Here is an 80880-nt window from a genome sequence, read left to right on the forward strand (position 1 = left end):
CACAGTCATCTTGTTATGGTTTCAGCATGATTAGCTTACAAGATATTTGTTAGCGCTATACCAATGCCAAAGCGTTTTTGGTTAACGTTGTAATCAATCAAACTCTCACCATAACCACTGCTAAATTGGGCGTAACCTTTTAATTTCCCCCATAATGGAAAGGTAGCGCCGACTTCAACAAAACCATTATGCGTAGCAAAATTCTCACGTCCTTTGAAAGAGAATTCAAAATCTTTACTGTGTTTGTACACCATACCTAATTCAAAGTGACCCATGTAATCTAAGATATCGGGATTGTCATCACCTTGACCATCTGTTGGCGAAGATTTTTCATTTTCAGGAACGCGATACCATGGACGAAAGGATAGGGCGAAGTTACGTTTTTCATAAAGGTAATTAATATAAAGGCGATTCCAGCCTCTAGAGAGTAACTGAGAACGGCCATTAGATTGATGCTCGAAACCGATAATTAAGGCTGAGTTTCCTCCCCACGGGTGGTAATTCAGCGGCGTTACATAGAAGAATTCAGGTTGATAATTTGTTTCTCTAAATGGTTTAGAAATTTCATCTGCGTAGATTTGCCACCAAGACTCTAGCGTAAAACCAAAAAATAATTGATCGCCTTCATTCAACCAATAGCCAGTCAGTAAAGGGATTTTTAGGCTTATTTGAAATTTTGCTTCAGCATTTTTTAAATCATCAGCCCAGGTAGAAACAGCTTGATAGGCTTCCCGGTTAATTTCATCTACATAAGAAAAAGGTAAGATGTAATTCATTTTATGTGGCGTAAGCACATAAGGATCGGCTGCTGTTCTCTTTTCTTTGATTATTCTATGGGAAAGTGCCCCCAATTCAATATCTTGTTCTTCGCTATCTTTGAGAATGTTGCGTGCTATCTGTTGTTCGCATTGTGTTTCTATTAGCGCGAGCGTGGCATTTTTATCGGCACTCTTGATCGCATTAAATAGACATTTGTCAAAAGCTTTTTGGTGAGGAGCTTTTTCGACACTATTGTTATCTGCCTCTGCTGAAAATGCTTGCGCAGTTAAGAAAAGGGACAGAATTAATGGGTATAGTCCTATAGAAAGTGTTGGTCTCATGATGGCAGATAATTCGAGCAGATATTTGGATGGATTATAACTTATTGTGTTATTAATCAACAGTATTTCAAGCACGTAAGTATTGAGAATATGATTCTTAGTAAGTAAAGGTTCTCAAGGTCTGCTGTCATTTATAAAACTCATCTTCCTAAATATGTCTAATTATGTCAGCTAATTTCAAAGCATTTCTCTTTGGTTATTGGTCGTATTTTTATCTCGATTAACCGCAAGTTACCTTTCTTTATTAATGAGGACTTGTATCTTGATTGTTAAATAATGTAACCCAACGTTGGTATCGCAATGAAACTCACCAAGAGCGCCTTAACTAGCCCAGCAGCCGTCGCTGTAGTTGTTGCCCTAACTTTACTGGTCGGTATGCTCAGTTTATTTAAACTACCTGTTCAGCTTTTTCCTGATATTGAAAGTCCACAAATTGCTGTGCAAACCTTTTGGCGCTCAGCATCACCTAAAGAAATAGAATCTGAAATCATTGAACCCCAAGAACAAGTATTACGTGGTATTCCTGGTCTAGAGTCAATGAACGCTTTTGCCAATAGAGGAAGTGCTTATATCAATTTGTCGTTTGGCGTCGGCACTAATATGGAACAGACTCTAATTGAAGTGATTAGTCGAATGACACGTGTGGCCAATTTACCACGTGATGCAAGACCTCCTCGTATTATGCTAGGTGGCTTTGGCGGGAATACTCCCGCGCTCACCTTTTTCTTTTTACAAGCTTTACCAGGCAATGCGCAAGATATAAACCAATATATTGATTTTACCAATGATGTGATTAGACCGCGCCTTGAAGCGGTTGAAGGCGTTGCTGGTGTACAAACCTTTATGGAACAAAACAGAGAAGAGCTGCAAATCCGATACGATCCGATAAAAGCAGCGGAATATGGTATTGAAATTCCGGAATTGATCGCATTAGTTTCTGCAAGTGATGACATCTCAGGGGGATTTGTAGATGTTGGTAGACGGCAATATACCTTGCGATATAGCGGAAAATACAATGTTGATGAGTTATCTCAATTAATGCTTGAATCTCGTGGTGGTCGTAATATTCGTTTAAGTGATATTGCAACTGTTAAGGTGCGCCGTAATGATAGACAAGGGCTAGCGGTACAAAATGGTAATCCAGCCTTTTCAATGCGCATCGACAGAGCCAATGGCGCTAATGTCTTAGAAACTTTAAACCGTGTGAAATCAGAGGTAGCTTTACTTAATAATGAGTTACTTGCGGATAAAAAGTTAGTTATGGTGCAGTCTTTTGATGCCTCTGTTTTTATTTATCGCGCCATAAATTTGGTGACCAGTAATCTATTTGTCGGGATTGTATTATCGTTATCGGTTTTATGGTTCTTTATTCGCAGAGCTCGGGCTACGTTAATTATTGCTACTGCGATTCCGGTAAGTTTATTGAGTACTTTTATCGTCTTGGAAATAACAGGTCGCTCGCTTAATGTTATCTCACTGGCGGGTTTAGCTTTTGCCGTGGGCATGGTGCTTGATGCTGCCATTGTGGTATTAGAAAATATCTTACGAATGCGTGATAAGGGATTAGATGAACACGACAGCGCTGAGCAAGGTGCAGGGCAGGTATGGGGGGCTTTACTGGCATCTACTGCAACAACTGTCGCAATTTTCCTACCGGTGTTTTTCTTAAAAGATATTGAAGGGCAACTTTTTGGTGATTTAGCGTTGACCATTGCTATTGCAGTGTCGGTTTCACTTATTGTTGCAGTAGTGCTTTTACCTGTTTTAGCAAAATACTTTCTCAAACAGCAAGAAGTAAACGATCCAAATAAAAAACTGTGGCAGAGAATTACCCGTTTTGTCATGAATAGCACCAGTAGTCGCGCTAAGCGCTTATCACTTGCTTTAAGCCTATTAATATTGCCGATTGTTATCTCTATCATTGCCCTACCTAAACTTGATTATTTACCGCCGGTTAAGCGCGATGCTATTGATGCCAACTTACAGTTTCCACCAGGAGCAAATGTCAAAACCATCGAAAAGGAAATTATTCAACCTATGGTGGAACGGTTAAAACCTTATATGGATGGCACTAAAGAGCCTGCTTTGAAGAACTATTATATCTTTGGTGGCTCATTTGGCGGCAGTTTAGGCGTGAGGGTAAAAGACCAAGACCGCGTTGATGAGCTACTTGATATTGTTCGAAATGAAATACTCATCGACCTACCTGATACGCGAGTATTCGCACGGCAAGGTAACTTATTTGGTGGTTTTGGTGGTGGCAGACAAGTACAGGTACATTTGCAATCAAAAGATACCAAGGCATTGCAAGAAGTAGCTCGTCAAGGTATCGATTGGATTAAAGAAGCGATTGAAGGGGCAAATGTTAATGCTAATCCTGGTCTGGCAATGTCAGAGCCAGAGATTAATTTAAGCCCGAACGATCGTAATATTTTAGAGCAAGGTTGGAACCGACGAGATGTAGGTCGCGTGGTGAGAACCATGGGGGATGGTCTATATGTTGGTGAGTATTTTAATGGCAGCAAACGTTTGAACATGATTTTACGTGCTGATGGTTGGGATGATCCTGATAACTTAGGCGATGTTCCAGTTGTTACGGGAAATGGCAGTGTTACGCCGCTATCTAATTTAGTCGATATTCAACGAACCGTGGGACCAAGCCGATTAACGCGTATTGATGGACAACGCACCATTAGCTTGAATGTTAACCCGCCAAAAGGTTGGTCACTAGAAGAAACGATATCGGCATTAAAGTCTCAAATAGAGCCAAAATTACGTAATGTCATGCCAGAGGACGGCAATATTCAATATGGTGGTAGTGCCGATCAGTTAGATAAAGCGATTAGTGTGATGGCGGACAACTTCGCTTTTGCTTTAGTAATTCTATTTCTATTAATGGCGGCTTTATTCAAGTCAGTCAAGGATAGCTTATTGGTCGTTATTACCATTCCTTTAGCCACGGTTGGCGGTATTTTAGCATTGCAACTACTTAACCTAACTGTCTTTCAACCACTTGATTTACTCACCATGATTGGTTTTATTATCCTGTTGGGATTAGTCGTTAACAACGCTATTTTATTAGTACATCAAACGCGTTTAGGACAACAAGTTGGCCTTGAGCGAACAGAAGCTATTGAACAAGCGTTAACTTTAAGGTTAAGACCAATTTTTATGAGCACAGCTACGAGTTTTTTTGGCATGTTACCGCTGTTACTTATGCCTGGTGCTGGCAGTGTTATATATCGTGGTTTAGCCGCCGTGATTGTCGGCGGGTTAGCCTTTAGTACTCTATTTACAATAGTACTACTGCCATGCTTGTTAAGACTATCTAAGCACGACTTTTTCTTAGGTCAGAATCTAGATCATAGTAAACAAAATACAGTACAACAATTACCAAGCGATCGCGTGAAAGCGTAATAGCAACTCAAGAGATTAAGGAACAAATCATGAATAATTTAATGCTAACAAATGTTGTACCATCGAACTTAACACCAGCGAGAAACAAATCGAGTAAAGTCAATTTGTATAGTTCTGCGCTAATAACTTTTACCTTTATCTCTGCTATTGCTTTGCTGAATATTTGCCAAAAAGCCAATGCAGCAGAAACGACAGAAAAACCAGCACACTTAGTCAGTGTTGAATCAGTTAAAAAAGAGCAGGTAAAACCAAGCATTTGGCTACCTGCTAATGTCATTAGCCGTAAAAATTCGCCAATATCTGCAGAGCAAACAGGTCAGTTGCTGTGGATCGAAGATGTTGGCAGTCAAGTTAAAAAAGGCCAACTATTAGCACAAATTGACGATCGTCATTTGAAATTACAATTGGCCAGACAACGTGCACAGGTGAAACAACATCAAGCTGATGTCGATTATCTTACGGGCCAGAAAGCACGATTTTTAAAGTTACGTGAAAAAAACAATTCAGCATTAAGTGAATATGAACGGGTTAATAAGGACTTAACTATTGCGATTAATGAAGTTGCTGCGCTGAATATATCAGTTGAGCAAACCTTACTTTCTTTAGAGAAAACGGTCATTAGAGCACCGTTTTCAGGCAATATTAGCCAGCGGTTTGCCCATATTGGAGAGTTGATTTCAATTGGTCGACCGTTAGTGCAACTGATTGATACTAAGAACCTTGATATTAAAATTGCTGCGCCAATTTCAATTGCTCCCTTTTTGCAACGAGGCAGTAAAGTGATGGTCAAGTGGAATCAAAACTTGCTTGAGTTACCTGTACGTACTTGGAGTCAAGCGGGCGATCAAGCTTCACGTACCTTTGATGTGAGACTTGCGGCTGATGGTGTAGCGATGTTAGCAGGAACTGCGGTGACGGTTTCTTTGCCAAAACAATCCCCTAAAGAAGCTATTTTAGTGCCACGTGATGCCTTAATGTTGAGAGAAAATGAAACGTACGTATTAACCATAGATAACGACCAACAAGCTCAAAAAGTTTCCGTGCTGGTTGGTCAAGGTGTGAACCGTTGGGTTTCAGTAACGGGGGCTTTATCGGTCAATGATAGTGTGGTTGTTCGCGGCGGAGAGCGTTTACAAAGTGGCGAGAAAGTGAGATTTATTGAAGATAAAAAAGAGGGACTCGTGGCAAATGTAAATTAAGTGGTTTACTCATAGCTCAGCACTTATTCAGTTTTGCTTACAAGGTTAGATAGAACCTGGTTAAGTAAGCTCAGCCGACTCGTGTGGCCACGTGTCGGCTTTTTTATTGCTATTTTTTGTTTAGCTTTTACCGAGTAAAGTAAATATTTTTTTGGCAATATCGGTATTATCTATTTGTCCCTTAAATAGCTCACTACCCTTACCAAAGGCATATACAGGAACATCTACTGCGGTATGTGTACCTGAGTGACTAATTGAACCCCAGCCAGTATTTGTTTTGATATCTATCATTTTTTTAAGGGTTATCAAAATAGGACCCTCAACTCTAGGTGCCCACTTACCTTGTTTTTGAGCTTCTGATAACTGTTGGTATGCATCGACAATCTTAATACCTGCTTGTTTTGCCGATAATAACAAATTCATTTCTTCAGAAGATATTTCAAAATTTAATGTTGCATTGACCTGTTGCAAAGATAGGTTATTGTTGGCAAAGGTTTTGGCAAATGCTTGAGGAGAAAGTGGCAGTGTTCTTAGTATCTCGGGTTGCCATAGGTATTTACTGTGTATGTCTTTATCAGATTTAGCTGTTTTTCTTCCAATACTAAGCCCACCAGTGCTGTGGTCTGCTGTAAGTACAACTAAGGTATCTGGGTTGTTAGCGACATACTCTTCTAGATAAGCGATTGTATGTGCTAGATCATCCATTTCTGCCATAGCAGCACCAATGTCTCTTCCATGGCCTGCCCAATCAATTTGACTAGCTTCAATCAACATGAAATAGCCATTGGAATTATTTAGTTGTTTTGTGGCCGCTTTTGTCATCAACGATAAACGATGGTGCTCTTTATCATCTAGCGCCCAAGGTAAGCCACTATCACCAAAAAGACCGAGTACAGGTTTATCTAATGTGAGTGTTGATAATTGTTTATAATCATCGATGTATTGAAAGCCGGCTGCTTTAAATTCGTTGACTAAATTTCGATCTTCTCGGATAAAGTATTTCCAGCCGCCACCAAAATAAACATCGGCTTTTATGCCATTATCGATATAACTATCAGCAATGGCATTGTAGTTATTTCTGTTTTCGTTATGAGAAAGGTAAGAAGCCGGTGTTGCATGATTTATTTGAGAAGTCACAACGACCCCTGTTCTTTTTCCTTGCTGCTTAGCCCATTCTAAAACAGTCAACAGTGGTTTTTTTGTAACATCAACAGAGATTGCATCATTATAAGTTTTCACCCCTGTCGCGAGTGCGGTAGCAGCGGCAGCTGAATCTGTGATGTATCCTGATACTTTAGCTGGGTAGGTACTACTTGAGCCGACATAATGTTTATCAAATACACTCTGTTCTATTGCAAGGGTCGTTGGATCATCATTAAAATAACGATAAGCTGTGGTATAAGCGGGCCCCATACCATCGCCAACTATCATGATGATGTTTTTAGGGGTGCTAGGAGAAGAAACAGATTTATCAGCTGAGACATCACTAGAATATTCAGCTGAAGTACAAGCACCCAATGCTAGGGTGATACAAACGGTAGAAAGTAGTCTTTTCATTTTGTTAATTCTTCGTCGTTAATAGTGATAAATATTACAATTAGTTCTTTGTGGTTAACTCTACCCATACAAGTCGGTGATCTGATGAAGCACGGCGATCCTTGATCAAACGGTAGCTTTCTTCGCTTTTTAAAGGCCAAAAGATACCTGAGTCTTTTAGCGTCAGGCCTAAAACAGAGGCTAATACATAATCTACTCTCATACCCCAATTTGAAGTATGGTATTTAGCATTTTGATTATCAGGTTTATGTAATTGTCCCGCTTGACTATAAGGCATGGCGTCTTGAATTTTAGCATGGTTTAATAATGAGGAAATTCCGGCTTTGATCGCATTACCTTCAACAGTCGTTGCATTAAAGTCACCCAAGATAACAAAAGTTTGATCAGTTTTAAGGCCACCTTTTTCTCCATTATCATCATAGATATAGTCAGCTAGTCCAGGAGAAATATAATCATGCCAAAATCTTATTTCATCATGATTTCGCTTGCCATTTCTATCCTCCGGCCCGTCAAACACTGGTGGAGTAGGATGGCTTGCAAGAACATGTATAGCTTTACCATTGACTAAAACGGGTACATCCCAATGAGACTTTGATGATAACCTTAATGCTTGCCACGTTGATTGGCTGTACCAAGGTGTGTTTGTTTCTGCATCGATTGGCATAAGTGCATTTGGCATATCATGCCATTTGAAATGTTGAAAACTTCTAATATTATCAAGGTCTATTGGATATTTTGATAACAGTGCCATACCAAAGTGGCCTGGAAAGTGACCATAACCGTATCCATCACCAGGCAATTTGCCTTTTTTACCGTCACCATCAATATCTAAACCTGAATTTACACCAGTATTCACTGGACCTTGATAAAAGTATGGGAAGTCAATGGCCTTCTGGCCGTGTTGGCTTTTATTTAGGTAGTTATTAATAAAACTTTTTAAGGCTTGATTGTTATCGTTGAGGTAATCAAATTCATTGAGCAAAATAATATCAGGGTTAACTCTTTGTATTATTTCGGCAATATTCTTTATTTGCTGATGATCACTGGCTAACGCGTCAGCAAGTGTTTTGTTTGAAACATGAGCTGGCTCGCCACGTTTATGTTCACTATAATTTAATGCTTCCATACTGACATTGAAGGTGGCTATTTTTAATGTCGTTGCATGTACATATGTCATAGGGGAAAGTCCGCAGAATAGTAAGGCAAATATCAGAAGCTTTTTCATTATAATCTCTTGAATTAATTAAGTTAAGCCGCAACCACGGAGAATGATGTCACACAGAAAAGCGATAACCTGCTCAACATCTTCTTCTTCGAAATCTGCTCGGTTCATTATGGTCAAAATTTGTGTTTCAAAATCAGCGTAGTGCTGAGTTGCCGACCAAATAAGAAAAATGAGATGGACAGGGTCAACATTGGCCATTTCACCATTATCTATCCACTGTTGAAATAATTTAGCTTTTTCTCTAACCCATTGGCGTTGGTAGGTACGAGCGTAATCCTTTAAATGCTGAGCACCTTGGATGATCTCCATGGCATAGATTTTTGAAGATTCAGGGTGATTAAATGACATCCTTACTTTCGCTTCAATAAACTTTTCTATGGCGACTTTTGGACCTTGATCGGCTTCGATATCACCAATACCTTCATCCCACATCTCCAGAGTATGCTCTAGAACTGCATGATAGATGTTTTCTTTGTTTTTAAAATAATAGAGAATATTGGCTTTAGGTAGTTCGGCGCGATCAGCGATAGATTGCACTGTTGCTCCTCTGTATCCCTGTAAAACAAATTCGGTTCTGGCAGCAGTTAGGATTTTTACTTGGCTTTTTGCCCTTATATTACCTGTCTTCTTTTCTAAAATTTCGCTGGTCATGTTTTTGCTCAGTGTTCGTTGTTGTATACATGATTGTTTTCATGAGTATTTTTATGGGACTTTTTACCAGTCACACCGTCATAAGTCACACACTTTTTGAAATTATTATTAACCATTTAGTCAGTTAATCGAAGATTGTGCATTACGTATCTATTATTTATCTACGCTGTAAATGTAATTTATTAAAAAGGAAAAGTACATCATATCGTCGCTTAATTCTATTTCTATTATGAATAAGCCAAAAGCCCTGCTTTTAATAATATTTTCTCTTATGTAATGATAAGGGAATATTAAAACCACCTATTAAGTTAGGATTCTACTAGCCGTTAGTACCATTATAATCAGGCTTTACAGTGATTCTATAGTGCTTAGTTGACCACTTGGTATGTTTCTTATATTAAAATGTAATTAAAATCATGCTTATTGATAACAATATTTTATATGCGAGTGATTTTTGACATTAGCATTATAGATATATTTAGAAATATCTATTAAGGTGTTGATTTTTATGCTTATTAAATATTTATTTTAAAAAGCATTAAACTGGTCAGATGTTTTTGTTTTCAATGATTTAACATAGATGTAAAAAGATGTAATGAAAATGCAACAAAAGTCTGCTTTAATTTCATTCGAAATGAAAAACAGAGCAATTGGTTAACTTTTATATTGCTTACATATAATAATAAAAAATACCATTTTAATAACCAAACAAAGGAATAACAGATGAAAACTCATCGTCTATCATATATAAGTAGTGCGTTAGTTCTTGCTCTTGGGCTATCAACTTCAGCACTTGCAAATACCACAACATCCGCCATTAAAGGTAATATTAGTGGCCCTAATGGTCAGGCTGCAGCGGGAACACAAATTACCATTGTTCACGTGCCATCAGGAACGACTAAAACGGCTACAGTAAATGATTCCGGTCTATTCACCGCAAAAGGTTTGAGAGTTGGCGGACCCTACCGAATTATTGTTGACTCAAATGAATTTGAAGATACAACAGTTAAAGATATTTTTTTAACATTGGGTGAAACGTACCCGCTAAATGTAGCATTAAATCCAGAAAGCTCATTGGAGACCATTGTTGTTACGGGTCGCTCAATAAGCATGCAGTCAGGTGGTACAGGACCAGCCGCTCACTTTAACTCTGATGACTTAAAATATGCCCCGTCTATAAATCGTGATATTAAAGATATTGTTCGCATCGACCCACGTATTTACATTGATGAAAGTCGTAGCGATGCTATTCAGTGTGGTGGTGGTAACCCAAGGTTTAACAGTTTAACTGTTGATGGCGTTCGTATGAATGATAGCTTTGGTTTAAATGATAATGGTTATCCAACGACACGTATTCCTTTTTCTTATGACTCCATTGATCAAGTATCGGTTGAACTTGCGCCATTTGATGTAAAATATGGCGGTTTTACTTCTTGTAACATCAATGCGGTAACAAAATCAGGCACAAATGAAGTGCATGGTAGTTTCTTCTACGATTACAGCAATGATTCAATGAAAGGTGACAGCATTGAAGGTGAAGACCAAGATAATGGTGATTACGATGATAAGCGCTATGGTTTCAATGTAGGTTTACCGTTAATTGAAGATACATTATTTTTATACACTTCTTATGAAAAACTAGATGGTGTGCAATTATTCGAGTATTCACCAATGAGTGGCAGTGATCCTCAAGTTACCCAAGCTGATATTGACCGTGTAAACCAAATATCGATAGATAAATATGGTTATAACGCGGGTGGTACGCCAGCAAGTAAAGCGGTTGATGATGAAAAGATTCTTGTTAAATTAGATTGGAATATCAACGAAGATCATCGTGCTAGTTTTGTTTATAACTATAATGATGGTTTTAAATTAGACCAATCTGATGAATGGGGCATGACTTTAGATAATCATTTTTATGAGTCTGGCGCTGAATTAAACTCGTTTGTCGGCTCACTAAACTCAGATTGGACAGACAATTTCTCTACCGAAGTCAGAGTAGGTCACACCGAACTCGAGAATAGGCAAACATCTTTAGATGCGGCTAGCGGTTTTGGTGAAGTGCAAATTCGTCACAATGGTACAACTATCTTTTTAGGACCAGATGATTCTCGTCAATCAAATGAAATGAACTGGGAAACTACTACCTTTAAACTCGCCGGTAGTTACTATTTAGATGAGCATACTATTACTGCTGGTTATGAGTATGAAAGTTTAACGGCATTTAACTTATTTATGCAACATACCATAGGTGAGTATCGCTTTGGCTCTATCGATGAATATGAAGCGGGTTTAGCTGATCGTGTTTATTATAATAACTCGGCCGGCACCAATGTACCAAGTGATGCGAGCCAAGAATTTACTTATGGTTTACATACCTTCTATGTTCAAGATGAATACACCTTAACTGATATTGATATGACGTTAACCGTAGGTTTGCGATATGACCGTTATACTAGTAGCGATAACCCGCGCTATAACGCTCAATTTGAAGAACGTTACGGTATTAGAAATGACAAAAATATGGACGGTATTGATTTAATCCAACCACGTGTCGGCTTTAACTGGGCAGTTCAAGATAATTTAGAAGTTAGAGGTGGTTTTGGTCTGTATTCAGGCGGTAATCCTAATGTTTGGTTGTCAAACTCCTATTCAAATGATGGTTTAGTAAATATCAGCGAACGTGCTAAGTACCATAAAGATACCATTGCTATGGATGATGGCAGATTTGACTTATTCAATACGCCTTCTTCAGACCCTCGTGGCCCAGGTTATGGTGTACCGCAAGTAATGGTAGATTCGATTCAAGATCTCGATGAACTTAGTGGTAATGGCTCTGTTAATGCAACCGACCCAAATTTTGAAATTCCATCAGAATGGAAATATGCCTTAGGTGCTACTTATACTACCGATAATGATTATGTCATTTCTGCAGATATTTTGCATAACCGTAAGCAAGATTCTGCGACAATTCGTGACTACAATTTAGAATATGACGGTACCACATTCGATGGACGTCCGACCTATAAAGAAGTTACTCATGCTGATGGCATTGATAATGTCTCTAACGAATATGTGTTAACAAATACTAATCGTGATGGAAAATCTACGATAATTTCATTAGCGTTAAGTAAAAGTTTTGATTTTGGTTTAGATGCTTCATTTGGTTACTCATATACTAGCTCTGAAGATGCTAATCCAATGACGAGTGCAGTTGCCGGCTCTAACTACGGCAACCTAGCAACAACTGATGCACTTAACCCGCCAATTACCACATCAAACTATGAGATTCCGCATCGCTTTACCATGAACCTAAGTTATGGTGTTGAACTTATTGGCGGCCTTGAAACACGCTTTAGCTTATTTGGTCAAGCAAGTGAAGGACAAGCTTATTCATTTACGTATGACAATTCAGACCGTGCATTTGGTGATGATAACTGGCAAGGCGATCGTCAGTTAGTTTATATACCGACAGCTGATGATATTAAAGTTGGTAATGTTGTTTATGACCCAGGCTTTGATGTAGCTGCATTTGATGCCTTCATTGAGTCAGAAGGGTTAGCTCGTGGTCAAACAACAGGTCGTAATGCACAAAATGCCGATTGGTATGTAAGTTTTGATATTAAAATTAACCAAGAGATTCCTGGTTTAATTGAAGGTCATCGCGGCAACGCATTCTTTATCATTAAAAATGTAGGTAATATGATCAATGATGATTGGGGCGTGATGAAACAAGGTGAATTCGTTGGTAATCGTATGGTTGAGATGTCAGTTAAAGATGGTAAATACCATTATGAAAACTTTAACAGTGGTAACGAAGATCAAAACTTCTACAAGGAATCTTCCGTGTGGGAAATGCGTGTAGGGGTAAGTTACGACTTTTAATGACCCAATTATTAAGTGTGTTAGTTGAAAATAATTAATGCTTACTAGTCAATAAAATATAAAGCCATACTGAAAAGTATGGCTTTTTTTTTTGGCTAATGGAATAACGGGCGTTTTAGTCTATTTACAACTTGACCATATGGTCAACAATGCTATATTACTATAATAAATACAGCAAATTATCTAAAGGCATGTATAGATGGACAAAAATAAAATAGCGCGTTTTGATGAGATATTATCAGCGGCAAAAGAGGCTTACCAACGTGCCTATGCGCCTTATAGCAATTTTCATGTTGGTGCTGCAGCGTTAACTGCTGATGGCAATATCGTTAACGGTTGTAATGTTGAAAATGCTTCATACGGCTTAACAATATGCGCAGAACGTAACTGTATTAATCATGCGGTTGTGAATGGCGAACAGCAATTTCAAGTGATTATAATTTACACCGAGCAAGACAAGTTAACGCCGCCTTGTGGTGCATGTAGACAGGTTATTGCTGAGTTTTTTGAACAATCAGCGCCGGTATTTGCCGTTAATCATAAAAATGAGCATAAGCAATGGACTGTACAGCAGTTATTACCTGATGCGTTCACACCAAAAGATTTACTCGACTTATAAGGAATCAGTCAATGTCAGTAACCCAAAAAATTATCCCACAAGAAATTATTCGACTTAAACGTGATGGTCAACTATTAGATGGGCAAGCGATCAATGGTTTTGTCTCAGGTCTTGTTGATGGCAATTTTTCAGATAGTCAAGTTGGCGCTATGGCGATGGCAATTTTTCAGCAGGGAATGTCGTTAGATGAAAGAGTCAATTTTACCAAAGCAATGATGCATTCAGGTGATGTATTAAGTTGGCAAGATTTTGATGGCCCAATTGTCGATAAACATTCTACCGGCGGTGTTGGTGACAAAGTCAGTTTTATGTTGGCTGCAATTGTTGCTGCTTGCGGTGGTTATGTGCCTATGATTTCTGGCCGAGGCTTAGGTCATACCGGAGGTACTTCAGATAAACTTGAGAGTATTGCAGGTTTTAATGTGCAGCCAAGTATCGGTGAATTTAAGCGCATTGTAAAAGAGGTTGGTGTTGCTATTATTTCGCAAACCGATAATTTAGCACCGGCAGATAAGCGCTTGTATTCTATTCGAGATGTTACGGCAACGGTTGAATCTATTCCGTTGATTACAGCATCTATTTTATCGAAAAAACTGGCCGCTGGTTTAGATAGCTTAGTGATGGATGTTAAGGTTGGCAACGGCGCTATGATGAATAACTTAGCTGATGCTAAAGCACTTGCCGACAGTATTGTCAGTGTTGCCAATGGAGCAGGGGTTAAAACACAAGCGATTATTACTGATATGAACCAAGTGTTAGGCACCAGTGCTGGTAATGCTTTAGAAATGTATGAAACGGCTAAATACTTAACAGGTAAGCAGCGTGAGCCACGTTTGCATAAGATTGTTCAGTCACTGGCGACTGCTATGTTGATCAATACCAACTTAGCCAGTACAGAAAAAGATGCCCATGACAAAATTGAACAAGTTTTAAGATCTGGTTTAGCTGCTGAGGTCTTTGATCGCATGGTAGCTGCATTAGGAGGTCCGACAAACTTCATTGAGAAACCTTGGGATTCAATGACAAAAGCGAATGTTATTGTTGACGTTAAAGCTGCACAGCATGGTTATATTGCAACAATGGACACCCGCGCTGTAGGTATGTCTGTGGTCGGTTTAGGAGGTGGTAGAACCGCACCGGCAGAAAAAGTAGATCATACGGTTGGTTTTGACCGTATACTGCCATTAGGTGTACAAGTTAATCGTGGTGAAGTGATTGCGCGTGTTCATGCTCAAGATGAAGACTCAGCCCATGCTGCCATTGCACAATTTACTCAGGCGCTTAGTTACAGTGAAGAAAGCCCTGAGTTAGCACCAGTAATTTATTAAGTAAATCGACTGTTATACCATTGCACATTAAGAAGTGACCACTTTTTTCTATGCAATGGTATTACTCTGTTAACGAACACCATTAGGACAAAGGTGCGCTGACTTAACTATTGTGGAAACGAACTGTTGTTGAGTACGCTTTATATGTCAATAGAGTACAGGAAATTATTGCCAAACCAGCTGCTTAAAATGTGCTCGACATAGCGGCTCATAGCGCTCATTACCACCTACTTCTACTTGCTCCCCCCCTTGCACGGGTTTTCCGTTTGCATCTTGTCTAATGACAAAATTAGCCTTTCGACCACAATGACAAATTGTTTTTAATTCAACCAATTTATCTGCCCAAGCGAGCAGGGCAGCACTACCTGAAAATGTTTGTCCTAAAAAGTCTGTGCGTATACCATACGCCAATACCGGGATATGAAGCAAATCAACGATGTCAGTCAGTTGCTTTACTTGCTCCGTTGTTAGGAATTGCGCTTCATCAACTAAAACACAATCCAGCTTTTCAGTCTGAGTTTTCTGTTCAATGTCTTTAAATAAGTTTGTTTTGTCGTCGAATAAAAATGCATCGGCATCTATACCTAAGCGAGAAGCGACCTTACCTTTGGCAAATCTATCGTCTATTTGTGCTGTATAAATAGCCGTCGCTAAACCACGTTCTTGGTAATTGTAAGAAGACTGTAATAGGTGAGTTGATTTACCTGCATTCATTGAGGAGTAGTAAAAATAAAGTTGTGCCATTAGTTCCTTTCTTCTAAATCAAACCTACAGAGAAATGTAATAGCTAATAGCTGAGCAGTATTAGCTATGTTCGGGTTTCACCAGTACACCAGTTATAGTGTTTATAAACTAGTAGCTACTTGATGGTGTTTTGCTGCTTTGATGGCCCAGTGTCTCTAATAAACTGGTGAGTAAGCTACTAGCGCCAAATCTAAAGTGATTCGAATCAGTCCACTCGTTGCCTAATATGTTATCAGCTAGATCAAGGTATATGGCAGCATCTTCAGCTGTTCTGACCCCGCCAGCCGGTTTAAATCCAACAGCGGTATTTTTCTGTTTTATCACTTCCAACATAATTTGTGCTGAGGTTGGTGTGGCGTTTACGTCAACTTTACCTGTTGATGTCTTAATAAAATCAGCACCGGCATTAATAGCAATTTCACTGGCTTTTCGTATCAAGACTTCTGATTTTAGCTCACCTGTTTCGATTATAACTTTTAGTTTTGCTGACCCGTCACAGGCTTGTTTACAAACTTTAACCATATCAAAGCCTATGTTTTCGTTGCCTTGCATTAACGCACGATAAGGGAAAACTAAATCCACTTCATCTGCGCCATAGGCTACAGCAGCTCTAGTTTCGGCAAGTGCTATATCAATATCATCATTGCCGTGGGGAAAATTGGTAACCGTAGCTATTTTTACCTGTGGTGTTTGTTGTGCTTTTAGTGCCTTTTTAGCCAGCGGAATAAAGCGAGGGAAAATACAAATAGCTGCAGTTGTGCCTGCAGGTGAATTTGCTTGTTTACAAAGAGCAATAATCTCTTGGTCAGTCTCTGTGTTTGTAAGGCTAGTTAAATCCATCAATGACAATGCGCGCTTAGCGACAGTTTTCAAGTCAGACATAATGTTATATTCCTATCTAATGTTTACTTATAAAGAAATGAAGATGCCGGCTATTGCCGCACTCATCAAATTTGCTAACGTTGCTGCAATCATAGCCCGCATGCCTAATCTGGCAATATCATGACGTCTACTTGGTGCCATTGAACCAATGCCACCAAGTAAAATAGCGATAGATGATAGATTAGCAAACCCACATAAAGCAAAAGTGACAATGGCTTGAGTTGCAGGGCTTAGCGTATCTTTAATCTCAACAAAATTAACATAAGCAAAGAACTCATTAACGACAATCTTTTGGCCAATAAAGCTACCTGCTTGCAACATTTCACTGACTGGAACGCCGATAATATAAGCAAAAGGGGCAAAGAGGTAGCCCAAGAAATATTCGATGGTAATATCTTGATAACCTAGCAGGCCAGATATGCCACCAACAATGGTATTTAATAAAGCAATGAGTGCAATAAAGGCGAGCAACATAGCCCCTACGTTTACCGCAAGTTTTAAACCTGATGCGGCACCGGAGGCGGCAGCATCAATAACATTTGTCGGTTTGTCGTTTTCATCACCATAGTCGACTGATTCATTGACTATTTTGTCGTGCTCAGTTTCAGGGCAAATTATTTTTGCCATTAACAGGCCACCAGGCGCTGCCATAAATGAAGCGGCAATAAGGTATTTCAACTCGATACCCAGACCTGCATAACCGGCAAGAATAGAACCCGCAACTGAAGCTAAACCGCCAACCATGATGGCAAACAACTCTGATTGCGTCATTTTTGCGATATAGGGGCGAACGATAAGGGGGGCTTCGGTTTGACCGACAAAGATATTTGCTGTTGCAGAGAGTGACTCAGGTTTACTGGTTTTTAATAACTTTTGCAAAGCACCACCAATAATCTTGATAACCCACTGCATGATACCTAAATAGTAAAGCACGGCAATTAACGATGAAAAGAAAATAATATTGGGTAAAACTCTAACAGCAAAAACAAAGCCGACACCATTTTCAAACATGGCATCTGTACCTAAGCCGCCAAATAGAAAACTAATACCAACTTTAGCGCTATCTATCACGCTTTGTACGCCGTTTGTCATTGAAAGTAAGACATCTTTGCCAAAGGGGACATATAACACAAATGCACCAAGCATCACCTGCAAGGCAAAAGCTAAACCGACAGTGCGAAAGTTAATCGATTTTTTTCCACTCGATAAGACGTAAGCTATTGCGAGTAGTACGACAATGCCAAATACGCCTCTTAGTGCACTTAATTCCATGAATACCTCTTTTAATTATTATTGTTGTGGGGGCAGTTGTGAAAGTTGTCGAATTTTTGCCTTAAGGACCTCTATTGCCATTCTATTTTTACCACCCCGAGTAATAACAATATCAGCCCAAGCTTTTGAAGGCTCAATAAATTGATGATACATAGGTCGGACTGTTGCTAAGTATTGTTTGGTGACAGACTCAATACTACGACTACGTTCCACTAAATCACGTTGGATCCTTCTAATCAGACATATATCTAATGGCGTATCCATATAGACTTTAATATCAAAGCATTCTCTGAGTGTTTTGTTTGATAGCAGCAATATCCCTTCCACCAGGATTATTTTGGTCGGTAAAAATGTTTTGGTTTCGCTAAGGCGAGTATGTGTTTTGTAACAATAAACAGGACTTTCAATTTCCTTATTTTCTGTGAGTTTGGTTAAATGTTCTGATAGCAATTCATGTTCAAAAGCATCTGGGTGATCATAGTTAGTTTGTTCACGTTCAGGCATTGATAAGTGTGACTGATCACGATAATAAGCATCTTCATAAATAATGGAAATGCCATTATCTCCAAGTTCGCCAACTAGCTCGTCATGAATAGTTTGGGCAAAAAGTGTTTTCCCTGATGCTGAAGGGCCAGCGATAGCAATAATGGTTGGTTTAATCGGTTTCAATGTTTAGCCTGTTGTCAAAGATCAAATAATAATTTAGCAAGTGCCATATTCGCAGCCTGTAGACACTTATTATATTCTACTTTTAATATTGTAAGGTTAATAAACTATACTGAAGGTAAATATTTCGCTAATCAAGAATGCTTTATTTACCCTTATTTAGAAAGATGTTAAATTAACACAACTTGACCACTTGGTCATATTTTTTAACAAATAAATTTAATATTTGTTAAAATTTGTCAATTAAGCAGTAAAAAGGAAACATTATGGCACGTGCAATAATTATGGTTATTGATAGCTTTGGTATCGGTTATTCTCCGGATGCCGAGGACTTTGGCGATGTCGGTGCAAATACGCTCGCCAACCTAGCGCGTGCATATTATGAAGAGTCGGGTAAAGAAATTGCTTTACCTAATTTATCTTCAATGGGACTTATAAAAGCTTGCGAACAAGCGTCTAAGCAAACATTTCCTTATCAGGGGAAAGCACCAAGTAAGGGAGCTTATGGTTTTGCACAAGAAATCAGTACAGGTAAAGATACCCCTAGTGGTCATTGGGAAATGGCAGGTGTGCCAGTACTTTTTGATTGGGGTTACTTCCTTGATAAAACAAATAGCTTTCCAGCGACATTAATTGACAATATAAATCGTGAAACCGGTTTTGAAGGCATGTTGGGTAATTGCCATGCGTCGGGTACTGAAATTTTAACTCGTTTAGGAGAAGAGCATATTAGAACGGGTTTGCCTATTTGTTACACCTCAGCCGATAGCGTGTTTCAAATTGCGGCACATGAAGAACATTTTGGTTTAGAAAACCTCTACAAATATTGTGAAACCGTGCGAGAGTTACTAGGTGATTTAAATATAGGGCGGGTAATTGCTAGGCCGTTTGTCGGTGACAATGTTACTAACTTTGCAAGAACGGGTAATCGTAGAGATTATTCAGTACTGCCGCCAGCACCAACTGTACTTGAAAAAGTTTCACAGGCAGGCACTCATGTAATTAGTGTGGGGAAAATTGCTGATATTTTTGCACATCAAGGTATTGATGAAAAAACTAAGGCAACTGGACTTAACGCACTTTTTGATGCCACTTTACAACATATAGAGACAGCAAAAGATAATTCACTCATTTTCACTAACTTGGTAAATTTTGATCAGGATTTTGGACATCGCCGTGATGCTGTTGGGTATGCAAAGGAACTTGAAGCCCTAGATGTGAGAATACCTGAACTCTTACAAGCCTTGTCTGAAGATGACTTACTAATCCTAACAGCAGATCATGGCTGTGATCCAACTTGGCCTGGTACCGAGCATACCAGAGAATATGTACCTATTATCGCTTATCACCCTCAGGTAGTTTCTGTTAATCTAGGTAATCGCAAAACCTTTGCTGATATAGGGCAAAGCATTGCAGAGCTATTTAAAGTCGAATCCATGGCTTATGGCACAAGTTTTTTGTCAGAGCTTTACCGAAAATAATGAATAAGGAAATAACTTTAAAGTCAAAAGTACAATAATCAATATAACTTCAACTACACTATAAAACATAATAAAAACAGAAAGCTAATAAACTATTAAAACATAAGAATAAACAGTCCGGGGAGTAAACAAATGAAAACTTTTAAAAAAAGCGCATTATCATTGTGTGTGCAAGCGTCAATCATTGCCAGTGTTGCAGGTATTTCTAGCAGTGCAATGGCAGCTGAAGAAGCCACTAAAGCAAAAATTGTTGGTGTTGAGGTTATCGAGGTAACGGCTCGTAAACGTGTGGAAAATGCACAAGAAGTACCCATTGCTGTTACGGCATTACAAGGCGACAACCTAGATGCTTATAGCTCTGCTGCGATGGATGTGCGTTTTTTAAATGCAAAAATACCAAGCTTATCAGTGGAATCGTCATTTGGTCGAACCTTTCCTCGATTTTATATGCGTGGTCTGGGTAATTCTGATTTTGATTTAAATGCTTCTCAACCTGTGTCTTTAGTTGTTGATGATGTTGTACAAGAAAACCCAATTTTAAAAGGCTTTCCAGCCTTTGATTTAGAACGAATTGAAGTACTTGCTGGGCCACAAGGTACTTTGTTTGGCAGAAATACCCCTGCTGGTTTAGTGAAATTTGATTCAGTAAAACCTTCTCAAGACTTCGACGGTTTTGCATCACTATCTTATGGTAGCAAAAACACATCAGATCTTAGAGCTGCTGTTGGTGGTGGATTAACAGATGAACTTTCTGCGCGTATTTCTGTTTTACGTCAAGACCGTGATAACTATATTGATAATAAGGCACCTGGTTTTGAGCAAGATGATGTGTTAGGTGGTTACACTGATCAAGCAATGCGACTGCAATTTTTGTATGAAGGTAATGATTTTAGTGCGCTATTTAATTATCACATGCGTGATCTTGATGGCAAACCCGTAGCATTTTATGGCAATGGCATTAAAGCAGGTAGCAACAAGTTAGATGATAACTTTAGTCGCGATACGGTTTATCATGACTCAGCTTCACGTGCTACTCAACAAGTGGAAGCAGAAGGCGCTAGTTTAAAACTAGAATTTGAATTAGACAAGTATACCATCACGTCAATCACCGGCTATGAAAGTGCAGAGTTATTCTCTCGTGCTGATGTTGATGGTGGTTATGGCTGTAATGGGCTAAATTGTCCCCCTGATTTTGAACCAAGTGGACCAGGTGTTATCAATACTAGTTCTGAAACCGCAGATGCGATCCCTGATCATGCACAAATTACCCAAGAGTTAAGACTAACCAGTAATTTTGACGGTAATGTAAATTATCAAGTAGGGTTGTTCTACTTTAATGAAGATTTAACTATTGAAAGTTTTGCTTATGATCCGTTGTTTGGTGGCGGTAGCCAAAATGGCTATGTAATTCAAGAACAAGATACCACAGCATGGGCAGTATTTGGCTCAGTTGATTATGATTTAACAGAGAAAACCTCAGTGACTGTAGGTCTACGTTATTCTGATGATGACAAAGAATACAGTAATGAAAGAACTCAGTCTCCTTTATCTTTCTTCGGTGTACCAGACTTTGCTGCAGGAGCTGTAAATACGAGTGATGACCATGTGAGTTGGGATGTTAGTATTTCACATAAATACTCTGATGATATTAACTTATATGCGCGTGTAGCTGATACCTTTAGAGCGCCAAGTATTCAGGGCCGTTCATTATTTGCTCCAGGGAATGGTATCTCTGTTGCAGAGTCGGAAACTATCACCTCTTATGAAGCGGGTATCAAAGCCGATATTTTAGATAACATGGGCCGTATAAATGCCTCGGTTTTCTATTATACTATGAATGATCAGCAACTTACTTCTGTTGGTGGTGACGGTAGTAATACCGCACAATTACTGAATGCTGATGAGACAGTAGGTTACGGTTTTGAAATTGACTCACAGTTTGTTGTTACCGATAACTTATTAGTTACTGCTAATGCGAGTTATAACAATACAGAATTGAAAGATAATAATAAAACGGTACCTGTTTGTGCTTCATGTATTGTGACTGATGGCTTAAATGCAGATGGGCAAGCAATCATTGATGGTAATAGTTTACCTCATGCACCAGAGTGGATTTTCAACTTTACTGCACGATACTCACAAGAAGTTGGAGATGGTGAATTTTATGCTTACACCGATTGGTCTTATCGTGATGAGATCAGCTTCTTCTTATATAATTCAGTCGAATTTACGGGCGAAGCATTGGTAGAAGGTGGCGTTCGAACTGGTTACACTTGGGATGGTGACGATAGAGACTATGAAGTTGCTTTATTTGTCAGAAATCTGACTGATGAACAACAAGCGATTGGTGCGGTTGATTTTACTAACAATACCGCTATTGTTAATGAAGAGCGTTTTTACGGCGTTGAATTTAAAGTTAATTTCTTTTAGCGTTAAACCTCCTTCATTTGAGAAATAAAAAAAGGGTTAGCATTTTGCTAACCCTTTTTTATATAAAGAAACTTGTCTTTGGCAGCCTATAGAACACTTTCTAGTGTCAGTTCCATCATATCTTTAAACGTTGTTTCTCGCTCAGCTGCAGTGGTTTGTTCACCCGTTTTAATATGATCACTAACGGTTAATACGGTCAGTGCTTTTTTACCGTATTCAGCAGCAACACCATAAAGGCCAGCTGCTTCCATTTCTACCGCTAAAATTCCATATTTTTCCATGGTAGCAAACATTTCTGGTTGCGGAGTATAAAATAAATCCGCTGTAAAAATATTCCCGACGTGTACAGGTTTCCCAAGCTTTTCAGCGGTATCCACCACACTTTTTAATAAAGAAAAATCAGCGCAAGCGGCAAAATCTACATTATGGAAACGTTGTCTGTTTACATTGGAGTCGGTACTTGCAGCCATACCAATGATGATGTCACGGATCTTAATATCATCACGAACAGCGCCACAAGAGCCAATACGAATGATTTTTTCAACACCGTAGTCTTTATAAAGCTCTGTCGCATAAATAGAAATACTTGGTACGCCCATACCAGATCCCATGACAGAAACACGTTTACCTTTATAGGTACCTGTGTAGCCAAACATATTGCGTACTTGGGTGATGCATTTGGCATTTTCTAAAAAGTTATCAGCAATAAATTTTGCTCTAAGTGGATCGCCAGGCATTAAGACGGTTTCTGCAAATTCACCGGGTTGTGCGGCAATATGTGGGGTTGGCATAAGAGTTATCCTTTTAATGTTAAGTGTAACTCAGTAAGTTTCTAGCCAGGACTATAAGTCATGCTGCTATCAAGGGTGTTTTACTGATTGTTTGTGTATATCTTCGCTTCATTTAAGCGGCGTTAATCATAATGCTAACTACAGCACCATTCAAGTGGTCAACATGACTTTTAATTTTGCTTTAAAGTCATCAGCGCTTTTTTCTCTGTTTCCGATAAAAAGCTCATTTGTATCGCATTGCGTTGAAGTTGAGTTATTTGTGCGTCAGTCAACTTGAGAACTTCACTGGCCAGTTGGTATTCACCGGCGAGTTCGATATTTTCGACGGCTGGATCATCGGTATTTAAACAAACTAAAAGGTCGTTGGTTAAAAAGGTTTTCACAGGGTGATCCGCAAGATTTTGTATTGTTCCTGTTTGATAGTTTGACGTTAGGCATGATTCAATACTAATTTGATGATCGCGCATATAATCCATCAATTGTTGATCATTAGCGCAAGCGACACCATGCCCGATACGCGTAGCGCCTAATGTTTTAATGGCATGCCAAACACTTTCAGGGCCTGCTGCTTCACCAGCATGTACACTAACATTGAGTCCAGCATCGTTAACCTGTTTAAAGTGATTTTCAAAAAGGCTGCCAGGAAAGTTATATTCATCACCGGCAAGATCGACTGCAACTAAACTATCCTTATAAGCAAGCAAGGCATTGAGCTCACTTTGACAGTGTTCTACACCAAAAGTACGACTTAAGATACCTATTAAGTTTGTTTTCGTACTAAATTTGTCCTCGCCTTGGCTTACTCCTTCAGTGATAGCTTCAACCACACCTTCTATAGGTAAGTTGTGAGTCATGGCTATGTAATATGGCGAGAACCTTAGTTCTGCATAATCTATATTGGCGTTGTAAGCATCTTCAACATTCTCAAAGCCAATACGTACCACATCATCAAGTGACTTTAGTACACCAACGCCCCAATCCAATTTTTTCAAAAAGGCAATTAGATCTGCTTCACTGTCGGTAATTTGCACATGAGGTAGAAATGATTCGAAATTGTCAGCTGGGAGTTTTATATTATTTTTCTGTGCAAGTTGCCAAATAGTTTTTGGTCGAATATTGCCATCTAAATGTCGATGTAAATCAACTAGCGGTAATTGCGGGTTGTGCATGATAAAAAGTCCTAGTAGTAAAGGTATGGCTGGTAAATAACTATATTTAACTCATTATGTTTGTTTTAAGCTCGATAATGTAGCCCTAAGTTAACCAATAAATTAATATCATTGGTATCACTTAGTATAGCCGTCATTAAACAATGGAGAAAATTAGAGTGTAAGTTTGACCGAGATCGGGCAGTGATCACTTAAGTTTTGTGATAATTTTTTTGTGTACTTTGGTGTAAATACAAGTTGCTTAAACGAGGTGTCAACATAGAGTTTCTTGGCCTGAGGACTAAAAAGAATATGGTCTATATAGTCTTTATAGTAGCCGCCCCAACAGTTAGAGTTTATTGTCGTTGTTGGTGTCCAAAGCTTGGCTTGGCCTCCATCATTTATCGCTTGCCATAAGCCTTTGTCATCTGAGTATTTTAACGCAATATCTTGGGAGAAACGACGGTTAAAATCACCTAGAACTATGTATGCCGCATTGTTTGCGGCGTGTGAGTCCATCCATTGTTCTAACGGTTTAATTTGTCTAGAGAGTTTATCACACGCCTCTTTATGTTTTTCTTCCTTAACGGAAGTATTTGGCATGGTATTGATACTATCGCTATCAAGTGGGTCAACAAAACAGCCTGATTTTAAGTGTACCGCCAGTATATGTATGGTCTGATTGTGCCTTGTTAAAGTCACATCCATGCCATGGCGCACTTTACCAATATCTAATGCTTTATATTCCTTGGCTGAAATATTAAATCCTTGTGATTTTTTTACGGCGACACCAACACGCTGTACCCAGTCTTTCGTTGAAAAGTAATAATCATAATCATCACCAAAAACTTTACGGGCCCAATACTCACTCTCAACTTCTTGTAGTGCGATTACATCAGCATCCAATTGTTTGGCATACATTGCTAATTGTTGGTAATCAGCCTGATTACGTTGATTATATTCATGGGATCCTAACCAAGCTATGTTCCATGAGGCGAGTGTTAACTCATTAGCCTGAGTAGTAAAACTGCTACATAGCGTTAGTAATAATGCTGTTATTGCTAACATAGAATGTTTCATACAAGGTCTCTTTTAATTCAATGGCTAGGTTATAATCATTTAGCGATTAAGCAATTATATTATAAAGGTCGTAGCTTTTACTTAACCATACGGTCAAGAATTATTTTGGCTAGCAAGATTACACTAGTTTCATGTTAAAGAACAACTCGTTTAAGTAAACAAGTTTGATCAGCATTAATGTAAAAACTAGACATACTACTCTCTTGTAGTTGTGGTAATTCTTATCTTAGTTATTGCAACCCATCATAGGTAAACTAGTGTTTATCAAGCCACTCACAGAAAATGGTGTGTCAGATAACTCTTTATTAAAGCTTACTTTTGTAGCATCAATATAGCGGAAGTCACCAGCTGCATTTAAATGCCATAAATTATCATCTAAGCGCTCAAAGCAAAAATCACCGGTGTCACCATGGCTAATTAATACGGGTTTATTGAGACGTTTTGCTAATGCTTTAAAAGCTTGTCGATAAATGGCAAAGGCGTCACACGCATTTAAAGAGGAGTTATTACATGCCTCACTCTGCAAAACTGACTGTTGATATATATCTGCTTGAAAACCAATAATTAGCGCATCAAAATCAGTTGCATGACTTTCTATTTTGTTGAGCCAATCTAGATTAGCTTTATCTCGGTCATTTACTTTGCTCAGAGCCTTTTTCTTATTTGACTTGTTGATATGAACTCGACCATTGCTCGTACCAACTATGTGCAAGGTACTGATGGCTAGTCGATCATTAATCCATAATTTGTTTTCTATTTGGCCAAGTTGCGATGAAACTTCAGCCAGGCTCTTCGTTAACAGCGGCGCTGTCTGGTACATCAGTTCAATAAGGAAGTCGAGTCTTTCTAATTCATCAAAACTGTGTAGTAATGTGCTTCGATCACAATCAGTCCAATCATTGTCGCCAGGCGTATAAATGACTTTACCAGGGTAAGTTTGCGCTATGAGCGCTTTATGCTCTATTAGTAACTCGTTGGTACATGACTTCGCGCCACTTTTAAAGTCACCAAGGTGTAAAACTGCGCTGGGATGTTCCTTATTAAGCAATTGATATAAAGTGCCATTGGGCCCTTGCAACATTTTTTTCTCTTCATCGCTATAGGGCGTATCTGCTAATATAATCACTGTTTGCGCGCAAATTACAAAACTTTGTACTGTCAGTAATAAAAAGACACAGTGTAGTGAGCGCTTCTTCCATGAATAAGTCTTATTAGTCATCATGAACCGTTTAAAATATAAAAAAGAGGAAGTTAACGTAGCGAAAGATGTAGCGTTATGCAAGTGACTATTTATCACAATTGAACCATTTGGTCAGGTTTTTTGCTTCGGACTGTTGAACATAACGAATAAAAGAGTAAAATCTTATCACTATGATTAATTATTGGTTTAAAGAGAAGATAAATTATGCAAGTACAAGTAGTCGATTACACAGAAGCTGGCGCAGCACAAAAGTTTGTAAAAAGTTTACGTGAAACGGGTTTTGGCGTGCTGATTAATCACCCAATAAAAAAAAGTTTAGTCGAATCTATATATAAAAACTGGCAAGCATTTTTTTTAAGCGAAGAAAAACACTCTTTTGCATTTGATCCTGAAAAGCAAGATGGCTACTTTTCTCCTGAGATTTCTGAAACAGCAAAAGGACATAGTAAAAAAGACATCAAAGAGTATTTTCATGTTTACCCTTGGGGGCGTATTCCTGCTCAGCTAGAAGCTGAAATACTTGAATATTATCGATTAACATCAGAGCTTGCTGCTGAATTACTTGATTGGGTTGAAGCTTATAGTCCTAAGGATGTTGCAGAAAATTATTCAGAAGCACTTTCTGATATGATTAAAGACACGCCAAATACTTTGTTACGAATATTGCACTATCCTCCGTTAAAGGGTGATGAAGAGGTCGGAGCTGTAAGAGCTGCAGCTCATGAAGATATCAATTTACTGACTATTTTACCAGCAGCTAATGAACCTGGTCTGCAAGTGCAACGTCAAAATGGAGAATGGATGGATGTTCCTTCTGATTTTGGTAATTTAATTATAAATATTGGTGATATGTTGCAAGAAGCATCCAATGGTTATTTTCCTTCAACCAGTCATCGAGTTATTAACCCAACAGGTAAGGGAAGCGACAAGTCGCGAATCTCGTTACCTTTATTTTTACATCCTCGCAGTGAAGTGGTGTTATCTGAAAAACATACTCAAGCTAGTTATTTACTAGAGCGGTTGCGTGAATTAGGCGTTAAAGTATAGCTTAGGTCCTTAACTTATTGTGGTAAGTCTAAGAACCGGCAAGGGTAAATTTGCCGGTTTTTTTATACCAAGATTAATCGGTATAAGTCCCTATTTTAACGACCAGTTTTGGGTATATAATCTCTTCTAATGAAATCTATGGTAGATTCACTAACAGCTGTGTAAACGTTTTATAGGCAAGGATAATGATGAAATTAAACTGCGATTTAGGTGAGAGTTTTGGCGCTTGGACTATGGGACTCGATAATGAAGTCATGCCTCAAATTGACCAAGCTAATATTGCCTGTGGTTTTCACGCAGGTGATCCTATTGAAATGCAAAAAACATTGGCCTTGGCCAAAGCATTTAAAGTTAGTGTCGGTGCGCACCCAAGTTACCCTGATTTGGTTGGTTTTGGTCGCCGCTCATTAGCCTGCTCGTCAAAAGAAATAATCGCATTAATTCATTATCAAGTAGCCGCATTAGATGGCATGGCTAGTGTTCAAGGGTTATCAATTGACTATGTTAAACCCCATGGTGCGCTGTATAACGACATGATGAGAGATCATGAGGTGTTCAAAGCTATATTAGCTGCACTTGCACAATACCCCAAAAAACTCGCGTTGATGCTGCAGGCAACAGCAGATATTGATGATTATATAAGTCAGGCAAATAAATTAGGAATCGATATTTATAGCGAAGCTTTTGCGGATCGCCGTTATGACGATGAAGGTCGTTTATTAGCACGCAGCCAACTGGGCGCAGTGTTAAATAAAGAAGATATGCTTAAGCAAGTTAAGCAATTATCAGAACAAGGCACTGTCACCACAGTCTCAGGTAAAGTGCTAAAGCTTAGTGTCGATAGTTTATGTGTTCACGGTGATAACATTGCTGGGGTACAGTCTATTTGCGATATTAGAGAGCTGCTAAATTAATGACAACGCAGATAAACGACTGTATTCGTCTTGAAATTGCCGGCGAGAGTTCCTTGATGCTTTACTTTTCAGATTATGAACGAGCATCGTCAGTAATTACGCCGAGCATCAGCAGTTTGGTACAACAAGCTGAACAGCTTATCCGTCTGCACTTCTCAGCTGAAATTATTGATTTGATTTCTTCTTATGCCTCCATATTAGTGGTCTTTGATTTATCTGTAATAGATCACCACCAATTGCGTAATCAACTACGAAGTGTTCTTAAGCAATGTGGTAGTGTCGGTATGAAGCAAGGTCGATTAGTAGAATTACCCGCATATTATTCGCTCGAATCAGGCATGGATTTAACCCGTATTGCCCACCATGCAAACTTAACGGTTGAGCAAGTTATCACTTTGCATCAAGCCCAAGAATATAGGGTGTATGCTATAGGTTTTGCACCAGGTTTTGCTTACTTAGGAGAAGTTGATGAACGCATAGCTATGGCAAGATTAACGACACCTCGACTCAAAGTACCTAAAGGTGCTATTGCGATTGCAGATAGACAAACTGCTGTATATCCCGCTCAATCTCCGGGTGGTTGGAATATCATCGGTTTATGTCCTATCGATATGTTTAATCCCCAAGCCGAGCCAACTATGCCTGTTGAAGTGGGAGACCGGGTGAAATTTGTTGCTATTGATAAAACTCAGTTTTTTGAGTTAGGTGGGGTATTACCCTGTGTTGAGTCATAAAATTCTAAAGTACATGGTTAGCGTTGTAGCTATTAATGTAAAGGTAATGACAGCATGAGTAAAATTATTAGCTGTGAGCAGGCCCAAAAAAAATCATTGCAGCAGCGAGGTTTTGTGGTTAGCGATCCAGGTATTTTGAGCCTTATTCAAGATGCTGGCCGTTTTGGTGCATTCAATTTAGGATTAACTAATGGTGGACCGGCAGATTCATTAGCATTTTATTGGGCTAATAGACTGTGCGGAAATGCAATAAATACAACAGCGATAGAAATTAATTTAGGTGGTTTGCAGCTCAAGGCTCAAACTGATTGTATTGTTGCAGTAACAGGTGCTCCTATGCCTTTGACTGTTAATGGACAAGCAAAGGCTTGTTGGCAAAGTCTTCTGATCAAAGCGGGGGATACTATCCATTTAGGCTTTACTGACGTTGGTGTTCGTAGTTATTTAGCTGTAGCAGGGGGCTTTGAGGTAAAACCCAGTTTTGGTAGTACAGCTACTGTTTGCAGAGAATCAGTCGGTGGTCTTAATGGCGGAAAACTCCTTAAGCACGATGTATTACCTTGCCAAGTGCTATCCAAAGCAGATAATAGCCAAAAACAATGGATGTTAGCCGAAAATGATCAACCACGGTATGTTAATGAAGTCATTTTACATACGGTCATCGGCTACCAACAAGCTCATTTTCCAGATATTGAAAAAAGATCATTTTTCTCAAGTGAATATCATATTAGCCAACATTGGGATCGTATGGGATACCGCTTACAAGGTCGCGCGATAAAGTCTGATGTTAATGGTATATTATCAGAAGGGATTTGTTATGGTGCGGTGCAGATACCAGCAGATGGCCAACCAATAGTATTACTGAATGATAGGCAAACTATTGGCGGCTATCCTAAAATTGGTGCGGTTATTTCACAAGATTGCGCGAAACTCTCACAATTACGTCAAGGTGATAAGGTGCATTTTGAGCCAATTTCAATGTCAGCAGCAGATAATATGTTTCATCTTAATTTAAGAAAACTGAAACAAACACAACTTATCAGCTATACCTAATTTCAGCTTTTTAGAGACAAAGATAAGTATAGTATTCTTAATCAAGCTAAATGCTATTCCACATCAAGTGGCGATATATATCCGTCAGGTTTTAACGCTAAGACATCACAATCTAATTGGTCAATAACATGTTCAGCCGTATTGCCAATCAGTGCTGCTGAAATTCCCGTACGCCCAATAGTACCTAAAATAACTAATTCAGCATCAATTTTTAAGGCGGCCTGTTCAATAACAGCTTCAGGTAAACCTTCTTCAACATAGGTATTGTTTAATGGGATATCAAAGCTATTGGCATGCTTATTCATTGCTTCCTTATGATGTGCTTGCATCGCGCTATTATACTCGCTAGCGTCAAATTCAGGGATTTCTATGGCGATATTGACTGGTGTTCCAGGGAAAGAATTTACTAAATGCACATTAGCGGTAATTAATTGCGCGATGTTTTTTGCTTGCTTGGTGATAGCTCCATTTAAAGAGATATGTTCAGCTTCATCACTTCCAACATTGACTGCAGCTAATATGTTGCCTTGTTGTGGCCATTCATGCTCTTTAACAAGCAATACTGGACAAGGACACTTTCTTAAAATGTGCCAATCAGTTGGCGTAAAGACGACTGACTTGAATTTGTCATGTTGGTGAGTGCCTTTGACTACTAGATCATAGTCGTGTTCTATGACTTGTTCAATAATGGCTTCGAAAGGACGATTATGCCAAACAACTTTGCTGGTAATCTTTATTGGACTATCCGTATCGGCAAGGATGTCATCTAGCCACTGCTGTTTCTCAGAAATCACCATTTGACGCATGGTATCGCGCTCACCACTAGACAAAATAGTGGTCATCTCATAAGAAAAATCAAAAATACTAAAAAAGGCCGTTATGTTTATTTGCTGATCTGGGTTCGCTGTACTAATTCTCGATGCGAGATCAATCGCTCTTTTAAGCGCTTTTTGTTCGTCTGTTGTTGGATCTATCACAACAAGGATATTTTGATACATGTCCATGGCAACCTCTAGCAAATATAAATAATAGCGTTAGCTTATTTATAGCAAAGTTGACAAATTAATGCTTGTTTTAAATCAAGTTTATTTTGCTAGAGGTCTATTATCTTTTACCGATAATAAACCTATAGCCGTTCCACTTGCAGATGCTCGTTTGAGTAATTCTGAGCGTTTCATACTCAAGGAGAAATTTTTTGTTCAGGGTATTCAGGAGAATAGGCGCCTGCATTCTCTAGTAAGCTACATCCTTGTAGCGTCCTTAAAAAGAAAGGTAACGCAAAGTATGATTTTCTCAGCCTTCGCCAAGGGCTGGTTTAGAAACGCTTTATGCGGCGTTATTGATTTCGACAATAGAATAACTATTCTTTTCAATCAATGTCTTGCCTAAAGGCGTTTCTAATTCCAACTGAATCCTGCATCTTCAAGTGATACGGGAGAAGGGAATGAACTAAAGGGCTGCTGTATCGCAAAGGCTATCGATATCAATTATCGAAATTAACTTGCCATCTACTTTGATCAAACCACTTTTATGGAAGCGATTTAATAAACGACTAATGGTTTCAACCGTTAAACCGATATAATTACCTATATCACTTCGAGTCATGGTTAAACGAAACTCTGTCGATGATAAACCTCGCGCATGATAACGTTCACTTAAGCTCACTAAGAAAGTGGCAACACGTTGCTCTGCATTTTTTCTATTAAGCAGTGTCAACATTTCCTGATCCGTTTTGATCTCATGACTCATTAAACGTAATACCTGCTTCTTTAGCTTAGGCATAGTATTAGATAATTCATCTAAATTTGAATAAGGAATTTCACATACCATTGAGGTTTCGAGAGCTTGGGCAAAACTAGGATGTTGACTTTCAGCTATAGCATCAAAGCCAAGTAAATCGCCGGCTAAATGAAATCCAGTGATTTGCTCTTCGCCTTGCTCATTTACGGTAAAGGTTTTAAATGTACCTGAACGAATAGCAAACAATGCTTGCATTTCTTGACCGTCATGAAAGATTTTATCGCCTTTATGGATAGGGCGCTTTCGGTCAATAATATCGTCAAGAGAATCAAGTTCTTTATCATTTAAAGAGAAAGGTAAACATAGCTCACTAATGCTACAGTTTTGACACTTTATATGCTGTATCGTAGGACAACTTTTATTTTGCATGATATTACTCTGTGACGTAGCGAATTAGGCTAACTTAAAGACAAGTATATGTTATTAGAACATTACTTGATATGCAACAATAAAACTGTAGATACCGTAGGTAATCAGAGAAATAGCCATAGTTTTCCGGAAAATCGTATTGACTAGTAGGTTTTTTATGCTACCAATTCCAAGGGACAAGGCTATTAAGGCAGGTAAAGTGCCTAAGCCGAAGCAAAACATAATTGCTGCCCCTGTTAAGCTACTCCCACTGGCTAGCGCCCAAGTTAACGTTGAATAAACTAACCCACACGGTAGCCATCCCCATAATGCACCTAAACCTAAGGCTTTTTTAGCCGTATCAACGGGAATAACATGTTTAGCCAAAGGAGATAAATAACGCCACAAACCTTTACCCAAAGACTCAATTTTAGTTAACCATAACAGCCACTGACCAATATATAAGCCTAATAGAATTACAAAAACGGCCGCAATTAGACGTAAACCAGCAATAGGTAATCCAATATTCTTCGCTGCGATAGAGCCGGTGAAACCGACAATAGCGCCAATAAAGCAATAACTAGCAATCCGTCCAAAATGATATAAAAAAATGAGGTTCAAACGAGAGGCTTGCGGAGAACAACTTGATTGTGCAGAGAGCACGTTAACAGAAATATCAGCTTGCTGGCTAGCAGCAACGGCCGGCTGAGTCGCTGGTTTATTAATGGCAGAAGTGAGTATGGTGGTGATGCCGCCACACATAGCTAAGCAATGTCCAGAGCCAAGTAAGCCGATAATAAACGCAGAAAATACATCTAGGCTCATTGGTTATCAGGGCTTTGATCTGAATTTTTTAGGACTTCCTTTTGATTATCTTTTAGGGTTTTATCCTGTGGTTTATCATCAAAAAGAATACTCATGCCTTGTTTTTCTAAGTCATCAAACTGTTCAGTCTTAACTGCCCAGAAAAAAAGATAAATGCCCAAAATAGTAAGTAATATTGCTATAGGGATTAAGATATAAATAATACTCATATTGTTCTCATGGCTATGTTTACTCGAGTGCTAAGGCTGCCTTTTGAGAAGGACCTCATTATCTAACTAATAATCTAGCTTACTGTTCATGCTACTTTTTAAGTAAGCGTAATGAATTGGTAATGACCAAAATAGAGCTGGCCGACATACCAATAACAGCCATATAGGGTGTTATATACCCAGCAACTGCTAGCGGCAATACAATAGCATTATAACCAAAAGCCCATAAATAATTTTGTAAAATTATTCTGCGAGTTTTGTGAGCTATCTTTATCAATGTTTCGATGCTACTCATTTTGTTATTTAACAAAATAACATCTGCGCCACTTTTAGTGATATCTGCGCCGCAACCCATGGCAATTGAAACATGAGCCGCGCCAAAGACAGGTGAATCGTTTACACCATCACCCGTCATTGCCACCTTATAGCCTTGCTTTTGCGCTTGTTTAATTTGCTCCATTTTATCTTGAGCGGTAAGTCCGCCAAGAACCGTGTTAATGGGTAATGCTTGAGAAATAATGTCACACGCAGTTTGACTATCACCGGATAACAATAACGTTTTATTACTCTTATTTAGCTGTGATAATGTATTGTGAGCATCATCTCTAATATTATCAATAAGGTAAAATGCGGCAATAACTTGTTTGTTGGCTACTAAAATACAACTCGCATCACTAAATGATTGTGCTTGGCTTTGATCAAAAGAGGTAGTCTTTGCTAACCAACTGTATTTACCAATGGCGTAATCGATATTATGCAAAGTACCTGTGACACCTTGGCCAGAGTGCACTTTAACATTTTCAGCAGTTAAGTTGTAATCTCGATATTCAGCAAATGGCTTAGCAATGGGATGCTCTGAATAAGTTTCTAATGCTGCAGCGATAGCAAGTATTTGTTCTTGGGTGTAATTTGATTCGCTGTAAACTAAATCAACCTTGTTAATGGTAAATTCACCTGTAGTTAAGGTGCCTGTTTTGTCAAAAGCAAAGCAGTTGATTTTTGGCATGGTCTCCATAACATGACCACTTTTGATCATTATACCCGCTCTGTTTAAGTGGGTCGTTGCACAGGTCAACGCAGTTGGTGTCGCTAATGAAAGAGCACAAGGGCAAGTCGCTACAAGCACGGAAAGGGTGATCCAAAATGCTTCTTCTGGTAGATGTTGTTGCCAATATATAGCGGTAGCTATTGAAGTTAATAGTATTAGAGCGACAAAATACTGGGCAATTTTATCAGATAATTTGGCTATTTTAGGTTTGTGCGCTTGGGCTTGTTCACTTAACCGAATGAGTTGGCTGAGAAATGATTGGTTTGTTGCTTGTTTAACTTGCACGGTGATATTACCGTCACCATTAATGGTACCAGCAAAGACATTATCATTGATTGTTTTACTAATGGGTAATTGCTCGCCAGACAGCATGGCTTCATTGAGCTGGCTTTGTCCTGAAATAATAATACCGTCAGCAGGGACAACTTCTCCAGGTTTGACTATAACGTGGTCACCTTGAATGAGTTGTTTAGCAGCAACCAATATCTCTTTCGACTGTGATAATTTGTTTATGCCACCGCCTGAAAGAATAACTTTAGTCGCCGTCATAGGCATTAATTTTAATAGGTTCGCAGAGACTTGTGAGGCATGTGAGCGAGCTCGAAATTCTAGGAACTTACCAATAAGCAATAAAAAGGTAAACATGGAAACTGATTCAAAGTATACCTCGCCTTGCTGAGTGATTGTTGCCCACGCACTGGCACTAAAGGCCAAAATAATAGCGATAGAGACGGGGACATCCATGGATAATCGTCTTGCTTTGATTGCTTTTAAAGCACCAGTATAAAAGGGAAAAGCACCATAGAAAATAATCGGAATTGCTAATACAAAACTAACCCAACGTAGATAAACTTTATTGTGCTCAGCCATTTCAGAAAAGGCGCCAAAATAGAGGCCAAACGCTATCATCATTATTTGCATCATTAAAATGCCACTGATACCCAGGCGTTTAATAAATGCTTTACTTTGTTTTTTATTTCTTAGTTCGGCTTCGTTGGCTTTAAAAGGTAGAGCTTGATAACCAATATGTTCAATAGCGTGTAAGATCTCGCTTAATTTTAGTGCACTATCTCGCCATTTTACTGTGGCTCTTTGGCTTGTCGCATTAACGTTTATCTTAACTAAACCCTCTAATTTATCTAGTTGCATTTCGATTAGCCAAGCACACGCCGCACAACTGATACCGTCAATGGTGAGTATGGCTTCTTTACAATCATTTTCTTGATAAATGAACTCAGATTGTAAGACAGCCTCATCAAGTAATTTATTTTTTTGTAATTGCTCAGGTACGAGAGATTGCCCCTTTTGAGCTGGCTCTGTTCTTACGTCATAATATTGAGTTAAGCCATTATCAACGATAGTTTGAGCTACTGCCTGACAACCAATACAACACATAGGCTGCTGAATCTGGCTGATTTCAACCGAGAGGTTAATGCCACGAGGAACGACTTCATTACAGTGAAAACATTTGCTAGTCATGGTTACTTTCTTAGGACTTGGAGTCACTATGGTGAACGGTTAACTCACCATAGTCATGAGGACGGTTTTAAGTTATTGAGCTTTTATTGGGTTTGGTACTAAATCAATAAAATCACTTTGTGGTAAACTAATGGTATCTTGTATCTTCCAGTGACCTTCAAAAGGGGACAAGGTTAGTTTCCATTTGCCACTTATTTCATGGTCAAATTGATGCCTGAAGTAGCCATTGCCATCTGGGGTTAGCGCTAGATAAAAATCTCTTTCTTCAAGGGTTGGGTGAATAAAATTGATATTGAGTAAAGGAAATATTTTTTCTATTCCCGTTGGTTTGATTATTAACTCATTGCCTTTTAATTGAAGAGCAAAGCGCATACCAAGCTTCTGCGCTGTTTTGACTTTACCTACTTCTAAGTTAATCGATTTTCCTTTTTTATAATAATCTCCAACGACTAATGTATCAGGGTTCGTGTTAGCAATTATATAAGTTGCAATACCAGCTACAACAGCAGTAAAAGGAAGAATAAAAACTAACCAAGCCCAAGGCTCACGGTACCAAGAAGATTTCATAAAAGTAGTTACATTAACAAGTGAATATGGAGCCAGATTATACCCTTATTATTAACTTGCAGCTAGTTTTGTACCGTTTAAAAGGCATAAAAAAACCCTTGATTACAAACTGTAACAAGGGTTTTTATCTTCAGGATGAACGGTAGCTCACGGTGCGATAGATAGCAAGGAGTGAGCAAGTACATTCAACACATATTGCAGTAGTGTTTTTGTTTATTAATCTTGAGAAAGACTATAAACGTAAGCACTGATCAAGTGAACTTTTTCTTCACCTAGAATATCTTTCCAAGGCGGCATAACACCAGCACGACCATTTCGGATAGACTCTTCAATTGCACGTTGTGAACCGCCATATAACCAAACATTATCTGTTAAGTTTGGCGCGCCCATAGGCATACCTAACGCTAAGCTACCTTGACCATCTGGACCATGACAACCCGCACAAAGTGCAAATTTAGCTTTACCCGCTTTCGCTAATTCAGGGTCAACAGAACGACCACTTAAACTAATAACATAAGCAGCAACTTCTTTAACACCTTGGTCGCCGCCTAATGCGCCTTCCCAAGCCATCATGCCAGAAGCAATACGACCATTCATAATCGATTCTTTGATTACTTCAGGTGTACCACCATATAACCAATCTTTATCAGTTAGGTTAGGGAAGCCGGTAGTACCATGTGCATCAGAACCATGACATTGTGCACAGTTTTGAATGAACAAACGTTGACCTACTTTTAATGCTTCGCCGTCAGTGGCTAAATCTTCAATGCTACGCGCTGCGTAAGCTTCAAAGATTGGACCAAATTTAGCATCAGCGGCAGCAACTTCACGGTCATATTGTACTAATACACCAGAGTCTTTCTGTAAACTCTCTAATGTTTTAGCTTTTGATTCCGCAAGGTTTAAAATACCTTGGTTTGAGCTTTTCCAGCCTAAAAAGCCAGTCCAGTTGCCTAAACCATAAAGTGCAATATAACCAAATGCCCAAATGATAGTTAGTAAGAAAAACGTGCTCCACCATTTAGGTAAAGGGTTGTTCAACTCTTCAATGCCGTCAAATGTATGACCCATTGATTCGCCTTCTTTAACGCCTGCAAAGTTCTTTAAGCACATACGTAGTAGTAAAAAACACCCTACTAACGAGCCAAGGGTAAGAACCCAAACCCATATATTCCAGAAGCTAGACATTATTATTCGTCTCCTGTTTGCTTTCTTTATCGTGATGGCGTTTATTATCTGTTGAGTCTACTTTGTCTTCTTCAAAAATAGAGTTTGCGACATCATCGAATGAGTCTTTACGCTTTTTTGAATAAGACCATACAACGATGATAATAAACAATGCCAATATAAGGAGGGCAAAAAACCCTCTGAGTGTTCCGTAATCCATGATGCTTAGCTTACTTCAATGCATGGCCAAGTGATTGCAAATAGGCAACCAAGGCACTCATTTCGGTTTTACCTTTTACAGCATCTTTAGCACCGTCAATTTCTGCTTGTGTATAAAGCGGAATTGCGTTGCCATTTTCATCTTTATGACTACGGTTACGGGTTAGGAAGTTAAATGTTTCTAGCTTCTTACCGATTAACTCACCATCAAGCGTATTGGTGTTTAACCAATTATACGCAGGCATATTTGACTCAGGAACCACTGAACGAGGGTCGGTTAAATGGGCAATATGCCAATCATCACTATAACGACCGCCAACACGTGCTAGATCTGGACCAGTACGTTTAGAACCCCATAAAAATGGATGTTCCCACACACTTTCACCAGCAACACTGTAATGACCGTAACGCTCTGTTTCTGCACGGAAAGGACGAATCATCTGACTATGACAGTTGCTACAACCTTCACGGATATAAATATCACGACCTTCCATTTGTAGAGCAGTGTAAGGTTTCAAGTTATCAACTGGTGTCGTTGTTTCTTTTTGGAAGAACAATGGCGTAATTTCTACCAAACCACCGATGCTGATTGCAAAGACAGTAAATAGGAAGAACAAGCCAACGTTCTTTTCAACTTTTTCATGTGAATTTTTCATATGGCTCTCCTTAAGCTACTTCAAGAGGCTTAAGACTTCCGTCTTTAGCACCAATTGTTTTAAACATGTTGTAAGCCATTAATAAGAAACCAGTTACCACTAATACACCACCTAAGAAACGGATGAAGTAGAATGGATAAGAAGCGGTTAAACTCTCAACAAAGCTATATGTTAATGTACCGTCACTATTAACCGCACGCCACATTAACCCTTGCATTACACCTGAAATCCACATGGCTACGATATAAAGTACGATACCGGCTGTGTGTACCCAGAAGTGAATGTTAATTAGCTTGATGCTGTACATACGACCTTGGTTAAATAAGATTGGAATTAAGTGGTACATTGCACCAATTGAAACCATAGCTACCCAGCCTAGCGCACCAGAATGTACGTGACCAACAGTCCAGTCAGTATAATGAGATAGGGCATTAACTGATTTTATTGCCATCATAGGACCTTCAAAGGTAGACATACCGTAGAAAGATAATGAAACAATTAAGAAACGTAAAATAGGGTCACTGCGAAGTTTATGCCAAGCACCAGAAAGCGTCATGATACCGTTGATCATACCACCCCATGAAGGAAGGAATAATACGATAGACATTACCATACCAACTGACTGAGCCCAATCAGGAAGAGCAGTATAATGTAAGTGATGAGGACCAGCCCAAATGTATAAAGAAACTAATGCCCAAAAATGCACAATAGATAAACGGTAAGAATAAACAGGCCGTTCTGCTTGTTTTGGTACGAAATAATACATCATACCTAGGAAACCTGCAGTTAATAAGAAACCAACGGCATTATGACCATACCACCACTGCATCATGGCATCAATGGCGCCTGAATAGAGTGAATATGATTTCATTGCTGAAACAGGTATAACCATTGAGTTACCGATATGTAACACAGCAACAGTCACGATAAAACCACCAAAGAACCAGTTAGCTACGTAAATGTGCGAAGTTTTACGTTTAACTAGGGTACCAAAGAAGACGATGGCATACGAAACCCAAACAACAGCAATAAGAATGTCAATTGGCCATTCTAGTTCTGCGTATTCTTTGGTAGAGGTATAACCTAAAGGTAAAGAGATTGCCGCTGCTACGATAACAGCTTGCCAGCCCCAAAAAGTGAAAGATGCTAACTTACCGCCAAATAGTCGCGTTTGACAGGTACGTTGCACAACGTAATAAGACGTGGCAAATAAAGCACTTGTACCAAAGGCAAAAATTACAGCATTAGTATGAAGTGGACGAAGACGGGAGTAGGTTAACCAAGGTGTATCAAAGTTTAACGCAGGCCAAATTAATTGTGCCGCGATAAGTACACCTACTAGTGTACCCACGATTCCCCAGATTACAGTCATTACAGTAAACTGACGTACAACATCGAAGTTGTAGTCTACTGCTGACGTATTACTTGTGGTCATGTTAAGGATTCCGCAGTGTTATTATTAATCAGAAAGTATTTCTTGCTGTAATACCTAAACATGAAAAGCCTTAGATATAGGACACAATTCATACTAACTCTGTGTGTTTGCTCTATGAGCTGTGAGATATGTCACATCCGTGTAAGCAAATGTGTCTAAATCGCAGCAATTTTACCCCTTGGCAAGGATATAAATCAACAACTATGCGCGTTTAAATTTGATGTAGATCAATAAAAGAGAATTGCCCTTAAATTGCTTGTGGATATTAATTGAACAATAAAAAGATAAAAGCAACTCAATGAGTTAGCAAAGATTTATCAAATTTTAATTTTTGCCTGAGGATAAATATTAGCAGACCTAGGAGGCATCTCGCTTAGCGGCTTTTTGAGGCAATTATTTCGTTGTGCTTTTAAACCCTTTACAAGCAATTTATCATTGGTTTGCAAGCTGTTTTAACTGATTTACTGATAATAAGGTTATTTGCTTTCCATCAAAGCTAATTAACTGTTCATGTTGGAATTTTGATAAAAGTCGGCTTAAAGTTTCACGACGCATACCCAAAAAACAGGCAATATCCTGACGACTAATTGTCAACTCAAATGCTAATTCATTACCTGAATGTTTAGCATTGCGCTGGCAAATATTTAGTAAAAAAGCTGCCAGTAAACAATCAGCAGAATTCTTACCGGTAATTGCTTGCACATTGCGTTGTTGCTCATAGCTTTGTTTAGTTAGCAACTGAATTAAATTTTGTTGCAATTCGGGTGCTAATTGCGAGCAAGCGGAAAGGGGGTCTACAACAACCTCGCAAACTGAGTTCTCACCTAAGGCAATTGCGCTGTAGTTATAAGTTTCTAAAAATAATGCGTCTTCACCCATTAATTCACCAGGAAACCTAAAGCCAACAATTTTTTCATTACCTGACTCATTAGTTTGACATAATTTGAAGGTTCCTGAACATACTGCAAATATTGCGGTTAGCGGACTGGCTTGTGCAAATAATGTCGTATCGGTTGACGGGGTCAATGACTGGGATGAACTTTGCTCATTCGTCACTTCGACGCGCCTAGTTAGGTAGTTAGTCGTTAAATCAATAGCCTGATTATTTGAGCCAATTGGTTGGCAAATGGCTTGCATTGAACAATTGTCACAATCAACATAGCGTGGAGGCTTTTGTTGAGTAGGATTTTTTTTGGTCGATTTATTTGATGAGGTCATTTATTTTCAACGAGTATTACATGCCAATTAAACTTAAATAAGGACTTTTTTAAGGGGTATAAACTTTCAATAACAAGACGGTTGATTGGTAGCAATTAACCAATACTTAAGGTAGCTAGTTTACTGGCGTTAGCGGATAATAACAACTTTATAGCAAGTTGCTTAAGTTATTTCCAACTCAGCGAGAAATAATAGCCTTAAAGGTATGACATTGATTGAAGAGAATGGTTATTCAGGAGAATATGCTCCGGCATTCTCTAATAAGCTGCATCTATACAGTGTCCTTTTCAAAATCAATAACGTAACATATAAGCCTTTATTTTTATTAGGTACTCGCCCTTTGGGAGTTCATTAGCAAACAGATAACAGCGTAAAATTAGTTGAATATAGATTAACTAAGTTTAACAAATTTTTCTTGTTCTAAGCTCACTAATGTAGCTCTGAGTTGGGAATAAAATAGGTATTACAACAAAAGGTAGATTTTTCAGTGTGTCAAAATCTTTTTCAAATTATGTTAAAAAAGCTCAGCGTCATCGGGTTCTTATTTCTTATTAGCGCCTGTAAACCGGTAAGTGAGCAAGCATCTTCCCAGAGTGCCACTGCCTTAGTTGCCCAGTGTATTACCAGTCAGAGCCAATGTGAAATAAACACGGAGCTTGGTGATTTTAGTGTGAAATTTTCTCAACATCAATTAACAGATAAAGTTAAAACTGAGTTACCCTTCTTTATAGAGTTAACACAAACCGCTCAGCAAAATACGACGCAAAGTATTACAAACGCTACTGCTTACCTTGAAGGTAGGGATATGTTTATGGGTAAAGTACCAGTCTTTTTTGAACAAATGGGTGAGGGAAAAGCTTATTTAGCCCAAAGCTTATTGGCTAACTGTAGTGAAGAGCAAATGGTATGGCGCTTGTGGATAACAGTGGAGTTGAAAGAGAAAACGAAAACATTTTTTGTCGATTTTACTAGTCAGCGTTTATAACCTTTATTTTATTTGCCAGATAAGAGGACAATAAAAAAGCGAGCTTTAAAACTCGCTTTTTTAAATGATTAAATTTTCCTTATCAAGTTAGATAAAGGTTATGTGTAAATCTAAATATTATTAGTGACATCAACAGATAGTTTTAATCGTTGTCCCGGCTGCAAGTATTTATTTCTATCAAGATTATTCCAGCGTTCTATATCACTAATGCTAACATTAAACTTATCGGCGATACGGGCAAATGAATCGCCGCGGCGAACTTTATAGGTAATATTTCGCATTATTGCATTTTCGACATTATTACCTGTTTTACTGTTCGCATAATTCGACTTATTTGTTTTCGAGCTACCTTTTTGCCAAATCACCAACTTTTGACCGAGCTTTAAAGTATCTCTTGGAGCAAAACCGTTCCAGTTAGCAATACTCTTGCTATTCACGCCATATTTACGACCAATGTCCCATAAATTATCACCTGACTTTACGGTATGAACGAGTTTTAGACCTTTTTGAGGGCGGTTTTGTTTTTTAGCAATACGCTGTTCTTGTGAAAAAACATAGCTATCTAATGATTTAGCAGCAACAGGAATAAGTAAGTGCTTTCCTGCTCGAATTTGATTACCTTTAATATTATTTACTTGCTGTATTAAATCGATGCGAGTATTAAATTTCTTGGCAATAACCCCTAAGTTATCACCGTTTTTAATTTTATAGCGTTGCCAAGCCAGTCGATCTTTTTTACTGAGCTTATTCAGACCCAGTTCAAATTTTTCTACAGTGTGAGAAGGTAACAATAAACGATGCGGACCATCAGGATCCGTAGCCCATCGATTAAAACCTGGATTTAATCCTTGCAACTCAGCTAATGACAAACCTGCTAATGTCGCTGCTTTCGCTAAATCGAGCTGTGATTTAATGTTTACTTGGCTCAAAACACTTTTATTGTCGATCGAATAAAGTGATAGCTTAAAGTCTGTAGGTCGCTTTACAATATCAGCCAATGCTAATAGTTTGGGCACATAAGCGCGTGTTTCTTTAGGTAAATCAAGCGACCAAAAATCGGTCGATTTGCCTAAGCGTTTATTCTTTCTTACTGCATTTCTCACACGACCTTCGCCTGAATTATATGCCGCGAGGGCGAGCATCCAATCACCATCGAAAAATTTATGCAGGTATTTTAAATATTTGATGGCACCTTCGGTTGAAGCAACGACATCACGTCTGCCGTCGTACCACCAGTTTTGTTTCATACCAAAGCGCTCACCTGTACCAGGCACAAATTGCCACATGCCTGAAGCACGACCATGTGAATAAGCGAAGGGATCAAAAGCACTTTCTACAATTGGTAAGAAGGCGAGTTCGATGGGCATGTCATTCTTTTCTAACTCTTCAACAATATAATAAAGAAAGGGCTCAGCTCGTTTGGCGACACGGTTAAGATAACTTGGATGTTTTACATACCAATTTCTCTGAGCAATAAGACGTTTTTGATTCGGAATGTCGAAAGTTAATTGGCTACGAATACGCGGCCAAATATTATTTTCATTAATGGCTTTCTGATCTTTTAAGGTATTATTTAAAGAAAAATCAACATCAGCAACAGGATGAATAACATCGATGCTTTCATCAGCTAACAGTGCTTGATTAATTTCAACGGGATGAGCAGTATCTACTTGCGACTCTGCATTGTTGGTAACAGTATTACCATCACTTTGGGATAGGCTTTGACAGCCAGCTAAAAGAACTACAACGGGTAATAATAAATACTTCATGAATAACCAGTTAACATCAGCGGGAATTAAAATAATAGGCAAGATTAGCATGTTTAACGCCAATCAGACTAATTAATTGGCAACTTAGCTCTAATTCCTGACTTTTATAGCAGCTACTCTCAAAAGAGAGTTATGGCTCAAGTAAAGTAACCAAAGTAAATTTCACTGGTTTTATAATAAGGTAAGGCCATTTACTGCCACTATGCTAAGTCAAGAATCGTCATTTATGCCCATACAATGGGGATTTAAAAATTATCTTTCCAAGTTCTAATTGCGGCAAAAACATCACTATCATTACGTTGGTTTTGATTACTGTAGGCTTGTGCCGCAAGTTTAATCGAATGTTTATGGCAACGAAGGAAAGGGTTTATTTGTAGCTCAAGTGCGATATTGCTTGGAATAGTTGCATGACTATGTTGACGCTTTACCTTAACTTGTTCTGCATAATTATGCAGGTCAATATTATTTGGCTCTACTGCTAAAGCAAAAGCCAAATTTGCTTGGGTATACTCATGAGCACAATAAATAAGCGTATCAGTTGCTAAATTCGCGAGCTTAGTTAGTGAGTGATGCATTTGCTGAGCAGTTCCTTCGAACAAGCGGCCACAGCCACCTGAAAATAAGGTATCGCCACAAAAAACTTTATTGTCGTCATAATAGGCAATATGACCCTTAGTGTGACCAGGTAAGTCGAGTACATCAAATTGGCAATTAAGTTCAGGTATACTCACCTTATCATTTTCTTGTAGGGTAATATCGAGTTGAGCGATATTTTCAGTAGCAGGGCCATACACTGTGACAGACCAAGCTTTCTCTTTGGCATATTCAAGTAGCTTTGCAATACCGCCAACATGATCGCTGTGGTGGTGAGTGATCAAAATAGCAGATAAAATTAAGTTATTAGTTTGCATGTAGTCTATGCACACAAAGGCGTCACCCGGATCTACAAGTGCAATGTTAGTATTGTTTTCGCTAGATATTGCCCAAATATAATTATCATTAAACGCTTTAATTGCAGTAACAGTTTGCTGTGAGTTAGTCATTTGAGATTTTACCTGTAGTTCGTTATATACTTGAATAAGAATATACTTAACACCATTATACGCTTAAAAGAAGACTCTATGAAACCTGCGTTAGCTTTTCGACAACCTCATTACCCTAGCTCGTGGCAAGCACTACCTAACGGGGAGGTAATTAAAAAAGCAATAGAGCAAGAGCTCGCGCCTTGGTGGCAAAAATTCTTTGGTTATCATTTGATTAAGCTTGGTGCATTAAGTAGTGAAATAGAAATACCTGACTGCACTATTAATCATCAAGTAAGTATCAGTCACAAAAACAGTGTTTCAAACGTAGTTGGAGATATTGATGATCTACCTTTGCAAGAGCATAGTGTTGATGTTTGTTTATTAAGCCATGCGTTAGAATTCTCTCTTGACCCCCATCACGTAGTCCGTGAAGCTAATAGAGTCTTGATTCCCAATGGTTACTTAGTCTTGACAGGCTTTAATCCGCTCAGCTTTGCGGGGCTAAATCGACTATTGCCCTATAGACGGAGTAAAACACCTTGGAATGAACATTTTTTCTCGCCGATGCGAATAAAAGATTGGCTACATTTAATGGGATTTGAAATTTTAGCCGACCAGCGATGTTTACATAGTAGTTTAGCAGGAAAGGTTAGCACTAACAGTTTAGAACAAAGTTGGCACAAGTTAGCGAAAAACTACTTACCTGCCTTAGGATCTGTTTATGTCATCGTTGCAAAAAAGAGAGTTTTACCTTTAACACCAATAAAACCCAAATGGCAGATCCGCTCAGGATTTAGACCAGTAAAAGTACCCAGCTTAAGTACTCCGAGAGAGTTAGCTGATAATAAAAAAACAATCAGAAGAAATAATACCCCTCAAAGGCGATAGCTTCTGTAATCTTAATTTTTCCTTTATAAAAAGTAACCTAACTATGCAAAGTAATGAACTAGAGTGTTATTTAACTGACTTGTTAAAACCGCAGCAAATTAAAGACTTCACTCCTAATGGTCTGCAAATTCAAGGCAATAACAATATTAATAAAGTGATCACTGGTGTTACTGCTTCTAAAGCGCTCATTAATAGAGCTATTGCTGAGCAAGCAGACGCTATACTCGTACATCATGGTTACTTTTGGAAAAATGAGTCCTATATCATTCGAGGTATGAAACATGATCGGATCAAGGCACTCTTACTCAATGACATTAATTTATTTGCCTATCATTTACCCTTAGATATTCATCCAACGCTGGGGAATAATGTTCAATTCGCGAAGTTATTTAATATTCAAAATGTTGAGCCACTAGAAGTTGGTAATGCATTAAGTGTCGCCCTGCAAGGACGTTTTGAAAAACCATGTAGCCCTGAAGAATTTACCCAATTAATTAATGCTACACTTGAGCGAGAATGTTTACATATCCCAGCACCGAGCAATAAGCCAATAACAACTATTGCCTGGTGCTCTGGCGGTGGGCAAGGTTATATAGAGCTTGCAGCAGAGCAGGGCATCGATGCCTTTTTAACGGGAGAAGTCTCAGAGCAAACAACCCATATAGCGCATGAAATGGATATACATTTTTTTGCCGCTGGCCATCATGCGACTGAGCGTTATGGGGTAAAAGCCTTAGGGGAACATTTAGCTGAAAAATATGGATTAGAAGTCATTTTTGTTGATATTGACAATCCAGTGTAAAGTTAAAAATTATGGCAGAGCTAGGTTCTGCCCTTAATCGTGTTAATTGTCCTAAAGCGCCCAAGGGATAAATCAGCTAAATAGCGATTTAAACCACTGAACAACAAGTCCTAGACTTTCATACCAGGCAATCGTGCTTTGCTCTAACTTCTTGCTATTTGGCATGTAATGAGCCCAGTTTTTGTGACTGTCTGGATTCTTTACCCAATAGCCGGTTGGAGCGGCAATGGGAAATATTCCTTCTGCTTGAAAGTAGTTGATTGAGCGCGGCATATGGTCAGCATTTGTCACAAGAATCACTTGAGTTCCTTGTACTCTTGGCGCAATGAGTTGCGCTTCTTCTTCAGTATCCTTTGGAAAATTCTCTGTGATTATTTTTTGCGCTGGAATACCTAAAAGCACTAATGATTGTTTGACCGTTTCCGCATTTGTTATTGGGTTACTTCCGCCATAACCTGAGGTGATTATTCTGGCCTCAGGATGAAGTTGATAAATACGCACTGCTTCAACCATGCGCTGTAAAGAACATGTCTTTAATTGACTTGTTACTGGCAACTCAGGATTGCTATTATGGCCACATCCTAATACCACAATGTAATCGATAGAGAGGTTTTTTTTAACATACGGCGGGAAATCATTTTCAAGGGCAGTCATAACCGTATCAGAAAAAGGGGCAAAGGAGCTAACAAGCAAAATGATGAGTGCTGCAGATAAACTCTTAATGCTATTTTTGGGTTTTTTACGATGAACAACAAGGGCAAATATAAGTAATATCAACACAATATTGATGGGCATGATCAGTACTGTAATGATCTTTTTAAGAAGAAATAAATCCATATGATTCAGCTAAGTCACCTAGGGCATTGATATTTATTTACTATATCAAGTATTACCCTAAGCTGCTTAGCTATATTAAATTTTATTAGTAGAAAACTGGGTTTTGTTATCTGAGTTTACTATATTCTCTTTTTAATCCTAGGAACAAACCAAAACACATTATAATTAACAGTATGGTAAAAGGTAGACCTACCGTAATCGCTGCTGCCTGTAAGGCTCCTAGCGCATCTTTGCCTCCACCAAATAACAAAGCAGCGGCAATAACTCCTTCCATTGAAGCCCAGAAAACTCTTTGCGGCATTGGTACATCTAATTTTCCACCAGCAGTAATACTGTCTATAACTAAAGAGCCAGAGTCTGATGAAGTAATAAAAAACACCAAGACTAATACAACAGCCAAGAAAGAAGTAACATTGCTTAAAGGTAGGTTTTCTAACATTTGAAACAGTGCTAAAGAGCTATCACCTATGCCATTAGCTAGTTGGCCTATGCCATTTTGTACTTGGTCAAGTCCCATGCCACCGAAAGTTGCCATCCATATTGATGTCAGTAAAGTAGGAACAAATAAGACAGCTAAGATAAACTCACGGACAGTCCTACCACGCGAAATTCTCGCGATGAACATGCCAACAAAAGGTGACCAAGAAACCCACCAAGCCCAATAAAAAACAGTCCAGCCATGGTAAAATGTTTCGTCATCACGACCAATCCAGTTGCTTAACGGTATGATGTTTTCGACATAAGAAAGCAGGGTAATGCCAACACCATTAATTATCACCAACGTTGAGCCAGTAATGATCACAAATAGCATTAACACTAAGGCAAGTGACATATTAATATTACTTAATAGCTTAACTCCGCCATCTAAACCTCGGGTAACTGAAAATATAGCGACAACCGTAACACCAAAAATAATAGCGATTTGAGTGTTTATGGTATTAGGTACGTCAAATAAAAAGTTTAAACCGCCAGCAGCTTGCTGTGCGCCAAAGCCTAAAGAGGTTGCTAAACCAAATATGGTCGCTAATACTGCAGTAATATCAATAATATTACCTGGCCAGCCCCAAACACGCTCCCCTAATAAAGGATAAAAAGAAGAACGAATCGTCAGTGGCATGTTGCAGTTAAAAGTGAAAAAAGCTAAAGATAAACCGACTACTGCATAAATAGCCCACGGGTGTAAACCCCAATGAAACATAGTTGCGGCCATCGCCATTTTTGCTGCCTCTGGAGTCCCTTCAAGGGTATTTAGCGGGGTACCATACCAATTAGTGAAATAACCTACAGGCTCGGCGACACTCCAAAACATTAGGCCTATGCCCATGCCGGCAGAAAACAGCATAGAAAACCAAGATAACTTACTAAACTCTGTTTGTGCTTGGGTACCACCCAGTCGAATTTTTCCCAGCGGTGAAACAACTAAAGCTAAACAAAAAAGTACAAAAAGATTACCACTGACAATAAATAACCAGTCAAAGTTATTGATTGACCAGCTTTTTGTCGCATCGAAAGATTGCTTAGCTAATTCAGGAAATATTAAGGTTAATAGAACGAAGATTACAATTAGTGTGGATGAAAAAAAGAACACAGGATTATGTAAATCCATGCCCATTATTTCTACGTTATTTTCACCAACTATGTGATCAGAACGATAAACGGAATTTTCAACAATAAGCTCCTCATCTGTATTTTCTTTATCTTCTTTACTATTGCTCATCGTTGCTTCCTGTATCTAATTTTGAATAAAACGGATTTGTATACACATTATCATTGTATAGTGTTTACTGAAAAAGTTCCCCTTTTGCAGAATTTAATTAGTAAATAAACCAATAACCTAAGCGAGTGAAATATAGTCAGAGCAATTATTTATATCTTTAATAAGTATACATATAGCACACCTTTTAGCATTTCGCCGTTAACAAAGCCGTAATAGACTATCTAAAAATATTCACAATAAATGAATAATAATCACTAAAACTTATAAAAACTGACTAATAGCCTGTTGCATTATTAGCTTAAATCGGGTCTAATGATTTCGCATTGTGGTTTAGGGTGAATACTCTAAAAAATAATGTACCAGAAGAGGTGCGAAACTTAGGTAGAAAACGAGAGGAACCACATTCCAAATACCGTTTTTGAGGGAAGTTATCGCCGAGAGTATTTAAAGGTGGATTTAAATACTCGGTCACTGAGGTTGAATCCTTATGGCTGTCACCTGACGTATTTGTTAACAATTATCTAATTCTATTAGGTATCAAACAAAAGGTGGAGAGCTTCTGGCTGAAAAAGTTTCGTTTTTTTTGCTGTTTAATTATACAACCCGTTAAACGTGCAAAATACATCACTCGCTACCTACTCAGTCATGCTCTTCCAATAGTTAATTTACTCAGCAAAGAGCTCAGTAAGTAACTAGTATTTTTATGGGAGAAATTTGTGAATTCAGTTCAATCTACATCATCGTTAACTGTAGCCAAGTTCGGCGGTACTAGTGTTGCCGACTACCAAGCTATGCTTCGCTGCGCCAATATTATTAAAAATGATCACAGCAATCGTTTAGTGGTTGTATCAGCCAGCTCAGGTGTGACAAACCTACTTGTACGTTTAAGCCAGAAAAATGTTTCTGTCATTGAACAAAAAGATATTATTGAAAATATACGTGCCATTCAAGTCAATATTACTCAGCATTTATCAAGTGATGTGGAAACACAGCTTAATGATGAAATAGATAGTTTACTTGAAGAGCTCACGCAGCATGCTTTAACGCAATTATTACAATACTCGACAAGAACGGGTGATGCTATTCTTGCTTTTGGAGAGCAATTTAGCTCACGGATTTTTGCTCAAGTATTGCGATCAGTTGATATTCCAGGTGAGTATTTCAATGTGCAACAAGTGATGAAAACGAACAGTTTATATGGCAAGGCCGTAGTAGACCTTAATCAATTGAGTGAGCAAAGCGCACAACTTCTCTCGCCAAAACTTAAGAATAAAGTCATTGTTACTCAGGGGTTTATTGGTCAAGATAGCCAGGGTCATACGACTACCCTGGGGCGAGGTGGCTCTGATTATTCTGCCGCATTACTCGCTGAAGCATTAAATGGTAATAATTTATCTATTTGGACCGATGTTGTTGGTATATTTACCACTGACCCGCGTATAACGGATCAAGCGAGAGCGATTAAAGAAATCAGCTTTGGTGAAGCGGCTGAAATGGCTACTTTCGGTGCTAAGATATTGCATCCCGCAACACTTATTCCAGCAATGCGTCAGAATATTCCTGTTTTTGTTGGCTCAAGTAAAGAGCCAGAAAAGGGCGGCACACAAATCAAGCAAAAGGTTGACTCAAACCCTACTTATCGCTCAATTGCATTAAGACGTGAGCAAACATTAGTGACGGTCAAAAGCCCAGCTATGTTACATGCAAGCGGTTTCTTAGCAAAGGTATTTGGTGTGTTAGCAAAACACGAGTTAAGCATTGATTTGATCACGACCAGTGAAATTAGTGTAGCGTTAACTTTTGATAACCCAAGTGGCTCAACGCAATCATTAATCACTAATACGGTTGTCGCAGAATTAGAGCAATTATGTGAAGTTAGTGTGGAGCATGGTTTATCGCTAGTTGCTGTTATAGGAAATGGCTTAACGTGCGCTAAGGGCATTGGTCAAAGTATTTTTGAAACGATTAATGACGTAAACATCCGATTAATTTGTCATGGAGCTAGTGCTAATAATCTATGCTTTTTAGTGAATGAAGGCGACGCCAACTTTGTGGTTGAAAAATTACATAATACGTTGTTTTCTTAACAAGTGTTTAGCGGGGCGATAATGTCCCGTTAATGTTTTCGTTATCTAAATAAAAAAGTAAGTATGATAAAACTTTATTCTTACTTTTCTTTCATTGGTTAGTAATGACTTTAACCGTTGATATTTGCCATAAGCTGATCAAGATCTTGATTTAAGCTGAACAACTTCTCTGGTGTTAAGCCCGTTACAGCAAACATTTCTCCTGGAATATGCTCAGCACTTTGTTTCAGTGCTTTCCCTTCTTTAGTTAATTTGATGATAACCACACGTTCATCTGACGATTGTCGAACACGGATCAGTAATCCCCGTGCCTCCATTCTTTTCAATAAAGGGGACAGTGTGCCAGAATCTAAATCAAGTTGGTTACCCAAGTCCTTAACCGAAATACCTTTCATGTTTTGCCATAAAACTAGCATGGCTAGATATTGAGGATAAGTTAAGTCTAGATCCTTTAAAATGGGGGCATACAGTCGGCACATTAATTTATTCAAGCTATAAAGACGAAAACATAATTGTTTTTCGAGCAGTAAATTAGTACTCATGTTATTTCAATAACTTTTCAATATCAGCGGTAATGGCTTCAGGTTTTGTAGTTGGCGCATATCGTTTTATTACTTCGCCGCGGCGGTTAATCAAAAATTTTGTGAAATTCCACTTAATTGACTTAGAGCCAAGAATGCCCGGAGCTTCTTGTTTCAAAAAATCAAACAGAGGGTGAGCATCACTGCCATTGACGTCAATTTTATCAAATAAAGGAAATTTTATATTAAAGTGTAAGTCGCAAAATTGCTGAATTTCTTCGTTATTACCACTTTCTTGTTGTTTGAATTGATTACAAGGAAAGGCCAATACTTCAAACCCTTTTGCATGAAATGAATCATGTAGTGTTTGTAACCCTTGATATTGAGGAGTGAAGCCACAGTGACTTGCTGTATTTACAATCAGCAATACTTTATCGGTAAACTGATTTAATTCAATAGTTTCTTCTTTATTGTTTAGAACGGTGAACTGATAAATATTACTCATTTAAATATTCCTCTAAAGTGTATGTAAAGCGATTAGCTGGTTTATGAACCTAATATGTAAATTGTATGAAATTTAATTGCGCACAACTCATTTTTTTATTTTAGTGCAAAATTGAAAGGTTGAAAAGATGCTAGAGCAAATAAATAAACTGAAGTAGACTGATCCCATTAAAAGTAACGACTTAAAAGGTTGGAGTATGAAAGTAGCATTTATAGGTCTTGGCGTAATGGGTTACCCAATGGCAGGGCATTTAACAAAAGCCGGTCATCAAGTTTGTGTTTATAACCGTAACAGCGACAAAGCCTTAGCCTGGCAAAAAGAATATGGTGGTGATGTCGCAATAACCCCTGCGTTAGCGGCAAAAGGTTGTGACATTGTCTTTGCCTGTGTTGGCAATGATGATGATGTCAGGCAAGTATCATTAGGTGGTGATGGAATTTTTGCAGGGCTGCCTAAAGGAAGCATTTTTGTCGACCATACCACGGCATCAGCAGAGCTTGCGGTTGAACTCTCTGCTATTGCTGATAAAAATGGCCAACATTTTTTTGATGCGCCAGTATCGGGCGGTCAAGCAGGCGCCGAAAATGGCGTATTAACGGTCATGGTAGGTGGCGATGAAGATGTTTTTACTAAAATAGAGCCTGTTATGGCTGCATTTGCCCGTTTTAGTCAAATCATGGGGCCTGTTGGCTCAGGGCAATTAGCTAAAATGGTTAATCAAATTTGTTTTGTCAATACAGTGCAAGGTTTAGCTGAAGGGTTGAACTTCGCCCAAAAAGCAGGATTAGATACTGACAAATTACTTGATACTATTGGCAAAGGAGCAGCTGGATCTTGGCAGATGGATAATCGTGGTAAAACCATGTGTAAGCGAGAGTTTGACTTTGGTTTTGCTGTTGATTGGGTAAGGAAAGATTTAGCTATTGCTTTTGAGGAAGCTGAAAAGTTAGGCGCTGATTTAACGATTACTAAGCAACTTGATGGTTATTATCAAGAAATACAAGAGAATGGCGGCAACCGTTGGGATACATCAAGTCTTATTTCTCGTTTTAAGAAATAGTAGTCATTTCACTATTAAACTGAATACCTAAATTAGCTGAAATATGTATGTTAACAGACTCAGGTATGAATTTTTGAATTTTAATCGAGGGAAAGATGAAATCAAGTATATTTATTTTACCATTAATATTGTTACTTTCAGCTTGTGGTAGCGGTTCTGAAGGGGCAGCCAAAACCCAGGTGATCCCCGAAGTGAAAAAGCCAGAGCCTGTCGGGGAGGCTGAAAACTTGGCAATTCCTGACAATAGAGCACTCGATGCCTATCAAGTGCTTGTTATTGGAAATAGCCATGTTCAGTCAATACAAAAATTACTGACCATAATCTTTCAGCATGGCTTTGAAGAAAAAGAAATCAATATTGATACCCGTGTTGGTGCCTTTTTAGATGTAATTGTTGATAAAGAAAGTTTGATAGAATTAATAGAAACGAGGCCGTGGACCCATATTATCTTGCAAGGTCAGAAGTACTCTCAGAGTCAATCAGTGCTTTATTCAACAGAAGCTGCAAAAACTTGGATTCAACGTACGAAGAAAAAAGGCGCTACGCCAATATTGTTTCCTGAACATCCCCAAAAGGGAAGTGTTACAGAAGCGGGTTATGTGCATAGTATCCATGTTGATATTGCCGATGAAGAGTCTAGCTGCATTGCCCCAGTAGGGCTAAGTTGGAATAAAGTGTTAGCTATAGAGCCTGAGTTAAATCTTTATCAAGCGGATGGAAATCATGCAACCGAGTTAGGTGCTTTACTCAGCGCTTTGGTATTGTATCAAGTAGTTAGTGGTCAAATAGCAGATACATTACCTTATGTTGCAGACTTACCAGGAACTGCTACTGAACAAGCCTTACTTGGCCAAATTGCCTCTCAGACAGTTGCAGAACAGGTTCCTTGTGCTTTTTAAAGCGTTGAGTTACGGCCATTGGGTCGTGATTGATTATTCATGGATCACTGAACGTTATATTATTTAGTCGGTATTTTATGTAGGTGCCTAAATAGCTTGTGTAGAGGAGATGTTTCAGGTTTTTACCTGAGTTTAGGCTAGGTAGTAGCTAGTCTCGTTTAGCTGATTTGTTCGATTGAGCTTTGGTGATGAAACTGAACACAGGTAACCTGTGAAGTAAACACCAGATGAAGTACCCGGTGTTTACATCGATTTAAACAAACGTTAGTTACACATTAAATACCATAGGTACGGTAGTTAACATCATTATGACTATCATAAATATAGCCGCAATATTCAGCCAAAAACCTGCTCTGGCCATGTCAGCGATACGTAACTCTCCAGAACTAAATACGATAGCGTTTGGCGGAGTTGCTACTGGCATCATAAAGGCACAACTCGCAGCTAATGCGGCAGGAATGACTAGCATTAAAGGTCCATCAGTCAATGTTACTGCTATAGGTCCTAGTAAGGGTAAAAAACTTGCGGCAGTGGCGGTATTACTTGTTACTTCAGTTAAGAATAAAATGGTAATGGTAACGACTAAAACAGCAGCAATAACAGGAATGCTCGAGGTTGCTTCAAGCTGAGTTGCTATATAACCCGCTAATCCTGATTTTTTTATTAAACTGGCTAGGGCTAAACCACCACCAAAAAGTAATAAGACACCCCAAGGTAATTTTTTTGTGTCTTCCCAGGCTAAAATACGGATGTCTTTTTTACTATCAACAGGGACGACAAACAATAATAAAGCAACAAACATAGCGATGCCGGTGTCTGATATAGCTAAGCCAGTCATTTTGGCTATTAATGGTCTAAAAATCCAACCGATAGCGGCAAAAGCAAAGAAAAACAAAACCAGTTTCTCACCTTTATTCATTTGGCCCAATTCCTGAAGTTTTTCTTTGAACATGCTGTTGGTATCAACACGATCTCCTTCATTAACTTGATAGCAAACCTTGGTCAAAATGAACCAGCACAGAACCAACAATACTGTACTTAACGGTACACCAATAATCATCCATTGGGCAAAACCAATTTCAATATTGTAACTATCGGCTAAATAAGCCGCCATCAGAGCATTAGGAGGTGTACCAATTAAAGTCGCTAAACCACCGATGCTTGCGGAAAAGGCAATAGCTAATAACATTGGTTTTGAAAAGTTTTCAGGGGTACTACCATTTTGCTTCTGTTTAACCATCTCGATGATAGATAACGCGATCGGTAACATCATTACTGCGGTCGCGGTATTAGACATCCACATCGATAAGAAAGCGGTAACAAGCATCAAGCCACCAATTTGATGGCTTGGTTTAGTACTACATAACGACATGGCTTTTAAGGCAATGCGTTTATGCAAATTCCATCTTTCCATCGCAATGGAGATAAAAAAGCCACCAAGGAAAAGGAATATTAAAGGATGCGCATAAGACGATGTTGTAACCTTGATAGGTGCTATACCAACAATTGGCGCAACTATTAAGGGGAGGAAGGCGGTGACTGAAACAGGAGTTGCTTCAGATATCCACCAGGTGGCCATCCACAGTGCTAAGCCGAGGGTGTGCCATGCATCTGCAGACATACCTTCAAAGGGCGAAGGCACTAATAAGGTAAACAGCATCAGTGCTGGCCCTAATATGAGCATACGCAATGGCGTTGTTTTGTCTTGTATATCTGTCATAAATTTCCTCACAGTGTTTTATTTTATAATAGTTCTAATTTATGTTTAGCAAAGACACTGCCATGTTTTCATCTTATTGTTAATAAAAGTAAATATATTTTTTACTCGTTATTTTAGCTTATGTTACGTATTGATATCCACCCATAAAAAAACACCTATGTGTGGAAAGCCGCCAATGTATATCCTCTCAATAATTTTGTGGGCTTGATGCTTACGACACTAATTAACCGTGGGGGATAGTCGCGTTGTTTAGCAATATATTTTGATCTGAATTTCCGTTTTTCTCTCTTTGGGGGGATTTCTATATATATCCATATGCATTAAGGGTGGGATTCCCCCCAAGATGATGGCTAACAATTTTATATTATTACTGTAAGTGATTGTTATTTTTTGTTTATTTTTATCAGTTGCTCTAGCAATAAACTGGCGTGAACATTGCGGTTACATACTGTCGACTTAACGTAGTCAGTGTTGGCGATTCATAACGATAATAACTTCTTAAAATAAAGGGGAAATACATGAAACGTATTCAAGTGAATAAACCAAGTAAACTATTTTTGGTAAACGTACTGCTATTAAGCAGTGCGAGTGCTAGCGCCAGTGATGTCGATAGCTCATTCTATGGATCGCTCCGTTTAGGTGCTGACTATGTTGATAGTGGTACTGCTGATGATGCAGTAAATGGTAGAGATTTTTTGAGTCGGATAGGTGTTAACGCCGAAGTCCAGTTGTCAGATGGCTTAACAGGTGTCGGCAAAGTTGAGTATGGTTTACGCGGCGATGATGGGGTGAATTTTAATCAAAATCAAAAACCGGGTTTGCGTCAAATATATGTTGGCCTAAAAGGAAACTTCGGAACCGTTACTTATGGTTCTCAAACTATTATATGGCATCAGTATGTACGTAGTGCGTATTTTTCTGATGGATTAGACTCTTTGCGTCAAGGTGCTATTCGTGATGATGATATGCTGCAATGGCAAAAATCTTACAATAATTGGAAGTTAGCTGCTGCCATTCAAACAGAAAAACAAGATGGCGACTCTATTGATCAATACCAAGTAGCAACGCAATATAAAAATAACAGCTTGAAACTTCAAGCTGCATTGGCAGCAGATCAACAAGGTAAAAATACCGGTAATTTATACGGCTTTCGTGCTTGGTATGATATTTCAAAATCGCTTACGGTATCAGCTTTTTATCATTTGGCTGAAGAAGACTTTGATCTGTACAAAGGTAACTCGTCAGGTAATGTTAGATTAGTCTCAGCAGAAGAATCAGGTAAAGTAGGCGGCGTAACCAGTTGTGTTGATGAAGAGCGTTCAACCGTAGGTTTGTATGGGAAGTGGCGTCAAGGGAACAATCAAATACATGCTAGATATGCGGTAAACTCTTGTAAAATAAAAGGCGATGTTAACTCTATTAAAGTTGAATATATCCGTTATTTCTCTAAGAAATTTCGCATGTGGGCATCAATTGAGCAGTTAGATAATGATGCAGCTCGCTTACCTTCAACAGGTGAAGATATGTCGGCTGTGCAATTAGGTGTTAGATTCGATTTTTAACTAAGATTAAGTTGGTTACTTTGAACTGAGCAAATACAATAGTTACTATGGAAGTAGTTGTTTGTTGGGTATCAAATAGTTAAAGCATAACAGTAAACAACGAGTTTACTGTTAAAAGCTGGTAAAATGAAAAATGATTTTCATAGCTACCTCACTGACTCGGCGACCATTTCTATCGCTTATATAGTAGATAGCTCTAATGGTGAAATAGCATTAGTTTATTCTTAAGGTAAAATTTTGGTCTATCAAGGAAAATCAGAACGTATAAATTATATTGTTGCCATTATCGCGGTGATTGGCCTTATATTAACTATTGAACTGACCCAGGTGATAGGTATGAACAACGCCTATCACCAAATGCATCAACAATCGAATCAGCAGCTATCTAACTTAGTAGGCTATATAGATAATATTCTTGGTCGCTTTGATAGAATTCCCAAAGTTCTCTCGCAACATCCTGTACTGTCACAAGCGCTAATCTCACCTAACGAACAATCAAAAATAACCAAGCTTAATCAGTTATTAGCCGACATCAGAACAATGACTCAGGCGTCTGATATCTACCTTATTGATAAAAAGGGTATTACAATAGGAGCAAGCAATTGGCAATTTCCCAATTCATTTGTCGGTATGAACTTCACCTTTAGACCCTATTTTCAAGATGCTTTAAAGGGGAAACTTTCTCATTATTATGCTGTGGGATTAAGTAGCGGGAAACGGGGCTTTTATTATGCTTTCCCAGTGATTATCGATGATGTGGTTGCCGGGGTTATTGCGTTAAAAATAAGTATTGCTGATATTGAAGAGCAGTATAAAAAAACGGTATTAAATAATAGCTTTAATTTTTTAATTGTTGCACCCGATGATGTGGTTTTTATTTCAGACAGACCAGAATGGCGACTAAAAACGATTGGTAATTTATCTAAAGCTAAACAGCTTAATTTAATTGCAGAAAAACGTTATACCGATAAAGAAATATCTTCACTTAACGTGGTTGATATTTCCAATCACTATTTTCCAAAAGATCTTGATAGTGAATTATTGAAAGTGACTTCAAACAAAGGTTCTAAAGAGATTTTTGCGCTCAATAAACTGATGCAAAAAGCTAATTGGCAAGTTCATTTATGGAGCTCTTTAGCGCCAATGAAAAACCAACAAAATTTATTAGTCATCCTCAGCGCTAGTGGGTATTTGTTAATGGTGTTTTTATTGTTATTTGCTAACGAGCGACTTAAAAATGCGCGAAGAATCAAACAATCTCAGCAATTATTAGAAAAGAAAGTTAAAGAGCGAACAGCTGACTTAAGTGCGAGTAATGTCAAATTGCATGAAGAAATGGCGCAACGCCAACAAGCACAAACTCAAATGAATAAAATGCGTGATGAATTGATCCAATCAGAAAAACTTGCGCTCATCGGTAGCATGTCAGCAAGTATTAATCATGAAATCAATCAACCATTAACTGCCTTAAGAAGCTACTCAGAAAATGCGCTAGCTTATCAAGAGCGAAGCATGGCGGACAAAGTAAAGAACAACTTATCACTCATTATAGGCTTAGTGGATCGGTTAAGTGACATTGTTAGTCAATTTAACAGTTTCTCTAAAAAAAGTACGGGTGTAGCAACGGATGTTGATGTTCAGATGAGTCTGATGGCGGCGATGAGCATTGTAAAACATCAAGCTAAAGCTGCGAGAGTAGAATTTATCAGTAAACCTTGCTCAGAGCCTTTACATGTTTATGGTGATGCTATTCGCTTTGAACAAGTGCTGGTTAATTTATTAAGTAATGCAATACAGGCGCTAAGTGAACAAGAAGATAAGCAAATAACGATTTCTGTCTCTAACATTAAAGAGCAGGTTATTATTAAAATAAGAGATAATGGGCCAGGTATTTTAGTCGATAATATCGACAGAGTGTTTGAGGCTTTCTTTACCACGAAAGAAAACTTTGGCTTAGGTTTAGGTTTATCTATTTCGCACCGAATTATCGAGTCGATGCAAGGTCAACTTAACGTAAATAATCACCCTGATGGTGGCGCTATTTTTACCATTAGCTTGCCTGTAAACAGGTAATACCAAGTCCATTAAGTTATTTCCCACTCAGCGAGAATTAAAAGGCTTAAAGGCAAGGCATTGATTGAAGAGAATGGTTATTCCCTTGTCAAAATCAATAACACAGCATGTAAGCCTTTTAAACTCGCCCTTGGGAGCTTGTCAGAAAAGCAATAACTGCACAAATTTGTGAGATATAGAATAACTATACCAGCAAAAATTTTGTTTATTATATCTCTTCTGACATAGCTCTGAGGTGGGAATAAATTTAATGAAATTGGTATAATACCATTTCGCTTAATTAAATGATTAAAAATTGTGTAGGGAAAATTGGTAAGAACAAGGCGCTTGATTGAGCAACAGCTGGCTATTGGGATTGAAAACAACGCAGTTATCGTCAGTTTTAACCAGCAAGATTGATCAGGTAGTTATGCGGATTGGTATAACGTAAGGAAATAATATGGAAACGGAAAAATTGGGTGTTGTCTTTGTTATTGATGATGAAGAACATATACGAACTGCTATTGAGCAAACATTCGAATTAAGAAATTTTGAAGTACAAAGCTTTTCACATGCACATCAATTACTTAATCAGCTAAGTGATACTTGGCCTGGTGTTGTTATTAGTGATATTAATATGCCTAAAATGGATGGTCATCAGTTGATGGCTGAGGTTAAAAATATTGACCCAGACATACCCACCATTTTACTCACCGGTTTTGGTGATATTTCAATGGCGGTAAATGCCATGCGTAATGGTGCCTATGACTTTATTGAAAAGCCATTTAATAATGATGACTTAGTTGACACGGTTAAAAGAGCACTAGATAAACGCGCATTAGTGCTTGAAAATAGGCAACTCAAACAAGAAATAGAAACACATTGTTTACCCGGTCCTAGAATCCTAGGCAATTCGCCTAATATTGTGCAAATGCGAAATATACTAAATCAAGTGATGGATGCACCGGCAGATATCATGATAGATGGTGAGACAGGCACAGGAAAAGAGCTGGTTGCACGTTATTTACACGACCATAGTATTCGAAGAGATAGTAATTTTGTTGCTCTTAACTGTGGTGCTATCCCAGAAAATATAATTGAAAGCGAGCTTTTTGGAGCGGAGAAGGGCGCATACACAGGGGCTGATAAAAAACGCATTGGTAAGTTTGAATACGCTAACGGCGGTACCCTATTTCTTGATGAAATAGAAAGTACACCCATGTCCCTACAAGTTAAGCTGCTCAGAGTCTTAGAAGAAAGAAAAGTAGTTCGTTTAGGTGCGAACGAAGGAATTGATCTTGATGTCAGAGTTATTGCTGCGACCAAAGTAGATTTATTAGAACTATGTGAACAAGGTTTATTTCGTGAAGATCTCTATTATCGTTTGAATTTAGTAAAAGTAGATATTCCCCCGTTGAGAGAGCGAATTGAAGATGTGCCCTTGCTCTTTTTACACTTTGCTAGAGTAGCTTCAGCGCGTTACAAAAAAGAATTAATTCCGTTATCGCAAGAACATAAAACTCAACTGTTAAGTTATAGCTGGCCTGGCAATGTAAGAGAATTACGAAACTTGGCGGAGCGTTATATTTTATTAGGTGAAGCTGCAGCGTTCAATTTTAACAAGAGCACCAGTAGCAACTCGATGCTGAGTAGTATGGGGCTAACTCAGCGGGTCGAGTTTTTTGAAAAATTCCTTATCGAAGAAGCGTTGGCAAGTAATGAGGGCTGCATTAAAGACACGATGGAAGAACTCAATTTAGCCAGAAAAACACTCTACGATAAAATGAAGAAATACGAGTTAGAGCGAACAACTTACCAATAAATTGGCTATAAAATTTGACTTAACGTTTTAGTTGATAACTTTGTTTAATCAATGACTCTATGACTAAGATTAGCCTTTGATTATTCTGCTCAAGCAGTAGCAGAATAATCAATAGTAATAGTTACTTTGGGAAAGTGACTTAACCTTGCAAGAATTCATACAAGGCTTTTAATATCGACATCTTGGCTTTATCGGTTTCATGCTCATGCGCTAGATTTTCAATCTTCATCATAAACTCATCAAGTGATAAAATGCCTTTCCCGCCATAGTGCAGTTTGTTCTGGCAATACTGTTGCCATTTTAGTTGTTCATCTGCCGACAAGGTATATGGGTAGTTTCTTGCTCGATAGCGAAACAGTAATACGCTTAAACGCTCATCTTGAAATTGAAATGGATGATTAGCGAGTTGCTCTGGTGATAGACCGCGTAAAATATCCATTTGTGCTTTATCACTATGGCTAAAGAAACTACCGCCATATAAGGCTTGCTCGGCATCAACGTCATCATTATCAAAGTCTGATGTGGCAAAAACATCACTTAACTTATCTCTCAGCTCGGCATGCTTTTTCAATAAGGCTAAGTTCTCTAAGCAAGTATCACGTGGTATTGCTAAGCGCTCGGCATTTTCAGGCAGTAATGTTTTAGCAGGCGCTATAACAGGACATTTATTAACATGAATTAACTTCACCGGTATTGGCAATTCATCAGGCGCTAAGTCGTCATAACGTGTATATAAACGCGTTTTAATCTCTTCACTGCTAAGGGTTAGTAAAGGTGAGATATCACGCGCTAAATCGACACAGATCACCGCATTTTTGTTGACGGGGTGATAACTTACTGGTGCAAACCAACTGGTACAGCCGTGTACTGATGATACCTTACTCGAGGTATGTACAATAGGGGTCATATCAGCGGTATTGATCAAATCCTTAACTTGATTTTTACTCTTTAAATTAAAGATAAATTCATAAAGTTTTGGTTGTTTTTCTTTGATCAACTTAGCCATAGCAATAGTGGCATAAACATCACTCATTGCATCATGGGCTGCTTCATGACTAATACCATTTGCTGAAGTTAATAGCTCTAAACGAAAACTGACAACCTCTTCACCATCACGCTCAACGGTTGGCCAATTGATTCCTTCTGGGCGAAGTGCGTAACAGGCACGCACCATATCTATAATATCCCAGCGACTATTACCATTTTGCCATTCACGGGCATACGGGTCGTAAAAGTTACGATAAAGCAGATAGCGAGTCACTTCATCATCAAAGCGGATATTGTTATAACCAGCAACACAGGTGTTGGGCTGAGTAAATAAAGTATGAATACGCGCAGCAAACTCTGCCTCAGACAAACCCTCTCGTTGTGCCTTTTGTGGCGTTATACCTGTTACTAAGCAGGCTTCAGGGTGTGGCAAGTAATCCACGGGCGGCGTACAATAAAACATTTCTGGCTCACCGATGATATTTAAATCGAGATCGGTACGAATGCCAGCAAACTGAGAAGGTTTATCTACTTTCGGGGATATGCCCCAAGTCTCATAATCGTGCCACAAAATACTTGGCTGATTCATAGTGTCACTTTGTGTATCGTTTTGTTCTTTGTTGTTCATATAAATCAACCGTTTAACTCTGTTTTATGTGTTGTTGTGTAACATTGGATATCATCGTGTTTTCTACCGTTATAAATAAAATTGTACCCATTTGTGTACCCACGGGAAATTTCTTGTGTGTACCCATGATAAAAATTTATAAGGCAGTAAAAATGGCACTAAGTGACTCAAAATTAAAATCTTTATTAAATAAAAAGCAATCCAAACGTTTCGATTTAGCTGACCGTGACAGCTTAAGTGTACGTGTTTCGGAGTTCGGAACCATTACTTTTCAATATCGTTACCGTTACCATGATAAAGCAACTCGCATCGCATTAGGAAGATATCCTGATATTTCTTTGAAACAAGCGCGTGAGAAGATACCAGAATTACGGCAAATGTTAAATGATGGAATCAATCCTGCTGTTCAAGCTAAACGGTCAAAAAGTACTGAAAATGCTACTTTAGATGAATGTATAGACTTGTTCATGGAAAAGCATGTAACAACTCTTAGAAAGGTATCACAAGGGAACTACCAGTCGACACTGGTTCTTCATGGTAAAAATGCTTTTAAATTTCCAGTTGAAGAAGTAACCATTCAAGAATGGTTTGAGTTGTTTGATAGGATTACTGAAAACCACTCAGCTATAACTGCTAGGGCGTTACTAGTTAAAATTAAAACCTGTTTGAGGTTTTGTGTAACACGAGGGACTATTGAAAACTCTTGTATTTTCAATATCGCTCCTAAATCAGTGGGTCGAAAAAGTGCCCCTAAAGACCGTGTTCCAGACTTGGATGAAATTAAAGAAATATGGGGTGGAATCAATAAGTCAAAATGCAACCCGACTACGGGAAATGCACTTAAGTTGGTTATATTAACGGGGGCAAGAATTAGTGAAGTCCGCTTAATGGAAGAGCGTGATTTAGATTTGAAAAAAGGAGTATGGGTTGTTCCTAAAGAAAAAAGTAAAACTAACTGTAAAATTATACGGCCTTTAGCACCAGAGGCTTTGAAAATTATTAAATGGCAAATTGATAATTTTGGTGATGTTGCTGACTATATTTTCCCTAGTGGTTCATATAAGCAAGAGATTTCAACACAGACTATGAATAAATTATGTCGTCTTGTAAGAACTCGTCTAAAAATGCAATCTTGGACTGCGCATGACTTTAGAAGGTCATTATCAACCTTGCTATCTAGGAAAAACATAAAACTTGAAGTCACTGAAACAATGCTAGGGCATTCACTGGGCGGTATTATTCGTAACTATAATTACCATGACTGGGTTCCTGAGCAACGAGAAGCATATAAGCTTTGGGAAAGTCTTATCCTAGGTGATTAAACAAACATTAAAAAGCCGCTAATAGCATTAGTAGCGGCTTTTCATTTAAGCTGAAGTGTTTGATGTTTCCCATAATTCTATGTCTTCTAACCGCCAAAATGGGCGTGCTAATGGTGGGCTTACAGGCACAGGGAAGTTATCTTTTTTCCTCCAGCGCCAAAGTGTTTGTCTGCCAACTCCATATCGGTTAAGTATGTCGTTTGTTGCTAGTATTGATTTCATTAATTTGCACCATTTGATTATTAGATGACAGTATTTATTAGTGATATTTTGGTTGTACAAAATTAGGGGGCTTCATGATATGTATCAATAAGAACTTACTTTGTTGTTTACTAAGTATGAGTTTGTAGATACACTTGGAATATCAAGGAATTAGATAAAGGTCCCGGTTTGATAGACCCCAGAAACAGCCCCAAAGATTGGGAGAACTACTTCAAGGATATTGTAAGACTACATTATCTACCTGCAAATTATAGGGACGTTCCAGATAAGCATGTTGGAGACTTTGGTATTGAATGCTTTAGTCTGTCGGGGCATGTATTTCAATGTTACCTTCCAGAACAAGTTGCTGATATAAAGAAACTTGTAGCCTCTCAACGTAAGAAAGTTAACGACGATATTAAAAAGTTCACTGAAACGAACGTTGATGAACTCAACAAACTGTTTGGTGAAACAGTTATTTCTCGATGGATACTTGCTACTCCCGTTAATGATTCTGCCGTAATGGCTCAATTTTGTGCTCAAAAATCAATTGAAGTTAGAAACTTGGGTATTTCTTATATAAGTGACGATTTTGAAATACTAGTTCATACAGAAAGTGAATACCCAAAAGAAGTAGGTTTTTTGAGAAAAGAAACTTATCAAATGACTTTCGATTTTAACAGTACAACAGTAGATGGTGCTGCTTGCTGGATAGATGAAAATTTGGAGTTTCTATCCAAGCTTGATATGAAACTTCCTAAAATAGAGAAAGATCAAGATAGACTTTTGAATATTAAAACTTTTATCATTCAGAAGTACTTGGACTATCAGAATTTAATGGACGTCCTAAGGTTAGAATGGGGCGATATTTATGAATCAGTTTTCAATTGCATACAACACAGAGAAAATAGCTTAATAGAGCGTTTCATTTTAGATGTTGGTGATACTTTGCCCGGGCAAGTGATTAAAGATGAAATGTCGAAGCTTCACGAAAATATTGTTGATGAAGTAAAATCCTTTAAAGGAACTGATTTAGAAAAAATAAAATGGGGCGTGATAGCCGACTGGCTTATTAGATGCCCTTTGGATTTTTAGATGGATATTAATCAAATTCTCAACCAGCCATTCACCTTTAAACGTCGCAGTCAATTAATACCTAGTGATTTACGGCCTATTTGGAAAGCAACTTTAGTTCTTATAATATTTGGAATCCTTGGTAAGAACAGTAAGTGTAGTTTGAAAAAATTACACATAGCTAACTGGATAAGCAAGAGTGGTGACCATATGGAAGATTACCTCTATTGGGCTAAGGATACTAATGCTGTAAGACCTGATATAAGAATGGAACCTGCCCTCGATAGGGTATTAGAAATGATGGTAGGCGATAAATTACTTGTTAAATCCAAAGGGAAGCTTGAAATAACAGACCGTGGACTCGAAAATTTTGAAAAACTAAATGAGTTAACGATATTTGAAGTTGAAAAAAGTTATCTGTTGGCAGTTAAAAAGTATATGACGGAAGCCAATGTTGAACGTGTATTTAAGGTGGCATAATAATGACGTTAGCTATATCAAGGTTGAGAATAATAGCAAAAACCATTGATGGAGATTATGGTGTTGATATTCCTTTTGAAAAGGGGTTGTTTATCTTGAGGCTGGATAATTCTCATGGGAAATCTACGTGTATCAATGCTATTGCTTACGCCTTAGGTATGGAAAAATCTCTTGGATTAGGAGGAGCAAAACTGCCTTTTCCTCCATCCTTAACTAAAGCACTTGAAGGTGACGATGGGGCTGAACATTTAATTATTAAGTCCTCTGTAATGCTAGAAATTGAAAATAAAAGTGGTGACGTAACTACACTGTACCGTCAGATTGTAGGTTCTGATGAGGAAAATATTATCTATCAATATGATTCAGATATAGACAGTATAAATCCTCAACACCACAGGAAATTGTTTTTACATAGGGAAGGGGATACAACTAGGCCATTAGGTTTTTTTAAATGGTTGGATTCATTTGTCGGATGGAATTTACCATTAGTCCCAAACTTTGATGGCAAAGAAGTTCCATTGTATCCATCTACATTTTTCCCTACTTGGTTTGTTGAACAGAAAAAGGGGTGGTCATCAATACAGTCAACCACACCAACTTTTCTAAGAATAAAAGAAGCTAAAAAAAGAGCGTTGGAATTTATTTTAGATTTGGATGTTAATGAAAATGTAAAAAAACGAGCCAAGTTAAAAGTTGATATAGATTTGACATTACAAGCTTGGAAGATGGCGCATAAGAAGTCTGAATTATTAGCTGCAAGGGTTTTTGGTCAAATTAGAGGGGTAATTGATGTCCCTGAAGCAAAATTTGATCAGTATAAAGTTGATGTGGCAGTTAAAAAAGATGAACGTTGGTTATCAATTCAGGATGTTGCAGAAACAGTTGAAAAACAGCTATCTGAGTTTATAAGTAAGAGCAATAATGAAGAAGTAGACTCTAAATTAGACAGCGAGCTTCAAAGTCGAATTGAAGAAAAAGAAACTGAGATTAGAGGATTAGATAATAAGTATGTTGAATTGGATACAGAAATTTCATTTTTAAATCAACAAATCTACTCTACAGAGACAAGGGTTAGTAACCTATTAAATGATAAAAGAAAATATGAAGACCTTAAGAAAGTTGGTGAGTCAAATATATTTGCTAATACCAAGTTAAATGAAGGGAATTGTCCAACATGTGGACAGGATTATACTGATAATCTTATTGATATGGATACAGAATCTTCTGTAATGAGTGTCGATGAAAGCCTTGAGTTTATCAAGCAACAAATAAAAGCATTTACAAATGTCGTTGAAAGTTATCAATTTCAGAAGAAAAAGAAAGTTGTTGAACTAGGTACTATTAAGTCGACTCTGAGTGAAACTAGGAAATCTTTACGTAAAATTAGAGAATCACAGGTTCAACCAAACTTGGCATTACGGGAAGAAGAACTTCGTAAAAAGATAAAGATAGAAAATGAAGTGGAATTATACAAAAGCACCATTAAAACACTGGTCGACATTAGATTAGAATTAGATGCAATCTATAGGAAGCACTCTAGTTTATGTAAACAGCGTCGTAACTTACCTGACAGTATTTTATCACCACTTGATACTAAAAAAATTAAAAAGCTGGAAAGCTATTTACAAGGTTTATTGGTCGACTATGACTTTACTAGTTTTAATCCAGAGAAGCTTGAGATCTCTAAAGAAACATACCTCCCTACGAGAGAAGGATTTGATATTGGTTTTGATACACCTGCAAGTGACGGTATTAGGATTATTTGGAGTTACTTATTAAGTTTATTCAAATTAGCAAATGATGTTGGCACTAATCACCCCCGGTTGGTTGTCTTTGATGAGCCTCGACAGCAAGAAGCAAATAAGTTTAGTTTTACTACTTTACTCAAGTCTGCTGCTGCTATGTGTAATAGTGGAGGTCAAATTATATTAGCCACATCTGAAGAATCTTCAGCAATTGAAGACTCACTTAAGGGTATCCATTATCATATGTTTTCTTCTGAAAAGTCTGATGGAAAGATAATAAGAAAACTTAAGGCACAGAAATAAATTTACATTTGTCTTATCTAAAGGCTTCAAGGACGTATTTTGATTATTAAATCGGTACTTTTAAATAGAAAACGCTATAACCTGGTTAATGATAATGTTGATATTGATAGCAATGTTTTTTCTGCCATTATAGGCATAAACGGGGCTGGAAAAAGTAGGCTCTTGCATCGTATTATCGATAGCACTATTAAGGTCAATAATAATTTTGAGCGCAAGGAAATACCCAATTATTTTACAAATCATATTGAAGTTATTAATGACTCAAAACAGATTAATATATATTCGAGAGTTAATTCTAAGTTTTCAGTCTTAGGAGACCAAAATAAAAATTATTTTCGACACAAATTAAACTCTAAATTAATAGCCGCAACAACAAGCCCATTCGATAAATTTCCTGTTGAAAATAAAATCACTTCGACATACAAGCATCACGATGAGGATCTGTACCATTATATTGGATTACGGATTTCAGAAAACTCATATAATAAATCAAATTTTATCAATTTACTTGTTCGTTCATTTTTAAAGCAAGGTGTCACTGAAATACAGAATAGAGTTTTGAATCTTTTAAAGTACCAAAATTATTACGATATTAAATTCAAAACTAAATTTACATCATCAGAGCTAATAGAATTAGAAAATTCGAACTCTTCTTTTAGCATCATAAACAAATCTCCAAACGTTCTCGACGTATTTTACAAGTTGTTAGAGAGAAGATATCCAACATTGTTTAAAAAAGTTCAGCATAAATCAAAACTCTTAGATGATATTTTACATTCGGTTTTATGTTGTAGTAGAGAGTTGGAGTATGGAATTAGTTCTATTGATAACTTGCCCCAAGATAAAAGTTTTATGCTAACTTTTCTACTTGATTTAGGTATTATTCAAATAAAGAATGTTTGCTTAATGAATAATGGTGGGGAGCCGGTAAATCTATCAGAAGCTAGCTCTGGTGAACAATGTGTCCTTTTGACTATTTTAAATATTTCTGGAGTCATAAAAGACAATAGTGTTATTTGTATCGACGAACCAGAAATAAGTCTACACCCTCATTGGCAAAAAGAGTTTATGCCAATGCTCATGTTTTGTTTTAAGGACTTTAAGCATTGTCACTTCATAGTTGCAACCCATTCACCTTTAATCGTATCTACAATGAAAGGTCCAAACTGTTTTATTTTGAATATGGAAGTCACAAAGCCAGTCTTAGCGGAGCAGTATGTTCAAAAATCTGTAGATTATCAGTTAGCAGAACTTTTTAATTCACCTGGTTTTAACAACGAGTACCTTAACCGTGTTGTCGTATCTTTACTATCAAGTCTGAGCAGGAATGGAAAGCTAGATAAAGAGCAGCGCAATCAATCTAAAATGCTATTGAAGTTAAATAACTCACTTGATGATGGCGATACCGTTAAAGAGTTAATTCAAGTGTTGAAGGCTGCTTTGGAGAAGTTAAAGCAGTGATAGATAGAGCCGTAGAATTTACCCCACAAGAACTAACTCAGATTCGAAATAAATTGCAAGCACCTAACTTCAGTAACAATAGTTGGAGTGACGAGGATATAGCTAATATAAAGTCAAAGATAAAAGAACATTATTTGACTGAGCAAAATACGACTTGTCCATATTGCAAAAGGAATCTACAAACGCGACATGGTCGTTCTTGGGATATTGAGCATATAATTCCAAGATCAACCGTCGAGAATTTTATGTTTGAACCTCTCAACCTTTGTATGGCTTGCGTTGATTGTAATGGCGCTAAATCAGATAAAAAAATTACTTCTAGCACAGCAAGAGTAAATTACCCAAGCCGCAGTGGACAATTTCTTATTATACATCCGCACTTTGATGTATATGAAGATTATATAATGGTTATTCGAGAGGGGTTCTATTATGTAGCTCTAGAAGCGAAAGGAGCAAAAACGATGGATATATGTAACTTGAACCGTTTTTATGAGTTTGCTGGGTATGGTGGTGATGTAGATAATGATGATGAGATAGCTATATTGTCCAATCAGCTTTCAAATATTGATAATGTTCAATCTAAGCAGCGAATTTTACTCAAAATAGCAGAGCTTTCTATAAAATCCGCAGTTGGGTGAATATGGTCAGAATATTTGAACTAGTCAATAAACCAATAAGGAATAGTGGTGCACTTCTCTAAACTCTTCGCAAACGAATTGAACGAACAAGAAACTAGGTATTTTATATTAGATACTAAAGGTGCAGATCCACAACATGGAGACGTAGACTTTATTAAATACCGATGGCAAACCAATAAATTTGGTCTGGTACGAACTGGTGACTTATTTCTCTATCGGCGGCCAGGTAAAGCTTCAGAAACGAATAAGTTTTATTTCTTCGGAGCAGGAAAAGTAGGTTCGATAAAATTGTTGGAACCTAGAGAAAGCAAACGAGTAGAAGCTGAAATCACTTCCCCTTATCCATTTACCTCATTTATTCATCCTGGTGATCTGGAGTTTTTTAACTGGGAGTTTAAAGATAGAAAAGAAGGAACATGGGAGCATTTTTTCAACCAATATGGCATGAATCAGATTAAGAAAGCTGATTTTATGGCCATTTTAAAAATGTCGGGATTTGAGTCTAATTTGTACTACGATAATTTAGCAGCAACTCAAGCTGTACAGTCTATACAGAAGCAAAATTATTATGTAGAAGATGAAATGGGTGAGGCACCAAGGCGTTCGAAACAAGGAGTTTTTTCTAGCGTCGTTAAAAATAACTATCAAAATTCGTGTGGGCTGTGTGGGCTCAGTACTAGTTCATTGTTAGTCGGTTCACATATTGTTCCTTGGTCTAAAGATAAATCTTCTAGATTGGACCCATCAAATGGAATATCACTTTGCGTTTTACATGATAAATTATTTGATCAAGGATTGATTTCTTTTGACAATAGTTTGAGGTTGAAGGTTTCATCTCTTATTAAGAGAGACGCAGTATTAAAAGGTTTAGTTTTGGGTATTAGACGTAAGAAATTGAAGAAACCCAAAGTGGCTTCTCCTAGGCCTGAATATTTGGAATACCACAGAGAGAACATATTTAAAAAGTAAATATTATAGGGTACCGTTAAAGGAATTGGAGAGTGTTTAGACTGAGCGTGCAACATCCTTAAATTCTCTAAGCGCTAGCCGTTATATTTAACAATTAAATAAACTTTTGGCATATTAAAGGATATGCCTAAAGGCCATCTGCATAGAGTTGACTGATGTTAGTTAGCTATCTTAAATCTTGCCTGGATATTAATGATAGACAGTTACACGGTTTTGTTAGACGCTCGTCACATCAAGGCATGAAATTTCGAGACTGCCTGTATTATAGTTTCGGCTTTTTAGTAAACATTTTTTTATACCAAGGCAACGATTGGTATTTTCGCAAATTTTCTTCGAAGTTTTTTTCTTTTTGTATACGTATGTCTACAGCTTTCTGTAGGTTTCCACGTCCAATACTCTCAAATTCCTTACATTCTTTTATAAACAACTGTCTTGTCTGCGTCATTGGTTGCTTTAAACCCAAAAAATCCAACCCTAACACTTCACCTAATGCTTCTGTATTAAACCCATGATGAACAGCATGGAATTGAATAATTCCATCACTATCAATTTTTGGTAGCGCAAGTGTTGATTCGATACTTTGAGCATTCTCGGTTACCATAATCGTGTTTTTAATCGCTTTTGTAAATGACTCCTTAGAAACTTGGTGCGTTCGGGTATCTTGGTAAACCCCTTGTATGTCGTGTGCCATGTGTTTAACGTGCTCAAATTCTGGCATGTGAGAGACAAACTTATAGATGTATTTGGGGATTTCAAAATCTGTACCTGAAAAACCGTCCATATACACCCAGTTCTCGGCATGCCCTGAGGCAATATAACTAGTGCCAAGTTCAACTAGCTTGTCTTTAGTGTATATTAACACCCCAAGATAGTTTGTTTTTGCATAATTTTCACTGGTAACGTAGTCATATACTCGCTGATTGATGGCATGAAACATACCCCTAACATAGACTTTGTTAAATACATCCAATGGACGGCGCCTATCTTCCATGTCATTTAAATTGTGAATGAATATAATAGGAGGTTCATCCCAGTTACCGTCATGGAATACATGAAATTCTAAAGGAAAGATTACTTCCGAATTTAACGGCCCATTTTCCCCATATGGTATATGACCATTGCCGATATACTTCATGGTATGCGTGTTTTTACGATTTTTAATATGAGGATATAAATCTAATGGAACCTTAACCATATCACTATGAAGCTTGCCTTTTGGTAGTGCTTTCGCCTCGACATCTTTTAGTCTTTCTTTAAATGCATCTAGTTCAGTCATGAAGTATCCTTTTAGATTATCCTTAATAAAAACCGAATGTTACCATAAAATGATAGGTTCTTGTTCGCTCATTTGAGCCTTAAGGTCAGATATTAGTTTCTACAAATTAACCAAAGAGGAATTAACCTCTTTCCAGTAAGAGGTATCATCATTTACGTATGGTTCATTTAGTTTTGTAGAGGATAAGGTATTTGCTTTTTCCGTCATCAGTAAGGGTAGTGCAAATATGTTAATTGGATTCAGAACTATGGCAATATTAGAATGTAGGTCAATTAAACTTTCAACATCCTTTGATATTTTTGTTAGAGCATAATGACATTAGTTGATGTCATTATGCTACTTGAAAAATGAGTTAATGATTTACTGTTTCAAAATCGATGCTTGTATATTTTTGAAAAATATCTCTTATAAGTTTTTAACTTACCAATATTAGTTAATCATCCCTTTCTTGTTGAAAATAGCCATCTTCATCTATTACTCCAAAACCGTGTTTAGAAAGGAAGTCTGAATATTCTGAAGCTCCAGGGGTGATTTCATCATTAATAGCCTGTTGTTGAGCTAAAGTATTGTTACATGCTTTTCGTTGACTTCTTATCCTTTCAATTTGAGTGTATCCTTCATCAAGAATAATATCCCCATCAGGCGTACTTTCGTCAACTCTTTGTTCTAAGTTCTCTGTTTCTTTATCAGCTTCAATATCAATTAATTGGTCTAATTCATTAAAAATACTATCGTTCATACTGTTCACCTTGGTAATTTATAAACTTTTTTATCATTATTTCTAATGACACCATTACAAGCCTTACTTATTTCGTTCTAGGCATTTATTTACATATTCAATTTGCGCTAAAAATTTTTCACAAACGTTAATTGGCTTAGAGTTCAAACCAGTAATTTTCATATCCCCTCTAAAATAAAAAACTGATAACTGTAGCGTTTCAACTATATCAATGTGTTGCAATACGCCATGCCCAAACCAAATGTTATTCTTTGTCGTTACCTCTTCAAATTTTAACTTCAGTATTTGGTATTGAGAAAACAGAAAATCTGTATTACACCGTAAAATGAAAATCATACTTTCAACTGTTAGCTCATTTTTCGAAATTGAAATAATTGAATGTAAGAAGTTATCTAAATTTTGCTCTAATTGAGTAATTGAATCTCCTTTTAGCTCTTTAATTATGTAACTTGTCTTCTCATTAGTGTGAATCAATAAATCATCTAAGTTGAAGCTTATAATTCCATCAGGGGCTAATTTTGGACGCAATACTTCGATAACATCGTCATTAAACCTCAATAAAAAACCAATAATATAATTCTCCTATCCTGACTGTTTGAATAATTAGATGTATGCCTCTAATGCAGGGTGTTTGTGTATGATTTGCCTCCTTATTTTTTCTTTGATGATTATTATTTCTTCTAAGCTTTTAAAATCGTTAGATTTAGCTAATGCACTACAAAAAATTAATTTGTTTTTGCACAAAAAACGATAGGTTAATGCTAATAGCCCCATGTCACTCTCGTTAGTTAACTCCTCATGATTATTACTTTTAATTATTGTCAAAAGTTTAACTTCTTCCGAGGGATCCTTAATGCTGTCAATTGCGTTTGTAAATAAAGATACTGCTAACAGAGTCGTTTCTTTATTTGGTGCTTTTATGTGTCTAATTGCTAGTGGCTCAGCTTTAATGCTTTGCTTTATTTCCTCATCTGTTAAATCTTTTATGTATTTAATAGACATTGGATTTTGATAAATCGCTATTTCTCTATAGTTAGAGGGCGGGTTTGTAAGACACCTAATAACAAGCCCATTTACCGCTAGTGCTTTTTTAATTTCACTCGGTGGAAGGTTTTGGTAATTTTCCACTGACATGAAGACTGTATAATCATCTCTAATTCTTTCTAATAACTCTAAAGAAAGTGAATTAGATTTTGTGTTAGTCTCTTTCATATAGTTTGTTAGAAAAAACCTTTAACACATACATCTACATGAGCCCATTCCGCAAACGTCACAAACATTGCAGCTTCCTCCACACCACTGGCAAGCGCATAATGGAACTGGCTTTGTTGATTTTTTTGCTAACTTTACTATTTGTTGAATTTTCATAATTAATAACCTCACTTCATTTACAGAACGAACGACTATTACATAGCCTCAAGAAATTCTAATATACACTCAATGAAGAAAAGGCCAATCACAAAAATAAGAGTTCTTTCGTTTTTTGCTGAGGAGTTGTACATATTGTTTTTTTTTATCTTTTGTAACAGTTGGTTAGTTATTGCATGTTTTTTGGTTGATTAGATTAATTGACCTTGTCTATGTTTTTTTTATTGAAATCTTTCCGCTTTAGTCTAAAATTTATTGCATGAGGTGTTTAGGAGACTAGAAGTGTGAAGGAGCAAGTAAACGTATCTACAGTTAATGAGCATGAATTAGCAATAATAAAGGAAGCTTTAAGATCTTATGTCTATTTTTTAAGTGATATTCTGGTTATACGATTTGGATTACATTATTTAATTAGACTTAATGAACATTCTATTTTTTTTGGGTGTATAACAGACTGCTTATACGAAATAAAAGAAGAAAGAAAAAAACTAGGTGAATTATCTGAATTATATTTTTCTAATAAGTTTGAAACAAAACCTCATATGGATAGTGTAGGCAAAATTATCAATAACTTTATCTTTAATGCTTTAGCAAGTAAACCATGTACTAAGGATATATATACCTATCAAGCCAGGGCTATAAAAAATAAAGATATAGAAGATAGAAGTAAAGAACAGAGTTTATGGGAGAGTTTATATCACAACAATTTAACTTTCTTTAAATCGGTCAATAGTAGGGTAGCTAGTTTAAGGAAATTCAATACTAGATGTGATTTTTTCTACAAACGCAACTCTAAAATAGACTGGTTGAAACACTTTAAGGACAAGCCCTTTAGCAAAGATATCATTAACGCCTACAGCTACTACTCTGGTTTGTTAGATGAAATCGAACTTTTTACTAATAAAAATACTGAAAATGATTTTATAAAATTTTTAATTAAGGTAGGGAGTTTAGATAAGAATTTTCCATATTACGCAAACTCATCACCAGTAGAGCAAAACTTACAAACTTTAATTGATAAAAGCCCCTCTAAAGAAGATTTTTTGAAGAAAATGGATGGGTTTTATGCACAATTAAAACATAACAAATCATTGCTCCTGTCAGAGTCAAAAGCTTTCAGGGATTTTTATAAGGATAACAGGTGTTTTATCAAAGATAAGAAAAAATTACGTAATAACCTCATTGCAATTTATGTGATTCTGAAAGAAGAAGAGATGCAAATAGAGAAAAAGAGCCAATTAGCTATAAGTGTTGATTCAATATTTAAGCAAAGCAGTGAGGATGAAAAGACGTTTTTGAATTTTGGTGAGTTTAGCCCAGACTATATTACACGTATTAAACAAAAATTAATTTCCTCTTTTAATACTAAAGACGGGGCAAACATACTTGTTCAGAATGATAAATATGCGCAAGCTATAAAAACCCAATATCCTTTTATTGAAAAATTTGCTCTATTTAGAACAAAGTGGTTTCAATATCACCCTGTGGGCTTAATAAGGCAATGAATTAGAAGCGAAAGATCACAGTTAGAAATCTATGCTTTATTTTCGTGAGTTTAATTTAATTATTTATTCAAAAGGAAAGTAACCACCTTTCCAATCAGAACCATCAGCACAAACTTTTGGTTCGTTTAGTTTAGCAGGAGCAATGAAATATTTGCTTTTGTCTTCATCATCAAGGTTAGTGCAAACAGTGCTAACTGCGTTTAAAGCTAAAGGCTCATCAGAAAATACACCGATGAAGTCCCAGCCATCATTTAGCACGTTTGTAATTTTTCCAACAACCCATAGTTTAGTATTGCTCATAAAATATTTTCCTAATAAATTAATCAACAAAAACGGTTCTAGTTTTACTTATCCATCTATAAAGCTGTGCACGGCTAACTGAAACATCTTTGGATAATAACAGCTTGAGAATATCTGACTTTCTAGTTCCTAAATCTAAGTGATTTAAAATAAACGATGTGTGTTCATCTAATTTACTTTTGACAACTTGACCGTGCTTTCTTCCTACATGTAGCCCTTGTGATTTTCGCCTAACAATTGCTGCTTTAGCTTTCTGGCTTCTTTCTTCTGAAAACCTTACAGCAGCATAAGCATCACCAATGGCAATGAATATTTTGGCTAAATCATTTTTATCTTCAGGTTTTATCTTGGTATTACTATAACAAAGGTAAAGTGATGCACCTTTGGTGGTAATTGTAGTAATGGTGTTAATGACACTATGAATGTCATCACGACCTAATCTTGCAATATCGGACACTAGAACAATATCATCTATATTTAAAACATCGAGAAGAGAAATTATTCCTCGCTCGTCTCGGCAGGACTTGGAACCAGATATATGGTGTTCCAGCCATTCAATGCTTGATAAGTTATTTTCTTTAGCGTAATCCTCAATAACCTTGCGCTGAGCAAAGCTATCTTGTTTTGCAATATCTGAAACACGAATGTACGCATAAACTTTGCCCATAATTTCTCTTTAAAAACACATGTCTCATCTAGAGTTCTGATGTTACGGTATGTGAGACACTATTGTCAATGATATAATGTCTCACTTAGGGATTACTCTAGATGCACCCTAGAATAATTTTATTTTTTTAGGGTTAGATATAAATTTAGCTATTGCATAATACAAACAAATCGAAACGGAGCTTAGAATGAATAAAAAACGATATAGTGAAGTTTTGTCGAAAGATGATATTGCTAAACTACCTGAAGCATTCCATAGAAATATTGTCTTAGATTTAATTCATAATATTAAAAAGAAGAAAGATATACCTGATGAGTGGGTTGAACTTTTTAAACCTCATGAGAGTAAAAAAAACGCTGAAGCAGGTTATAGTCTAATATCTGCTTTTGTAAACTTTGTTGAATCAAACTCTAAAATTCCTTTTGAACTATTGGCTTATTTTGCTAATGCTTTTCGGCAGCATTTAGATAATGATGTGGATTTAAAAGAGGCGCTTAATTTGACGGGTAGCAAGACTAATAAAGATAGGATTGCTTATGAGATATTTGAAATGGTTGAAAAGAAAAGTCATCAATGGGAAAAGGAGTATGGCTATAAACTACCATTAGACCTTAAAGGGTGCACACATGATACTTCAATTTATAAATTGGTTTCTGAGGATTTGATAAAAGACGGTTTTTCATTAAGTGACTCTGCTGTTAGAAAACATCATGAATATGTTAGAAGCTTTACTAATAAATTTGATAAACAACTAGATCAAATGCTTCAACAAGAAGTAGGAGAGTGATGCCATTTAAAAGTTAAATAGCTCTAAATTGAGTCAGTATAATCCAATTTTTATTTTTAAGTATTGGCTATCTTCGCTTACGGAACTTATTTTTAATCACTACCTAAAATAGGTTCAAACCCCTCTTATTTTGCCTTTCACCTTATACACAAATACTCGTTATTAGTGTTCTAGGCAAAGTCATGCCTGAAAATAAGAGTTATTACTAAAAGGCGACTAAAAAACTAGTGATACAAAACATCACACTAGAATTTGTATACAAAAGGTTAATCGAATTGACCAACAATTTGTTTGCATTTTACAAAAATAAAACCTCGTATTGACTCTTTGTACAATAAAGGGCTTGAGAGGTATCCATTAACAATAAAAAAGGAAACACCTATGTTTCATGAAAAATTAAATGAATTTTCAATATCAACCTTGATGATAACAACCAGCTATGATGATGGTTACTTCAAATTTCCATGTAGTGATTATTTTACAAAGTCGTATTTGTATTTGCAGAAATCAATTGAACTCAATGCGCCATATATTCAGAACTTGGAAGAAAGTTTTAAAAAAATGGCATTAGCAATTTACATGGTTGAAAGTGACTACCGGTATCAAGAAATAAAAAAAATAATGGAGGAGCACAAAGAAGCCACTAACAAATATATAGAGCCAAGTTTATGGGACGATATTAATGAATCAGTTACAAAGCAAAATTACTACAGCAAAAAAGCACATCAAAGTGTATTCCGAATCCCTGATGATAATTTGGACATGGCGAAAGTTGTTGCAGATAGAAATGTTATTGATGGAATGCTTGTTTCTATCATGAATGAATTTCCTGAGCGTGATTTAACTGACGATTTTCCTGTTGTTAATTATGTTCACGAACCTTTTAGTGATATTAAAATTCAATTTGATGAATTCGGAAAATCATCAAGAATTGAATTTAATTACTTAGGTAGTAGGGTTTCATATCGAATAAAGGCTGAACCACAAATGGGACATGGAGCCTATGGGTATAGTGATGAATACTCTTACAATCTTTTTGATGGAGGGTATATTGATAGTGATAATGAAGATGAAAGCGTAATTGCGTCGGTGTTAAGATATTTTTTGATTATGGGACGGAAACTGTCAAATAAAAGTAGAAACCAAGAAAACAGAGTCAAACTTGACGAACAGATTAAAAATGGCGAAGTTCAACATCTAAACATGTTTTCAATTCATGATGAATATAAACGTTTAAATGAATGATTAGATTTTAGCGTTCAAGCTTAACTTAAGTAAAATTTATAGCTTAAATTTTTTGCAAATGCTGCGTACTCACCCTGAGGTTTTAACTCATTTGCCAAATCAACTAATAACGATACTTTTATCGTTATATCCAAAAAAAACTCTCATCAATGTTACCTCTGATTGGTAGTTTGATTAATGCTGCCTTATGGAAAGCAAACTCTGATGAGGATTAAACAAAATAAACGCTTAGGAGAAAAATATGCAACACAGTCTTATTAGTAAATCAACAATATACACAGGAGTATTAACATGAATTTTAGCGACTATAACGAAATGAGCGAGGAATATTTAGATGACATGCATCACGACATGACTTTTGAATACATACATATCGATAGAGAAGAGCTTCGTTTAATGTGGGGAATGTGCCGTGACAAGTATGATAAAGCAATAATGATGTCCAATTGGCATGGTGTAAAAGAAGAAGGGAAAAAATTAGCTGAGTACCAAGTTGCTTTCATGAATAAATGCGAGCAAGTCGTATCTAGTTATATGAAAAGTGCTCCTACATGGGTTGATATCATTTTAAAATAGCACTAATGAATATAATCATTTGCAGATGTTGCGTACTCACCTTGAGACTTTAACTCATTTGCAAATATAACAAAAACACCAGAATCAAAAATGATCAGTTGATCATTTTCCAATAACTAACCCTTTTAGAAATGACAATGACTTCCTGCATGAAATATGCGGGTGCTAGAAGTTTTCTTGCGCCTAAAGCAAAGCTAGTTTGTAAGTTAAGGGCTTTAAGCATTAACGAGATATTTAAAGCAACAATAAGGAAAAATAATGCGTGTAGTAACTTTCGATTCAGTTCATGAGATTTATGGCTTTGAATCAGAACTTAGTATGAATGAGCTCACCGAAAGCTTAAAAAAATTCGCGGAAAATTCGGTTCAACTTGATGATAGAAAAGAATTTAAACAACAACTTCCCATTTTACTAGGTGGGAGAGCCAGAGGAGACAAACCAGATCAACCTGAATTTAAAAGAAAACGTCTTCAAGATATTATTAGTAGGTCATTAGTTGCTTTAGATATTGAGCCCAAAAATGGACAAGTATTCAATATTTCCGAAGTAGAAACATGGCTAAATGAGGAGCGACTGAACTCAGCATTATATACAACATTTTCATCTGAAAACGGTAAGCGTTGTAGAGCATTTATTGAAATAGGGGAAGAAGTTGAATCACCTGAACGATATGAGCAATTGGTTCAAGGGTTGATTGAACGTTGTCCAAAACATCACACCATTGACCGAGCATCTTTGAATATGAACCAGCCTATGGTTTTACCTTTCGCCTACGCACATGAAAAACCAGTAGTTAAACGAGTCGAAGGAGTAAGCTTTAACCAGCACTTACTATGTGCATATTCTCATGCATCGCGATCACCTAATACCATCTAAGCCGATCACCTAATACCATCCATCGCGATCACTCAATACCATCGATGCCGATCACTTTTCGGTCAAAATGGTATTGAGTGATCGGCT

The 80880-nt window shown here is 37.5% G+C and carries 71 protein-coding genes and 1 riboswitch; of the genes, 33 read left to right on the forward strand and 38 right to left on the reverse strand.

Annotated features, from left to right (window positions below; all coding sequences use genetic code 11):
- Positions 1-35: 35 nt before the first annotated feature.
- Positions 36-1100, reverse strand: a complete 1065-nt coding sequence (locus ND2E_RS03910) for a phospholipase A (protein WP_081962100.1) — start codon at positions 1098-1100, stop codon at positions 36-38.
- Between the two features lie 300 nt (positions 1101-1400).
- On the opposite strand from ND2E_RS03910, the gene ND2E_RS03905 reads away from it, so the two are divergent.
- A complete protein-coding gene (locus ND2E_RS03905; RefSeq protein WP_033095286.1) occupies positions 1401-4517 on the forward strand; it encodes an efflux RND transporter permease subunit in 3117 nt (1038 codons plus the stop codon).
- A gap of 29 nt (positions 4518-4546) precedes the next feature.
- On the forward strand, positions 4547-5716 hold the full coding sequence (locus ND2E_RS03900; RefSeq protein ID WP_033095287.1) for an efflux RND transporter periplasmic adaptor subunit: 1170 nt from the start codon (positions 4547-4549) through the stop codon (positions 5714-5716).
- Positions 5717-5836: 120 nt separating this feature from the next.
- Here ND2E_RS03900 and ND2E_RS03895 read toward each other — a convergent pair whose 3' ends face one another.
- Genes ND2E_RS03895 through ND2E_RS03885 form a run of 3 tightly spaced genes read right to left on the reverse strand, consistent with a single transcriptional unit; the run spans position 5837 to position 9149 of the window.
- Positions 5837-7273, reverse strand: coding sequence for an alkaline phosphatase (locus tag ND2E_RS03895; protein WP_033095288.1), 1437 nt, complete (start codon positions 7271-7273; stop codon positions 5837-5839).
- A gap of 40 nt (positions 7274-7313) precedes the next feature.
- On the reverse strand, positions 7314-8498 hold the full coding sequence (locus ND2E_RS03890; RefSeq protein WP_033095289.1) for an endonuclease/exonuclease/phosphatase family protein: 1185 nt from the start codon (positions 8496-8498) through the stop codon (positions 7314-7316).
- A gap of 18 nt (positions 8499-8516) precedes the next feature.
- Complete coding sequence (locus ND2E_RS03885; protein ID WP_033095290.1) at positions 8517-9149, reverse strand: TetR/AcrR family transcriptional regulator; 633 nt, start codon at positions 9147-9149, stop codon at positions 8517-8519.
- 723 nt (positions 9150-9872) lie between these two features.
- Between ND2E_RS03885 and ND2E_RS03880 the strand changes: the two genes are divergently transcribed.
- From ND2E_RS03880 to deoA, 3 genes are all read left to right on the forward strand, one after another.
- Positions 9873-13034 carry a TonB-dependent receptor gene (locus ND2E_RS03880; RefSeq protein ID WP_033095291.1) on the forward strand — a complete coding sequence of 1054 codons (3162 nt, stop codon included), beginning with the start codon at positions 9873-9875 and terminating at the stop codon, positions 13032-13034.
- 199 nt (positions 13035-13233) lie between these two features.
- A complete protein-coding gene (gene cdd / locus ND2E_RS03875) occupies positions 13234-13653 on the forward strand; it encodes a cytidine deaminase (protein WP_052056899.1) in 420 nt (139 codons plus the stop codon).
- An 11-nt stretch (positions 13654-13664) separates the two neighbouring features.
- A complete protein-coding gene (deoA, locus tag ND2E_RS03870; protein WP_081962101.1) occupies positions 13665-14981 on the forward strand; it encodes a thymidine phosphorylase in 1317 nt (438 codons plus the stop codon).
- 165 nt (positions 14982-15146) lie between these two features.
- Here deoA and ND2E_RS03865 read toward each other — a convergent pair whose 3' ends face one another.
- The 4 genes from ND2E_RS03865 to udk all read right to left on the reverse strand — a co-directional run bounded on the left by ND2E_RS03865 (position 15147) and on the right by udk (position 18548).
- Complete coding sequence (locus tag ND2E_RS03865; protein WP_033095292.1) at positions 15147-15725, reverse strand: thymidine kinase; 579 nt, start codon at positions 15723-15725, stop codon at positions 15147-15149.
- A 108-nt stretch (positions 15726-15833) separates the two neighbouring features.
- Positions 15834-16607, reverse strand: a complete 774-nt coding sequence (deoC, locus tag ND2E_RS03860; protein WP_033095293.1) for a deoxyribose-phosphate aldolase — start codon at positions 16605-16607, stop codon at positions 15834-15836.
- Positions 16608-16634: 27 nt separating this feature from the next.
- A complete protein-coding gene (locus ND2E_RS03855) occupies positions 16635-17879 on the reverse strand; it encodes a NupC/NupG family nucleoside CNT transporter (protein ID WP_033095294.1) in 1245 nt (414 codons plus the stop codon).
- Between the two features lie 18 nt (positions 17880-17897).
- Positions 17898-18548, reverse strand: a complete 651-nt coding sequence (gene udk, locus ND2E_RS03850) for a uridine kinase (RefSeq protein ID WP_395858447.1) — start codon at positions 18546-18548, stop codon at positions 17898-17900.
- 263 nt (positions 18549-18811) lie between these two features.
- Between udk and ND2E_RS03845 the strand changes: the two genes are divergently transcribed.
- Positions 18812-20026, forward strand: a complete 1215-nt coding sequence (locus ND2E_RS03845; RefSeq protein WP_033095295.1) for a phosphopentomutase — start codon at positions 18812-18814, stop codon at positions 20024-20026.
- Positions 20027-20158: 132 nt separating this feature from the next.
- Positions 20159-22456, forward strand: a complete 2298-nt coding sequence (locus ND2E_RS03840; RefSeq protein ID WP_033095296.1) for a TonB-dependent receptor domain-containing protein — start codon at positions 20159-20161, stop codon at positions 22454-22456.
- 86 nt (positions 22457-22542) lie between these two features.
- Here ND2E_RS03840 and deoD read toward each other — a convergent pair whose 3' ends face one another.
- The 4 genes from deoD to ND2E_RS03820 form a co-directional block, all read right to left on the reverse strand.
- Positions 22543-23247, reverse strand: coding sequence for a purine-nucleoside phosphorylase (gene deoD, locus ND2E_RS03835; RefSeq protein ID WP_033095297.1), 705 nt, complete (start codon positions 23245-23247; stop codon positions 22543-22545).
- 170 nt (positions 23248-23417) lie between these two features.
- Positions 23418-24416, reverse strand: coding sequence for an adenosine deaminase (gene add / locus ND2E_RS03830; RefSeq protein ID WP_033095298.1), 999 nt, complete (start codon positions 24414-24416; stop codon positions 23418-23420).
- A gap of 153 nt (positions 24417-24569) precedes the next feature.
- The gene (locus tag ND2E_RS03825) at positions 24570-25475 is read right to left on the reverse strand and encodes an endonuclease/exonuclease/phosphatase family protein (RefSeq protein WP_033095299.1); all 906 of its coding nucleotides are present in this window, start codon (positions 25473-25475) and stop codon (positions 24570-24572) included.
- Between the two features lie 226 nt (positions 25476-25701).
- Complete coding sequence (locus tag ND2E_RS03820) at positions 25702-26694, reverse strand: hypothetical protein (protein WP_223303683.1); 993 nt, start codon at positions 26692-26694, stop codon at positions 25702-25704.
- A gap of 186 nt (positions 26695-26880) precedes the next feature.
- On the opposite strand from ND2E_RS03820, the gene ND2E_RS03815 reads away from it, so the two are divergent.
- The 4 genes from ND2E_RS03815 (at position 26881) to ND2E_RS03800 (ending at position 30424) form a co-directional block, all read left to right on the forward strand.
- Positions 26881-27723: an isopenicillin N synthase family dioxygenase gene (locus ND2E_RS03815; RefSeq protein WP_033095300.1), complete on the forward strand. Its 843-nt coding sequence runs from the start codon at positions 26881-26883 to the stop codon at positions 27721-27723.
- Between the two features lie 188 nt (positions 27724-27911).
- Entirely contained in the window at positions 27912-28637 is a 726-nt protein-coding gene (locus tag ND2E_RS03810; RefSeq protein ID WP_033095355.1) for a 5-oxoprolinase subunit PxpA, read from the forward strand.
- Positions 28637-29371: a 5-oxoprolinase subunit PxpB gene (gene pxpB / locus ND2E_RS03805; RefSeq protein WP_033095301.1), complete on the forward strand. Its 735-nt coding sequence runs from the start codon at positions 28637-28639 to the stop codon at positions 29369-29371. The genes ND2E_RS03810 and pxpB overlap by 1 nt, the downstream gene beginning before the upstream one ends.
- A gap of 54 nt (positions 29372-29425) precedes the next feature.
- Positions 29426-30424: a 5-oxoprolinase subunit C family protein gene (locus tag ND2E_RS03800; protein ID WP_052056901.1), complete on the forward strand. Its 999-nt coding sequence runs from the start codon at positions 29426-29428 to the stop codon at positions 30422-30424.
- A 53-nt stretch (positions 30425-30477) separates the two neighbouring features.
- On the opposite strand, the gene uspE is transcribed toward ND2E_RS03800, so the two are convergent.
- Complete coding sequence (gene uspE / locus ND2E_RS03795; protein WP_033095302.1) at positions 30478-31428, reverse strand: universal stress protein UspE; 951 nt, start codon at positions 31426-31428, stop codon at positions 30478-30480.
- Between the two features lie 61 nt (positions 31429-31489).
- On the opposite strand from uspE, the gene ND2E_RS23195 reads away from it, so the two are divergent.
- Entirely contained in the window at positions 31490-31813 is a 324-nt protein-coding gene (locus ND2E_RS23195) for a hypothetical protein (RefSeq protein ID WP_033095303.1), read from the forward strand.
- A 60-nt stretch (positions 31814-31873) separates the two neighbouring features.
- Here ND2E_RS23195 and fnr read toward each other — a convergent pair whose 3' ends face one another.
- The 10 genes from fnr to ND2E_RS03745 all read right to left on the reverse strand — a co-directional run bounded on the left by fnr (position 31874) and on the right by ND2E_RS03745 (position 41395).
- Complete coding sequence (fnr, locus tag ND2E_RS03790; RefSeq protein ID WP_033095304.1) at positions 31874-32593, reverse strand: fumarate/nitrate reduction transcriptional regulator Fnr; 720 nt, start codon at positions 32591-32593, stop codon at positions 31874-31876.
- 54 nt (positions 32594-32647) lie between these two features.
- Positions 32648-33397 carry a sulfite exporter TauE/SafE family protein gene (locus tag ND2E_RS03785; RefSeq protein ID WP_033095305.1) on the reverse strand — a complete coding sequence of 250 codons (750 nt, stop codon included), beginning with the start codon at positions 33395-33397 and terminating at the stop codon, positions 32648-32650.
- Entirely contained in the window at positions 33394-33606 is a 213-nt protein-coding gene (ccoS, locus tag ND2E_RS03780; protein WP_033095306.1) for a cbb3-type cytochrome oxidase assembly protein CcoS, read from the reverse strand. The genes ND2E_RS03785 and ccoS overlap by 4 nt, the downstream gene beginning before the upstream one ends.
- 91 nt (positions 33607-33697) lie before the next feature.
- Positions 33698-36133: a heavy metal translocating P-type ATPase gene (locus ND2E_RS03775; protein ID WP_033095307.1), complete on the reverse strand. Its 2436-nt coding sequence runs from the start codon at positions 36131-36133 to the stop codon at positions 33698-33700.
- 72 nt (positions 36134-36205) lie between these two features.
- Positions 36206-36700 (reverse strand): FixH family protein, encoded by a 495-nt coding sequence (locus ND2E_RS03770; RefSeq protein ID WP_033095308.1) that lies wholly within the window; start codon positions 36698-36700, stop codon positions 36206-36208.
- Between the two features lie 216 nt (positions 36701-36916).
- Positions 36917-37888: a cytochrome-c oxidase, cbb3-type subunit III gene (gene ccoP / locus ND2E_RS03765; protein ID WP_033095309.1), complete on the reverse strand. Its 972-nt coding sequence runs from the start codon at positions 37886-37888 to the stop codon at positions 36917-36919.
- Positions 37881-38087, reverse strand: coding sequence for a cbb3-type cytochrome oxidase subunit 3 (locus ND2E_RS03760; RefSeq protein WP_033095310.1), 207 nt, complete (start codon positions 38085-38087; stop codon positions 37881-37883). The genes ccoP and ND2E_RS03760 overlap by 8 nt, the downstream gene beginning before the upstream one ends.
- Before the next feature lie 10 nt (positions 38088-38097).
- Positions 38098-38742, reverse strand: coding sequence for a cytochrome-c oxidase, cbb3-type subunit II (gene ccoO / locus ND2E_RS03755; RefSeq protein WP_033095311.1), 645 nt, complete (start codon positions 38740-38742; stop codon positions 38098-38100).
- 10 nt (positions 38743-38752) lie between these two features.
- The gene (gene ccoN, locus ND2E_RS03750; RefSeq protein WP_033095312.1) at positions 38753-40177 is read right to left on the reverse strand and encodes a cytochrome-c oxidase, cbb3-type subunit I; all 1425 of its coding nucleotides are present in this window, start codon (positions 40175-40177) and stop codon (positions 38753-38755) included.
- A gap of 432 nt (positions 40178-40609) precedes the next feature.
- Positions 40610-41395, reverse strand: coding sequence for a Crp/Fnr family transcriptional regulator (locus ND2E_RS03745; RefSeq protein WP_033095313.1), 786 nt, complete (start codon positions 41393-41395; stop codon positions 40610-40612).
- A gap of 487 nt (positions 41396-41882) precedes the next feature.
- Here ND2E_RS03745 and ND2E_RS03740 point away from each other — a divergent pair, with 487 nt between their 5' ends.
- Positions 41883-42380 (forward strand): hypothetical protein, encoded by a 498-nt coding sequence (locus ND2E_RS03740; protein ID WP_223303684.1) that lies wholly within the window; start codon positions 41883-41885, stop codon positions 42378-42380.
- Between the two features lie 110 nt (positions 42381-42490).
- Here the strand turns inward: ND2E_RS03740 and ND2E_RS03735 are convergent, their stop codons facing one another.
- Positions 42491-44149 carry a lytic transglycosylase gene (locus ND2E_RS03735; RefSeq protein WP_033095357.1) on the reverse strand — a complete coding sequence of 553 codons (1659 nt, stop codon included), beginning with the start codon at positions 44147-44149 and terminating at the stop codon, positions 42491-42493.
- A 245-nt stretch (positions 44150-44394) separates the two neighbouring features.
- On the reverse strand, positions 44395-45192 hold the full coding sequence (gene gloB / locus ND2E_RS03730) for a hydroxyacylglutathione hydrolase (RefSeq protein ID WP_033095315.1): 798 nt from the start codon (positions 45190-45192) through the stop codon (positions 44395-44397).
- A 78-nt stretch (positions 45193-45270) separates the two neighbouring features.
- Here gloB and ND2E_RS03725 point away from each other — a divergent pair, with 78 nt between their 5' ends.
- Together ND2E_RS03725 and ND2E_RS03720 are read left to right on the forward strand one after the other, a co-directional pair.
- The gene (locus tag ND2E_RS03725) at positions 45271-46062 is read left to right on the forward strand and encodes a class I SAM-dependent methyltransferase (RefSeq protein ID WP_033095316.1); all 792 of its coding nucleotides are present in this window, start codon (positions 45271-45273) and stop codon (positions 46060-46062) included.
- Positions 46063-46105: 43 nt separating this feature from the next.
- Complete coding sequence (locus ND2E_RS03720) at positions 46106-46864, forward strand: Nif3-like dinuclear metal center hexameric protein (protein ID WP_033095317.1); 759 nt, start codon at positions 46106-46108, stop codon at positions 46862-46864.
- A 72-nt stretch (positions 46865-46936) separates the two neighbouring features.
- Here ND2E_RS03720 and ND2E_RS03715 read toward each other — a convergent pair whose 3' ends face one another.
- Positions 46937-47701, reverse strand: a complete 765-nt coding sequence (locus ND2E_RS03715; RefSeq protein WP_033095318.1) for an ElyC/SanA/YdcF family protein — start codon at positions 47699-47701, stop codon at positions 46937-46939.
- A 106-nt stretch (positions 47702-47807) separates the two neighbouring features.
- A complete protein-coding gene (locus ND2E_RS03710; RefSeq protein WP_081962102.1) occupies positions 47808-49418 on the reverse strand; it encodes a BCCT family transporter in 1611 nt (536 codons plus the stop codon).
- Between the two features lie 355 nt (positions 49419-49773).
- A riboswitch (Lysine riboswitch) is annotated at positions 49774-49985 on the forward strand.
- A 149-nt stretch (positions 49986-50134) separates the two neighbouring features.
- Between ND2E_RS03710 and lysC the strand changes: the two genes are divergently transcribed.
- Positions 50135-51505, forward strand: coding sequence for a lysine-sensitive aspartokinase 3 (lysC, locus tag ND2E_RS03705; protein WP_033095319.1), 1371 nt, complete (start codon positions 50135-50137; stop codon positions 51503-51505).
- A gap of 110 nt (positions 51506-51615) precedes the next feature.
- Here the strand turns inward: lysC and ND2E_RS03700 are convergent, their stop codons facing one another.
- Complete coding sequence (locus ND2E_RS03700; RefSeq protein WP_033095320.1) at positions 51616-52047, reverse strand: MarR family winged helix-turn-helix transcriptional regulator; 432 nt, start codon at positions 52045-52047, stop codon at positions 51616-51618.
- Position 52048: 1 nt separating this feature from the next.
- Positions 52049-52531, reverse strand: coding sequence for a glutathione peroxidase (locus tag ND2E_RS03695; protein WP_033095321.1), 483 nt, complete (start codon positions 52529-52531; stop codon positions 52049-52051).
- 196 nt (positions 52532-52727) lie between these two features.
- Here ND2E_RS03695 and ND2E_RS03690 point away from each other — a divergent pair, with 196 nt between their 5' ends.
- Positions 52728-53591, forward strand: coding sequence for an NAD(P)-dependent oxidoreductase (locus ND2E_RS03690; protein WP_033095322.1), 864 nt, complete (start codon positions 52728-52730; stop codon positions 53589-53591).
- Positions 53592-53686: 95 nt separating this feature from the next.
- Positions 53687-54490 carry a hypothetical protein gene (locus ND2E_RS03685; RefSeq protein WP_052056903.1) on the forward strand — a complete coding sequence of 268 codons (804 nt, stop codon included), beginning with the start codon at positions 53687-53689 and terminating at the stop codon, positions 54488-54490.
- Positions 54491-54758: 268 nt separating this feature from the next.
- Here ND2E_RS03685 and ND2E_RS03680 read toward each other — a convergent pair whose 3' ends face one another.
- Positions 54759-56210 carry an SLC13 family permease gene (locus ND2E_RS03680; protein WP_033095323.1) on the reverse strand — a complete coding sequence of 484 codons (1452 nt, stop codon included), beginning with the start codon at positions 56208-56210 and terminating at the stop codon, positions 54759-54761.
- A 518-nt stretch (positions 56211-56728) separates the two neighbouring features.
- Here ND2E_RS03680 and ND2E_RS03675 point away from each other — a divergent pair.
- The 3 genes from ND2E_RS03675 (at position 56729) to ND2E_RS03665 (ending at position 61646) form a co-directional block, all read left to right on the forward strand.
- Positions 56729-57772, forward strand: coding sequence for a porin (locus ND2E_RS03675; protein ID WP_033095324.1), 1044 nt, complete (start codon positions 56729-56731; stop codon positions 57770-57772).
- Between the two features lie 237 nt (positions 57773-58009).
- A complete protein-coding gene (locus tag ND2E_RS03670) occupies positions 58010-59845 on the forward strand; it encodes a sensor histidine kinase (protein WP_052056904.1) in 1836 nt (611 codons plus the stop codon).
- 439 nt (positions 59846-60284) lie between these two features.
- Complete coding sequence (locus ND2E_RS03665; protein WP_033095325.1) at positions 60285-61646, forward strand: sigma-54-dependent transcriptional regulator; 1362 nt, start codon at positions 60285-60287, stop codon at positions 61644-61646.
- Positions 61647-61785: 139 nt separating this feature from the next.
- Here the strand turns inward: ND2E_RS03665 and sbcB are convergent, their stop codons facing one another.
- A complete protein-coding gene (gene sbcB / locus ND2E_RS03660; protein WP_052056906.1) occupies positions 61786-63261 on the reverse strand; it encodes an exodeoxyribonuclease I in 1476 nt (491 codons plus the stop codon).
- Positions 63262-63413: 152 nt separating this feature from the next.
- Here sbcB and ND2E_RS03655 point away from each other — a divergent pair, with 152 nt between their 5' ends.
- Complete coding sequence (locus tag ND2E_RS03655; protein ID WP_033095326.1) at positions 63414-64583, forward strand: tyrosine-type recombinase/integrase; 1170 nt, start codon at positions 63414-63416, stop codon at positions 64581-64583.
- 45 nt (positions 64584-64628) lie between these two features.
- Here ND2E_RS03655 and ND2E_RS22990 read toward each other — a convergent pair whose 3' ends face one another.
- Positions 64629-64805, reverse strand: coding sequence for a helix-turn-helix transcriptional regulator (locus tag ND2E_RS22990; protein WP_150113797.1), 177 nt, complete (start codon positions 64803-64805; stop codon positions 64629-64631).
- 168 nt (positions 64806-64973) lie between these two features.
- Here ND2E_RS22990 and ND2E_RS03650 point away from each other — a divergent pair, with 168 nt between their 5' ends.
- The 6 genes from ND2E_RS03650 to ND2E_RS03630 are packed head-to-tail and all read left to right on the forward strand — an operon-like array spanning position 64974 to position 71454.
- Positions 64974-65879 (forward strand): hypothetical protein, encoded by a 906-nt coding sequence (locus ND2E_RS03650; RefSeq protein WP_033095327.1) that lies wholly within the window; start codon positions 64974-64976, stop codon positions 65877-65879.
- Positions 65880-66338, forward strand: coding sequence for a helix-turn-helix domain-containing protein (locus ND2E_RS03645; RefSeq protein WP_033095328.1), 459 nt, complete (start codon positions 65880-65882; stop codon positions 66336-66338).
- Positions 66339-66340: 2 nt separating this feature from the next.
- Complete coding sequence (locus tag ND2E_RS03640) at positions 66341-68386, forward strand: coiled-coil domain-containing protein (protein ID WP_033095329.1); 2046 nt, start codon at positions 66341-66343, stop codon at positions 68384-68386.
- 39 nt (positions 68387-68425) lie between these two features.
- A complete protein-coding gene (locus ND2E_RS22515) occupies positions 68426-69847 on the forward strand; it encodes an ATP-binding protein (protein ID WP_052056908.1) in 1422 nt (473 codons plus the stop codon).
- Positions 69844-70485: an HNH endonuclease gene (locus ND2E_RS03635; protein ID WP_223303685.1), complete on the forward strand. Its 642-nt coding sequence runs from the start codon at positions 69844-69846 to the stop codon at positions 70483-70485. Before ND2E_RS22515 ends, ND2E_RS03635 begins: the two co-directional genes overlap by 4 nt.
- Before the next feature lie 48 nt (positions 70486-70533).
- Positions 70534-71454 (forward strand): HNH endonuclease, encoded by a 921-nt coding sequence (locus ND2E_RS03630; protein ID WP_052056910.1) that lies wholly within the window; start codon positions 70534-70536, stop codon positions 71452-71454.
- Positions 71455-71716: 262 nt separating this feature from the next.
- On the opposite strand, the gene ND2E_RS03625 is transcribed toward ND2E_RS03630, so the two are convergent.
- From ND2E_RS03625 to ND2E_RS03610, 4 genes are all read right to left on the reverse strand, one after another.
- The gene (locus ND2E_RS03625) at positions 71717-72730 is read right to left on the reverse strand and encodes a hypothetical protein (protein WP_033095331.1); all 1014 of its coding nucleotides are present in this window, start codon (positions 72728-72730) and stop codon (positions 71717-71719) included.
- A gap of 433 nt (positions 72731-73163) precedes the next feature.
- Complete coding sequence (locus ND2E_RS03620; RefSeq protein ID WP_033095332.1) at positions 73164-73469, reverse strand: hypothetical protein; 306 nt, start codon at positions 73467-73469, stop codon at positions 73164-73166.
- 63 nt (positions 73470-73532) lie between these two features.
- Positions 73533-74027, reverse strand: coding sequence for a hypothetical protein (locus ND2E_RS03615; RefSeq protein WP_033095333.1), 495 nt, complete (start codon positions 74025-74027; stop codon positions 73533-73535).
- A 45-nt stretch (positions 74028-74072) separates the two neighbouring features.
- Positions 74073-74681: a hypothetical protein gene (locus tag ND2E_RS03610; protein ID WP_033095334.1), complete on the reverse strand. Its 609-nt coding sequence runs from the start codon at positions 74679-74681 to the stop codon at positions 74073-74075.
- Positions 74682-75121: 440 nt separating this feature from the next.
- Here ND2E_RS03610 and ND2E_RS03605 point away from each other — a divergent pair, with 440 nt between their 5' ends.
- Positions 75122-76342: a hypothetical protein gene (locus ND2E_RS03605; protein WP_033095335.1), complete on the forward strand. Its 1221-nt coding sequence runs from the start codon at positions 75122-75124 to the stop codon at positions 76340-76342.
- Between the two features lie 63 nt (positions 76343-76405).
- Here ND2E_RS03605 and ND2E_RS03600 read toward each other — a convergent pair whose 3' ends face one another.
- Positions 76406-76642: a hypothetical protein gene (locus ND2E_RS03600; RefSeq protein ID WP_033095336.1), complete on the reverse strand. Its 237-nt coding sequence runs from the start codon at positions 76640-76642 to the stop codon at positions 76406-76408.
- 19 nt (positions 76643-76661) lie between these two features.
- On the reverse strand, positions 76662-77309 hold the full coding sequence (locus tag ND2E_RS03595; RefSeq protein WP_033095337.1) for a recombinase family protein: 648 nt from the start codon (positions 77307-77309) through the stop codon (positions 76662-76664).
- A 187-nt stretch (positions 77310-77496) separates the two neighbouring features.
- Here ND2E_RS03595 and ND2E_RS03590 point away from each other — a divergent pair, with 187 nt between their 5' ends.
- The 4 genes from ND2E_RS03590 (at position 77497) to ND2E_RS03575 (ending at position 80793) form a co-directional block, all read left to right on the forward strand.
- Entirely contained in the window at positions 77497-78096 is a 600-nt protein-coding gene (locus ND2E_RS03590) for a hypothetical protein (protein WP_033095338.1), read from the forward strand.
- A 381-nt stretch (positions 78097-78477) separates the two neighbouring features.
- Positions 78478-79341, forward strand: a complete 864-nt coding sequence (locus ND2E_RS03585; protein ID WP_033095339.1) for a hypothetical protein — start codon at positions 78478-78480, stop codon at positions 79339-79341.
- Between the two features lie 291 nt (positions 79342-79632).
- Positions 79633-79917: a hypothetical protein gene (locus tag ND2E_RS03580; RefSeq protein WP_033095340.1), complete on the forward strand. Its 285-nt coding sequence runs from the start codon at positions 79633-79635 to the stop codon at positions 79915-79917.
- A 258-nt stretch (positions 79918-80175) separates the two neighbouring features.
- Positions 80176-80793 (forward strand): hypothetical protein, encoded by a 618-nt coding sequence (locus ND2E_RS03575; RefSeq protein WP_033095341.1) that lies wholly within the window; start codon positions 80176-80178, stop codon positions 80791-80793.
- Positions 80794-80880 lie beyond the last annotated feature (87 nt).

Origin of the sequence: Colwellia psychrerythraea (assembly GCF_000764225.1) — a bacterium.
Classification (GTDB): Bacteria; Pseudomonadota; Gammaproteobacteria; order Enterobacterales; family Alteromonadaceae; genus Colwellia; species Colwellia psychrerythraea_D.

Excerpts from the sequence above, each read along its gene's own strand:
- ND2E_RS03910 (WP_081962100.1), bottom strand. The coding sequence starts at position 1,100 with ATGAGACCAACACTTTCTATAGGACTATACCCATTAATTCTGTCCCTT.
- ND2E_RS03905 (WP_033095286.1), top strand. The coding sequence starts at position 1,401 with ATGAAACTCACCAAGAGCGCCTTAACTAGCCCAGCAGCCGTCGCTGTA.
- ND2E_RS03900 (WP_033095287.1), top strand. The coding sequence starts at position 4,547 with ATGAATAATTTAATGCTAACAAATGTTGTACCATCGAACTTAACACCA.
- ND2E_RS03895 (WP_033095288.1), bottom strand. The coding sequence starts at position 7,273 with ATGAAAAGACTACTTTCTACCGTTTGTATCACCCTAGCATTGGGTGCT.
- ND2E_RS03890 (WP_033095289.1), bottom strand. The coding sequence starts at position 8,498 with ATGAAAAAGCTTCTGATATTTGCCTTACTATTCTGCGGACTTTCCCCT.
- ND2E_RS03885 (WP_033095290.1), bottom strand. The coding sequence starts at position 9,149 with ATGACCAGCGAAATTTTAGAAAAGAAGACAGGTAATATAAGGGCAAAA.
- ND2E_RS03880 (WP_033095291.1), top strand. The coding sequence starts at position 9,873 with ATGAAAACTCATCGTCTATCATATATAAGTAGTGCGTTAGTTCTTGCT.
- cdd (WP_052056899.1), top strand. The coding sequence starts at position 13,234 with ATGGACAAAAATAAAATAGCGCGTTTTGATGAGATATTATCAGCGGCA.
- deoA (WP_081962101.1), top strand. The coding sequence starts at position 13,665 with ATGTCAGTAACCCAAAAAATTATCCCACAAGAAATTATTCGACTTAAA.
- ND2E_RS03865 (WP_033095292.1), bottom strand. The coding sequence starts at position 15,725 with ATGGCACAACTTTATTTTTACTACTCCTCAATGAATGCAGGTAAATCA.
- deoC (WP_033095293.1), bottom strand. The coding sequence starts at position 16,607 with ATGTCTGACTTGAAAACTGTCGCTAAGCGCGCATTGTCATTGATGGAT.
- ND2E_RS03855 (WP_033095294.1), bottom strand. The coding sequence starts at position 17,879 with ATGGAATTAAGTGCACTAAGAGGCGTATTTGGCATTGTCGTACTACTC.
- ND2E_RS03845 (WP_033095295.1), top strand. The coding sequence starts at position 18,812 with ATGGCACGTGCAATAATTATGGTTATTGATAGCTTTGGTATCGGTTAT.
- ND2E_RS03840 (WP_033095296.1), top strand. The coding sequence starts at position 20,159 with ATGAAAACTTTTAAAAAAAGCGCATTATCATTGTGTGTGCAAGCGTCA.
- deoD (WP_033095297.1), bottom strand. The coding sequence starts at position 23,247 with ATGCCAACCCCACATATTGCCGCACAACCCGGTGAATTTGCAGAAACC.
- add (WP_033095298.1), bottom strand. The coding sequence starts at position 24,416 with ATGCACAACCCGCAATTACCGCTAGTTGATTTACATCGACATTTAGAT.
- ND2E_RS03825 (WP_033095299.1), bottom strand. The coding sequence starts at position 25,475 with ATGAAACATTCTATGTTAGCAATAACAGCATTATTACTAACGCTATGT.
- ND2E_RS03820 (WP_223303683.1), bottom strand. The coding sequence starts at position 26,694 with ATGACTAATAAGACTTATTCATGGAAGAAGCGCTCACTACACTGTGTC.
- ND2E_RS03815 (WP_033095300.1), top strand. The coding sequence starts at position 26,881 with ATGCAAGTACAAGTAGTCGATTACACAGAAGCTGGCGCAGCACAAAAG.
- ND2E_RS03810 (WP_033095355.1), top strand. The coding sequence starts at position 27,912 with ATGAAATTAAACTGCGATTTAGGTGAGAGTTTTGGCGCTTGGACTATG.
- pxpB (WP_033095301.1), top strand. The coding sequence starts at position 28,637 with ATGACAACGCAGATAAACGACTGTATTCGTCTTGAAATTGCCGGCGAG.
- ND2E_RS03800 (WP_052056901.1), top strand. The coding sequence starts at position 29,426 with ATGAGTAAAATTATTAGCTGTGAGCAGGCCCAAAAAAAATCATTGCAG.
- uspE (WP_033095302.1), bottom strand. The coding sequence starts at position 31,428 with ATGGACATGTATCAAAATATCCTTGTTGTGATAGATCCAACAACAGAC.
- ND2E_RS23195 (WP_033095303.1), top strand. The coding sequence starts at position 31,490 with ATGCTTGTTTTAAATCAAGTTTATTTTGCTAGAGGTCTATTATCTTTT.
- fnr (WP_033095304.1), bottom strand. The coding sequence starts at position 32,593 with ATGCAAAATAAAAGTTGTCCTACGATACAGCATATAAAGTGTCAAAAC.
- ND2E_RS03785 (WP_033095305.1), bottom strand. The coding sequence starts at position 33,397 with ATGAGCCTAGATGTATTTTCTGCGTTTATTATCGGCTTACTTGGCTCT.
- ccoS (WP_033095306.1), bottom strand. The coding sequence starts at position 33,606 with ATGAGTATTATTTATATCTTAATCCCTATAGCAATATTACTTACTATT.
- ND2E_RS03775 (WP_033095307.1), bottom strand. The coding sequence starts at position 36,133 with ATGACTAGCAAATGTTTTCACTGTAATGAAGTCGTTCCTCGTGGCATT.
- ND2E_RS03770 (WP_033095308.1), bottom strand. The coding sequence starts at position 36,700 with ATGAAATCTTCTTGGTACCGTGAGCCTTGGGCTTGGTTAGTTTTTATT.
- ccoP (WP_033095309.1), bottom strand. The coding sequence starts at position 37,888 with ATGTCTAGCTTCTGGAATATATGGGTTTGGGTTCTTACCCTTGGCTCG.
- ND2E_RS03760 (WP_033095310.1), bottom strand. The coding sequence starts at position 38,087 with ATGGATTACGGAACACTCAGAGGGTTTTTTGCCCTCCTTATATTGGCA.
- ccoO (WP_033095311.1), bottom strand. The coding sequence starts at position 38,742 with ATGAAAAATTCACATGAAAAAGTTGAAAAGAACGTTGGCTTGTTCTTC.
- ccoN (WP_033095312.1), bottom strand. The coding sequence starts at position 40,177 with ATGACCACAAGTAATACGTCAGCAGTAGACTACAACTTCGATGTTGTA.
- ND2E_RS03745 (WP_033095313.1), bottom strand. The coding sequence starts at position 41,395 with ATGACCTCATCAAATAAATCGACCAAAAAAAATCCTACTCAACAAAAG.
- ND2E_RS03735 (WP_033095357.1), bottom strand. The coding sequence starts at position 44,149 with ATGAAGTATTTATTATTACCCGTTGTAGTTCTTTTAGCTGGCTGTCAA.
- gloB (WP_033095315.1), bottom strand. The coding sequence starts at position 45,192 with ATGACTAACTCACAGCAAACTGTTACTGCAATTAAAGCGTTTAATGAT.
- ND2E_RS03725 (WP_033095316.1), top strand. The coding sequence starts at position 45,271 with ATGAAACCTGCGTTAGCTTTTCGACAACCTCATTACCCTAGCTCGTGG.
- ND2E_RS03720 (WP_033095317.1), top strand. The coding sequence starts at position 46,106 with ATGCAAAGTAATGAACTAGAGTGTTATTTAACTGACTTGTTAAAACCG.
- ND2E_RS03715 (WP_033095318.1), bottom strand. The coding sequence starts at position 47,701 with ATGGATTTATTTCTTCTTAAAAAGATCATTACAGTACTGATCATGCCC.
- ND2E_RS03710 (WP_081962102.1), bottom strand. The coding sequence starts at position 49,418 with ATGAGCAATAGTAAAGAAGATAAAGAAAATACAGATGAGGAGCTTATT.
- ND2E_RS03700 (WP_033095320.1), bottom strand. The coding sequence starts at position 52,047 with ATGAGTACTAATTTACTGCTCGAAAAACAATTATGTTTTCGTCTTTAT.
- ND2E_RS03695 (WP_033095321.1), bottom strand. The coding sequence starts at position 52,531 with ATGAGTAATATTTATCAGTTCACCGTTCTAAACAATAAAGAAGAAACT.
- ND2E_RS03690 (WP_033095322.1), top strand. The coding sequence starts at position 52,728 with ATGAAAGTAGCATTTATAGGTCTTGGCGTAATGGGTTACCCAATGGCA.
- ND2E_RS03685 (WP_052056903.1), top strand. The coding sequence starts at position 53,687 with ATGAAATCAAGTATATTTATTTTACCATTAATATTGTTACTTTCAGCT.
- ND2E_RS03680 (WP_033095323.1), bottom strand. The coding sequence starts at position 56,210 with ATGACAGATATACAAGACAAAACAACGCCATTGCGTATGCTCATATTA.
- ND2E_RS03675 (WP_033095324.1), top strand. The coding sequence starts at position 56,729 with ATGAAACGTATTCAAGTGAATAAACCAAGTAAACTATTTTTGGTAAAC.
- ND2E_RS03665 (WP_033095325.1), top strand. The coding sequence starts at position 60,285 with ATGGAAACGGAAAAATTGGGTGTTGTCTTTGTTATTGATGATGAAGAA.
- sbcB (WP_052056906.1), bottom strand. The coding sequence starts at position 63,261 with ATGAACAACAAAGAACAAAACGATACACAAAGTGACACTATGAATCAG.
- ND2E_RS03655 (WP_033095326.1), top strand. The coding sequence starts at position 63,414 with ATGGCACTAAGTGACTCAAAATTAAAATCTTTATTAAATAAAAAGCAA.
- ND2E_RS22990 (WP_150113797.1), bottom strand. The coding sequence starts at position 64,805 with ATGAAATCAATACTAGCAACAAACGACATACTTAACCGATATGGAGTT.
- ND2E_RS03645 (WP_033095328.1), top strand. The coding sequence starts at position 65,880 with ATGGATATTAATCAAATTCTCAACCAGCCATTCACCTTTAAACGTCGC.
- ND2E_RS03640 (WP_033095329.1), top strand. The coding sequence starts at position 66,341 with ATGACGTTAGCTATATCAAGGTTGAGAATAATAGCAAAAACCATTGAT.
- ND2E_RS03625 (WP_033095331.1), bottom strand. The coding sequence starts at position 72,730 with ATGACTGAACTAGATGCATTTAAAGAAAGACTAAAAGATGTCGAGGCG.
- ND2E_RS03620 (WP_033095332.1), bottom strand. The coding sequence starts at position 73,469 with ATGAACGATAGTATTTTTAATGAATTAGACCAATTAATTGATATTGAA.
- ND2E_RS03610 (WP_033095334.1), bottom strand. The coding sequence starts at position 74,681 with ATGAAAGAGACTAACACAAAATCTAATTCACTTTCTTTAGAGTTATTA.
- ND2E_RS03600 (WP_033095336.1), bottom strand. The coding sequence starts at position 76,642 with ATGAGCAATACTAAACTATGGGTTGTTGGAAAAATTACAAACGTGCTA.
- ND2E_RS03595 (WP_033095337.1), bottom strand. The coding sequence starts at position 77,309 with ATGGGCAAAGTTTATGCGTACATTCGTGTTTCAGATATTGCAAAACAA.
- ND2E_RS03590 (WP_033095338.1), top strand. The coding sequence starts at position 77,497 with ATGAATAAAAAACGATATAGTGAAGTTTTGTCGAAAGATGATATTGCT.
- ND2E_RS03585 (WP_033095339.1), top strand. The coding sequence starts at position 78,478 with ATGTTTCATGAAAAATTAAATGAATTTTCAATATCAACCTTGATGATA.
- ND2E_RS03580 (WP_033095340.1), top strand. The coding sequence starts at position 79,633 with ATGAATTTTAGCGACTATAACGAAATGAGCGAGGAATATTTAGATGAC.
- ND2E_RS03575 (WP_033095341.1), top strand. The coding sequence starts at position 80,176 with ATGCGTGTAGTAACTTTCGATTCAGTTCATGAGATTTATGGCTTTGAA.